This is a genomic window from Enterococcus sp. AZ035 (assembly GCF_050548325.1).
GTDB classification, from domain to species: domain Bacteria; phylum Bacillota; class Bacilli; order Lactobacillales; family Enterococcaceae; genus Enterococcus; species Enterococcus faecalis.
On the sequence record NZ_CP172958.1, the window covers coordinates 507,813 to 623,155 of the forward strand.

Genomic DNA, 115,343 nt, shown 5'->3' on the forward strand with positions numbered 1-115,343 from the left:
AATTAGTAGGAACGGCTATTTATGGGAGAAAGAACTGATAAATGATGAATTATGAAATTTTTTTAAATAAAGAAGATCAACGAAGTTATTCCTTGCTAAGGCATTTAGAAGAAAGTCCCACGCTATCAGGTACTTTTATTGCACTTCGCGAAGAATTATCAATGTCGAATTTTTTAGTCAAAAAAACATTAGAAAAATTAAAAGCAGATATTGACAATCTAAAGTTAAGCGACAGCTTAACTTTAGTCGTTTCTGATGTAGATGTTACACTTGAAATTGATGGAAACTATTCAAGTAAACTTTTGCTCACGAAATACTTAACAGAATCGCTCTCTTTTAAATTAGTGTTGTCTTACTTTAGAGGAAATTATAGTTTGACAAAGTTTGCTGAATGTAATCATGTCAGCACCTCTGTGGCGTATAGTACCTTACAGCGGCTAAAAAAAGCCTTAAAGGAGTATCAGATCTATTTTAGTAAACGGGAAATTGTCGGCAATCAAAAAGCAATTTCATTTTTTTTGTATAAATTGTTCACGCTTTCCAATCAACCAATTTCCGAATTATATTCGGTAAAAGTCTATAATGAAGCGAAACGTGTATTACAGTCTGTTGAGTTAAACTATACTTTCACCACCTATGAGCGACGCAATTTTTTCCATTATTTAGCTATTATGATTAACAACGAAGGACGTGCGGTGGAAGGGATCGATACGCGTGCACTGAATACATTTTCAGAGGAACTAATAAAAAAATCGCAAGTGGCATGGGCATTGGCTTCAAAATCATTAACGTATACGATTGTTTTTTTCTTGTATTTGCATGGCAAACTAGAGAAAAAATATGTCATTCATGAAGATCCTACGATTGAAAGCCTAACTCGTGTTTTCATTGGAAGTTTTGAAAAAGCATTTAATTGTTTAGAGGAGTCAACAAGGAATACTCTAGAAGAAGGGTTAGCAATTATTCATTTCAATGTTATTTACTTTCCGATTAATATGTTTGACGATTTTGAAATGGATTTACAGTTTTTTAAGCAAACATATCCGGAATTTTATTTTTATTTAATTGAATATATTCGTTGGTTAACAGCAAAACATAAAAAAATTGCGAAAGCCAATCACTGTTTGTTTTTTAACTATCTATTGTTGCTAATTAATCATGTTCCGGTTCATTTAATTGCAGAGCCAGCCAAGGTCCTAATTGATTTTTCTTATGGAAAAGAGTATAACCAATTCATCAAAAAAAATTTATCCGTCTATGTGAATTTAAATGTAGAAATTATTGACCCGTTATCAGATACCTTACCAGATGTGGTGATTACCAATTTAAATAACTTGTATCAAGAAGAACAGAGTAAAGTTATGGTTTGGCTGGATCCACCTCGTTCGATTGATTGGGTCAATTTAACGCAATCATTATTGACTATTCAAGAAGAAAAATATCAACAACAAAAAGAATCGACAAAGACAAGCGGTGATCCTATCGAATAGAATCATCGCTTGTCTTTGTGTTTAAGTCTTTACAAAACCACCCAAGTGTTTTATAATATGAATATATATTCATATGAATAGAAAAACATTAATGAGGAGGCGCATAACAATGTCAAAACAAACAGGTGCACACACACATGAAGAAAAAGGTAAAAACGTTCCAGTTATTCTCTTTTTTACAGGATTGGCTCTTTTCTTTATCGGTTTATTTTTAGGGAACATGCTCTTAGTGAAAAATATTCTTTTCTCATTAGCTGCTATTTTAGCTGGTTATCATATTATTGGGGAAGGCTTTGGAGATACGTATCGGGATACGAAAAACAATCGAAAGTTTTCGCCTAATATTCATTTGTTAATGACCTTAGCTGCAGTTGGTTCAGCATTAATGGGAAGTTTTGAAGAATCAGCATTGTTGATTTTGATTTTTGCGGCGGCGCATTTCCTTGAAGATTATGCCCAAGGCAAAAGTCAACGTGAAATTACAAAACTATTAAATTTAAATCCAACAGAAGCTCGCCTGATAACAGACGACGGCTCAATTCAAACTGTGTCAGTTGAACAATTGAAGATTGGTGATCGCGTGCAAGTCCTCAATGGTGCGCAAATTCCGACAGATGGCGTCGTGATTGAAGGAAGTACCGCTGTGGATGAATCATCTATTAATGGGGAAAGTATTCCCAAAGAAAAAAATAGTGGGGACCCAGTTTTTGGTAGTACCATGAACGGTTCAGGCACAATTGTTGTTGAAGTAACGAAAGATAGTTCAGAAACAGTTTTTGCAAAAATCGTACAGCTCGTGAACCAATCACAAGAAAATCAATCAGAAATTGCAAGCAAAATTAAACGATTTGAACCGAAATATGTCACACTAGTTTTAGCAGTTTTTCCACTAATTGTTTTAGGTGGCGCATTGCTTTTCCAATTGACTTGGGCTGAAAGTTTTTACAGAGGCTTGGTCTTCTTAATTGCTGCCTCCCCTTGTGCATTAGCAGCGAGTGCCGTTCCGGCAACTTTATCAGGAATTTCCAATTTAGCAAAACAAGGCGTTTTGTTTAAAGGTGGCTCATTCTTATCAAATTTAGCTGAAGTGAAAGCACTCGCTTTTGATAAAACAGGCACGCTAACAAAAGGCAAACCTGAGGTCACAGATTATCTTTTTGTTGATGGCTTAGAAGATCGCCAAGAAGAATTAGTAGCTGTTTTAACAAATATGGAGAAAAAATCCAATCATCCATTGGCGACGGCGATTGTTAATCGCTTTGAAGCAGAAACAACGGCTTTAAATTTAGAAGTAGAAAATATTGTCGGGGTGGGTTTAGTAACGACCATTGCAGAAACAACTTTTAGAATTGGTAAACCATCTAGTTTCGAACAAGTGCCAACAATCATTGAGAAACAAACAACGAAATTAGCAAGTGAAGGCAAAACGGTAGTGTACTTTGCCGAAAATGAACAAGTGATTGGTTTGGTGGCATTGATGGATGTTCCTAATGAAGAAGCAATGAACGCCATTCACTATTTCAAGTCACAAAATATTGAAACAACAATGATTACAGGAGATGCAAAACTTACGGGTGAAGCAGTTGGTCGCTTAGTAGGCGTGGACCAAGTTTTTGCTAATGTTTTACCTGAGGAAAAATCAGCGATTGTTGATCAATTAAAACGCGAAGTAGGAATGACAGGGATGGTTGGTGATGGCATTAATGATGCACCGGCTTTAGTGAATGCTGATATCGGAGTGGCGATGGGGGATGGTACAGACATTGCTATCGATGTTGCAGACGTGGTAGTGATGAAAAATGATCTTTCTAAATTAGGCTATGCTCACCGTGTCTCAAAACGCTTGAATAAAATTGTGCAGCAAAATATTATTTTTTCAATGTTAGTGGTAGCAACGTTAATTATCTTGAACTTTTTAGGTATTGCGAATATCGCATTTAGCGTACTTATTCATGAAGGAAGTACCTTAGTGGTCATTTTTAATGGCTTGCGTTTATTAGTTAATACAAAATAAGTCAAATAGTCACTTGCAAGAAAGGAGAGAAAGCGATGAATTCTTTAAAAATGATTGAACTTTCTCTCACCGACGTTGTCATTCGGATTGCTCTAGCCGTGGTTTTTGGAGCTTTGATTGGGTTAGAAAGAAGTATTAAAAGAAAAGGCTTCGGTATCAGTAGTAATGCCATTTTATGTTTGGCCTCCTGTACGATTTCCATTTTACAGATTCAATCGGTGGATATTTTAGTCGATGTGGTGAAACAAAATAGCGCCTTGGCGTCCATTATTTCTATGGATATTACACGATATGGCGCCCAAGTGATTAGTGGTGTAGGCTTTCTCGGTGCGGGGATTATCGTTTTTAGAGAAAGGAAAGTCTCTGGGTTAACGACAGCAGTAATGATGTGGAATGTTACTATTATTGGTTTAGTCATTGGGATGGGCTTTTTAACCATTGCGTTTATCAATCTCGTGGCAACTTTGCTAGTATTAGCTCTGGCCCATTTTAAACGAAAGACTCCTTTAAAACGATTGCAGCTTATCGTAAAAATGAAGGAACCTATGATTAAAGAAAGCCGACTGCATGAACAACTTCAAGCTTCTTTAGAAAAAGGGGAGCGCTTAGTAGAATTGACTTTGGAATCCGAACAAGAGGCAGTGACAGCAAAGATTTCTTATGTAGGCAAAGAAGATTTCTGGCATTCCAACTTGCACCATCTCTTAAAAGAAAAAGGGCACGTTCAATCTGTCTCTGTCACGGAAACAATTTAACCATAAAATAAAGCACTTGGGCGCTAGCGCGCGCCAAGTGCTTTTGTTTAAATATTTAATACTTTATCTAAGAAATCTTTTGTTCGAGGGTTTTGAGGATTTTCAAAGACTTGCTCTGGCGAACCATCTTCTAGGAAGTTACCGCCATCAATGAACATTACTCGATTAGCCACTTCTTTTGCAAAGCCCATTTCGTGAGTAACGATGACCATTGTCATTCCTTGTTTTGCTAAATCTTTCATTACACCAAGAACATCGCCAACCATTTCTGGATCAAGGGCTGATGTTGGCTCATCGAAAAGCATAATATCAGGATTCATCGCTAACGCACGTGCAATTGCGACACGTTGTTTTTGACCACCAGATAAAGAATCTGGATAGGCATCTTTTTTATCTGCCAACCCAACACGTTCTAAAAGTTCTAACGCTTTTTTCTCCGCTTCGTCTTTTGATAAGCGACCTAAATCGGTTGGTGCTAAAACAATATTTTCTAAAATAGATAAATGTGGAAACAAATTGAAATGTTGGAAAACCATGCCGATATGTTGACGGACTTGGTTGATGTCCGTATTTTTATCTGTCAAGTTCGCACCATCAATAATAATGTCTCCGCTAGAAGCTTCTTCTAATTGATTCAAGCAACGTAAAAAAGTACTTTTACCAGAACCAGAAGGACCGATGACGCAGACTACGTCGCCTTCGTTAATAGAAACATTAATGTCGTTTAAGACCGTGTTGTCACCATATTTTTTTACTAAATGTTCAACTAAGATTTTTTCAGTCATATTAGTTCACCTTCTTTTCAAGGTTTTTCGCTAATTTAGTTAAGCTAGTAATTAAAATTAAGTAGATTAACGCAATAACGAAGTAAACCATTGTACTTTGTAATGTCCGAGCAACAATAATTTTTCCTGTTTGTAGTAGTTCGATTAAGCCAATTGCTGAAAGGATAGTTGTATCTTTCAATGAAATAACAAATTGGTTAATGAATGAAGGAATCATAATGCGAATCGCTTGTGGTAAAATAATTTTTTGCATTGTCCGATTATAGGAAAGACCTAAACTTCTTGAAGCTTCCATTTGGCCAACTGGAACAGCTTTGATTCCGCCGCGCACAATTTCAGAAATATAGGCACTGGCATTTAAAGTTAATGTGATAATCCCAGCAATGAAGACCGGGATATTAAAGCCAAGCACACCAGGTAATCCGAAATAGATGAAGAACGCTAAGACCATTAAAGGAATTCCACGAATTAAATCAACATAAATGGTTGAAAGTACACGTAATGCTTTGATTGGTGAAACGCTGAATAGCCCAAAAATAACGCCGACAATTAAAGCAAGTACGAAGGAAATCAACGTTAATAGAATCGTCATCCATAAACCGTGTAACAATTGTTTCCAGTTGTTTTGCATGAAGCCAACAAACGTAGATTCGTCAGCTGTTTCTTCTTTGGCTTCGTTGCCATCTTTCACGTAAGTGCCGATAATTTTATCGTATTCACCTGTACGTTTCATTTCTTTTAAGCCTTCGTTAAACATTTCAAGTAGTTCAGGATTTTGCCCTTTTTTGACAGCAAAACCGTAAGAACCACCTTTTTCACGAGGAATTGGTGTCGCTAGTGGTTGATTTTGCGCAACCCCGTAGCCAATGACAGGATAATCATCCATCATGGCATCAACTTCGCCAATTTCTAATGCACTGTATAATGCATCAGTTGTGTCTAAATACTTAATTGAGTAATCATATTTCTTTTTATTTTTTTCTAAGAAATCAGCACTTTCAGTACCAATTTTTACGCCGACTTTTTTGCCTTTTAAATCATCATACGATTTAATTTTGTCATTGCCTTTTTTGACCGCAATTTGAATACCGCTATCAAAGTAAGGAACAGAGAAGTCGAAGGCTTTTTTACGATCATCCGTAATCGTCATGCCTGCAACCATCCCATCTGCTTGACCAGATTCAACAGCTTGGACAGCAGAACTAAAACCAATAAATTTAAATTCAACAGTAAAACCTTGCAATTCAGCTGCACGTTTGACTAAATCTACATCAATTCCGACATAATCGCCTTGGGCATTTTGAAACTCAAACGGAGCAAATGTAGAATCACTAGCAATCACATATTTCTCTTTTTTAGGAGTGATTTTTTTCATCTGTTCGCCAGCGTCTTGTGTGTTTGTTTCATCGCCTGTCGCTAAGTAGTTGTTTAAAATTTTATCATAAGTACCATTGTCTTTAAGATTTTTCAAACCAGCGTTGAACTTTTTGATTAATTCAGGGTTTTGACCTTTTTTCACTGCGAAACCATAAGAACTGCCTGTTTCTTTATCGCCAACTAATTGTAATTTTTGGCCATTTTTCACTGCGTAGCCCAATACAGGATAATCATCAACGATTGCATCCGCTTCGCCGTTTTCTAAGGCTTTATAAAGACCCGTTGCATCGTCAAAATTTTTGATGGTGTAGTCATATTTCTCTTTATTTTTTTCAAGGAAATTGGCACTTTCAGTTCCAACTTTAGCCGCAACCGTTTTGCCTTTTAAATCATCATATGATTTAATTTTGTCGTTTCCTTTTTTAACCGCTAATTGTAAACCGCTATCGAAGTATGGATCTGAAAAATCAAAGGATTTTTTTCGCTCATCCGTAATACTCATTCCAGCAATCATGCCATCAATTTGTTTAGATTGAATCGCTTGGACTGCACTATCGAAGCCTAATGGTTTTAAATCCACTTCAAAATCTTGATCTTTGGCAATCGCATCTAATAAATCAACGTCAATACCAATGTATTTTCCTTTTGAGTCTTGGAATTCAAAAGGGGCGAATGTTAAATCCGTTCCAATTGTATATTTCTTTCCTTCTGCATGTGCTGAAGTGCCACTAATGAATGTTAGCAGAGTTACCATCATCACAAAGAAAGAAAGTAAAAAGTGTTTCCTTTTCATAAAATACCTCCTAGTTTTGCATATTGAACAATTATATAGTAAGAAATAGGAAGCTGACAAGTATTTGAACGCTAAAAAGAGAAAAAAACTCTAATTTCCTTACATTTCATGTTATAAAATGTAACATAGAAATTAAGAACAAAAGATTAAGATCAGTTGAAGTCCGAAACAGCAAAAGTGGCGAAAATATGTTCGGTATGTTAAACTAATAAGTGGACATTCTGCCAGAATGGGCCGATAATTTAAGAGAAATTAGACACTTTGAGGGGGAGTTATAAATGATCGAAAGAGAAACTTCCAATACCTTTCATTTGGCTTCTAAATATGAGCCTGCCGGAGATCAGCCAGCCGCTATTGCTGAACTAGTTGACGGTGTCAAAGGTGGAGAAAAAGCTCAAATTTTACTTGGAGCGACCGGAACAGGTAAAACATTTACAATCTCTAATGTGATTCAAGAAGTGAACAAACCAACATTAGTGATTGCACATAATAAAACACTAGCTGGACAATTATACGGGGAATTTAAAGAATTTTTCCCAGATAATGCGGTCGAGTATTTTGTCAGTTACTATGATTATTATCAACCAGAAGCATATGTACCCTCAAGTGATACATATATTGAAAAAGATTCCAGTATTAATGATGAAATTGATAAACTACGCCATTCAGCGACAAGTTCTTTATTGGAACGAAACGATGTCATCGTGGTAGCATCAGTTTCTTGTATTTTTGGTTTAGGGGATCCGCGGGAATACAGTCAACAAGTTGTTTCATTACGTGTGGGAATGGAAATGGATCGTAATGAGTTACTAAAAAGCTTAGTCGATATTCAATTCGAACGAAATGATATTGATTTTCAACGGGGGCGTTTTCGTGTCCGCGGTGATGTGGTTGAGATATTCCCAGCTTCACGGGATGAGCATGCGCTACGTGTTGAATTTTTCGGAGACGAAATTGATCGAATTCGTGAAGTAGATGCGTTAACTGGTGAAATTGTCGGCGAAACAGAGCATGTCGCTATTTTTCCGGCAACACACTTCGTGACGAACGAAGAACATATGGAACACGCCATATCGCAGATCCAAGAAGAATTAGAGGCACGTTTGAAAGTGCTTCGCAGTGAAAATAAATTATTGGAAGCTCAACGTTTGGAACAGCGAACCAACTATGATATTGAGATGATGAGAGAGATGGGCTATACGTCAGGGATTGAGAATTACTCTCGACATATGGATGGTCGCCAAGAAGGAGAGCCGCCATATACGCTGTTGGACTTTTTCCCAGATGACTTCTTACTTGTAATCGATGAGTCTCATGTAACAATGCCGCAAATTAGAGGAATGTATAATGGCGACCGAGCACGGAAACAAATGTTAGTGGACTATGGTTTCCGGTTACCAAGTGCACTTGATAACCGACCGCTTCGTTTAGAAGAATTTGAACAACATGTAAACCAAATTGTTTATGTATCGGCAACACCAGGCCCTTATGAAATGGAACAAACAGAGACTGTTGTTCAACAAATCATTCGACCAACAGGTTTACTAGATCCAGAAGTAGAAATCCGCCCAATTATGGGTCAAATTGATGACTTGGTGGGCGAAATTCATGAACGGATCGAAAAAGATCAGCGGGTGTTTGTCACAACCTTAACGAAGAAAATGGCCGAAGATTTAACCGACTATTTCAAAGAATTAGGCTTAAAAGTTAAATATTTGCATAGTGATATAAAAACACTGGAAAGAACGGAGATTATTCGCGATTTACGATTAGGCGAATTTGATATTCTAATAGGTATTAACTTATTACGTGAAGGAATCGATGTGCCAGAAGTTTCCTTAATTGCGATTCTAGATGCGGATAAAGAAGGCTTCTTACGTAGTGAACGCTCGTTAGTGCAAACGATGGGACGGGCTGCCCGGAACGCTGAAGGAAAAGTCATTATGTATGCAGATAAAATCACCGATTCGATGCAACGAGCTATGGATGAAACGGCACGACGTCGGGCAATCCAAGAAGCATATAATGAAGAACATGGTATTGAACCAAAAACAATTATTAAAGAAATTCGTGATTTGATTTCTATTTCCAAAACAGCTGATAAAGATGAAACAGTGGTTCAATTGGATAAATCATATAAAGATTTATCAAGACAAGAAAAAGCTGATTTATTAATGAAACTTGAAAGAGAAATGAAGGATGCGGCCAAAGCATTAGACTTCGAAACTGCAGCCACATTACGAGATACCATTCTTGAATTGAAAGCTGCCAAATAAGTCAACCAACGGATTAAGTAAAAGATACGATGAACCATCGTATCTTTTACTAATCTTTTCTCTATAGAATGACTTGAAATGATTTGACGTAAGAGATTTAGTAAAAGGAGAACATATATGGCAAATGATAAAATTGTGATTCATGGTGCACGCGCCCATAACTTAAAAAATATTGATGTCACGATTCCTCGTGACAAAATGGTTGTCGTAACTGGACTATCTGGTTCTGGCAAAAGTTCATTAGCGTTTGATACGCTTTACGCAGAAGGGCAACGACGTTATGTAGAGAGTCTCTCTGCTTATGCGCGACAATTTTTGGGACAGATGGATAAACCAGATGTTGACAGCATCGATGGTTTAAGTCCAGCTATTTCAATTGATCAAAAGACGACAAGTAAAAACCCACGCTCAACGGTGGGGACGGTCACAGAAATCAATGATTATTTACGATTGTTATTTGCTCGGGTAGGTCATCCAATTTGTCCTAACGATCATATTGAAATTACCAGTCAGTCTGTTGAACAGATGGTTGATAAAGTCTTAGAGCTACCAGAGCGAACAAAAATTCAAATTTTGGCCCCTGTTGTGGTCAAGAAAAAAGGCCAACATAAAAAAGTGTTTGAAATGATCCAACGTGAAGGGTATGTCAGAATGCGGGTGGATGGTGAAACCTATGATGTTAGTGAGGCACCAGAACTTGAAAAAAATAAAAAACATGATATTGCGATTGTGATTGACCGTATCGTTGTGAAAGAAGGCATTCGCTCTCGCTTGTTTGATTCGTTTGAAGCGGCTTTGCGTTTAGCTGAAGGTTACGCAATTGTTGATGTGATTGGTCAAGAAGAAATGTTGTTTAGTGAACATTATGCTTGTCCTTATTGTGGGTTCACAGTCGGTGAATTGGAACCGCGCTTGTTTTCATTTAATGCACCATTTGGCGCTTGTCCCGATTGTGATGGTTTAGGTGTTAAATTAGAAGTGGACAAAGACTTAGTGATTCCAGATCCCACTAAAACCTTGAGAGAAGGGGCCATTGTTCCGTGGAACCCTATTAGTTCCCAATATTATCCACAAATGTTGGAGCAAGCAGCCACCAGTTTTGGGATTGATATGGATACGCCGTTTGAAGAATTACCTGCAGACCAACAAGAAATTATTTTAAATGGTTCTGGCGAGAAAAACTTTCATTTTCATTATGAAAATGACTTTGGTGGTGTTCGTGATGTGGAAGTGCCATTTGAAGGGATTTTAAAAAATATTAAACGACGTTATCATGAAACGAATAGCGATTTTACACGAGATCAAATGCGGTTATACATGACAGAATTGACTTGTCGAAGCTGTCAAGGGTATCGTTTGAATCCGCAAGCTTTAGCTGTAAAAATCAATGGCACGCACATTGGTGAAGTCAGTGAATTAGCAATAAAAAATGCGGTCCAATTTTTTGAAGGTGTGTCTTTATCTGAACAAGAAACAACGATTGCTCGGCCAATTTTAAAAGAAGTCGAAGATCGGTTAACCTTCTTAAAAAATGTTGGGTTAGATTACTTAACCTTAAGTCGAGCTGCTGGTACACTTTCTGGCGGAGAAGCACAAAGAATTCGCTTAGCAACACAAATTGGATCAAACTTATCAGGCGTTCTTTACATTTTAGATGAACCATCAATTGGTTTGCATCAACGAGATAACGACCGCTTGATTGACTCATTGAAAAAAATGCGGGACTTAGGCAATACATTAATTGTGGTGGAACATGATGAAGATACAATGATGGCTTCGGATTACTTGATTGATGTGGGACCTGGCGCTGGACATCTGGGCGGTGAAATTGTAGCCGCTGGTACGCCGGAAGAGGTTGCTAAAAATCCGCATTCATTGACCGGGCAATATCTTTCTGGGAAAAAAGTGATTCCTGTACCAAAAGAACGTCGCAAAGGTAATGGCAAAGCGATCAAAGTCACTGGTGCCAGTGAAAATAATTTAAAAAATGTCAGTGTTGAATTTCCGCTGGGTGAATTTGTTGCTGTCACAGGCGTTTCAGGTTCAGGGAAAAGTACTTTAGTCAATCAAATTTTAAAAAAAGCGCTGGCCCAAAAATTAAATCGTAATTCCAATAAACCCGGGAAACACAAAAGCATCACTGGTTATGAAGCCATTGAAAAGATTGTTGACATTGACCAAAGTCCAATTGGTCGAACACCAAGAAGTAATCCAGCGACTTATACTAGTGTTTTTGATGACATTCGCGATTTGTTTGCCCAAACAAATGAAGCCAAGGTTCGTGGCTATAAAAAAGGTCGCTTTAGTTTTAACGTCAAAGGTGGCCGTTGTGAAGCTTGTCGCGGGGATGGTATCATCAAAATTGAAATGCACTTTTTACCTGATGTCTATGTGCCTTGCGAAGTTTGTCATGGCAAACGTTATAATTCTGAGACGTTAGAAGTTCATTATAAAGGCAAAAACATTTCTGATATTTTAGATATGACGGTGGAAGATGCCGTAGAATTTTTCAAACATATTCCTAAAATTCATCGTAAATTGCAAACAATTGTGGATGTAGGCTTAGGCTATGTGACATTGGGGCAGCCGGCAACTACTTTATCTGGTGGGGAAGCACAGCGGATGAAGCTAGCGAGTGAACTTCATAAAAATTCTAATGGGAAAAACTTTTATATTCTGGATGAACCAACAACAGGCTTGCATACCGATGATATTGCGCGATTGCTTCTAGTATTAGAGCGTTTAGTGGAAGCGGGCAATACCGTTTTAGTGATTGAACATAACTTGGATGTCATCAAGTCTGCGGATCATGTGATTGATCTAGGGCCAGAAGGTGGCGACGGTGGTGGGACGATCGTGGCGACCGGAACACCAGAAGAAGTTGCTAAAGTCAAAGACAGTTACACAGGATATTATTTAAAACGTGTTCTGAAATAAACATTAATGATTAGATAAAGAACCTTGTTTTTATGGGAAACAAGGTTTTTTATTATAAAATAACAAATATTTTTTAATAAAAATTAAAAATAAATGTTGACTTAATGTGTAATTAAAAGATATACTATGTTTGTTAACAAAATAACAATGAATACGAAGGGAAGTCTTAAATGAAAAACAAAAAAATAACAACAAGTTTATTAACAGCAGGAATGGTCTTAGCTATCGGAATCACACCTTTTGTACATAGTAACACAATGGAAGCAGCGACCTTAATTTCACAATCAGACCATGAAAAAGTAATGAGTTTTACCAAGAAAGACTTAAAAGAAGCAACGGGCATTCAATTGGAGCCGGCGACAGTACAAGCCGTTCATCAGGAATTAAAGCAACAAATCACCTGGGAAACATTAGGCTATTCCACAATTGATGCGCAAAATATTGCGACACGTTTTACACAAAATACATATCAGGCTCTGGGGATTTTAACAGATATCGCCAACCATTCAGACCTTCAATTGAAAGTCATAACCATTAATAATCCCTATCTAGCAACAGCTAAAATTGGTACCTTTAAGTGGGAAACTGTAACTCCTGAAGTTGGTGGGGACCATGAAACAGCAGACAATGAACTAACCACACCGACACCGACTGTTGCCAGTCTTCAAGAGATTGACGTAGAAATTGAATACGACGAAAATGAAATTGAGTTCACCTATGAAATAAAATCGAACGGAACAATTGAAGCAACGTATGAAGATGAATCTGCTGATTTAGAATTAGAAGGTAAGGCAGCACAAGACAAAATCATGACTCTTTTAGATGGATTGTCAATCAAAACAGCTACAAATGAACAAATTAAAGAACACATTACGAAAAAGTTAGCCGTGAATGAACAAGTAAAACAATTTGAGTTTGAAGCTAATTTTACTGATAAAACAGAAATTGAGTTTGTATTAAAATAACACAGAGTTATATAGTATAATTCAGCAATTAAAACAGCATTGACAAAAATGTCAATGCTGTTTTTCTATGAAAGAATAGAAATCTTTATAAGAATGATTGAAAAGCTTTCTTTGATACGCCCGGGGTGTTATAATATAGTGATGCAAGTGAAGGGAGTGTTGAATATGCCAGAAAATTTACAACTGGTTATTATTACAGGAATGAGTGGCGCTGGAAAAACAGTCGCTGTTCAAAGCTTTGAAGACATGGGCTATTTCTGTATCGACAATTTACCACCAAGCTTAATCCCAAAATTTTGGGAATTAATTAAAGAATCTGGAAAAGTTACCAAGATTGCGTTAGTGATTGATTTACGTTCACGGACCTTCTTTAGAGAAATTCAGGATATGTTAGTCGAACTTGAAAATACTAATTTTATTGATACAACGATTTTATTTTTAGATGCCACCGATGAAGAGTTGGTTTCTCGTTATAAAGAGACACGGCGTGCGCATCCAATGGCGATGGATGGTTTAGTGACAGAAGGTATTCGTAAAGAACGTGCAATGCTGGAAGAAATCAAGGCGGATGCTCAGTTGGTTATTGACACTACGGACTTGTCCCCTCGTCAATTGCGGGAACGTTTGAATAAAGAACTAGCAACGAGAGAGACACACGAATTTCGAGTGGAAATGGTGTCCTTCGGCTTTAAATATGGCTTGCCGATTGATGCAGATATCGTTATGGATGTTCGCTTTTTACCTAACCCCCATTATATTGATGAACTACGACCGTTAACTGGAATGGATCAACCTGTTTATGATTATGTGATGGGCTTCCCAGAAACAGATGAATTTTATACAAAATTTATCGATTTACTGCGAACAGTCTTACCTGGATATAAAAAAGAAGGTAAAAGTAGCGTCACCATTGCAATTGGCTGTACTGGCGGACAACATCGCTCTGTTGCATTGACAGAACGTGTTGGCGCTGAATTAAAAGAGGAAGATTACCATGTAAATATTACCCACCGCGACCGCTTAAAAAGAAAAGAAACGGTTAATCGCTCTTAATGAAAACCTATCGAATTCGTAAACCGAAGATCGTGGTTGTTGGTGGTGGAACAGGCTTGCCAGTAATTTTGAAAAGTTTAAGAAATCAAAGTGTTGATATTACTGCCGTCGTAACGGTCGCTGATGATGGCGGTAGTAGTGGCGAGCTTCGTTCCTCTATTAATAACATGACACCTCCGGGAGATTTAAGAAATGTTTTAGTGGCATTGTCAGATATGCCACAATTATATGAAGATATTTTTCAATATCGTTTTGATAAATCAGATAGTCATTTTGCCAATCATGCAATCGGTAATTTAATCATTGCTGCTGTCTCAGAAATGAGAGGAAGTACGTATGAAGCGATTCAATTGCTTTCAAAAATGATGCATGTTGATGGACGGATTTATCCATCATCAGAACGGCCATTAACGTTACATGCTGTATTTAAAGATGGCTCAGTGGCGGTGGGAGAATCAAAAATTGCACTGGATCGCAAGACGATTGACCATGTGTTTGTAACAAATACACACGGAGAAGAGCAGCCAAGAGCTGCGCGTAAAGTCGTCAAAGCAATTGAAGAAGCAGACATGGTCGTGTTAGGGCCAGGGAGTCTTTTTACAAGTATTTTGCCTAATTTAGTTATTACAGAAATTGGTGAAGCCATCAAACAAACGGCAGCCGAAGTAGTCTATATTTGTAACATCATGACCCAAAAAGGGGAAACGGAACATTTTACGGATGCAGATCATGTTCGTGTCTTAAACGAGCATCTACAAGCGCAGTTTGTTGATACGGTGCTGGTTAACACAGAAAAAGTACCAGAAAATTATATGGATCCTGAAATTTATGATGAATATTTAGTTCAAGTAAAGCATGATTTTCAAGGATTACGTGAAGAAGGTTGCCGAGTCATTTCGACAGACTTTTTAGAATTAAGAGATGGCGGAGTTTTTCATGATGGGGAAAAAGTTGTTGAAGAACTTTTCCGTATCGTATTTGGAACGAAATATTAATTAATCAAAAGAATCAAGAGAGGAGGAGCTTAGATGTCTTTTGCCTCGGATGTCAAAAAAGAGTTAACTGGTTTAGAAGTCCATCGAGAACACGCGAAAGCAGAATTAGCAGCATTAATTCGGATGAACGGCTCGCTTAGCTTAGTTAATCAACAGTTTGTCTTGAATGTACAAACGGAAAATGCTGCAATTGCTCGTCGAATGTATTCATTGCTGAAAGATCATTACCATGCACAAGCAGAATTATTAGTTCGTAAAAAAATGAAACTAAAGAAAAATAATGTTTACATTGTGCGTCTAAAACAAGATACACAAAAAATTCTAGCTGATTTGGATATTATGGATGGGGTCGTTTTTAATGGCAATGTGTCAAATGAAATCATGGGTAACGCGCAAAAAATGCGTTCCTATTTACGCGGGGCCTTTATGGCTTCTGGCTCAGTTAATAATCCGGAAACAAGTCGCTATCATTTAGAAATTTTTTCAATTTATGAAGAACACAATAATGATATTTGTAAGATGTTGAATTACTATGACTTAAACGCTCGAACATTGGGACGCCGAAATGGGTATATTTGTTATTTAAAAGGTGCTGAAAAAATTGCCGACTTTTTAACATTAATTGGTGCCACGAACTCTATGTTGAAATTTGAAGATGTCCGGATTGTCCGTGATATGCGGAATTCAGTAAATCGTTTAGTGAATTGCGAAACAGCGAATTTAAATAAAACCATTGATGCGGCTTCAAAACAAATTGAAAATATTCAATTTATTGAAAGTACAGTAGGGCTGACGTCATTACCGGAGAAACTTCAGGAAATCGCAGAATTACGGTTAGAGTATCCGGAAGTTAGTCTCAAAGAACTAGGGGAAATGATTCCTTCAGGAGCTATTTCTAAGTCAGGTATTAATCATCGTATTCGAAAAATTAATGAATTTGCAGAAAAATTACGAGAAAAAAGTGCGTAACTTTTCTGCTCCAGAAGTGAAGAATAACATTTCCGTTTGAAGTGCTATCCTTCACTTTTTCTTTAAGCGTGTAAAAAAAATTAAAGTGTGCAAAAAGTGTGTAGCACTGAAATGTAGTGTTGACCTGTGGTTTAAAGAAACGACGTTGGCACGAATGTTGCATGTAATAAAATGCAAACGATTACTTATTGCTGTTTTTAACTAAAACATTAAAAACTATTGGAGGGGTCAAAATGGTTCAACGATTAATTAGTGCAAATGCATCAGAAATCAAACGGATGTCAAAAGAAGAGCTGTTTCAGAGTATTAAAGCGAGCGAAGGGCGCGTAATATTATCGGAAAATGTGGTAGTTCATCCATCCGTAGCAGGTGATATCACTTGTGCGGAAATGTCAAAAGCATATGGCGCAGACATGATTTTATTGAATGTTTTCGATGTTAATCAACCCATTGTAGTAGCCGCTTATGAAGGGCAATATACTGCGGAAACATGTGTCCCTAATGATGAGGTTGTTCATCGTTTGAAAGAACTAGTCGGTTTACCGATTGGCATGAATGTCGAACCTGTTGATGAAAATTTAGACTTAGCTTCAACGAGAGTTTCGATTGAACCAGGTAGAAAAGCATCAGCAGCTACTTTCAAAAAAGCCAATGAACTGGGTTTGGATTTTATCTTATTGACAGGTAATCCAGGAACTGGCGTGACCAACGACTTGATTGCTAAGAACGTGGCCTTAGCCAAAAAACATTTTGACGGCATCATTATTGCCGGAAAAATGCACAGTTCAGGCGTAGATGAACCAGTGGTCAGTTTAAAATCAGCTGAACAATTTATTGAAGCGGGCGCTGATATTGTCTTAGTCCCAGCAGTCGGCACGGTTTGGGGCATTGATGATCAACAAGTCAAAGAAGTTGTGGATTTTGCACATTCAAAAGGAAAATTAGTTATGAGTGCCATTGGAACTTCACAAGAAAGTGCTCAACCTGAAGTTATCCAAGCAATCGGCATTAGAAATAAAATTTTAGGCGTAGATATTCAACATATTGGCGATGCCAATATGGGCTTAGTTGGTATTGAAAATATTAAAGAGCTTTCTGATGCGATACGTGGGAAAAGACATACTGTTGCTAGAATGGCTCGTTCGATTAATCGTTAAAAAAGTGAACAGAGGCACGAATTCAGAAAATTTGAATTCGTGTCTTATGATTTTTTTATTGAAAAACGGTATACTAAAAGAGAAATAAAGGTTTGAAAGGATGAGGTTTTTTATGGATATTTCAGTAATTGATGCAACAAAAGTTAACACAGAAACAGGGCTTCACATTGGTGAGAGTAATGCCCCTGTCAAAATGATAGAATTTATCAATGTTCGCTGTCCTTATTGCAGAAAATGGTTTGAAGAGTCTGAGGAACTGTTAGCACAATCTGTCAAAAGTGGTAAAGTTGAACGTATCATTAAGTTGTTTGATAAAGAAAAAGAAAGTTTACAACGCGGCAATGTGATGCATCACTACATTGACTATTCAGCGCCTGAACAAGCGCTGTCAGCATTGCATAAAATGTTTGCTACGCAAGATGAATGGGGAAACTTAACCTTAGAAGAAGTAGCGACGTATGCTGAAAAAAATCTGGGCTTAAAAGAACAAAAAGATGCAACGCTTGTTTCCGCAGTGATTGCTGAAGCCAATGCGGCGCACATTCAATTTGTACCAACGATCATCATTGGTGAGCATATCTTTGACGAAAGTGTCACTGAAGAAGAATTACGCGGATACATTGAAAAATAAAAAAAATGGAAACAGCGACTGTCGCTGTTTCCATTTTTTTATTTTTAATTTAAGGCGCTACTATTTTCCATTACTTCATCGATTAAACCATATTCTTTTGCTTGTTCGGCAGTCATATAGTTATCACGATCGGTATCACGTTCAATCACTTCAATTGGTTGGCCAGTTCGTTCAGCTAAAATTGAATTTAAACGTTGACGAGTGTCTAAAATGTGACGAGCAGCAATTTCAATTTCTGTTGCTTGCCCTTGAGCGCCACCAAGTGGTTGGTGAATCATGATTTCCGCATTTGGTAAAGCGAAACGTTTGCCTTTTTGACCAGCTGTTAATAAGAAGCTACCCATTGAAGCTGCCATTCCTAATACGATCGTTTGGACATCCGCTTTAACGAAATTCATGGTATCGAAAATCGCTAAGCCTGCAGAAACGCTGCCACCAGGAGAGTTAATGTACAAGTAAATGTCTTTTTCTGAATCTTGGGCATCTAAGAATAATAACTGTGCAATCACTGAGTTTGCCACGTTATCATCGATAGGGCCGCTTAGCATAATGATGCGGTCTTTTAATAAACGAGAGTAAATGTCATAAGCACGTTCACCGCGAGATGATTGTTCAATAACTGTTGGAATTAAATTCATAAGTAAATCCTCCTATATAAAGAAACTTTTAAAGTCATTCTATCACAAAGCACTTTGAATGCCTATGAAAAGTATACCTCTTTGGTCAATAAAGGTCAACGAAGTCGCTTGAAAAATTTTGTGTCATTTTTTATCCGAAACTTTTGGATTATGTTATACTAAAATGGAAAATTAGAAAAGAGCGAGGGGAAAAATATGTTTGTTTTTATCGCCGGAATGGTCGGTGTAATCGTCGGTGCGCTAATAGTCACAGCAAGTGCCGCCTTACATTCATCTTACAAAGAGCGAAAAGAAGTACGTTATCGTGAACTAGAACATTTGGTTAAAGAAATTGAATCATTGAATTTATTAAATAAAAAAGTCAAAGAAATTTTACAAAAGCGTGAATTATATATAGACAGATCAATTGAATACTTATCGATGGATGATTGTTTCATCAGCATCGATGATTTTATTTATTTGGAATCATTTTCTGCTCAAAATAATTTTTACTTACCGACGTACTTAATTGAAGAATTTTTCAAAAAAATTGCGCATCGTAAAGTCATTTTGACGGCCAGCGAAGTTGCTGAAATGGGAGGACACACCTATAAAGGCGGCCGTGTTATTTTAGAAAATTTTTCAGACGAGATTTTAGCAATTATTGAAGATAAAAAACGTAAAATGCAGCGTTTGTCTAACGAACCACTTCATTATTTTAAAGCGATTAAATAAAAAAAGAACCAGCGTACCCGCTAATTTTTTGGGGTCTCTGGTTCTTTTTCTTGTTGTTCCATATCGGTCATAGTGTCTTCAATTTCTTTATGTAAGAAATAAGAAATAACTGTACGGATGATCACCAAGGTTGCCAATTTCAAAATATCTTGAAAAGTTGGTTTGACAATGGATTCAATAATATCAGCAGCAATTAAAATTTCTAAACTTAACAGAATGTAGCTACCAAGGAAGTTTTTGATGAACGTATTCATTTTGGTTAAGGTAAAGCGGCTTTGATTTTGTCGTTCACTTTTAATGAAATCTTTTCCTGCTAAACAAACACCCCAAACTAAAACAATAATCGAAAAAACATTCAGTCCTAAAATACATAGCTCAAAAAGTGGGGTTAAAAGCGTCATTAACTGATGGGGCCACTCATTCATCGTATTCACTCCTACCAAAAAGCCTTTTCTTTAACTATAACGAAACGGCTGACTAACGTCAAATATTGTTGAAATAAACAGGCTAAACTATTCAGCTTATAGAACAAAACTAAGAAAATTATGAATAGCATCTAACAATTAAGTAAAAGGACTGTAAAGGTTCTTTTACTTTTTTTGTGTAAAAAAAGAGTCTTAAAAGGAATCAAGTAGCAAAAAGTAAGTGAAAACCAACTTTGTCAGTGGATAGTCTTTTCATTAATTTTTAAAAGACAAATTTTACGTTTTCAAGAGCCGAATACTGCCAAGTTTTAGCCTTTAAAGGTGATAGAATCAGAAATTGAGTAAGAGATGTGTCACAAAAACAAGGAGACACATCGACTTGATGAAAGATTTAAGGAGCTGTAGTTGAAGTAAAGAGAAGCAAGTGTCCCAAACACTAGCGAAAGAAAATAGGGAGGATTAAAATGTTTAAGAAAGCAACGAAATTATTATCGACAATGGTGATTGTCGCTGGAACAGTTGTGGGAAATTTCAGTCCCACATTGGCTTTAGCTGAAGAAGCGGTTAAAGCAGGAGATACAGAAGGAATGACCAATACGGTGAAAGTGAAAGACGACAGTCTGGCTGATTGTAAACGGATATTGGAAGGACAAGCTACTTTCCCAGTTCAAGCGGGTGAAACGGAACCAGTCGATTTAGTAGTTGTTGAAGATGCTAGTGGTAGTTTTTCAGATAATTTTCCACATGTAAGACAAGCGATTGATGAAGTGGTTCAAGGCTTATCTGATCAAGACCGCGTGATGCTGGCTTCATATCGCGGCGGAAAACAATTTATGTTTCCTGATGGAAAGACAAAAATTAATTCAGCTGATTATGATATGAATGTGCGCGTCAATACGCAATTGACTTATGATAAAAGCCAATTTGTCTCTGGTTTTGGAGACGTTCGGACGTATGGTGGTACGCCAACCGCCCCAGGATTGAAACTCGCTTTAGATACGTACAATCAAACACACGGAGATTTAACGAATCGAAAAACGTATTTCCTATTAGTGACAGATGGGGTCGCTAATACACGTTTAGATGGTTACTTGCATAAGACCAATACCAATGATTCAATCAATGAATATCCAGATCCAAGACATCCTCTTCAAGTCTCAGTGGAATATAGTAATGACTACCAAGGTGCAGCAGCAGAAGTTTTAGCGTTAAACCAAGAAATTACTAACCAAGGCTATGAAATGATTAATGCGTATTGGGAAAGTGTTGAATCTTTAAGTTCAGTGAATTCATACTTTGATAAATATAAAACAGAAGTGGGTCCTTTTGTAAAACAAGAGTTGCAACAAGGGTCTAGCACACCAGAAGATTTTATTACAAGCCAATCTATTGATGATTTTACAACCCAATTAAAACAAATTGTCAAAGATCGTCTGGCGCAATCGACACCAGCAACAGCTTCATTAACGATTGCCAATCAATTTGATATTCAATCTGCGACCGCTACGGACGATGCTGGAAATGATGTGCCTGTTCAAATTAACGGACAAACCATTTCAGCAACTAGTACAGAAGGTTACGTAGGAAACATCACGATTCACTACGAAGTCAAAGAAAATACAGCGATTGATGCAGCAACCCTTGTAAGTAGTGGGACAATGAATCAAGGAACAATTGCTAAGGAATTTCCAGAAGCGACGATTCCTAAAAATGACAATGCGCATGCGTGTGACGTGACGCCAGAAGATCCAACGATTACAAAAGATATCGAAAATCAAGAACACTTAGATTTAACCAATCGTGAAGATAGTTTCGATTGGCATGTCAAAACAGCCTTTGGCAACGAAACCAGTACTTGGACCCAAGCCAGCATGGTGGATGACATTAATAAAGTGCTAGATATCATTGATGTGAAAGTCACCGACGAAAATGGTAAAGATGTTACAGCTAACGGCACAGTAACACAAGAAAATAACAAAGTAACTTTTGAAATGAACAAACAAGCAGACAGCTATGACTATTTAAGTGGTCATACGTATACAATGACTATCACCACTAAAATTAAAACTGACGCAACGGACGAAGAATTAGCGCCTTACATTGAACAAGGCGGGATTCCCAACCAAGCCGACTTAAACTTTGGCAATGAAGGTGACGTGTTACATTCCAACAAACCAACCGTAACACCACCGCCAGTTGATCCAAATATTGCTAAAGACGTAGAAGGACAAGAACATTTAGATTTAACCAACCGCGATCAAGAATTTAAATGGAACGTCAAAACAGCTTTCGGTAACGAAACAAGCACTTGGACCCAAGCCAGCATGGTAGATGACATTAATAAAGTGTTAGACATCACTGATGTAAAAGTCACAGATGAAAATGGTAAAGATGTTACAGCTAACGGCAAAGTAACACAAGAAAATAACAAAGTAACTTTTGAAATGAACAAACAAGCAGACAGCTATGACTATTTAAGTGGTCATACGTACACAATGACCATTACTACTAAAATCAAAGCTAGCGCAACGGACGAAGAATTAGCACCTTATATTGAACAAGGTGGCATTCCCAACCAAGCCGACTTGAACTTTGGCAACGAAGGTGACGTGTTGCATTCCAACAAACCAACCGTAACACCACCTGCACCAACGCCAGAAGATCCAACGATTACAAAAGATATCGAAGGCCAAGAACATTTAGATTTAACCAACCGTGACCAAGAATTTAAATGGAACGTCAAAACAGCTTTCGGTAACGAAACAAGCACATGGACCCAAGCCAGCATGGTGGATGACATTAATAAAGTGTTAGACATCACAGACGTGAAAGTTACTGATGAAAATGGCAAAGATGTTACAGATAATGGCATAGTAACACAAGAAAATAACAAAGTAACTTTTACTATGAACAAAAAAGATGACAGCTACTCTTACTTAGCTGGTCATACATACACAATGACTATTACCACTAAAATTAAAACTGACGCAACGGATGAAGAATTAGCGCCTTATATTGAACAAGGCGGGATTCCCAACCAAGCCGACTTAAACTTTGGCAACGAAGGTGACGTGTTGCATTCCAACAAGCCAACCGTAACACCGCCTGCACCAACGCCAGAAGACCCAAAAAAACCTGAACCTAAACAACCGCTAAAACCGAAAAAACCGTTGACGCCTACAAATCATCAAGCACCAACGAACCCAGTCAATTTTGGAAAATCAGCAAGTAAAGGAATTCATTTACCAATGACTAATACAACAGTAAATCCACTTTACATGATCGCAGGTTTAATTGTCCTTATAGTGGCTATTAGCTTTGGCATAACAAAAAATAAAAAAAGAAAAAATTAGACAAACTAAAAAGGAAGAAAAAACATGAATAAAAAAATTTCGTTCAGTCTGTTAATTTTGTTACTTAGTTTGTTGGTAGGTTTTACATTTATTCCGCATAAAAAGGAATTAAGTTTCAATGAGTATCAAGAAAAAAAACACTCTGGCGAAACATTTTATGTTGTTTTAAAAAAGAAAAACTGTTCAGATTGTCAGGATTTCGAGAAACTATTACAAGCACCTAAACAGGTTTACTATGTAGAATTAACCAACAAAGAGACCATGAAGGAATGGTCAACATTTATCCGAGAAAATAAAGTTTTACATGTGCCATCTATGTTTAAAATAGATAACGGCCATCTCAAGAAAATTGATGGAGAAGGAGATGCGAATCAATTATTCGCAAACTATCAAAAAATAACGAAGTAAAAAGAATAAAAAGACAAGCCAAGTTTCCTAAATAAAGGAAACTTGGCTTGTCTTTTTTCTAGTAATAGTCGTTTATTAAATAACATGTGAAATGTTTTACAAATCCATTTTGGTTTGATAAAATAAACGCAAACATATGAATTTGTTTTCATTTGTTTTGGGAGGAGGAACGAATGATTGAATTGATTTTACTTTTGTCGGTGATTCTTTTAGGTTTATTGATTGGAAATAAAAGAGTTGATAAGTGGCTTTTTCTTAAGGCATTACTTTTGTTTTCTGTTATGCTAAGTGTGAGCATCTTAATTTCGGTAGCTATGTATTTATTATTAACAATGGGCGTTGCAAACGTAATAGGGCAGCGGTTAGAGTCGTTATTTCTTTTAGGGATAGTCGTTATCATCAGTACGAGTCTTTTGTTATATTTTTTATTGAATTTAACGACGAAAAAAATTGTTTTACCCATCGCTTTAATGAAAATAATTGAATATTATATTCAATGGGTATTGATTTATGTTACTATTTATCAAGTGATTTTTGATCAGTTTATTGTTTCTTCAGAAGTAAAAAATACGTTACAAGGAACTATTGATGAGCCAGTCGAAATCATTATTGTTATTTTGCCATCATTTATTTCAATTTGGATTGCCGTTGTTTTATTTAGGCTTCGTATGGAAGAACTTTAATCAGATACTTTTAGAATGGAGGAGTTTGTATGTCTGCTTGGCAAACATTTAAAAATGGAACAAGGCAATTTTTTAAAGACATCTTGCAGTATTTATGGTTATTTTTTACTTTAAATGTCTTATTATTATTGGTGGGTGGGGCTTTTAGTTGGGCTACTTCCAACGCACTAAAAACTCAAGGTATTCCTTATCTTTCGTTTAATAACCTGAATTTATTGTTAGAAAAGCCGCTTGCTCTGGTGTTATTAATTCTCTTGTTGTTACTTTTTTTAGGTGCAGTTTTTTATCAGTTTACCTTTTTATTATTAGGGATTTTTCAAATACGGCAAGACCATCGTTTTCATTTTAAAGGAGTTACCAAGGCATCTTTTAAGGTTCTTAAAAAGCAAGGTGCCCGTTCGTGGTTATTCTTTTTCGGTTATTTTGTTGTCATTGTCCCTTTTGGTAACCTGATTTTCCAAAGTAATCTATTGACGAAATTTGTGATTCCAGATTTTATTGTTGAATTTTTGTCCCAACGAATTCCTTACTTGGTTGGGTTACTGGCCTTTGGGTTATTAGTCTGGTATTTAGCTATTCGTTTCATTTACACGCTTCCATTAATGATTCTGGAGAGAAAAAAAGCGGGCGAGGCAGTTAAGGCTAGTTGGTCAATGACAAACAAACGATTATGGTTCATTATTTGTAATATTGCATTTGTGACGATCGCGGTATTTGTTTCAACGTATGTTATTTATGTGTTACTTTATCTTCTACAGTTGAAGTTAGATACCTTGAGCGATACCATTAGTTTGCTAGGTGGTATTTTAAATTTAACCGTTGTCCAATTTTTACAGTTTGTCTCTAATGCTTGGCTTTCAGTATTACTGATTAATTTCTTATATACACAATTAAATGTTCAAGCAGAAACGACGACAAAAGTTGCCTTTGACAAAGAAACGAAACGTAATAAATTAGTGACTATCGGAATGGGCCTAGGACTATTCACCATTTTTGGCGGCTATATAATTTTCAACGCTGTTTACTTAACAGGGCTATTAGAATCAAAACCTTTGATTATTTCGCATCGAGGGGTCACCAATAGTAATGGCGTACAAAATACCATTCCTGCTATGGAAAGAACCATTAAATTTAAACCAGATTATATTGAAATTGATGTTCAAGAAACCAAAGACCATCAATTTGTTGTGATGCATGATGCAAACCTTCAAGAACTCGCCGGCGTCGATGGCACGCCACAAGAATTTACGTTGGCTGAATTAACAAAAATGACCGTTAAAGAAAATGGCCAAGAAGCACCAATTGCCAGTTTTGATGATTATTTAGCGAAAGCAAACCAAGCCAAACAAAAATTACTAGTAGAAATTAAAACGTCTAAACAAGATAGTCAAGGTGCGCTATCTAACTTTATTGAAAAATATGAACGTCCTCTGATAAAGAATAACCATCAGGTTCAATCTCTCGACTACAATGTGATCAAAGCGTTTAAAAAAGCCAAATCAAAAGTAAAAGTTAGTTTTATTTTGCCCTATAATTTCACTTTTCCAGAAACACAAGCTGATTTGTATACAATGGAAGCTACTACGTTGAATGATACCTTCATTTTAAAAGCTGACCAACAGAAAAAAGCAGTTTATGCTTGGACAGTTAATGACTCAGAGGTATTGAGTAAAATGCTCTTTATGGACGTTGCTGGAGTGATTACCGATGATTTGGAGTTAGTCAATGAAGAAGTCAATGACTTTGAAAAAAATCCGTCGTATGCGGATCGTATTTTGCATTATATTTTTATGCTACCAAGTGTGGCTTCTCAATAAAAAATGAAGAAGAGGGTTAAACGAAATGAAAAAAGAATTTTCGCGAGTACTTCTTAAAAATCAATCTGATGAAATTCTTATTTTAAAAGATCGGCCAGACACATGGAATTTCCCTGGCGGAAAACAAGAACTTGGTGAATCAGCGCTGGAATGTGCGATTCGTGAAATGAAAGAAGAATTAGCAGTGGAAATTACTGAACTTGAAGAAATTTTTACTGGACCACTTGTTTTTGATTCAATCGTTTGGCAAGGACATTTTTATTTTGCCAAACAAGCCCAAGGAAAAGTGACCCTGAACGAACCAAATAAAATTAAAGGCGTACAATTTATTAAGCGGTTTGAGGAAGTAAATTTTTCACCAGGATTAGCTCCGCTATTTGATTATTTGGCGCGTAGTGATTATTTAAAGTTAAACAAAACTAACTGGAAATAGAGAGAATAGGAGTGTTTTTTGCTAGGGCTTTGTCAAGCGCATCTTTGATTATTTTAGAAAGTCCAAGGAAGAGTCGTGGGCATTGTTTATTCCTAATAAATATGTTATAGTAATTAAGTAATCAATTTTGATAAGTAATTTGAGTTATATATTTAAAAACTATACTTCTCCTTTTGCCACTCAACATTTTTTGCAATAACTTGCATATTTTTATGCACTAGGAGGAAATATATATGAACAACGGTACAGTAAAATGGTTTAACGCAGACAAAGGTTTTGGATTTATTACAGGTGAAGATGGCAATGATGTATTTGCACATTTTTCAGCTATTCAATCAGATGGATTTAAAACTTTAGACGAAGGCCAAGCAGTAACTTTTGATACTGAAGAAGGTCCACGCGGCTTACAAGCAACGAACATCGTAAAAGCTTAATAATGAATGAAAACGGACCACGTGTTGGTCCGTTTTTTTGATAGCTGTTGTCTGATCTCGCCATTAATTACATAGCAAAACAAAGCAGAGGCCATTTAAAGGAGGAGAATCTGAAGACGACCTTAACTGAGCTGTTACTTGTAAGTGGATTATTTTGGCTAGTAATCATAATTGGTGTGATTGCTGGTAGTATATTTCTAATTAAGTATTTTAGAGGTCGGAGCTGAACGGTTCTGTTCCCGCCAATTATCAGGTTTTAAGCCTGGGACAAAAATCCAAAGTGATTTTTGCCCCAGGTTCTTTATTTAATTAGGGTATTAAGTTTTAGGTAAAATAATTAACAAATTAAAAGCAATTTACTATATAATCAGAAAGGGAACTTTAAGAGAGAAGCAGGTGTTTGCTTGTCGTAATACTTTGTTTAGCAGATAGAAAAAGGAAACGTTATGCGTTACAATAGGAACGGAGGAATTTTAACCTTATTGGATTTGTAGCTGAAGCAGAACAAATGTTGTCGCGTTAAGTGCGATTGAGCTTGCCACAAGCAACATTTGAAAAAAATACGGATAGAAAAATCATTCCTAAACAAGAAAAAAACACTCTTTAGATGAATAAAGAGTGTCCAGAAACGTTGATAAATCAACATATTTAAATAACGCGCCCTGAGGGAATCGAACCCCCGTCTCAAGAACCGGAATCTTACGTGATATCCACTACACTAAGGGCGCGGCACGAATACTAGTTTAGCTGATATTGACAAAAATTACAAGAGGGAGGACGAAAATAATGAAATTTGAGCAACGAATGTCCCAACAACAAAAACAAGTCCAGAAGTTGGCCATGACTCAACAGCTTCAACAATCCATTCAAATTTTACAATTTAATACGGAAGAACTCGCTGCCTTTGTTGAAGCGAAAGCACTAGAGAATCCATTGATTGATTTACAAGTAGACACGCAGTACACCACAGATTTTCCGATAACTAGTCGTTCTTACACCAATCAAGACGAAGAAAATAATTATATGAATCAAATTCCAGACTATCATTTATCATTATTTGAGTCTTTAATTGATCAAATTCATTTGAATTACCGCGATACATACTTGCGAACATTGGTATTGTTTTTAGTAGAATATATAGACGTGAATGGTTATTTAACGATTTCGTTAGAAGAAGCGGCAGTGAAAACCGAAGCAAGCGCCATTCAAATGCTAGATGCATTAACTTTGTTACAACAGCTAGATCCAGCAGGTGTGGGGGCACGCAATTTACAAGAATGTTTGATGCTACAAACAGAACGAGACGATACCGCGCCTAATTTAGCGTATATTTTATTGGAGGAAGAATTTGATGCCTTAGTGAGTCGTAAATGGGGCCCGTTAGCTAAAAAATTCGGGATTGAATTAGCAGAAATTCAATTGATTTTTGATTATATACAAACGTTATCGCCAGCGCCAGGGAATATTTTTGATGCGACCGAGGAATTGTATATTCGACCAGATTTAACTGTCCGAATCAAGGAAGATCGAATAGTGGTGATTTCCAACAAAGCTGGTCGACCGACATTAAATTTTCAAGAAAATTATTTCAAACGAATGCAAGAGACTGACGACAAAGAAGTCCAAGAATATATTAAGGATAAGAAAAACGAATTTGAATGGTTAGAGCGCGCAGTGAATCAGCGGGGGGATACAATTTTACGTGTAGGGCAAGAAATTGTGCGTCGTCAAGAAGCCTTCTTTTTAGAAGCAGATCGGCCATTAAAACCAATGACTTTAAAAGAAATTGCGGATGCTTTGTCTATTCATGAATCGACAGTTAGTCGTGCGGTCAATGGAAAATATCTAGAAACCACGTTTGGCGTCTTTGAATTGCGCTCATTCTTCTCAACAAGTATTCTTTCATCAGAAGAAGATGGCGAGGATGTCTCAACAACGATGGTTAAAAAGCAACTACAAAAATTAATTGATCAAGAAGTAAAAAGTAAACCGTTATCTGATCAAAAATTAGTCGAGCGATTAAAAGATTCAGGCATGGAAATATCCCGGCGAACGGTAGCAAAATATCGTGAAGCCCTAGGGATTCCATCTTCATCTAAACGAAAACGATATGAGTAAACAACCAAAGCTTATGAGTGATTTTCATAAGCTTTGGTTGTTTTTTTGTGATTTAAAAAATGCTGGTTTTTTGAATTGTAAAAAAAGCCTAAAGGAGGCAAAGTTTGCTTGCCATTTCCTAGGAAAAAACGTATATTAAAGTTACTTGCTTCTTTAAATAAAGGAAAAGAATAATTTTATAGAAAAGTTGGAAAGCACAAATGAATCAGACAGCAAATAGCAAGAAAAAACGCTATATTACAGGTTTTGATGGCATTCGGACGATCGCTGTAATTGGCGTGATTTTGTATCACCTTTTTCCCCAAGTCATGCGAGGTGGCTACTTAGGTGTTCCGATTTTCTTTGTTGTTTCAGGTTATCTTATTAACGACTTGTTGCGGCAAGAATGGGCAGAAAATCAGACCATTGATTTAAAAGGATTTTATGTGCGAAGGATGAAACGGCTGTATCCAGCATTAATTGTGATGCTTTTAAGTGCAGTTAGTTATATTACACTCTTTCAGCAGGATTTATTAAACAATATTCGCAGCGTTGTCGCTAGTAGTATTTTTTATTACAACAACTGGTGGCAAATTTTTAAAGGGTTTTCTTATTTTGATGGATTTGCGACACAATCGCCATTTGTACATATTTGGTCATTGGCAGTTGAAGCGCAAAATTATTTAATTTGGCCATTACTTTTTATTCTTCTGGAACGCTTTGTTCGTAAGCGCGGTCGAATTTTCAGCTTAGTTTTAATCGGCGCTTTAATTTCGGTGACGCTGATGGCCGTTTTATATGTTCCTGGCGCAGATCCTACACGTGTCTATTATGGAACAGACACACGTGTTTTTTCTATTTTACTAGGTAGTGCATTGGCGTATGTTTGGCCAAGCACACGTTTGAAAGAAGAAATTCCAGAAGCCTCTAAAAAAATCTTAAATGGCGCTGGTTTAAGTGCCTTAGTTCTTTTAGTGTTAGCCTTTTTAACATTATCAGATCATACAAATTTTGTTTATTACGGCGGCATGTTTTTAATTAGTTTGGCAGCCACTGTCTTAGTGGCCGTCACTGCACATCCAGGGGCAGATATGAATCGTTGGTTAACGAATCCGGTCTTTACGTGGATAGGTAAACGGAGTTATGGCATTTACTTGTATCAATTCCCAATCATGATTTTTTATGAGGCCAAAATTAAGACCTTATCGGACCATGTTTTTCTACATTCATTGGTTGAAATAGCATTAATTTTAGTCGTGAGCGAATTGTCTTATCGTTTTATCGAACATCCACTGACACGATTGTCTTATAAGGATGTCTGGACTCAATTCACTGAGTTCTTACGGAAACCGTGGGACCTTCGTGAAAAAGGGACAATGGCCTTTATGACAGTGATTAGCGTGATTGCAGTATTCGGTTTAATTGTGGCTCCAGCAAACGCTAAAAGTGCGCAACAAGAGCAACTAGAAAAAAATATTGCGAAAAATCAGCAAAAAATTGAAGAACGTAAAAAAGAAGTCCAAGAAAGTGGCACGAAAAATAGTAGCACGTCCACAGAAAGTAGTACAAAACCGAGTGAAAGCCAAGACGTTCTACCCACACAACTCACACCAGAGCAAGTAAAAAAAGCGCAGAATTTAGAAATCACAACTATTGGTGATTCTGTTATTCTAGATGGTGCTAGCGGGTTACAAGATATTTTCCCTAAAATGATTATCGATGGGGAAGTGGGCCGTCAATTGTATAGTAGCATTTCACTAATTGGTGAACTAGACAAAAAGAAAATGCTTAAAAATACTGTTTTAGTGAGTTTAGGTACGAATGGTCCTTTTACAGAGGCACAATTTGATGAATTTATGAAAGCGTTAGGTAATCGAAAAGTTTATTGGATTAATGTTCGCGTTCCAACTAGAAGATGGCAAAATCAAGTGAATAGTTTACTTAGTCAAATGGATAAAAAATACGATAACTTAACGGTCATTGACTGGTTTAATTATAGTAACGCCCATGATGATTGGTTTTATGATGACCGAGTTCATCCAAATGTGGCAGGTGGCGAGCAATACACACACTTTATCGCGGAGAAAATTTTACAGTAGCAAGAAACTTCCAGCTCAGATGAAAGGGGCTGGAAGTTTTTTGTTATAGGAAAAGCAAATATAGGTAATTTAATGATTTTCTTGAAAACCTAAGCTTTTTTTTTAGATATCTGGTATACTGTTTTTGTTACAAGTTCCCGAAAGGATTTAGCAAGTAATTGTCGTTACTTACTAAAGATGCCTTGTAACCGAAACTATTTAGGGGGAATAACATTATGACAGAAAGACATTTATTTACATCAGAATCCGTTTCAGAAGGACATCCAGATAAGGTAGCTGACCAAGTCAGTGATGCAATTTTAGATGCGATTTTGGAGAAAGATCCGATGGCCCGCGTGGCATGTGAAACATCCGTAACAACTGGTTTAGTCCTAGTATTTGGAGAAATTTCTACAACAGCTTATGTAGATATCCAAAAAATTGTTCGTCAAACTGTGAAAGATATTGGTTATACACGAGCAAAATATGGATTTGATGGAGAGACTGTCGCAGTTCTTGTAGCAATCGATGAGCAATCACCTGATATCGCTCAAGGGGTTGACGCAGCCTTAGAAGTGCGTGATCAAGATGAAAAAGACGATATTGGCGCTGGTGACCAAGGCTTAATGTTTGGTTTTGCTGTTGACGAAACACCGGAATTAATGCCATTACCGATCGCGTTAAGTCATCGTTTGGTTCGCCGTTTAGCAGAATTGCGGAAGGAAAAAGTCTTACCTTACTTACGTCCTGATGCAAAATCTCAAGTAACAGTGGAATATGATGATCAAGGTCAACCACAACGTGTGGATACGATCGTCATCAGTACACAACATGATGATGAAACAACCTTAGAACAAATCGAAAAAGATATTAAAGAACAAGTAATCAATGAGGTGATTCCTCATGAACTTTTAGATGATGAAACAAAATACTTTATCAACCCAACTGGTCGCTTTGTAATCGGTGGCCCTCAAGGAGATGCCGGCTTAACTGGTCGTAAAATTATCGTTGATACTTATGGCGGTTATGCTCGTCATGGCGGCGGTGCTTTTTCTGGAAAAGATGCAACCAAAGTTGACCGCTCTGCTAGTTATGCTGCGCGTTATATCGCGAAAAACATTGTTGCTGCTGGTTTGGCGAAAAAAGTAGAAGTCCAATTAGCTTATGCAATTGGTGTGGCGCAACCAGTGTCTATTTCTATTAATACGTTTGGTACGAGTGATCTTCCAGAAAGTAAATTAATCGAAGCAGTTCGTAAAAACTTTGATTTACGTCCAGCAGGTATTATTGAAATGCTAGATTTACGTCGCCCAATTTATAAACAAACTGCGGCTTATGGTCATTTTGGTCGAACAGATATTGATTTACCTTGGGAACAAACAGATAAAGTTGAAGCGTTAAAAGCTAGTTTAGCTGAATAATTAAATAAAAAAAACAAGAAGTCAGCCAATACTTGGCTGACTTCTTGTTTTTTTTTTGTAATAATTTTTTTATGAAAAAGCATTTTTTTAAGACATTTTGTTCTTTTTTGTATAGAATAGCTATGGAGCAATTTAGAAAATTGACAATTGAATAGAAAAGGATGTGAACAAATGGCAAAAGAAACAAATGTTAAGTTAGTCACGGTGAGTGTTTTTGTGGCAACATTTATGACAGCCATTGAAGGGACCATTGTGTCTACTGCGATGCCAACGATTGTCGGCTCGTTACATGGCATGGAAATTATGAACTGGGTATTTTCAATTTATTTATTAACGAATGCGATGTTAACACCGATTTATGGGAAACTTGCGGATAAAATTGGTCGTAAACCTGTCTTCATGATTGGCATTATCATTTTTATTTTGGGCTCCTCGTTGTGTGGCTTTGCTCAAGATATGTTGACTTTAATTATTGCCCGCGCAATTCAAGGTGTGGGGGCAGGCGCAATTTTACCAGTTGCGTTAACGATTATTGCCGATATGTATACATTGGACAAGCGAGCGAAAATTTTAGGTTTAAACAGTGCCGCCTGGGGAATTGCTAGTATTTTTGGTCCGTTAGCAGGTGGTTTTATTGTAGATACAGTCGGTTGGCATTGGATTTTCTTCATTAATGTTCCTATTGGACTTGTTTTATTGGGCTTGATTAGTATTTTCTTAGTTGAACCAAAGCGGGAACGGACCAAGATGCCAATGGATATTTTGGGCAGCGTTACTTTGATGGCAGTGCTGCTAACGTTATTGCTAGGTTTTCAAATGATTAGCGATAATGGTTTTACATTAGTAACATTTGGTTGTTTGAGTTTGAGTGTGCTCTTTTTTGTAGCATTTGTGATGATAGAAAAACGCGCGCAAGACCCAGTGATTGATTTGCATTTATTTAATCAACCAACGTTTGTTTTAGTAAATCTTATTGCAGCGCTTATTAGCGGTTTCTTAATGGGGATTGATGTCTACATTCCGATGTGGATGCAAGGTGTCTTAGGAAAAAGTGCAGGAATTGGTGGCTTAGTTTTAGCGCCTATGTCGTTACTTTGGATGGCTGGATCATTTATAGCAAGTAGCTTCATGGAAAAATATGCTATGAAAAAAGTCTTAACGATTGGGTTATCGATTCTATTAGTCGGGGCCATCTTTTTAGTGGTAATGCCAATGGCCGTTCCGTTTTGGCTTTTCTTTGTAGTGTCTTCTGTCTTAGGAGTTGGTTTTGGGATTACTATCACAACGACTACGGTGACCGCACAAAGTACAGTGGAGCCTGAAAAAATGGGGGTTGCAACATCGTTTAATACGTTGGTGCGTACAATTGGGCAGACTGTGATGGTGTCAATTTTTGGTGTGATTTTAAACGCAGGAATGTTTGCAAAATTGGAAGCGAGCGCGTTAAACGTCGATGCAGATGTCATGAATCAATTAGTGAATCCACATACTGCAAATTTAATTCCAGCTGCGTTGTTAAAACCATTACGCGGTATCCTCTATGCAGGTCTGCATAATGTTTACTTAGTCGGTGCGGGCTTAGTTGTTGTCGCTCTTTTGTTAAATATTTTCGCAAAAGCGCAACGAGCGAAGGTTTAGTGGTACACTAATAGAAAGAGTATTGGAGGGAAAAGTAGATGGCCTTTTTACAAGCAAATATTTATTCAAATGTATTGGAAATGGAAGTGAATGTGAACGTAATTTTACCACAAGAAACGGTAAAAAAAGTGGGCACAAGTACCCAAGCAGCATTGACAGATATTCCCGTGTTGTATTTATTACATGGGATGGGAGGGAATCACAGTGTCTGGGCTCGCAGAACCTCTATTGAGCGGTATGTCGCTGATTTGGGGATTGCTGTCATTATGCCGTCCACGGATTTAGCTTGGTATACGGACACACAATACGATATGAACTATTGGACGTTTATCTCAGAAGAATTACCGAAAATTTGTCATCAACTCTTTCCACAGTTAAGTACAAAACGAGAAAAAACCTTTGCCGCTGGTTTGTCAATGGGTGGTTATGGCGCCTTGAAATTAGGATTAGCGAAACCAGAATCTTTTGCAGCCGTTGCTTCTTTGTCTGGGGCAGTTAGTTTATCATCCACTAGTTTTGGGGAATTATTAAAAGTCCGTAAGCGAAGCTATTGGGAAGGTATTTTTGGCCCGTTAGATCAAATTGAAGGTTCCATTCACGATCCGCTGTATTTATTACAACAATTAGTAGAAAGCCAAACAGAAATGCCCCAATTTTACCTTTGTTGTGGGGAGCAAGATATGTTACTTTCTGCTAATCAACAGATGGCTCAAGCGTTGGAACAGGCACAGGCAAGTTACACTTTTGAAACTGGACCAGGAGAACATGACTGGGTGTTCTGGGATGAATGGATTCAAAAAGCCTTGGCTTGGCTACCAATACCAAAATAGACAAAGTAGTTTTCAATATTTATTTTAAAAGTTAGCCCTTGGTCCGTCAGTCGAAATGACTGACGGACCAAGGGCTTTTTTTATTTAGATGAAGAGGTGTTGTCTGCTTGCAACCCATCTAAGTAGGTTTTAACGGCTTGAATAAAGGCGGATTTTTGGTGGATGGAGTGTCGAAATTGAATGCTTTCCTCCATGTACGTTAACTCATTGTCGGAGACATATTGTTTCATGTGCAACACTTGTTCTTTTAAATAGTCATCTCCGTTCAACACTTGCGAAACGAGCTGTTTTTCCTCCGTTGCGTCCATAATCATCCCAAATAAAAGATGTTGTAAAGACGTTACTGCTAAATGAGTCATTTCTGGTGAAAAACCTGCTTCTCTTAAAATGCCCATCATTTGATTCAAATGGCGTAATCGTTGGGGATAGGCAGGGACGGTTTGGATTTCGATAGCTACGGCACAGGGAAATTGTTGATAGAGATCATAATAGTTTTCCATGAAGGCCAGTAAGTCAGAATACCATTCACCACATAATGCAGGTTCTTGAAAGTGCTCTTCAATCGCTTCAGCCATACTTTGAAGTAAGGCTTGCTTATTTTTAAAATACCAATAAATTGCGGGCGCCTGTACACCAAGCTGTTTGGCGACTTTACGCATAGAAAGTTGTTCTAAAGTGGGACTTTTTTCTAACAAAGAAAATGCGGCTGCAATAATCGTGTCTTTTGATAATTTCGGTTCCATGATTTTAGCTCCTATTAAACGTTATCTTCGTAAGTTTATCAAAAAGAAGGTACACTTTATGATAGGAAAAACTTGTGAAAAATTAACTTGTTCGCTTGTATTTTACCACTAAAAATGGTAAATTATGAATCGGCCTTATTTTACAGTGTTAAATTGGTGAAGTCAATGAGCAAATTGATTTTTTTGTAATGGGGAAGAATTCGCAGACCAACACTGAAGAAGCAGGGAACTATTTTAAGAAAGTAGGGATAAGATGGACCTTATTATTCAACACGCCAAAAAATACAAAGGCTCGGTAGTTATTGCCTTGTTGGCGGTGATCGTAATGGTTGTCTCAGCACTTTGGCAACCAAAATTGTTACAACAAGTGTTGGAAGCAATTATGAATGACGATAGCGACAAAATGAAAAACTTAGGGATTCAATTAATTGCCATTGCAGGATTAGGACTCGTTGCAGGGGTTATTAATACAATTTTTTCTGCCAAAGTTGCCCAAGGTGTCAGTGCTGACATTCGTGAAGCAACTTTCCGCAAAATCCAAACCTTTTCATTTGGCAATATCGAAAAATTTTCAGCAGGTAACTTAGTTGTTCGTTTAACAAATGACGTTACTCAAATTCAAAATGTCATTATGATTGCGTTGCAGACACTTTTTAGAATTCCTTTTTTATTTATCGGGAGTTTTATTTTAGCGATGCTAACCTTGCCACAACTATGGTGGGTGATTGTTGCACTTGTCATCGCAGTTATTTTGATTTCTATGCTGTCCTTTTCGCAAATGGGCAAGCATTTCATGATTATTCAAAACTTGATTGATAAGATTAATGGCATCGCAAAAGAAAATTTGTTAGGCATTCGTGTCGTCAAATCATTTGTTCAAGAAAAAAATCAATTGTCACGTTTTACAAAAGTGAGTGAAGAATTAACCACCCATAACTTAATCGTAGGTAGCTTATTTGCTGTGATGATTCCAGCGTTTATGTTGGTGGCGAACTTAGCTGTTGTAGGCTCAATTTTCTTTGTGAGTAACTTAGTCAAGGACGATCCAACTTTAATCGGTGGTGTCGCTTCCTTTATGAACTATTTAATGCAAATCATGATGGCGATTATTATCGGCGGAATGATGATGATGATGACTTCTCGTGCCGCTGTTTCCATTAAGCGGATTAAAGAAGTGATGGAAACAGAACCAGATGTTACCTACAAAAAAGTCCCAGAACAAGAGTTAATTGGTAGTGTTGAGTTTGACCACGTATCTTTCCGTTATCCTGGGGATGAAGAAGATACCTTGAAAGACATCTCTTTCTCTATTCAGCCAGGTGAAATGATTGGGATTGTGGGCGCAACTGGTGCTGGTAAATCTACGTTGGCACAATTAATTCCACGTTTGTTTGATCCGACAGAAGGAAAGATTGAAGTTGGTGGTGTCGATTTACGAGAAGTGAACGAACACAGTTTACGAAAAACAGTTTCCTTTGTGTTGCAAAAAGCAATCCTGTTCTCTGGAACGATTGCGCAAAATCTACGCCATGGTAAACGTGACGCTTCTGAAGCGGACATGGAACGGGCTTCAGGCATCGCCCAAGCCAAGGAATTTATTGAAAAATTGGCAGAAGGTTATGATGCACCCGTCGAAGAACGAAGTAATAACTTTTCTGGTGGACAAAAACAACGGTTATCAATTACTAGAGGTGTGATTGGTGAGCCTAAAATTTTGATTTTAGATGATAGCACCAGCGCGTTGGATGCTCGTTCGGAGCGGTTAGTCCGAGAAGCGTTGGATAAAGAGTTAAAAGAGACTACCACGATCGTTATTGCCCAAAAAATTTCTTCTGTTGTCCATGCAGATCGTATTTTAGTATTGGATAATGGACGTTTAGTCGGGGAAGGCACGCATGAAGAATTAGCAGCTACGAACCCCGTGTATCAAGAAATTTACGAAACTCAAAAAGGAAAGGAGGAAGCTTAATGACTGATTTAATAAAAGCTAGTAAATTTTTCTATCATTATTTAAAACGTTACAAAGTTTCTTTCCTCTTTATTTTCTTAGCAATTTTCGCAGCGACTTATTTACAAGTCAAAGCGCCACAATTCGTTGGGGAAGCTATTCAGGAATTAGCGAAATATGCGGTTAATGTGATGCAAGGAAAAGACGATAAAAGTGCGTTCGTTTCTGTCATTTGGAAACTACTCATTTTTTATGTCTTAACTAGTGCCGCTAGTTTCATTTATAGTATTCTCTTTACACAAGTCGTGGGGAAATCGACGAACCGCATGCGGATTGGTTTGTTTAACAAATTAGAAAAATTGACGATTCGTTTCTTTGATTCTCATCAAGATGGTGAAATTTTAAGTCGTTTTACTAGTGACTTAGACAACATCCAAAACAGTTTAAACCAAGCGTTGCTACAAGTATTAACCAATATTGCCTTATTGGTTGGTGTCTTAATCATGATGTTCCGTCAAAATGTGGAACTGGCATGGGCCACAATTGCTTCTACGCCGATTGCGATTTTAATTGCGGTCTTTGTGATTAGCAAGGCGCGCAAATATGTCGATTTACAGCAAGATGAAGTGGGTAAATTAAATGGCTATATGGATGAAAAAATTAGTGGGCAACGTGTGATTATCACTAATGGCTTACAAGAAGAAACCATTGACGGCTTTTTAGAGCAAAATGAAAAAGTTCGTGCCGCTACGTATAAAGGTCAAGTGTATTCAGGATTACTTTTCCCAATGATGCAAGGAATGTCATTAGTCAATACGGCGATTGTTATTTTCTTTGGTGGTTGGTTAGCAATCAATGGCTCTGTTGATCGTGCCGCTGCGCTAGGTTTAGTCGTTATGTTTGTCCAATATTCCCAACAATATTATCAACCATTGATGCAAATTTCTTCAGGTTATAGCATGATTCAATTAGCTGTTACAGGCGCTCGTCGTTTAAATGAGATGTTTGATGAACCAAATGAAATTCGTCCCGAAAATGGCGAAAAATTAGAAGAGATTAACAAAGCTGTGGCTTTAAATCATGTTGTTTTTGGCTATAATCCAGAAACGCCTGTGTTGAAAGATGTTTCTATTCATGTGGATAAAGGTGAAATGGTCGCTTTAGTCGGACCGACAGGCTCAGGAAAAACAACGATTATGAATTTAATGAATCGCTTTTATGATGTGAATGAAGGCGCCGTGACGTTTGATGGTGTGGACATTCGTGAAATGGATTTAGATAGCTTGCGTTCACATGTAGGCATTGTTTTGCAAGAGTCCGTTCTATTTTCAGGAACAATTCGTGAGAATATTGCTTTTGGTAAGCCAGAGGCCACGGATGAAGAAATTGTTCAAGCAGCGAAACAAGCGAATATCCATGAATTTATTGTAAATCTTGAGCAAGGCTACGATACTGAGATTACGGAAGAGAATAACCTTTTCAGTACGGGGCAAAAGCAATTAGTAAGTATTGCACGAACGATTATTACCAATCCAGAATTATTAATTTTGGATGAAGCAACAAGTAATGTTGATACAGTAACAGAAGCTAAAATCCAAAAAGCGATGGACGAAGCAATTAAAGGGCGCACCAGTTTTGTGATTGCCCATCGTTTGAAAACGATTCTAAATGCGGATCGGATTATTGTTTTACGAGACGGTGAAGTCATTGAAGAAGGCAACCACCATGAACTAGTTGAACAAGATGGATTCTATGCGGAACTTTATAAAAATCAATTTGTTTTTGAATAAGTTGAAAAAGAAGCAAAATGAGTCATTCTCATTTGCTTCTTTTTTTGCTATGCTAAATAGAAAAAGGAGATATATCAATGGGGAAAATGAGGAATGTACGACAATTACGGCGCACGTTTTTGGTGCTAAATACTTTATTTGTACTGAGTGTATTCAGAGAGAATCGATGGACAAAATCGGCACTACTTTTTTGGTTGTTGGCTAATAGTTTTTTATATGGACTGCAGTGGTTGATTTATTTTGGGGGCGAAAAAGGCTGGCTGATACATCTGCAGCGGTGGTATTATTGCGCGATTCTTCTCCAAATAGCAGGCACATTGATTGTATATTTTTCGTTTTTTGTATAAAGGTCTCTCGTTTCTTGCCGGAGAATATGCTAAAATAAAAAGCAGCAGGGGGCGAGAAAACCATGGAAAAGCCAAATAAACGCAAAGCTGATTTAGAACGTACACGGCAAATTATTTTGTCTGTCGCTTCTGAATTATTCATGACAAAGGGGTTCAAAAATACCTCCACTCGTGAAATTGCTTTAAAAGCGAACATTACCCAACCGAATCTCTATCACCATTTTAAAAATAAAAAAGAACTGTATTTAGCTGTGATTGAAGAATTAACGTCCCGTGTTCAGGAAGAATTAGTCCCAATTGTTTCTGGAAATGCATCAGTAGAAGAAAAACTTTATCAATTAATCAAAGTTTTGTTAGATGAACATCCGACCAATCTTTTCTTAATGTTGAACGACATGTTTCAAGAAATGGGCCCTGATTACAATCGTACGCTGTATCAAATTTTCAAAAAAACCTATATCAATAATATTGCGGCTATTTTTGAAAGTGAACCTGAAACCAATTGCTTACAAGAGGGCATCAGTGTAGATGATGCAACTCGGTTTATTTTATATAACGTTAGTGCATTATTAAGTATTGAAAAAACGTACCAGCGAAAAACAGTGGATGACGATGTCAAAAAATTTATTCAATTTATGCTACATGGCGTTCTGAAAAGTCACAAATAAAAAATAGAGAAGCCCTGTTGGAAAACAGACTTCTCTATTTTTTTGTAAAATTCACTTATCAATTGATAAATAATTATTGATTTATCGATTGATAAGTGATATAGTTTATTTCGAAAAGAAGAAAGAGGTGAACCATTCATGTTTTTAGGATTTAATGAAATGAAGTATTCAAAAGGACGGTACGTCCTTGTAGTTTTAGTAATGGTCTTGATTGCTTGGTTAATTTTTATTTTGTCAGGTTTAGCGAACGGTTTAGCTCAAGGAAATCGTTTAGCCGTAGATCAATGGCAAGCGAATCAAGTGGTTTTATCAAAAGAGGCCAATAGTAATTTAAATGTATCAGTGTTAGATGAAAACGTGAAAGAGACGATTTCAGGAGGCAAAATTGCACCGATTGGTCAACAGTCGTTAGCCATCCGCCCAGCAGATGATAAAAAGGCTGAATTAACGAATGTTAGCTTATTTGGGATTGAAAAAGAAAGTTTTTTAATGCCAAAAGTGATTGAAGGAAACGCATTTACTGATAAAAATCAAGTGATTGCTTCAGAAACATTGAAAAATCAAGGATTTAAAATTGGCGACAAATTAACTGCAGGGAAATATGATGAGCAATTAGAAATTGTCGGCTTTATTTCTAAAAGTAGCTATAACATTGTGCCAGTTATTTACACTTCTCTGGATACTTGGCGGTCAATTAAATATGGTGACAATCCAGCAATGGCCAAAATGGTTAATGGTTTCATTGTTCGCAGCAAGGACAACGCGGAAGTTAAAACGACTAATAAAGACAGCCAAGTTCTTTCAATTTCAGATTTTATTGAAAAACTGCCGGGATACAGCGCTCAAAACTTGACCTTGGATGGCATGATTTATTTCTTAATTGTGATTGCAGCGTTCATTATCGGTATTTTTATCTTTGTGATGACTTTACAGAAAACAGCAATGTTCGGTGTCTTAAAAGTTCAAGGGGTGCCGACTAGTTTCTTAGCAAAGGCAGTCATGCTACAAACCGCTTTATTGGCTGTTCTAGGAGTGGCGATTGGTCTTGCTTTAACGGGAATTACCGTGCTCTTTTTACCAGAAGCGATGCCTTATGCAACTAATGGACCACGCATGATTTTGTTTAGTGTACTATTGATTTTATCTGCATTAATTGGCGGGGCATTTTCAATTCGAACGATTGCTAAAATTGATCCGTTAATCGCGATTGGAGGTTAGAGACATGGCAAATGTTTTAGAAATGAAAAATATTTATAAAAAATATGGTGAAAAACATACAGAAGTGATCGCGTTAAAAGAATTATCTTTTGCGGTTCAGCCAGGTGAATTTGTCGCAGTAATTGGTCCTTCTGGTTCTGGTAAAAGTACCTTTTTAACGATTGCAGCTGGTTTACAGGCACCGACAAGTGGTGAAGTCATTGTTGGCGGGCAATCACTAAATAAGTTAACGAAGAAGCAACGTTTGGCGCAACGTTTTCAAAAAATCGGCTTTATTTTACAAAGCTCTAATTTGGTGCCATTTTTAACAGTGGAAGATCAATTTCACTTAATTGAAAAAGTTGATAAGTCACGTAAAAATAGTGAATTAAAAGAGCAATTGTTAGAGACGTTGGGTTTAAAAGAATTACGAAATAGTTATCCTCGTGATCTCTCTGGTGGGGAAAGACAACGGGTAGCCATTGCGTGTGCATTGTATCATGAGCCAGACGTAATTTTGGCAGATGAACCAACGGCTAGTTTAGATACAGAAAAGGCGTTTGATGTTGTCCAATTACTAGCGAAAGAGGCTAAAGAGAAAGATAAAGGAATTATCATGGTGACACATGATGAGCGTTTGTTGAAATACTGTGATCGAGTGGTTCGTATTCGTGATGGTGAATTGACAGAGTAACAAAACAAATAAAAGAGAACATGATCGGATTGCTGGAGACAATCCGACCATGTTCTCTTATTTCTTTTCAATACAGAAAAGAACAGGTGGCTGATTTTTTTGATTGATAAACTCATAACGTAAGACACTGTAAACATCTTGTGGTAAGGCTTGCGTGTAATTCGTGACCAAATCAAGTTCCTCTGAACCGCCTTCGTGGCCATAATAAACGACTAAAATAATGCGACTTCCTTTTACCAAATGAGGCAGTAACCCATCTAACGCCTGTTTAGTCGTAGCGGGTTTTGTAATAATTTCCTTATTACTTTTAGGTAAATAGCCTAAGTTAAAAATAGCGGCAGTGATTTCTGTTTCTTCATCTAGGACAGCATGAAGATGTTCATGTCCTAATGGAAATAACGTAGTTTGTGGGAGTAAATTAAGTTCTGTTAACTTTTGTTCTGTATTGATCAACGCTTCTTTTTGGATATCAAAGGCGAAAACTTCACCAGAAGGGCCAACCAGCTCTGCTAAGAATGCTGTATCATGACCATTTCCCATTGTTGCATCAATGACGAAGTCGCCAGGTTCCACTACTTCTTTTAAAAGTTGGTGACTAAAATGTAGGGCTGTTTGTAGCATTAATTGAAAACTTCCTTTCCTGAAATGACAGTATATTTTCCTTGATAACTGTTGCGGCGTTTCATTTCCGCATCAATCGCATTGAGAACTTCCCATTTTTTCAAGCTCCACATCGGTCCGATAATTGTTTCAAAGGGAGCATCGCCTGTCAAGCGATGAATAACAATTTCGGGTGGAATCATTTCTAACTGATCACAAATCACTGAAACATAGGCTTCTTTGCTCATCAATTGTAAGCGTCCTTCATTATAATCCCGCATCATTTTGGTATTTGTCATTAAATGAAGTAAGTGCAGTTTAATCCCTTGGATATCTGAATCCTGAATAGTTCGCCGCACATTTTCGCGCATCATAGCGGGGGTTTCACCAGGTAGCCCGTTAATTAAATGTGTACAGACCCGAATCCCGTGTTTCCGTAATTTAGCCACGCCATCTAGATATGTTTGATAATCATGAGCGCGATTAATGGCAGCGCTAGTTTCCTCAAATGTGGTTTGCAAACCCAACTCTACCCATAAATAAAAGCGTTCATTTAATTCGGCTAAATAGTTCACTACCTCATCAGGCAAACAATCAGGACGGGTACCAATGGATAAACCAACGACGCCTTTTTCATTGACTACTTGTTCAAACCGATGACGAATAACGTCAACGGGCGCATGTGTATTGGTGAAATTTTGGAAGTAAACAATGTATTGATCGACAGTTGGCCATTTTTGATGCATCAATTGGATTTCTTTTTGAAATTGAAGCGGCAGGGGATCGCTAGGTGCAACAATCATGTCGCCTGAGCCAGAAACACTACAGAACGTACAACCACCTTTGGCAACCGTCCCATCACGATTGGGGCAATCAAAGCCACCATCAATTGGCACTTTAAAAATCTTTTCACCAAACTGTTGACGAAGTGCATAGTTCCAAGTGTGATAGCGTTTATTTGGATCATCTGAATAAGGAAAAATTTGCATAATCAAGACTTCTTTCTAGCGTTGTTTGCTTTGAAATCGCCAAACAAAGCGTTTTTCTAAATAAATAGGGTAACTTAATAACAACCAAGCTAAACCAAGACAAAAACCACCTAAGATATCGCTAGGGAAATGGACACCTAAATAGATTCGACTAACCCCAATCATGAAAATCCCAATACCTAGTAAAATTTGCACACAAAGGCGGACCGTTTTATTTTTAATGAAAATTGGCAGAATCAATAAAATAGTGCCGTAGAACAAGGTACTTCCTACAGCATGTCCGCTAGGAAAACTATACGTATGTTCAGTTACTAAATGCTCCAAAGTAGGACGTTGGCGCATAAAGAATAATTTTAATAAAGAATTACCTACGCCAGCAATTAAGGCAGTATTAATAAAGAGCCATAATGCTTCAGCATAATATTTCCAAACAATAAACAGAGCAATGACAACGATTGCTAAGATGATAATCGTCAATGAATTGGCAAATTTGGTGTACCAAATAAAAAAGTTATTTAGCTGTGGAAAAGGACGACGAACAAAAGAAGTAATCGTTTGATCAAAGCCTTTGAGCCAGGTTGGATAAAAACGAACAACGTAGCCTAAAAACATAAATACTAAAAGAAAACAACTACCTGCAAATTGATAATAAAGTTTGTTTTTCATAAAAAATCCTTTCAAAATTTAATCGCAACAATCCGTATTATACCATCAAAAGGGTAAAAAATTAAAAGATAATTTCATTGCCTGATTAGAGGGGATACAGATATTAAAAAAGTTCTGGCAGCACAATCTCTCATTGTGGTGCCAGAACTTTTTTAAATGGTGCATGGTTATTGATTATCATCATCAGGAGTATCAACGGTAATATCGCCGAATTCGCTAGAAAGGTTAAACTCTGTATCCGCACGACCATTCTTATAAGATGTTCGCTCTTTGTTTAAAAGTTGAACATCGCCTAATTTTGATTCACCTTTGATTGAAATGTTACGCAAAATTTCTCCAGAATTTACATAAATATCTCCATGGACAAGAGCAACAGTTAATTTTTTAGGCACAGCAGGCATGTCTAAAGAAAAATCACCATTTTCACTTGAAAAGTTAGCTTCTCCTTTGAAATCATAGACGCTAATATCGCCATCTGTCGTTGTTGCTTGGATGTTTCCGCGAGCATTTTGCACTCGAATATCACCAGAAATAGTAGTATTTTTGATTTCATCGAAATAGGCTGAATCCAACGTTATATCGCCGTCAGTGGTTTCAACTGTTGCTTTTTTAGCGGAAGTATCCGCTGAAAGGTAGATACCATCTGAAGAGTTAAGCGTCATTTTTTTGGCTTTAACACCCGATAGACTAACATAAGAATTTGGTAGATTAGTTGTTAATTCGTCTACGTTAAAAGCATTCAATGAAACTTGTGAATTGGTTGAGCCATCAATTACTAACTTTTTCACATTATTAGGAATCTGGACACTCACGTTCGGTGTGAAGTCACTAAAAATGCCAATATTAAAAAATGACAACTCGGGTTGGTTTTGTGTGCGAGTGGTATTGATGGTTGCTGTTATTTTATTTTTTTCTTCTTTGACATTTAAGGTGCCTTCAGCTTTTGAATAAAAGGCATTATTCGGTGATCGTAATCCCATGTTGTTACTATCAGTTTTATAAATGGTATAAGGGCCTTTGCCTTTTAAGGATAAGTGAAGTTCTTCGCCTGCTTGTTTATTTTTTAGTGTATAACTTTCTTTTAGCGGCGTGACTGATTTTTCCGCTTGCTTGTAATAATAGACGGCGCCAGATCCACCAATTAGCATCGCTAAGACAGCAATGGATAAGAGAATCCCTGTTGTTTTTTTCATTAGATATCACCTCGTAAAACAGCAATGTTCCATTGGAAATAACGCTTAAAGACATGTGCTGAAAATTTTAAAATTGGTAGAAATAGTAACCAACCAATGATTGATGCACCAAATAAAAAGAGACTCATAGATAATTGGAAAAAGGAAGCGGCATTTGCTTGGGTAATAACACTATAAATACCATAAATTGGTGAAAATAAAGTTGCAGCTCCGGCAATGCCACAACCGACGTACATTAAGGCAATCCCTAAAATAACCCAAAACATGAAGAAAAAATTTAAACAGAAAATACCAAGCACTTGGAAAAATCGGGTTAGCGGCCGATGCTGTGGTCGTTGATAGTATGGAGAATCATTATCATAGTAAAATTCAGATTCTTCTTCATAGGGATGATCATAAGCAGGTGTAGCCGCTGGAATTTCTTGCCAGCCATTATTTTCAATTTTTCGTTCCGTTAATTCAATGCCTTGTTCTTTTAAAATTTCTTCTGCGATAACCCGTGGTTTCCCCAATGATTTTGCCACTTGTTCTTCTGTTTCGCCTTCCGCAACACGAGCATCAAATAACGCCTTGTATTTCGCAAGAATAATAGCTTGATCTTTTGGATTTAACGCTTTTAAATAAATTTTCAGCTCAATAATAAAATGTTCTTTATTCATTCCGCTCCCTCTTTCTACACGATTCATTTCTCATCTTAAACTATAATTTCTTTTTGGGCGAATAACAAGAGGAATTAAAAAAATCAGACTAAGGTAAAGAAGCATCTACAACTAAAGTCGCAGTTTTTTTCCGAGTAGTAACAAGAGAGTAAATCCATGTTAAAAAACATTACTTCTTTACAATCTAGTTACAGTAATATGAAATTTTGTTGAAGTGTTTTTAATTCGCCAGAAAAAAAGGTATACTTGTTATAATAACAAAACTAAAAAATTACATTTACATATAAGTTAAAAAAGGAAAGTTGGGGACGTATCAATGAAGAAAGAATCAATGTCACGTATCGAAAGAAGGAAAGCACAACAAAGAAAGAAAACGCCAGTACAATGGAAGAAGAGCACTACTTTATTCAGCTCGGCGTTAATTGTTTCATCTGTAGGAACGCCCGTTGCGTTACTACCAGTGACTGCTGAGGCAACAGAAGAGCAGCCAACAAATGCGGAAGTTGCCCAAGCACCTACTACGGAAACTGGCTTAGTAGAGACACCAACAACAGAAACTACGCCAGGAACTACGGAACAACCGACAACGGATTCGTCAACAACGACTGAATCATCAACAGAAACACCAACAACACCAAGTACCGAGCAACCAACAGTTGATTCAACTACACCTGTGGAATCAGGAACGACTGATTCTTCAGTAGCAGAAATCACGCCAGTAGCTCCTTCAGCAACCGAGTCTGAAGCAGCGCCTGCGGTTACACCCGATGATGAAGTAAAAGTACCAGAAGCTAGAGTAGCTTCTGCGCAAACTTTTTCAGCGTTATCACCGACGCAAAGTCCTTCAGAATTTATTGCCGAGTTAGCTCGTTGTGCACAACCTATTGCGCAAGCCAATGATTTATATGCATCAGTGATGATGGCTCAAGCAATCGTTGAAAGTGGTTGGGGAGCAAGTACGCTATCTAAGGCACCAAACTATAACTTATTTGGGATTAAAGGCAGCTACAATGGACAATCTGTCTATATGGATACATGGGAATATTTAAACGGCAAATGGTTAGTGAAAAAAGAACCTTTCCGTAAATATCCTTCTTACATGGAATCATTCCAAGATAATGCGCACGTGCTAAAAACAACTTCTTTCCAAGCGGGCGTTTACTATTATGCTGGGGCTTGGAAAAGCAATACAAGCTCGTATCGCGATGCAACTGCTTGGTTAACAGGTCGTTATGCGACAGATCCTAGCTACAATGCTAAATTAAATAATGTCATTACCGCATATAACTTAACTCAATATGATACACCATCTTCTGGCGGAAATACTGGGGGCGGAACAGTTAATCCAGGAACAGGAGGTTCTAACAATCAATCAGGAACGAACACCTACTATACTGTAAAATCAGGGGATACCTTGAATAAAATTGCCGCGCAATATGGTGTGAGCGTTGCTAATTTACGCTCATGGAACGGCATCTCTGGCGATTTAATTTTCGTTGGTCAAAAACTTATCGTGAAAAAAGGTGCTTCAGGTAACACTGGTGGCTCAAACAACGGTGGCTCAAACAATAATCAATCAGGAACGAACACGTACTATACTGTAAAATCAGGGGATACTTTGAATAAGATTGCCGCGCAATATGGCGTGAGCGTTGCTAATTTACGCTCATGGAATGGCATCTCTGGCGATTTAATTTTCGTTGGTCAAAAGCTCATCGTGAAAAAAGGTGCTTCAGGTAACACTGGTGGCTCAAACAACGGTGGCTCAAACAATAATCAATCAGGAACGAATACGTACTACACAATTAAATCAGGCGATACCTTGAACAAAATTGCCGCCCAATATGGCGTGAGTGTTGCTAATTTACGCTCATGGAATGGCATTTCTGGCGATTTAATCTTCGCTGGTCAAAAAATTATTGTGAAAAAAGGTACTTCAGGTAACACCGGCGGCTCAGGCAACGGTGGCTCTAACAATAATCAATCAGGAACGAATACGTACTACACGATTAAATCAGGCGATACCTTGAACAAAATTTCTGCACAATTCGGTGTTAGTGTGGCTAACTTACAAGCCTGGAATAACATCAGCGGTAGTTTGATTTTTGCTGGTCAAAAGATTATCGTGAAAAAAGGCGCCAACTCAGGTTCAACGAATACGAACAAGCCTACGAATAATGGTGGCGGTGCGACAACATCCTACACGATTAAATCAGGCGATACGTTGAATAAAATTTCTGCACAGTTTGGCGTGAGTGTTGCTAATCTACGTTCATGGAACGGGATCAAAGGCGATTTAATTTTTGCTGGTCAAACAATTATCGTGAAAAAAGGCGCTTCTGCAGGTGGCAATGCTTCTTCAACAAATAGTGCATCAGGCAAACGCCATACAGTTAAAAGCGGTGATTCACTTTGGGGCTTATCAATGCAATACGGAATCAGCATCCAAAAAATCAAACAATTAAATGGCTTAAGCGGGGATACAATTTATATTGGTCAAACTTTAAAAGTTGGTTAATTTAAGATTGAAAAAAATAGCTATCTTTGGTAACATGAGTCTTATAATAGAAAAAAACAATGAGAAGGAATAGTAGAAAGAACCATGTGATAGAGAGCGTATGGCTGGTGGAAATACGTACAGAAGCTTTTGAACTCGCCTTTAAGTTACTTTTTTGAACAAACCAAGTAGAAAAAGTCGGTGACGATCGTTAAGACGTTTGAGGTTAAGGTGACGGTGACTGACCGTTTCTTTGACGAATTTAGGTGGTACCACGTTGCATTTGTATGTTCACGTCCTATAGGAATTTTTCCTATAGGACTTTTTTTTTATCACTAAGTGGCTAGTTTAAGTCAGAATAGTGACAATGGCTGCAGGTGGCAAATTTTAAGAATGAAAAATTTTATATTACTAGGAGGAATAACATGAGCTACAATCACAAAGAGATTGAGAAGAAATGGCAAAAATATTGGGCTAAGAACAATTGTTTCAATACATTGGACGACCCAAATAAAGAAAAATTTTATGCATTAGATATGTTTCCCTATCCATCTGGACAAGGTTTACACGTAGGTCACCCGGAAGGCTATACAGCAACCGATATTCTTTCACGTATGAAACGTGCGCAAGGCTATAATGTGTTGCATCCAATGGGCTGGGATGCGTTTGGTTTGCCAGCAGAACAATATGCGTTAGATACAGGAAATGACCCAGCTGAATTTACTAAGAAAAATATCGAAACATTCCGTCGCCAAATTAATTCACTAGGATTCAGCTATGATTGGAATCGCGAAATTAATACCACTGATCCTGAATATTACAAATGGACACAATGGATATTTACAAAATTATATGAAAAAGGGTTAGCTTATGAAGCAGAAGTTGCGGTTAACTGGGTACCTGAACTAGGAACTGTTATTTCAAATGAAGAAGTCATTGATGGAAAAAGTGAACGTGGCGGTTATGATGTGGTTCGCCGACCAATGCGTCAATGGATGCTGAAAATTACTGCTTATGCAGATCGCTTATTAGAAGATCTAGAGCTTGTTGATTGGCCAGAAAGTATTAAAGATATGCAACGAAATTGGATTGGACGTTCTGAAGGAGCCAATGTGACGTTTAAAGTCGCTGGCACAGAAGAAAGTTTCACGGTGTTTACAACCCGTCCTGATACCTTGTTCGGTGCAACCTATACTGTTCTAGCTCCTGAACTAGAACTAGTGAAAAAAATTACGACACCTGAACAAACAGCAGCTGTAGAAGCATATATTGAAGAAACCTCAAAAAAATCTGATTTAAATAGAACGGATTTAGCAAAAGAAAAAACAGGTGTTTTCACAGGTGCGTATGCTATAAATCCAGTCAATGGCCAAGAAATTCCAATTTGGATTGGCGATTATGTTTTAGCAAGCTATGGCACAGGCGCAATCATGGCGGTCCCAGCGCATGATGAACGGGATTACGAATTTGCGAAAACATTTGGCATTGATATCCTACCAGTAATCGCAGGTGGCGACATTACAACAGAAGCCTATACAGGGGATGGACCGCATATCAATTCTGATTTCTTAAATGGATTAAACAAAGCAGAAGCCATCGCTAAAATGAATGAGTGGCTAGAAGAAAATCACGTAGGGAAAAAAGAAGTATCTTATCGTTTACGTGACTGGTTATTCTCTCGTCAACGCTACTGGGGTGAACCAATTCCTGTGATCCATTGGGAAGATGGAACAACCACAACGGTTCCTGAATCTGAGTTACCTCTACGTTTACCAGTAACATCGGATATTCGCCCAAGTGGAACTGGGGAATCGCCATTAGCAAACATTGATGAATGGGTCAATGTCGTCGACCCTGAAACTGGCATGAAGGGAAAACGTGAAACGAATACTATGCCACAATGGGCTGGAAGCTCTTGGTATTACTTACGATTCATTGATCCTCATAATAAAAATGAAATTGCTGATTTTGAAAAATTAAAACGTTGGTTACCAGTTGATATCTATATTGGTGGTGCCGAACATGCGGTGCTGCATTTACTTTATGCTCGTTTTTGGCATAAATTCTTATATGATATTGGTGTGGTTCCTACCAAAGAACCTTTCCAAAAATTATACAACCAAGGTATGATTTTAGGAGAAAACAACGAAAAAATGTCTAAATCACGTGGCAATGTTGTAAATCCCGATGATGTGGTGGCTAAATATGGTGCGGATACATTACGTCTTTATGAAATGTTCATGGGCCCATTAGATGCCTCCATTGCTTGGAATGAAAATGGATTAGAAGGAAGTCGTAAATTCTTAGATCGCGTTTGGCGTCTGATTGTTGATGAAGAAGGCAAAATGCGTGACCGAATTACCACAATTAATGATGGCCGTTTAACGAAAGTTTATCATCAAACGGTTAAAAAAGTGACAGAAGATATGGCAAACTTGCACTTTAATACAGCGATTTCTCAATTAATGGTTTTTGTGAATGAAGCCAATAAAGTGGATGCCTTACCTTATGAATATGTGGAAGGATTTGTCCAATTACTTGCGCCAATCGCGCCACATATTGGTGAAGAACTATGGCAAATTTTAGGTAACGAGGAAAGTTTAACTTATGTCCCTTGGCCAACCTATGATGAAGCAGCCTTAGTAGAAGATGAAGTGGAAGTAGTTTTCCAAGTGAACGGAAAATTACGTGGCAAACAAAATGTCGCTCGTGGGTTAAGCAAAGAAGAATTAGAACAAATTGCAATGAACCATGAAGCTGTTAAAGAATTTATTGAAGGAAAAACAGTGCGCAAAGTGATTGCTGTTCCAGATAAATTAGTAAATATTGTTGCAAATTAAGTTTACATGTTTTTATTAAAAAAAGAGCCGGACGTGTCAAAACGTCAGGCTCTTTTTAAGGTTGTTTTGTTTTACCTTTTTGATTCATATGTTCTTTACATGTGATTGTTATAACCGAAAGCAAGGCGATGAAGAGAAAAAAGTAACCGAGCGGCATACAGAAAAAGGCGGGTTCTTTTAAAAGTCCATCGCTAGATAATGTTGATCCAACTAAAATAGAGATCATAAATAATAAAAGACTAATCAAGCCAAGAAATAAGCTAATACGATATTTTTTCAACTTCAGTTCCTCCTTTAATGAACTATCACTAAGATAAATCAAAAAGGTTAACTTTTTTTTAGGCAACTGTTAAAACTTAGATAAGAAATCTATTTTCTAAGTTTGTCGTTGTTGGTAATTGGTTAAGATCATACGTGAGAAGGGACCGACAATCAGCAATTGATAAGGAAGGGCAACAATAAAGTTCAGGCCCCAAGCTTGGAAATACGCACTTAGTGACAACGTCTGGCCTTCCATTAATAAGCCAAATAAAGACATACAAGTCACCATGCCGATAATCATGAGACTCGAAATGGTCAGAATAAGTAATAGCCGTTTTTCTTTATTAAAGGGTAAAGAAAAAGCGATTTTCTTAGCTAAGACACCAACGATGAAAACGTCTAAAATAAAAGCAACGATAAATCCAGGAAGCAAACCTTTTGATAAGGCGTACAATGAAAACTCTTCATGCAATAATAAATTATAGGTGCTCATTCCGAAAACCATCAGAAAGCACATTAACGTAGTAAAAAGCATTCCTTCTTTTTTATTAGTAGGCATTTTTTTCTCCTTTCATTTATTGAGAGTAATGATTGTTCTAGGCAGAAAAGGACAAATTCTCTCGACTTTTACTAGTGTAGCAAAAATAAAAGTTCTTCATAAGTTAGAATTTGCTAAGAATTTGATTCAAATAAAAAGGTGTACTAAGTCAGCAGTACACCTTTTTATTCGTTATTTAGTTTATTTTTGTGTTATTTGTAACGTCCTCTCCAAACCATTTTTGAGAAATTTTACTAAGGGTGCCATCTTTTCGTAACGTTTCAAAGGCAGTATTGATTTTTTGGACTAATTGATTGTCTGATTTGCGGACGCCCACAGCAAAATCTTCATTGTCATAGCCTACATGAGAAATAGTATAGTTTTTTAAATTATCTTCGTGGGAAAGATAGTAGTTGGCGTAGACGCGATCAATTAGGAGCCCATCAATTCGGCCAGATTTTAAATCTAAGAAAGCTTCATTAAAGCCGTCATATAAAATAGGCGTTTGGTCTTTAACAAATTTTTTCAAAACGTCGGGCTGACTTTCGAAGCCATCATAGCCAGAAGAGCCGTTTTGAACCCCTAAAATTTTGCCTTGCATGTCGCTCGCTGTTGCAATGTTTTTTTCTTTTAAAGAAACAAGTACTTGATCGTTCGTCATGTAAGGTTGTGTGAATTGAACTTTTTCGGCCCGCTCGCTCGTTTTAGTGTAGCCGTTCCAAATAAGATCAATGGTTTGATTTTGTAATTCTGTTTCTTTCATAGACCAATCAATCGGTTGGAAGTCAACGGAAATGCCATAAAGTTTAAAAACCGCTTTGGCTAAGTCGACATCAAAGCCGACAATTTTGCCTGATTTATCTTGAAAACCCATGGGCACAAAGGAGTCATCTAAGCCAATAATAATCCGTTTTTCTTCGTTAATCCGTGTCCATTGATCTTCGTTGCTTTTTCTTTTACCACAACCTGCAAATAGGAGTAAACTACAACAGATAACCAGCAAGGCTAAAGAATATTTCTTTTTCATCATAAACTCCTTTCTATTGGACGGGGGCAACCGTCAAAAGATTGTCTGCAATTTTTTCAGCGAAAGCCATATCGTGGGTCACGACAATCTGTGTCATGCCTTGTTTCCGTAAATCTAAAATAACTTCTTCCACTTGTTGGCGTAAAGCTGGATCTAGCGCGCTCGTTGGTTCATCGTACCCAAGAACTTTTGGCTTCATTGCTAAGGCACGAGCAAGTGCAACTCGTTGTTTTTGTCCACCGGAAAGTTGGTACGGATAGAGTTTTTCTTTACCAGCCAAGCCCAATTTTTCCAGTAATTCTAAAGCTTCTTGCTGACTTTTTGCTTTTTCTTCTTTTAGTACTAATGTAGGTGCTAAGGTAATGTTTTCTAAAACTGATAAGTGAGGGAAAAGTTGGAAATCCTGGAAAACGACCCCAACCACTTGATCGGCATTGTCCATTTCAGCAGGATTGAAAGGAACACCATCCAACAAAAGCTCACCAGAATCAATGGTTTCTAAACCAGCCAAACAACGAAGTAAAGTGGTTTTTCCGCCGCCTGAAGGACCAACAATCGTTAAAATTTTACCCTCTGGAATTTCTAAATTTAAGTGATCAATAATGGTCCGGTTGTCAAAATGTTTGGTTAAATTTTTAATAGTTAACATGGTAGAGTCCTCCTATTTATAATATTGATAGAATTTTTCAATTTTCTTAGAAGCAACAGTCAAAATTGCCGTAAAGAGTAAATAAATCACTCCCACTAAAGCTAATGGCACTAATGTAACATCGCGGCTCATCGCAATTTTACCAGCACGTAAAAGATCGCCTAAGCCAAGAACATAAATAAGAGAAGTATCCTTGACCAAATTGATAATTTCATTTCCTACGGAAGGCAGCACGATTTTAACAACTTGTGGCAAAATAATCCGAGTGACTGTTTGAAAACGTGTTAAACGTAAAACCTTAGCAGCTTCATATTGACCTTGGGGAATTGCTTGAATCCCCCCGCGGAAAATTTCAGCAAAGTACGCAGCATAATTTAAAATAAATGCGAATAAGGCCGCATCGTAACGTTCAAAGACAATACCAATTAATGGTAAGCCGTAAAAAACAAAAATCAATTGTAACAATAGCGGAGTGCCGCGCATTAACCAAATGTAGAGGTTAATTAAGTAACGTAAAGGTTTAAACGAACTTTGTAAAATAAAGGCAATGATGATCCCCAGTGGAATCGAGCCAAGGAGCGTAAAGAAAAAGACTTTCAGTGTCATGCCAGCTCCGCTAACTAAAGCAGGTAAAATTTCTAAAATATAATCCATCATTTTTTCCTCCAACAATTTTTATTAAAAAACAAAAAAGCCTCTTGGCTGTGAGCCAAGAGGACGAATCGCATTCGTGGTGCCACCTCAATTTACTTATCTTTCACAAGATAAGCCTTATGTAGTTGCGTTGACAACTACTCTCTGTTAACGATAGAGTCACCGGTTTTTCTTACTAAAGGATTCAGAAAAACATCTTTTAGGTGTGAGTAAAGAAGAATCCATCTTTTTCTTTCAGCCAATGAAAAAGTCTCTGTAAAGGAAGAGCTAAATTACTATGTCCTAAGCCTTGATTGTAAGTATGAAATTGTTCGAACGGAACAGAAAACCTGTTGCTTTTCTAGCTTATCCCATTAAGCATATAGAAAAGAGGACAACAGACTTGAGCAGTTGAGGCACTCTCTCAGGTTGAAAAGCGCATCTAAAAAAACAAAAAAGTCCTTTGGCTGAATAGCCAAAGGACGAATAATCAATTATCGTGGTTCCACCTTAGTTTATTCGTGTTTCGCAACACGAACCTTATGAAGTTCATAACTTCGCCTGTTAACGAGCGGTCCCGGACTTTCCTACTAAGGGTTCAAAAAGTCAACTCCCAGATGTGGTTCGCTGTTTCTTTACGTCTTTTTCCACCAACCAAAGACTCTCTTCACTAAAGGAAACAGTTACTCTTCTGTTCTCTGTTTTTCAATACTGTACCACCAGAAAAAATATCTGTCAACTCTTATTCTTAAAAAAATATTTTTCTTTCAAAAAGTAAGTGCTGAAAAAGGACAAATGTATGGAAAATCATGTAAAATGTAGGTAAGTTGTTTGAACAGAAGGAGGAGTTTTGGTATGAAACAGAAAAAGTGGTTAATCGGACTTGTTGCACTGGGCTTGGTTTTAGCAGCATGTGGAAGTGGCGGTTCGAAAACGACCTCAAACGAACCAGCTACACAGAAAATTAACGTCGCATCTGGTGGTGAACTCTCGACATTAGACAGCGCTCATTATACAGATGTCTATAGTTCCGATATGATTGGTCAAGTAGTTGAAGGCTTGTATCGACAAGATAAAAACGGAGATCCTGAGCTAGCTATGGCGAAAGCAGAGCCACAAGTTAGTGAAGACGGGTTAGTCTATACATTCAAGTTACGAGAAGCAAAATGGACAAACGGGGATCCAGTTAAAGCAGGGGATTTTGTAGTTGCGTTTAGAAACGTGGTCGATCCAGCATACGGTTCAAGTAGCAGTAATCAAATGGATATTTTTAAAAATGGGCGTGCGGTGCGGGAAGGACAAGCCACGATGGAAGAATTTGGTGTCAAAGCAATCGATGACCAGACACTAGAACTAACATTGGAAAATCCAATTCCTTATTTAGCCCAAGTCTTGGTTGGGACACCTTTTATGCCTAAAAATGAAGCCTTTGCCAAAGAAAAAGGTACTGCCTATGGGACTTCTGCAGATAATTTTGTTGGCAATGGGCCGTTTGTAATTTCAGGTTGGGATGGCAATTCCGAAACTTGGAAATTGAAGAAGAATGATCATTATTGGGATAAAGAACACGTAAAATTGAATGAAATTGATGTTCAAGTAGTGAAAGAAATTGGCACAGGAGCCAATCTTTTTGATAATGGCGACTTAGATTACACTGTTTTAGCAGATACTTATGCACTTCAGTATAAAGAGTCAAAACAAGCGCATTTTGTACCTAAAGCCATGGTGGGTTATTTAAGCCCCAATCATCGCCGTGAAATTACCGGCAACGAACATGTTCGAAAAGCTTTTTTACAAGCGATTGACAAAGAAACTTTTGCAAAAGAAATTTTAGGAGATGGCTCGACAGCTTTAAATGGTTTTGTACCAGCTAATTTTGCAAAAAATCCAGACACAGGTGAAGATTTCCGCAAAGAAAATGGTGATTTGTTGCCATATAATATTAAAGAAGCCCAAGCTAACTGGACCAAAGCGAAAGAAGAGTTGGGCAAAGATAAAATTGAATTGGAACTAATCTCAGCGGACTCAGCGATTGCCAAGAAAACCATTGAATTTGTTCAAGGGCAATTGCAACAAAATTTACCAGGTTTAACAATCAAATTAAAATCATTGCCTTTGCAAAATCGTTTGGATTTACAAACAGCAGGTAATTACGATTTAGCCTTTGGAACATGGACACCTGACTATGCTGACCCCATTAATTTTTTAGAATTTTATGACTCAAAAAGTGGCTTAAATACTTCTGGTTATAACGATTCAGCGTATGATGCAGGTCTCCAAAAAGTTAGAAAAGATTACGCCAATGAACCTGAAAAACGCTGGAATGAATTACTAAGTTTAGAAAAAACATTAATTGAAAAAGATGCCGGTGTTTTACCCTTATTCCAAGGAGCCATTGGTTACTTGAAATCAGATCGCTTACAAGGTTTGCAAGTATTTTCTTTTGGTCGCACAGTATCCTATCGTTTAGCTTATGTAGAAGAATAAATTGACTTCTGAAAAGTCCTATCTTTTGAAAAAGTCTGCTTTCTGTTTTATCCTTAAAGTAGGAAAATTAACTAAAAAAATCAACTATGAAAGGTAGGTTTTTCAAATGTTTAGCTTTCTATGGGCATTAATTGTCGGAGGAATTATTGGCGCAATTGCTGGCGCAATTTTAGGAAAAGACGTGCCAGGTGGCATTATTGGAAATATTATCGTGGGCTTTTTAGGAAGTTGGGTAGCATCACTCTTGTTGCCTTCTTTAGGACCAGTCATCGGCGGTTTTCCAATTATCTCAGCGTTGCTAGGAGCGATTATCTGTATTGCTATTTACTCTTTTATTGTAAACCGCAAGGCGTAAAATTGTATCAAAATGATATCTTGAAAAGCATCATAAAACTTGTGAAGGTTGATCAAACCATTACTTTTGATGTCTTTTCTCTCATATTTTAAGTCTATGACAAAAATCTCTTTGGATTTTTGTCATAGACTCTTTTTTTTAAAAATATTTATTATGAGAATTTCCTGCGTTAGACTGCTTATTTTTCATTTATTATTCATTTTTGATAATGGAAGTTTTGTTGGATAAAGTGAATAGCTCAAGGTTCAACAAAAATAAAGAAAAAATTAATATGTTAAGTTTTGGGAAGGTGAAATGCTGCTCTCATAATACGCCGTTTTATTCATTAAACGATAGTTGAAAAAAATAAGTGCCCTTGTTATTCTTTGAATTAAACTAATGGGGGCGAAAAGCATGGAATCGTTAAAAAGTAATCTTTTTTTGACCAGAGAAGCATATTTGGAAGCTTTTGAAACAATCATGACACCTTTAAAAACGGCTATTTTAACATCAGAAAAACCTGGCGTAAATTTTGGGTCCAGTGGTGCTGTCTATGATCAGCAACATGCTGAAATGGAAGCGCTCATTCGACCATTATGGGGAATTGGACCGTATTGGGTTGCTTGTAAAGATGATGTTTTAAGAGATGCTTATGTGGAAAAATTAATCGCAGGAACTGATCCGTCATCCCCAGACTATTGGGGCGATATTGTTGATTATGATCAATATATTGTGGAAGCAGCAGCATTATCTTTAACTTTATTGCTTCATAAGACATATTTTTGGTCCTGTTTTTCTGAGAAACAGCAAGAAAATATCATGGTTTGGTTAAATAAGGCACTTGGTTGTAAAATTCCTAAAAATAATTGGACGTTTTTCAAAGTGCTCATTCGTTTAGCACTCGAGGGATGTGGACAAGTGATTAACCAAACGGAACTAGAGGAAGAATTGGCGTTGATTGAACGCATGTATTTAGGTGATGGTTGGTATATGGATGGTAAAACTACGCAAAGAGATTATTATATTTCGTTTGCTTTTCATTATTATAGTTTGATTTATGTCAAATTTATGCGAGAAAGAGATCCTATTCGTGCGAAACGTTTTACAGAACGAGCCGTTATGTTCGCGCAGGACTATCTGTACTATTTTGATGAGGAGGGCGAAGCGTTACCTTACGGACGTAGTCAAACGTATCGGTTTGCTCAAGGAGCGTTTTTCGCAGCTTTGATATTTGCAGAAGTAGAGGCGTTACCTTGGGGACAAATGAAAACGCTGTTAGCAAAACATTTACACTGTTGGATGCAACAGGCTATTTTCACTTATGATGGTCGGTTGTCCATTGGCTATCATTACGAAAATTTAGTAATGGCAGAAGGTTATAACGCACCAGGCTCTCCGTATTGGGCTTTTAAAACATTTTTGTTGCTCGCAGTGGATCAAGACCATCCGTTTTGGCGTGCTGAACCGCTGGCGATAAAACGAGAAGAAAAGCGTTTGATAGAAAAGGGAAACATGTTATTAATCCATCCTAAAATGAAAACGCATGTCCTCGGCTATCCTGCAGGACTATGGCTTGAAAATCAAGCACATGCTGCGGCTAAATATAGTAAATTTGTCTATTCTAGCCGCTTTGGTTTTAGCGTTCCCAAAGCTGGTGCGCGTTATGAGGAGGGGGCTTTTGATAACGTATTGGCTGTTTCTCGTGATGGTGAATATTTTCGTGTTAAAGGGAAAGTTCATGATTTTTATTTAACAGAGGAGCAAGTTTATTATAAATGGCTACCTTTTCAAGAAGTAGAAATTGAAACAACCATTTATCCTTTTGGAGAATGGCATGTTAGAGTACATGAAATAGTGACATCGGTTCCATTAAAAGTGCGCGAAGGAGGATTCAGTCTACCGTTACTTGGAAAATTTTCAGAAAAAGAACTTGGTAAAGAGTGGGCTAGAGTCGATTCAGGAGAATTGTGTTCGCAAATAGTTGCAATTGAAGGGTATGACCACGCAGGTATTCTTCAACCTGAACCCAATACATCGTTGTTTTTCCCAAGAACAAGTTTACCTTATTTGCAAAAAGAGCTACCAATAGGAACGCATCGCCTGATTTGTTTGGTAGGTGGTGTGACAAGGGAGGAATAAAAAATGATAAAAATCGAATTGAAAAATAAAGACAATCAGATTATTACTGGCCGAATCGATCACGAGAAGCCAGAAGCGCCATTCGTGGCGGAGGGAGACACGTTAGCGGTATTAGCAATTAAACAGTACCTTTATCAAGTTGGCGATAAAATTGTAGTGACTTATACAGGGGCTACCCCTTATTTGATGGTTCAATTAGATGAAACTTTGGCTCCTTCATTGATTTATCTAAAAGAAAAAGTTTGGGAATATCAAATTCCATTAGAAGAATCTGCTCGAAAAGCTTTTGTTGATACGGCCTTTCATTCGGCAAGGCACCAAATAATAGTTCGACAAGCGCACACGTTTGAAAAAGACAATTATCAAAATCTTTCTATGAATACACATGACCAAAAAGAATATTCAGGAGCCTATCCTCATGCGTATGCAAACGTTGAAACGAGAGACGATGCTGTTTTCTTTGCGAAAAATGCTATTGATTCTAAGTTTGGTAACCTTTCTCATGGCTCGTATCCATTTGCTTCTTGGGGAATTAACCAACAAAAGGAGGCACAGTTAACGATTGACTTTGGCAGACCTGTAGAAACGGACTGGATCCGCTTGCTATTTCGGGCGGATTACCCACATGATAGCTATTGGGAGGAAGTCACTTTAGCCTTTTCAGATGGAGAGGAACGAGTAGTTGCCACAACGAATACCGCCTGTTTTCAAGAAATAAAGTTCCCAATGAAAACAACACAAACTTTGACATTAAAATGCTTACGAAAAGCGCTGGACTATTCTCCATTTCCAGCGTTGACCCAAATTGAAGTATTCGGTCGGAATAAATAACAAGAGGTCGGGACAGAACCGTTTAGCTCCGAGAAATAAGAAGAAATTTCCGAAAATTGATCTTTGATTTTTGGAGACCAAGTAGGTATTGTTCATCATCGAATCACTACGTTCTTCGTGATTCTCAACAATTTCGGCTTATTTCCGAAGGACCTTCAACTCTTAGAGCTTTAGCTCTTAGAAGTTGTTGAGATCGGAGCAACGCGTAGTGTTGGTTCTGTTCCCGCCGTTTATCAGTTTTTGAGCGTGGAGCAAAAATCCAAAGTGATTTTTGTCCCCCGCTCTTGTTTTTAAGAGAAATAATCAAGAAAGGTCGCTTTTTATTTTCTTTTACGTTATAATACAATAAGTTAATATGTTAACAAGTTAAGGAGTGATGGAGATGTGTAGTCAAGAAAATAAACAAAGACTGATCTCTCTAGGAGAAAATGTCACAGATGAATGGATTCAAACGCAATTAAATGAATGCGTTTCAAAAATTGCTAAAAATATGCAGCGTTTCGGAACACAGTTTCCTTCAGCTTGTGCTACGAATGGTCGATATCGTCTCAAAGCTAACGATGATTGGACCAATGGCTTTTGGACAGGCATGCTTTGGCTGGCATATGAGTGGTCTCACCAAGAAAAATTTCGTTTACTGGCAATGGAAAATATTGACAGCTTTCAACAACGGTTAGAGGAGCATTTTGTTTTGGACCACCATGACATTGGTTTTTTATATAGTCTATCGGCGGGTGCTGGGTATAAAATTACCGGTGATGAGCGCTGTAAACAAGAAGTGCTAGCTGCCGCTGAAGTATTGTCAGCACGATTCCAAGAAAATGGCTCCTTCATTCAAGCGTGGGGCCATTATGGTGATCCCAAAGAATATCGATTAATTATCGACTCATTAATGAATTTACCGCTTTTATTTGAAGCAACTAAATTATCTGGAAATAGGGTTTATGAGGAAATTGCCTCACGTCACTATCATACGTTAATGAAAACGGTGATTAAATCCGATGCGACAACTTATCATACCTATTATTTTGATCCAGAAACAGGCAAACCAAAACATGGAGCTACGCATCAAGGACATAGTGATACTTCCATTTGGGCACGAGGCCAAAGTTGGGCAATTTTAGGGATTCCCCTAAACGAAACATTTCTCCATTCCCAACCATTTCCAGAAATTTATCCACAAATAGTGGAGGTTTTTCTAGCTCATTTGTCAGCAGATTTAATTCCCTATTGGGATTTTGATTTTAATGACCAAATGCCATCTGACAAAGATAGCTCGGCACTGGCAATTGCGGCATGTGGTTTATTGGAAGCAGACAAACTACAGGCTTTTCCTCAAGCGAAAGAGCTTGCCAAAGGAATGATTTATCAATTAGGAGAATATTATCGTACGCAAAATGATTCCGAAAATGAAGGACTGCTACTCCATGGTGTTTACGCACATGCAGAAGGAAAAGGGATTGATGAACCCAATTTATGGGGCGATTATTTTTACATGGAAGCCTTAATGCGTTTAGCAAAACCATCATGGCAAAGATACTGGTAAAGGGGAAAAATGATGCAAACGTTTGAGATTAAAGAAGACTTTTTATTAAATGGACAACCAATAAAAATTATTAGCGGGGCGATTCATTACTTTCGAATGACACCTAGCCAATGGGAAGATAGCCTCTATAATCTGAAAGCTTTAGGAGCTAATACAGTAGAAACCTACATTCCTTGGAATATTCATGAACCAGAAGAAGGCGTATACGATTTTGAAGGAATGAAAAACATTGAAGCATTTGTCCGCTTGGCAGAAAAACTGAATTTACTAGTTATTCTGCGTCCTTCGGCTTATATTTGTGCAGAATGGGAGTTTGGTGGCTTACCAGCATGGCTTTTGAAAGAAAAAGGTGTGCGATTACGTTCGACAGATCCTATTTTTATGACTAAAGTTCGTAACTATTTTCAAGTATTATTGCCTAAACTAGCACCGCTGCAGATAACACAAGGTGGACCAGTGATCATGATGCAGGTTGAAAATGAATATGGGTCCTATGGCATGGAGAAAGCGTACTTGCGACAAACCAAGCAGATAATGGAAGAACTGGGGATTGAGGTTCCTCTTTTTACATCTGATGGCGCTTGGGAAGAGGTTTTGGATGCGGGTACGTTAATTGAAGAGGATGTTTTTGTGACAGGAAATTTTGGTAGTCATTCGAAAGAAAATGCTGCCGTTTTGAAAAAATTTATGACTCGTCATGGTAAAAAATGGCCGTTGATGTGCATGGAATACTGGGATGGGTGGTTCAATCGTTGGGGCGAACCAGTGATTCAGCGGGAAGGTACCGACTTGGCGAAAGAAGTAAAAGATATGCTGGCAGTGGGTTCTTTAAATCTCTATATGTTTCATGGAGGAACAAATTTCGGCTTTTATAACGGGTGTTCGGCGCGAGGTGCAAAAGATTTACCTCAAGTCACTAGCTATGATTATGATGCTTTATTAACAGAAGCAGGAGAACCAACAGAAAAATATTATGCCGTTCAAAAAGCAATTAAAGAAGTATGTCCAGAAGTTTGGCAAGCACAACCACGCACGAAAAAACTGGGGAATTTAGGAAGCTTTCCAGTAACTGCTAGCGTATCCTTATTCGCAGTAAAAGATCAAATGATGACACCGAAGACCACCACGTATCCATTAAGTATGGAAGAAGCTGGCTCAGGCTATGGCTACTTGCTTTATTCGTTTGATTTAAAAAATTATCATCATGAAAATAAACTAAAAGTGGTCGAGGCCAGTGATCGTTTACACATTTATGTAGATGGAGATTTAGCTGCTACCCAATATCAAGAGACAGTGGGAGAAGAGCTACTCATTTCAGGGCAAACTGAAAAAGACACACTTGCGTTAGATATCCTAGTGGAAAACTTAGGTCGCGTTAATTATGGCTTTAAATTAAATAATCCCACACAAAGTAAAGGAATTCGAGGTGGAGTGATGCAAGACATTCATTTTCACCAAGGCTATCAACACTATCCCTTAACTTTTTCACAAGAGCAATTAGCCAAGATTGATTACACAGCTGGAAAAAATCCATTGCAGCCTTCGTTTTATCAAGTAACATTTGAATTAGAACAGCTAGCAGACACGTATATTGACTGTCGAGGCTACGGCAAAGGATTCGTTGTGGTCAATGGCCATCATCTAGGTCGTTATTGGGAAATAGGACCCATTCATTCGCTGTATTGTCCCAAAGAATTTTTACAGCAAGGACAAAATGAAGTAGTAATTTTTGAAACAGAGGGAATTGAAATTGAGTACTTGAAATTTACGAATCAAGTAATCATAGATTAAAAAAATAGAAGTAGAAGCTGAAATTTATTCGGCTTCTACTTCTATTTTGGTTTTGAAATATTTCCAATGTTTATAACTAATAATATATTCAGCAACACTACCATCTGCGAGATAGGAATGTTTAACTTGTTTAACAGCGGGTTCACGAAAACTTAATTGAAGTAAATTCAATAACTCAGCATCTTCGGGAAAGACAATTTCATTTGTTTCTACAGAAGCCAACGAGAAGAGGTCTACTGAAAAATCTTTACGGACTCGTTCATACACACTTGCATAAGCTGTGAGGTCCTTTGAGAGCGGCTCTTTAACAAGCTTTTTGGGAAGATGTGTGATATGTACGAGAAAGGGTGTATCTTCAGAATAGCGTACACGCTTGATTCTATAATAAGAAGCGTTAGCTGGTAAGCATAATTCCTTTAAAATTTCGGCTTGATTATCTTCTTCAATTGAAAGGACTTTAACTTTTTCAGAGTCTAAAGAATGCAACTCGATATCAGAAAATTTTACATTTTGAGAAACTTTTGATTTCGAAACAAAGGTCCCTTTTCCTTGGATACGATACAAGTAACCTGCACTGGTCAGCTCATTCAGTGCTTTGACAGCTGTGATAGAACTAACAGCATATTTTCGTTTAATATCGGCTTCAGAATAAAATTTATCACCAGGAATAAAGGTATGATTTTTTATTTCACGTAAAAGGTCTTGTTTAATTTGTTCATATTTAGGTAACATGCGATTGCCTCCATTCTAGTAATCGAATGAATTAAGCATAACATGTTAACTAGCCTTTAGCAAACACTTTGAAAAAGAGGAAAGACAATTTTTATTTAAAGAATTCAAAAAAATAAATTCAATATATTAAGATATTAGGTTTACGGATAACTTAGTATGTGTTATAGTAAGTTCGTAGAGAACATAACATGTTAAGTAGGGTCACCTACATCTAGGGAGGGAAATTCGTGGAAAACATTGTACTAATTAGTCATGGTAGCATGGCTGAAGGCGTCAAAGTTAGCTTAGAAATGATCGTTGGTCGGCAAGAACACGTGCATACAGTCTCATTACGACCAGATAGCGACAATCTTCAATTTGAGAAAGAGCTAAATGAAAAAATGAAAGCCCTTAACGGTACGACACTGATTATTGCTGATTTACTAGGAGGAACGCCATGTAACGTGGCAACTAAGAATTATTTGAACGTTGACGGAGTGGAAATTATTGCAGGGATGACGCTCTCTGTTGTGATTGAAGCAGTGGTTAATCAACAGGCTTCGATTAAAGAATTAGTTTGTTTAGCACAAGAAAATATTGTTGATGTAAAGGCTGGAATGAATCAAGCGGAACAAGAGATTTCAGAAGCCAGCAAAGAAAAAGAGTTAAGTAACTATAGTCAATATGCTGGAAAAGAAAATATTGTAAACACACGGATTGATGAACGGTTAATTCATGGACAAGTAGCGGGAATTTGGTCGACAAGTCTTAGTACACAGCGAATAATTGTAGCCAATGATGAGGCGGCTACAGATCCTTTACAAAAATCATCTTTGAGAATGGCAGCGCCTTCTTCGATGCGTTTATCTGTTCTTGGAGTAGAGGCTGCCGCTAAAAATATTCAATCAGGAAAATATGGTAAACAGCGTTTATTTTTATTATTTAAAAATCCGAAAGATGTGCTCCGCTTTATCGAAGCGCAAGGACCTATCAAAACTGTAAATGTTGGGAATATGAGTTACAAAGAAGGAGCACGCGAAGTAACAAAAAGTATTCAAGTTTTACCAGAAGAAGAACAAATTTTTGAAACAATCGCTTCAAAAGGCGTCACTGTGACAGCCCAATTAGTTCCAAACGATCCAGTCGTTGATTTTATGAAAAAATTACGCGGCTAAAACTGTCAGACTAAGAAAGAATATTTTTAAATTTAGGAGGAAATTTCAATGCATTTAGCAGCGTATCAAATTATTTTAATTACTATTTATGCGTTTATTGCTATTAATGACTCACTTATTTCAAATACGTTGACGCAACCAGCTATTGCTGGAATGATTTCTGGAATGATTATGGGAGATTTAAAAACTGGTTTAATGGTTGGCGGCACTCTTCAATTAATGCGTTTAGGAATTGCTGCTTTTGGTGGAGCATCGGTACCTGATTATTTCACAGGGGCTGTTTTAGGAACCGCTTTCGCTGTAATCTCTGGAAAAGGAGCGGAGTATGGCATTGGTTTAGCTGTTCCTGTTTCTCTGTTGATGTTGCAACTAGATGTAGTCGCCCGTTTTTGTAATGTCTTTTTACTTCATAGTGTCGATAAAGCGATTGATAAGATGCAAGTAAAACGGATTCCACGTTTAGTTTTATCTGGTTCTGTTCTATGGGGACTGTCTCGTGCCATTCCGATTTTATTAATGTTATTAGCGGGGGATGCTGTAGTAACAACGATTACCGATAACATGCCAGAATGGCTAATGACGGGCTTAAAAACAGCTGGAGGAGTATTACCTGTTGTCGGTGTAGGGATTTTATTACGTTACTTGCCAACGAAGCAATATATCCCCTATTTACTATTAGGCTTTTTCTTAGCGGCTTATTTAAAAGTTCCAATGTTAGGTGTTTCGATAGTTGGGATGGTAGCAGCGATGCTTGTATTTAAACGTGATGGGGCAAAAAGCACGACACAAGCAACAACAGGAAATGGTGATTTTGAAGGAGGATATGACGGCGATGAGTAAGCATAAACTGACAAAAAAAGAATTAAATGCAATTAGCTGGCGTTATATTTTAGGAAGCCAATTAAACTGGAACTATGAACGTATGATGAGTTCAGGATATTTATACGGCATCTTACCTGTTTTAAAAAAATTCTATGGTCATGATGAAGCACAATTTCAAGATATGATGCGCACACACAATCAATTTTTTAACACCAATGCTATTTTTGGGAATTTAATTATGGGGATTGATGTTGCGATTGAAGAGCAAGATGGCTATAAAGCGAAAGAAACAATTATTGCGCTAAAAACAGCTCTGATGGGTTCTTTGGCAGGCGTTGGGGACTCTTTATTCCACGTTATTTGGGGGACGATTTTCGGCTCTGTTGCAGGGACACTGGCTCAAAATGGTTCGGTGGTTGGCTGTGTTATTTGGATTATTGCAAATATTGCACTATTGTTTGGTCGGGCCGCGCTCTTACCACTTGGTTATAAGCAAGGGGTCAAACTAGTGACGACCTTAAAAGACAAGTTATCTGCCTTTACGAATGCAGCAACTGTTCTTGGTGTGACTGTGATTGGTGCCTTAATTCCTTCAGTTATCAAGGCGACAGTTCCTTTTGTTTATAAAAAGAACGGGGTCGAATTAGTTATTCAAGATACGTTAGATGCGATTTTGCCTTCCTTAGTTCCAATCTTACTTGTTCTTTTGACTTATTGGATGTTAGGTCAAAAGAAACTAAATTCCACACGAGTGATTTGGATTATTTTAATTTTATCGATTGTTTTGAGTGCCTTTGGTATTTTGGCGTAAAAAGTATATTAAGTGATTTTCAGAGAGTCGGAGAGTGTAGAAAGTATTTTTCTTCACTCTTTTTCTCTAATTCGGATGTAAGCGTTTTACGATAATTTTTTAGGAGGAGAAAGAATGAAAAACAGGAAAATATGGGTAATGCTGGTCGGACTGTTTACTGCTTTGACGAGTGGATTTATGGGAACCACCCTTACTTTTGCAGAAGAAAACGAAGCGAGCCAAACGATTGAGCAACCCTCTTACATTTCAGATTTCCCCAATCAAGTTGGGCATTGGCAAGATTTGGTAGGAACAGCAGAAAAAAAGAATGATTCTGCTGGTTTATGGATCGCAAACACGAAGCAAGGGACAAACCTCGAATCTGTCTCTATCAATCTTGATGCACGCGAACAATCTTCAGGAGATCTTGAACTAACCTTTTTATATGAAGGGCAAAGTAACTTCGGATTGGTTTTTCGCGGAGATAAACAAAAGACGAGTCAATGGCAATCTTTTGCTTATAATCGTGACGGTCGCTGGCAGTTAGGACAACCAGGCGGTAAATGGCTAACTAATATTCCGGGACCAACATTACTAAGTGGTCAACAATATAAACTGCTAGTTCGCTATGATGGGAAAAAAATTCAAACATTCCTGAATGATCAATTATTTTATGAAAATGAAGAGGTTCATTATCCTGATGGTACGTCCATTAATGATGACTGGATGGGTGCTGTAGGAATTAGACTATTTGGTAATCTATCAAAGCTGAATATCATTTCTATGAAAAGTGGCCCCGTTGGTAGCATTCCTGTTATCGATTCATCTGCAGAATACCGAGAATTAAAAGAAAAATGGCGAAATCAGCTTGTTTCAAAAGAATATGATTCAACTAACCAAGCGCTTGTAGACTACGTCCAAAAAATCTCCAATGAAGCAACAGAACTCGATCAAACGATGAATAAAGAGCCGAACCGCAGCTATTTATGGCCACTAGAGCCTGGCAATACGCCATCGGCTGATTTAACGACTCAATTTACCAAATTGCAAAAATTAGCGTTAGCCTATGGAACGAAGGGGAGTACGCTTTACCAAGATGACAAATTGGCAGCAACCATTATTGATGGCTTAGATTTTATGGTAACGCAAAAAGGATATGATGGGAAAAAGTACCATGGAAATTGGTGGGACTGGCAAATTGGTGTGCCACAGAAGTTTCTTAATATTCTAATGATTTTAGAGGATAAAGTTTCTCCAGAAAAGCAACAAATCTATACAAATGCGCTGAGCAGTTATGTCCCAGATCCGTTTAAACAGTTGTATACAAAACCACAAGGAACGTTTGTGGATTTAGCTTTTATCCCAAATTTTGTGACATCAGGAGCGAACCGAACGGACTTAGCTTTAACTGTTTTGGGGTTAGGAATTTTACAAAAGGATAGCGGGAAAATTAACCAAGCATCCAGTAGTATCGTCGATGTATTTAAATTAGTCACAAAAGGTGATGGTTTTTACCAAGATGGTTCTTTTATCCAGCACAATAACATTCCTTATACAGGTTCGTATGGCAATGTTTTGGTGAAAGGGGTTGGACAAATTTTGGCCATTACAGCAGATTCATCTTTTCAAATGGATGCAACTCTTGTGACAGAATTTGTTGAAAATGTTGATCGTGCCTTTCTTCCTTTGATTTATAAAGGTGAAATGCTACCAACCGTGAATGGCCGTTCCATCTCAAGAGCCCCAGCAGTTGGAAAAACAGGCTACGGCTCAACTACCATGTATAATTTATTAATTGTGGCTAAATTTGCCCCTAATAATTATCAAAAGAAATTTCAAGAAGCCGTTAAATATTGGATGAAGGAGAACCCAGATTATTATTTGACAAATGCTCGTGATTTTAATGATTTACAGATGACTATGCAACTTTTAACTAATCCAGAAATTACGGGAGGGCAACTTCCTTTTACAGGCACGAAACTTTATGCTTCGATGGATCGATTTGTCCAACGCACACCTAGTTATATGTTTGGGCTAGGCTTGTATTCAAAGCGCACTGCATCTTTTGAAGCAGGGAATAAAGAAAATAAACGTGGCTGGCACACTGGTGACGGAATGATGTACGTATATAATGATGACGAGGTTCAATTTAATTCCAGCTATTGGCCAACTGTAGATCCCTATCGACTACCAGGAACAACGGTAGATACCATTTCTTTGGCAGATGAAGTTTCAGCATTTACAACAATCACATCGAAAGAGCAATGGGTTGGTGGAGTAACGTCAGACAATCAGGCAGTAGTAGGGATGGCTCTTAATAAAGACGGGACCAAAAATAATGGGAAACTTTTACCTATGAACCTACAAGCTAAAAAATCTTGGTTTGTATTAAATGGGCAAATTATCGCATTAGGCGCAGGAATTAAAGGGGATACAGAAGCTTCGATTGAGACAGTTGTTGATAATCGTTTGTTAAATGATGCGTATCAGTATCAAGTGCTATCAAATATTGGGGAGATTCATGAGAAAAATGAAACGAGTAAAAAACAATGGTTATTACTAAAGTCGGATCATTCCAATGCTAATATGGGTTATTATTTTCCAGAAGAAACAACGGTAAATGTTAAAAGTGAAACTAGAAAAGGAACCTATAAAGCAATTAATGAAGCATTTCCAAGTGATAAAGAATATGTAGGTGATTATCGAACATTTACGATTCAACATGGTCAACACCCAACGAACGAGCATTATGCTTATGTAGTTTTACCAGGAATCGATGAAACTGATTTAAAAACATATGCTGCCAAAAAAACAGTAGAAGTTCTCTCAAATACAGAAGAAATTCAAGCAGTTAAGCAAGAAGAAGAAGGCTATCTTGGGGTTAACATTTGGTCAGAAACTGGCGGTACAATAGCAGGGATTACCTCAAATAAAGCTATTTCTTTAATGAGAAAGACACAACAACACCAAAAAACGTATACTTTCTCTGATCCCACACAAACAACTAAGACACTGACTTTAAAAATACCAAAAGATTACAGCACAGTAATTAGTCAAAGTGACGGAATCACTTATGATGATGCAACAGAAACCTTTACTATTAATTTTGAAAATGCTGCAGGAAGTAGTAAACAAATTATTGTAGAATAACTAAAAGAAATTAAAGTAGCCTCAAATTCCAGTTTAATCGGAATTTGAGGCTACTTTGTTGAAATTATTTAAGATTCTAACATTTCTGCAGGTAATAAAATCGTTTCACGATGGCCATCATCAAAAGCAAAAATTCGCGACGGATATGCCGTAGAATAACTAAATGGTAAGTCGATGGCCATTTCTACTGAACTATTTTCTTGAGAAAAATGGACAGTCACTTTGCCATTATTGTTCAACAAATCAAAGTGAAGTAAGTCGTTTAAAGGGATAACCCCTTTTAGATTTAAGTCAATAATCAACCAAATACTATCAATTAAGCCACTAGGTAAGCTAGAAACAACACCTAATGAAGCATAGCGGCTACGGTCATTATCAAAACGTTCAAACATATGGATGACCTCCTTTTTGTTTACTTACTTTTAGTATACTGCAAATTAAAAAAAAAGAAATTGTTTCGTTTGAAAATATTGCGTAGATTAGCAAAAATTTAATATTCCTCTGTAGCTTCCTAGCTTTGCAGGTGTCATCATTTATGTGAAGAAATCACGACATGCAGTAAAAAGAAAATGGGACGTACGTTGTTTCAACGTACATCCCATTTCTAAAACTTAAGAGAATCAGCTGAACAAAAGTGTACTCTTTATTCGGCTAATTCTGGTTCAGTCGTTTCAGCAGCTGTTCCTTCTTCTTCTTCAGGAGCAGTTTGTGCTTCAACAATAGCAACTAGTTGTTCTTCTGGATCAGTTAAAATTTCATAGTCTTTGTGTTCAGGTAAATCAGCGATTGTAAGAGCATCACCAATTTCTAAGTTTGTAATATCTACTTCAATTGATTCTGGCAATTTGTCTGGTGTGGCTGCCACTAAAACAGTGTACAAGTTTTGAGCTAAGGTACCCCCAGCTTTCACACCTGCAGATTCACCAATTAATTGAACTTCTGCTTCGACTTCTGTTGTTTCTTTCATATTTACAGATAAGAATTCAACATGAAGCATTTGACCAGTAAAGGTATCTAACTGTGCTTTCGACATTAATGTGTTGATGTTTTTGCCATCAACTGTCATTTTAATAACGGTGTTAGCACCATGTTCGCGTAAAATTTTTGATAAGTCTTTTTCTTCAAAATAGATTGGTGTACTTTCAATTTGGTAACCGTAAACAATGGCAGGTACTTTCCCTTCGTGACGTAGCTGATTTCTTAGTGAACGTGGACGGATAGCTCTTTCTTTAACTTCTAATTGTACTGACATAACCTAATTCCTCCTTGAAATAATGAGTGATTTGGTTAAACTCAGAAACAAAACATAATGGAAAAAAGAAACTCTTTTTTCAGTTGTTCTTGTCTAGAAAAATGCTAACAATAATCAAAAAATCCCCACAAATATTGCCAGGCAACACTCATGGGAATGGTTCATTGTTATCGTTGTTCTCTCCCAGGTCATTACGCTGTTTTTGAGAAACCTTTATTTACTTTACTTATTAACCGTAACACTTATATTTTTATACGTCAAGGAATTACCTTTTTCCACTTTTCATCTTTAACGGATTCCACTATACTTATACCAGAATGGAGCTGAACAATGCGATTAGATAAATTACTAGAAGAACTTCAGTTTGGATCACGCAAAACGGTGAAACGATTAATCAAAGGCAAGCAGGTCACTGTGGATGGCATCGTGACTTTAAATGAAAGCCAAAATGTCGATGCGCAATTACAAATGATTAAAGTAAAAGGACAATTAATTTCGCATAAGACCCATGTGTACTATATGTTGAATAAGCCAAAAGGTGTGGTTAGCGCTGTCTCAGATGCATCTAAAAAAACAGTTATTGATTTGATTGCGCCACAAGACAGACGCCCTGGTCTTTATCCAGTGGGCAGACTCGATGGCGATACGGAAGGGTTACTTCTATTAACAGATAATGGACAATTAGGGTATCAATTAATTCGGCCAAATAAAGAAGTAGCGAAATGTTATGAAGTGAAAGTCAATGGTTTGGTCTCTGCAGAAGATTGTGCTAAATTTAAAGATGGGATTGTTTTGCAAGGAGGCATTCAATGTAAGCCAGCAAAAATAACTGTTCTTGCAGCGACTGAAACGGAGAGTCATGTTTTCCTGACTATTCAAGAAGGAAAATTTCACCAAGTGAAAAAAATGTTTTTATCCGTGGGGAAAAAAGTGACTGCTTTAAAACGCCAAACTATGGGGCCGTTGCGGCTAGATCCGCAATTACCTTTAGGTGCTTATCGTTCATTAACAAGAGAAGAGTTACAATTGCTATTGCCTTATTTTTTTATTGAAAAACAACAAACAAGCAAAGCGTTACCGAGTAATTTGAAAAGAGAAGAGGAACGGAAATGAAAACATTGCTTTTTGATGTTGATGATACATTGTTAGATTTTAAATTGGCTGAAAAGAAGGCGCTACATGCCTTATTTGAAGAAGAAAATGTACCATTTACATCTGAAGTCGAGTCAACATACCACCGAATTAATCAAGGATTATGGCGTTCATTTGAAGAAGGAAAAATAACAAAAGATGTTCTCCTTGATACACGGTTTGGTTTATTGTTTGACGCGTTTAATCGAGAAGTTGATAGCGTTAAAATGGGAGAAAACTACCGAGAATATTTAAGTCAAGGACATGACTTGCTTGGCAATAGTCAACGTATCTTGGAAAAATTAGCACCCCATTATGATTTATATATTGTGACAAACGGAGTGGCAAAAACACAGTATCGTCGGTTGGAAGATTCGAAATTAATGCCTTATTTTAAAGATATTTTTGTTTCAGAAGAAGTGGGTTATCAAAAACCGATGAAAGAGTATTTTGATTTTGTTTTTGAACGGATTCCTAATTTTAGTCGAGAAAAAACAATGATTATTGGCGATTCTTTGCATTCAGATATTCAAGGAGGTCAACAAGCGAAAATTCAAACTGTTTGGCTCAATCCGACCTCCGCTCCAGCAACACCAACCATTCAACCCAATTATACGATTCAACAGCTAGATGAGTTGTTACCAATTCTTGGGCATTAAAAAGAGCGTGGGACAAAAATCACTTTGGATTTTTGCTCCACGCTCAAAAACTGATAAACGGCGGGAACAGAACCAACTCCTTCGGAAATAAGCCGAAATTCTCCAAAAATTAAAGAGCAATTTTCGGAAATTTCTTCTTATTTCTCGGAGCTAAACGGTTCTGTCCCGACCTCTTTTTAACTTAAATGTAACCGTAAGCGAACCATATCCTTTAAAGGCAAGCCGTTTTCTATAATAGGCTCATCATAATGATGGATAAAAAAATCTGGTTCAATATGTGTCATTCGAAAACCGACTTTTTGGTAGAGATATAGCTGTTGAAAGCCTGTGCTCCCAGTCCCAATCTCCAAGGAATCATACTTTTCTTTTTTGGCAAAATCAATGGCAAAATGTAATAATTCTTGCCCGATGCCCCGCCCTCGGCTTTCTTCTGAGACAGCGATGTTTACGATTTCCAATGTCCGTGGGTGAGTCGGCAACAGGACTAAAATTCCTTGAAGTTCTTCAGTCTGATAGTCAAAGCAAATGCCGCGGGTAATGTAATCTGCCACCATTTTTTTTGAGGGATCTGCCTCATAAAGAAGAGCGTAATGCGCCGTTGTAAGTGCTTCTTTTTTGACTTTTTTAATCATAGGTAGGATTCTCCTTTTATTGATAAGTATACTGTAATTGAAAGAAGTGTGGGCAGATTTTTCATAAGAAGATAAAAATCACATGAAAAGTCTTGGAAAAGGTCTGGCATTCTTCAGAGTTTTCATTATAATAGTAAAAGACAATGAAGTTTTTGAAAAGAAAGAGGTTTATACATGAAAGATAGTCAGCCAATTATCATTGGTGTTACTGGCGGATCAGGAAGCGGAAAAACCAGTGTTAGCCGTGCGATTTTTAATAATTTTCCCGATCATTCAATTATGATGTTAGAACAGGATTCTTATTATAAAGATCAGAGCCATTTGAGTTTTGAAGAACGTTTAAATACCAATTATGATCATCCTTTTGCGTTTGATACAGATTTATTGATTCAACATGTTGAACAACTGTTAAATTATCAAGCCATTGAAAAGCCAGTTTATGACTACGTTGCGCATACAAGAAGTACAGAAACGGTGATACAAGAACCGAAAGAAGTAATTATTCTTGAAGGGATTTTAATTTTAGAAGATCGCCGCTTAAGGGATTTAATGGATATTAAAGTGTATGTGGATACAGATGATGACATCCGTATTATTCGTCGAATCAAGCGTGATATGGAAGAACGTGGCCGTACGTTGGATTCTGTGATTGAACAATATTTGACAGTCGTCAAGCCCATGTATCACCAATTTATTGAACCTACGAAACGTTATGCAGATATCATTGTGCCAGAAGGTGGCGAAAACCACGTCGCTATTGATTTAATTAATACAAAAGTGGATAGTATTTTAACAAAAATGTAATAGTCAGCTTAAATAGCCGTCTCTATATCAGAGTCGACTGTTTAAGCTTTTTTTGACTTTTAAAGGGTGGTTTTATCAAATATTTTAAGGGATAGCTAAAAAGTTGAAAATATTGCAAGAAACAATATGCTATAATTTTTTAAAGGAAAAGGAGGGAAGGGAATCTGAATGATAAAAAGAGGTGAGGTTTTTTATGCGAATCTCTCACCAGTTGTTGGTTCTGAACAAGGTGGGATTCGACCTGTCCTGATTATTCAAAATAACAAAGGTAACTTATTTAGTCCAACGTTGATTGTTGCACCGATTACCCGTAACGTAAGCAAGCGGCTGCAACCAACGCAAGTCCTTATCGAAATTCCCCATAACGAGTGCAGGACGCCATCACTTATTTTGTTAGAACAAATTCGAACATTGGATAAAGAACGAATGCTACACAAGGTTTGTCAACTTTCTCGTGAAGAGATGGAACAGGTCAATCAAGCTTTAAAAGTTAGCGTTGGTATCCGTTAATTTACATATAAAGAAATCGTTTTGGGGAAACGGTTTCTTTTTTTGTTGAAATGGTTTCCAAATATTCGTTTTTCTCGTATAGTGAAAGAGGAGGCGATCACATGGATAAAATTCGTTATGGAATTATGAGTACTGCCCAAATTGTCCCAAGATTTGTAGCAGGGCTTCGAGAAAGCGCGCAAGCTGAAGTGCGCGGGATTGCATCAAGGCGTTTAGAGAATGCTCAAAAAATGGCTAAAGAATTAGCGATTCCGGTGGCTTATGGCAGTTATGAAGAGTTATGTAAGGATGAAACAATTGATATTATTTATATTCCCACCTACAATCAAGGACATTACTCAGCAGCTAAGCTTGCGTTATCACAAGGAAAACCCGTCCTACTGGAAAAACCATTTACATTAAATGCTGCTGAAGCAGAAGAACTCTTTGCAATCGCACAGGAGCAAGGGGTTTTTCTAATGGAAGCTCAGAAGTCTGTCTTTTTACCAATTACCCAAAAAGTAAAGGCAACGATTCAAGAAGGGGGATTGGGAGAGATTTTATGGGTTCAGTCAGTTACTGCCTATCCCAATGTGGATCATATTCCCTGGTTTTACTCGAGAGAAGCGGGTGGTGGAGCGCTTCATGGCTCAGGAAGTTATCCATTACAATACTTACAATACGTATTAGGGAAAGAGATTCAAGAGGTTACGGGAACCGCAACGTATCAGCAAGGGGCGACGGATAGTCAATGTAATTTAGCTTTGAAATTTGCTGAAGGGACGCTGGGCAATATTTTTATTAATGTTGGTTTAAAGATACCTAGTGAAATGACCATTTGTGGGACGAAAGGGCAAATCGTTATTCCTAATTTCTGGAAAACAGATTGTGCTTATTATACAGATGCTCAAGGCAACACTGTCAAATGGTCTGAACAATTCACTAGTGAATTTACGTATGAAATCAATCATGTGAATCAATGTTTACAAGACAAAAAGTTAACTAGCCCAGTAATGACGAAAGAATTAACGATAGCAACCGTTAAAATTGTTGAAAGTTTTTATCAAGAATGGTTCGATAACGAATAATTACCATCACTTGCTATCCAAACTATTCTGTGTTAAAGTGTGTTTTATGCGACGAGTTGACTCAATCAGATAGCTTCGGCTATTCCGTTTTGACGGCTAGTGATTGTCAAACACAACGACACCAGATAGTACGGCTATCAGTTACCGGATTTGTAACGTGTCGGACAGAATACTTTTGTGGAGAAGGTTTCTGTCTATTTATGCAAATAAATAGTGTGGTATCCCTTAACAGTTACTACTGTTAAGGGATTTTTTTTGTATGAAAAGAGAAGTGTTGCACTTTTATAAGTGCAACTTTTTTGTGTTGTGGAACAGATAAAATAACGCTATAGTTTTAAGTGTAAAGGGAAAAGAAAAGAGGTGACAAGGCATGACCGTGTTGTTGTCCAAAAGAGCGATAAATATTTTATTGATGCTTTTGGATTTGGAAGGGAGTATTACCACGCAAGAATTAGCTGAGAGCTTTACTGTCAGCGTTCGAACAATTAAGTATGATTTAGAAGATATTCGTGCTTGGTTTGAACAGCACGATGAGACACTTTATTCAAAACGAAATAAGGGAATCTGGCTAGATTTACCTGACTCTAAACGCTTACTGTTAAAAAATGAAATTATCGATGTCGATCGATTTGAAACCTATCCTGATCAAAAAAGACGAGTCAATGTATTGATTTTTCAGTTATTGTCAGTCAAAGGGTACTTAACGGCACAGCAGCTAGCAGATGAATTATTAGTGAGTCGAAACACAATTGTCAGTGATTTGGAACAGGTCGAACGGTTGCTGCAAGCATATGATTTAACCTTAATTCGCCAAGCGCGGCAAGGGTTTACAATCAGTGGTGAAGAAAGCAATGTACGCTTACTGATGGAATTTATCACTCAAAAAGAACTTACAGAATACGATATTTACCAAATTATGAACTATGTGACAAAGACAAAAGGGGCTGAAAAAATCCCTAAAATTAAATTTGGGTCAGGGACATTGTTTCAAGGTTGTTATCGTAGTGCATTGAAAAAAATGCGAAATTTAATTAATCCACTCGATCAAAATCAATTTGATTATGCCGAAATATTATCTATTACGTTGAGAGTGGCAATTGCCGCAGCACGTATGCAGATGGCACATACAATTGGGACTTACCGAGTGTTATCACAAAAAACACGCTTTGAACAACGGAACGAAGTACCACTTTTACTTTTACAAGAGGTGTTTGAACGGTATGACTTGCCTTTATTAGCGGATGAATATTTTTATATTTATAGTGATTTATTCGGAACCCATCAACGGCAAGATATGGTTCAATTAACAAAGCAAGTGATTGAAAGCGTTTCAAAAGAGCTGAATTATCCTTTTGTAAATGATCGCCAATTATTTACGAACTTGTTTGCACACCTGTCCTTACGTTTTACAAAGAAACATTTATTTATTAATGAATACAATCCGTTTTCTGAAGAAATCAAAGGAAAACACCCAGCGTTGTTTTTAGCTATTCAAAGTGCCTGTAAACAATTAATTCAACGTTCTGTTTTGTTAGTCAACGATTCTTTCTGCGCATATATTGCGTTGCATTTTTTGGCAGCTCAGGAACGACAACAGCAGGAAGCTAAAGTTGTTAGGATTGTGTATGTTTGCTCGACGGGCTTAGGTGTGACCAGTTTAATTGAACAAAAAATTTTAGAGGAAGTACCAAACGTTGAACTCGCAGGATTTGCTTCTGTTTTAAATGCAACTGAAGTGATTCAAGCAGAAAAGCCCGATTTGGTATTGAGTATTTTCCCAATTGAAGAAATGACATACCCATTTATTAAAGTTAGTCCATTGTTGACGGACACAGACTTAAGTTTGATTCGGGAAGAGGTCGATAAAATTTTATTAGGGAAACGTCAAGGGAAAGGTACCGCTCGCTCCACGAAATCTGATGTAATTGAAAAAAATGAACGGATACAAAGCCAAGATTTATTAGTAAAAGCGTATATTATTTATGAAGAGTTAAAACGAATGTTTCAAACAAAGTTACTGAGCGAATATCAAGAAGCCTTTTTACTTCACGTTTTATTAATGACACATCGGATTACGTTTAATAAACAATACGAAGAGATTCCTTGTAATAGAGAAGTATCTCATGAAAGGCAAGAAGAAATTCGGCAAATTGAATGTTTATTTGCTAAAAATGAGTTACCTGTCAATCATGCTGAAATTTCAGCATTACTTAATTATTTAGAACAACCAAAGGAGGAAGAGGATGGAACTAGCAATGGAAGCACAGGAGATCATTCGACAAAGTGCTGAACCAGAAAAGCTACAATCGATTATCAAACAAACCAGTGCGCGATTAGCAGAAGCACAAATTGAACCAACGGAATTACAGTGGACGATTTTGATTAACCATCTCAATGAGATGCTGAATCGTTCAAGAGAAGGAACGACATTAGCTGGTGTTGATCGGACGTTATTTACGGAACTAACACCAGAAACGTTGAAAATTGCAGAAGAAACAACAGAAGCAATTGGTCAGTTATCAGAAGATGAATGGTATGTTTTAGCTGTTCATTTTGAAGTTGCTAAACAAAACAATTAATAGGAGGAAAAGTTATGATTACAGTAGTTATCGCAGATCGTTTAGGAAAAGGACAAAATGTTGCAAAAGGAGTGGAGCAAGCCGGTGGTCGCGCGGTTGTTGTTCCAGGAATGGGCGCTGATATGCGTTTAGGAGATGTGATGCAACAAGAAAAGGCTGATTTAGGCATTTCTTTCTGTGGAAGTGGTGGTGCAGGAGCGTTAACGGCTGCTACTAAATACGGGTATCCCGAAAGACATGGCATGCGATCAATCGAAGAAGGGGTAACAGCAATTAACGATGGGAAAACTGTTCTTGGATTTGGTTTTATGGATCAGGAAGAACTTGGTAAACGAGTAACTGAAGCATTTATTAAGAAACACGGAGCATAGAAAGTAGTAACTTAGAAAGGAGCGGTAATTATGGATGCCACAAAACGGTCAACACAAACCGTGATTGTTTCTGGAAAAGGTAATAAGAAGAATGAAGCTTTTGCAAGTGCATTGAATGATGTTTCAAAAAAAGTATTAAAAGAAACAACAGAGGTCCTCATCCGGATTGAACCGAAAGAAGTAACTATTCGTCAGGCAAAAGAACAAGTTTATACAGAAAAATTTCTGTTCTTCTTCTTTCCTAGAAAGAGAGTGATTTATCATGTCGAACTAGCTGTAGAAGTGGAAATCCAAGCCATTGCAGTCGAAGAAGTTGATTTTTTAACGGAAACAATTAAAGAACCGAACGCAGTAGTAGTTCCGTTTCTTTCAAAAAGAGGCGTATAAAGGGAGGAAGAAGGAATGGAATTTGTAATCATTTTGCTGAAGTCATTGCTTATTGGTGGTTTACTAGGTTTTGCAGCTGGCGCAGGCGCTGCTCGGATGTTTCATGCACCACAAACGCAAGGGTTAGGGGCATTTAGAACATTAGGAGAAATGAACGCGGCACAAGGAGATCCAGCATCACACTTTTCTTTTGGTTTAGGTTTTTTCTTTAATGCTTGGGCTTCGGCCGTCGGAGCAGGGGCCTTTACACAAGATGTGACCCACCGGATTGTGCCTAACTGGGCTGCAGCAATTTTATTGGTAAAGGATAAAGATGTCACTAAAACGATGCATAATCCCAAAAAAATGGGGATTGTCGGGGCCTTTGTAGGAATGGCGACTGTGGCTTTCTTAAATAGTACAGCTGCAGCAATTCCAGAATCGCTACAAGTAACAGCGGTTGCGGTGTTGGTACCTGCAGCAACGATTTTAATCAATACTGTGATGCCTGTTTTATTCTGGCTAGCGGCTTTAGATGCAGGAAAACGGACGGGTTTCTGGGGAACATTATTTGGCGGATTATCTCAATTAGTCATGGGCAATGCTGTCCCAGGAGTTGTATTAGGGATCTTAATCGGTAAAGGTGTCGATGATTTAGGGTGGACCCGAATGACACGCGGCATGCTTGGTGCCATTATCTTATTATTTATTTTAAGTGGCTTCTTCCGAGGGTTCGACTTAGAAATGATCGAAAGTTTCCGCTTGTCTATTCCTCAATGGTTAAATAATTTACACAATGTCTTCACCGTTAAATAGAAAAAAGGAGGTCTCATAGATGGAACAGCAAGAAAAAAATGAATGGGCACAACAAGAACAAGAAATTCAAGAAGGTTTAAAAGGCAAAAGTTTTTGGTATGCTGATTGGGGCTTTCCCATTTTAGTCGGGATTATGTCAGCGGCAATTTTTGCAGGAACACATATGTATGTAGTTTATGGTGTGGGCGCCTTTAATGAAGTTTCAATTGTTGCGATGCTAAAAGCTGGTTTAGATGGTGGTTCTTATGGCGCTGCCGCAGCATTTGGTGCAAGTTTCCTGTTTGCACGAATTTTAGAAGGTTCTTTAGTCGGGATTTTAGATTTAGGTGGCTCAATTTTAACGGGGATCGGGATTGGCGTACCTGCAATTTTCCTCAGCATGGGTATTAAAGCACCTGTAGAAAACTTTGGCTTAGCACTTTTAACAGGTGCGCTACTAGGGTTAGCAGTTGGTGGCGTAATTGTGTTGATTCGGAAATTTACTATCAATCAAGGAAATTCCACTTTTGGTGCGGATGTGATGATGGGGGCTGGTAATGCCTCAGGACGCTTCTTAGGCCCGTTAATTATTTTGAGTGCGGCGGGTGCTTCGATTCCTATTGGGATTGGTGCTACATTAGGAGCTTTAGGTTTTTACATTTGGAAAAAACCAATCGCTGGGGGCGCAATTTTAGGCGCAATGATTTTTGGTGCAATATTCCCAGTTTCTTTATAATAAGAAAAAGCCTTTTGTTTTGCACTTTCTCTGTCACAAATAAGAATAAGCGTTTACATTATAATGTTACTATGTTATTATAAATGCGAAATAATTATTATTTTTATTAGTTGAACGGAGGAATTAACAAATGAATGGTTTTGTACAGTGGATGGAAGTTAAGTTAATGCCGATTGCGAATAAATTTGGTTCGCAACGCCATATGACAGCGATTAGAAAAGGATTAATTGCAACGATGCCTTTAACAATTGTGGGCTCATTCTTTACAATTTTTCAAAATATTCCAATTGAGGCATACACAAAATTGATTGAACCTTATCAAGCAATTTTAGATATTCCTTCCCGCTATACGATGGGGTTACTTGCACTTTATGCAACATTTGGGATTGCTTCATCATTGGCCAAAAGTTATAAGCTTGACTCTTTGACGTGCGGAATTTTAGCATTAATGGCCTTTTTAGTAACAGCGGCACCACCAACACGTGTCTTTGAAGATGTTGACAACGTCATTACAGCAGGGCGCTATATTAATTTAGCAAATTTAGGTTCAGCTTCTTTATTTGGTGCGATTGTAACAGCGCTGTTATCTGTTGAAATTTATCGCTTCTTTATTGAAAAAGATATTATGATTAAGATGCCAGATGGCGTACCGCCTGAAGTGTCAAATTCATTTATTGCGTTAATTCCAGGAGCAGTTATTCTTTTATTATTCTGGGTTATTCGCCACGTAATTGGTTTTGATTTGAATGGTTTCTTGAGTACGTTATTAATGCCACTTAAAGGTATCCTTGCTGGTAACAGTTTATTTGGCGGCTTACTAACAGTCTTCTTAATCTGTTTCTTCTGGGTTTTAGGGATTCATGGTCCAGCGATTATGGGCCCAGTTATTCGTCCTTTCTGGGATATGTCGATTGCAGAAAACCTTGAAGCTTTTACCAATGGCGCAAACGTTCATCAGTTACCTAATATTTTTACAGAACAGTTTTTACAATGGTTTATCTGGATTGGTGGCGCTGGAACTACGCTTTCTTTAGTTGTTTTAATGATGTTTTCTAAATCAACGTATCTGAAAAGTCTTGGCCGTTTATCGTTCTTACCAGGCTTGTTTAATATTAATGAACCAGTTATTTTTGGAACGCCTATCGTAATGAATCCTATTTTAGGTATTCCGTTTATCGTGGCACCGTTAATTACCACAACGTTATCTTATTTCTTAACAGTCGCTAATATAATTCCGATGATGGCTGCACGCTTAGCGTTTGCAATTCCAGCACCAATTGCTGCTTGGATGAGTACCAATTGGAGTTTCTCGGCCGCAGTATTAGTGATTGTTAACTTCTTAATTACAATGGCTATCTACTATCCATTTTTCAAAGTTTATGAAAAACAACAATTGGATAAAGAAGCAGAAGAATTAGCAGCTGAACAAGCAGCAAAAAATTAAAAAATGTTAGGGCGGGTGTTCTGATATGAATATCCTGCCCCTTCTAAGTCAGAGAAGAAAGTCAGGAGCGTATAAGATGATTATTTGGTTCATTTTCTTTTTTATCGTTAGTCAAATTATTATAGAAAAAGGGCAGTTGCCTACTGTTGTTTATCAATTTGGTTTGGTAAAGACGTTGGTTTTTACGGCAGTTTGTATTACTCTTTCCATGATAATTGGCGGATTTCTAAATCAACCAGTATTGCTCGTTGGCTCTACAACAATCTTGTGTAGCTCGGTGATTGCTTGGAAATTTCGAAATAAATTTGAAAATAGCGGAGTGTGAGAACGAAGATGAAAAGAGCATTAGGTGTATCAGTTTATCCAGATCATAGTGATATCAATCAAGATAAAGCGTATTTAAAAAAAGCCAGCGAATGTGGGTTTACTCGAATTTTTATGAGTATGTTAGAAGTGACCGATGGCAAAGAAGCGGTTCAGAAAAAATTTAAAGAATTAATTAGTTATGCGAAAAATTTAGGATTTGAAACAATTTTAGATGTCGTTCCAAGTATCTTTGATGAATTGGAAATTTCATATGATGATTTGACTTTTTTCAGCGAATTAGGAGCTGATGGGATTCGGTTGGATACAGGGTTTGATGGAAATAAAGAAGCCATGTTGACGTTTAATCCATTCGGCGTGGCTATTGAGTTGAATATGAGTAATGATGTCGCTTATCTTGATAACATTTTGACGTATGAAGCGAATCGACCTTTCTTATATGGTTGTCATAACTTTTATCCACAAGCGGGAACTGCATTGCCGTATGATTTCTTTGAAAAATGTAGCATCCGTTTTAAAAAGGAAGGTATTCGGACAGCTGCTTTTATTTCATCACAGGTAGGTGAAATTGGTCCTTGGGATGTGAATGATGGGCTACCTACTTTAGAAATGCATAGACAGTTGCCAGTCACTGTTCAAGCTAAACATTTATTTGCAACAAATTTAATTGATGATGTTGTTATTGGAAATGCTTATGCTTCCAACGAAGAATTAGAAGCATTGGGTCAGTTGAATCGTTATCAAACAGAATTGACCATTGTTTTTGAAGAAGCGACTTCTGAAATTGAAAAAGAAATCGTAACAAAAAATCAACATTTTCGCCGTGGAGATATCACTCAGCAGATGATTCGTTCCACAGAAGTGCGTAAAAAATATAAAAATGAAGTTAATCCCCCACATGATAATCAAGCAATGCTACAACCTGGAGATGTTGTTGTGGGAAATGATGCATTTGGAAAATACAAAAATGAATTACAAGTCGTTTTAGAACCACATCAAGACTCACGCAAAAACCGAGTAGGGCGTATTATAGAAGAAGAACTTGTATTATTAGAATTCATTAAGCCTTGGACAAAATTTAGATTTATAGAAAAGTAGGGAAGAATATGGACTACGATTTACTTATAAAAAATGGACAGACAGTAGATGGTATGCCTGTTGAAATTGCAATTAAAGAGAAAAAAATAGCTGCTGTTGCAGCAACTATTTCAGGTTCTGCAAAAGAAACTATCCACTTAGAACCAGGTACTTATGTATCCGCAGGCTGGATAGATGATCACGTTCATTGTTTTGAAAAAATGGCTCTTTATTATGATTATCCAGATGAAATTGGGGTCAAAAAGGGTGTTACGACAGTGATTGATGCTGGGACAACAGGTGCTGAAAACATTCATGAATTTTATGACTTAGCGCAGCAAGCAAAAACAAATGTTTTTGGATTAGTCAATATTTCTAAATGGGGCATCGTTGCTCAGGACGAACTCGCAGATTTAAGTAAAGTACAAGCGAGTTTAGTCAAAAAAGCGATTCAAGAATTACCAGATTTTGTTGTAGGGATTAAAGCCCGTATGAGTAGGACCGTTATTGGCGATAACGGCATTACGCCTTTAGAATTGGCCAAACAGATTCAGCAAGAGAACCAAGAAATTCCCTTAATGGTTCACATTGGATCAGCACCGCCTCATTTAGATGAAATTTTAGCCTTGATGGAAAAAGGGGATGTCCTAACCCATTGTTTTAATGGGAAAGAAAATGGTATCTTAGACCAAGCAACGGATAAAATAAAAGATTTCGCTTGGCAAGCGTACAACAAAGGAGTCGTATTTGATATCGGGCATGGTACGGATAGTTTCAATTTTCACGTAGCTGAAACAGCGTTGCGCGAGGGAATGAAAGCTGCATCAATTAGCACAGATATCTACATCCGTAACCGAGAAAATGGTCCTGTTTATGATTTAGCCACAACGATGGAAAAACTCCGTGTGGTCGGCTATGATTGGCCAGAAATTATTGAAAAGGTAACCAAGGCTCCTGCTGAGAATTTCCATTTAACGCAAAAAGGCACGTTGGAAATAGGTAAAGATGCTGATTTAACGATTTTCACGATTCAAGCAGAAGAAAAAACATTGACTGATTCTAATGGATTGACACGAGTAGCCAAAGAGCAAATTCGCCCAATCAAAACAATTATTGGAGGACAAATCTATGACAATTAGTTACGAAAAATTCCACTTAAAAGAAGTCATTAATGCTTCTGGCAAAATGACTATTCTAGGTGTCTCCAAAGTTTCGGAGGCAGTCCTAGCAGCTCAACGATTCGGCGGCGAACATTTCTTTGAAATGAGTGAACTTAGTGTGCAAACAGGGGCCTTTTTAGCCAACTTGTTGAAGGTAGAAGATGCCCAAATCGTTTCCTCGGCTTCGGCGGGGATTGCCCAATCGGTGGCTGCCTTGATTGGAAAAGGCAGCTTGTACCACGCGTATCATCCCTATACAGAAAAAATCGAACAGCGGGAGATTGTTTTACCTAAAGGGCACAACGTGGACTACGGCACGCCTGTAGAAGTCATGGTAGCGCAAGGTGGCGGCCAAGTGGTGGAAGCTGGCTACGCCAACATGTGCAGTCCAGAACACGTGGAAATGATGATTTCTGAAAAAACAGCGGCCATTCTATACATCAAAAGCCACCATACCGTGCAAAAAAGTATGCTGACGGTGGCCGAAGCGGCCAAAGTGGCGCAACGCCACAAGGTGCCGCTAATTGTTGACGCGGCAGCAGAAGAAGATCTTTTCAAATACACTGAAGCAGGCGCTGATTTGGTGATTTACAGCGGCGCCAAAGCAATTGAAGGGCCAAGTGCCGGTTTAGTGGTCGGGAAAAAAGAATACATTGACTGGGTGCGCCTACAAGGCAAAGGCATTGGTCGAGCAATGAAAATTGGCAAAGACAATATCTTGGGCTTTACGCAAGCAGTGGAAGAATACTTGGCACATGGCAGTGAATCAGGGGCTTCGATGCAAGAGCGCTTAAAACCGTTTGTTGAAGCCATCAACAACTTATCAGATTTAACCGCCAAAATCGTCCAAGATGGCGCTGGCCGAGACATTTATCGCGCCAGTGTCAAAGTGGACGGCAGAAAAACTGCCAAGGAAGTCATCCAAGCATTAAAAGCAGAAAGTCCAGCTATTTATACGCGAGAATATCAAGCCAACAATGGCATCATTGAATTTGACATTCGTTCTGTCAATCAAGAAGAAATGAACAAAATCGTGCAACGATTACAAGAAATTATGGACACAAAGGAGAAATAAGTCATGTCATTAAAACCTAATTATTTAGAAGAACGCATTTGTTTAAACGTCTTAGCCAATTCAGTAGAAAATGCCCAAGCCTGTTATGAAGCAGCAGAAGGGCATGTTGTGTTAGGCGTCCTTTCAAAAAACTATGAAACCGATGAAGCAGCCATTGACGATATGAAAAAATACCAAGCAGCAACCAACAACGCTTTATCTGTCGGCTTAGGGGCTGGCGATCCTAATCAAAGTCAAATGGTGGCTCGCTTATCAGAAGTTCTACAACCGCAACACGTGAACCAAGTTTTCACAGGTGTCGGCGCTTCGCGGGCCTTACTTCGTCAAGACGAAACAGTGATTAATGGCTTGGTTTCACCCACAGGCAAAGTTGGCTATGTTAACATTGCGACAGGTCCGTTAAGCTCGGGTGCGCCAGCGGCGGAAGTACCTATCGAAACCGCCATCAAATTGTTGAAAGACATGGGGGGCAGTTCCATTAAATATTTCCCGATGAAAGGCTTGGCTCACAAAGAAGAATACCAAGCAGTAGCAGCAGCTTGTGCCAAGTATGACTTTTATTTAGAACCAACAGGGGGCATTGATTTAGAAAACTTTGAAGAAATTGTTCAAATTGCGGTGGATGCCGGCGTTAAAAAAATCATTCCTCATGTCTACAGCTCAATTATCGATCAAGAAACAGGGGACACTAGAACAGAAGACGTGAAAACGTTACTAACCATGATGAAAAACACATTGAATAAGTAGGTGGCAAAGATGAAAATTGCTGCGTTTGGTGAAGTCATGCTTCGTTTCACTCCGCCAGAGTATCTAATGTTAGAACAAACAGAGCAGTTAAGAATGAACTTTGTAGGGACTGGCGTAAATCTCTTAGCAAATTTGGCTCATTTTCAACTAGAAACAGCATTGATTACGAAATTACCTGCCAATCGTCTTGGTGAAGCTGGCAAAGCAGCGCTAAGGAAGTTAGGAATTTCAGATCAATGGGTAGGAGAAAAGGGCGATCATATTGGTAGTTTTTTTGCAGAAATGGGTTATGGAATCCGCCCCACACAAGTAACTTATCAAAATCGCCATCAGAGTGCTTTTGGCATCAGCGAGGCGAAGGACTACGATTTTGAGGCCTTTTTAGCGGAAGTAGATATGGTGCATATTTGTGGTATTTCGTTAAGTTTAACTGAAAAAACTCGTGATGCTGCTTTGATACTTGCTCAAAAGGCGCATGCCTATCAAAAGAAAGTTTGTTTTGACTTTAATTATCGACCTAGTTTGAATACAGCAAATAGCGCACTCTTTATGCGTCAACAGTACGAACGCATTTTACCTTATTGTGATATTGTTTTTGGCAGTCGACGTGATTTGGTCGAGCTATTGGGTTTCATTCCGCGAGAAGATTTAGAAGGTGAGGCACAAGAAACTGAACTGATTCAGCGTTTCATGTCTCAATACAATTTGGAATGGTTTGCTGGGACAACGAGAAGTCATTCCCAAAATCAAAACTACTTAAGTGGGTATTTATATACCCAAAATGAGTACCAACAGAGTGAAAAAAGACCGCTTCTTAATCTTGATCGAATTGGTGCTGGTGATGCTTATGCGGCGGGGATTTTATATGGCTATAGCCAAAATTGGTCGTTAGAAAAGGCAGTTACCTTTGCCACAGTCAATGGGGTCCTTGCACATACGATTCAAGGAGATATTCCTTTGACAACGGTCAAACAAGTGAATCACGTTCTTGAGCATCCGAATATTGATTTAATTCGTTAAAGAAGAAAACCAGAAGAAAAGTCGTGTGTGGCTTTTCTTCTGGTCTTTTTTTCATTATAATTAAAAGAAACAGATTGCAAAGGAGGCAGCAGGATGAGTGTTGCACATCTTTTAACAGTTTTAGAAAATGATGAATTTATTGAACGGATTCAAAAACGACCAGAAGCGTTCATTGGAACGACTGGCTTAGTCGGCTTAGAGAATTTACTTGTTCAGACAATTAACGGTTTATTAGAGTTTTTCATTGAAAAGAATCAAGGGAAAATTGCTATACAGTTATCGCGTCAACAAATCTCTTTTCAGGTATCTTCCACACGACCGCTTGTTTTTGAACAAAAGCAAGTCGATTTAGAACCACCTTTTCTGTATTTATCTGTTTTACAAGCCTTCTCAAAACAAGTAGGGATCAGTATCGATCAAGAAAAACAGCGAACTATTTTTATTTACCATCAAGGGCAATTGAAAAAACGATTATTATTACCTATTGAAGAAACCCAGGAACGAATTGAAGTCTTGTTTTGGCCAGATACGCAAATTTTTGGTACAGAATCACTTTCTTATATGCGTGTTTTACAACAATGTCAACAGATTGCCATGTTGAATCCAGGCTTAAAGATTCTCTTAACACAAGAAGAGGAACAAAAAAATCTTTGTTATTACCCTAAAGGTTTAAGTAATTATTTATTTGAAAAAGATAACCCATTAACTAGAAAAGCTGCACCGATTATTCAAGCCAAGCAAACAGAATTGGCCCTTGTTCAATTTATTTTGAGTAAAAATCATGCGCCGCAAGTGCAAAAAACATTTGTTAATGGGCATTATCCCAGTCTTGGTGGAACCCACTATGAGGGCTTTCTTGATGGTGTAGTGGCCGCCTTTAATCAATTTTTAGAGGAGCAACATTATTCATTATCTGTGACAGCAGATAGTTTTTTAGCAGAATTTGATTTTGTTTTAGCCATTACGATACCAAAGCCCCGCTACACTGATGCAACGAAAACCATTTTAAGAAATACAGAGTTATATGAAGTGGTTAAAGAAGTCGTTTTTGACGAATTACAACACTATTTTCAACGTCATCCCAAATGGTTAGAGCAAGGAAGAATCGAGGGAAATGAATGAAAATTTTTGTCGATGGCGATGGTTCACCTGTGAAAGAGACGGTTATTGAAGTCGCTGTAGAGAAAGCTTTGGATGTGGTGATTGTTACTAGTGTAGATCATTATTCCTTAAAAGATTATCCAGAAAATGTCTCTTTTGTGTATGTTGATAAAGGAGCGGATGCTGCTGATTTTAAAATTGTGCAGTTAATAAAAAAAGGGGATCTTTTAATTACACAAGATTATGGCTTAGCTTCCTTGGTTTTGCCAAAAGGAGTGTTGGTTTTACATCAACTGGGTTATCAATATACGAAAGAAAATATTGATGGCTTGTTAGAACAACGCTATTTTAGTGGCCAAATTCGGCGAAAAGGTGGCCGAACGAAAGGACCTAAACCTTTTACAGACCAAGATAGAACAACGTTTAAACAAGCCCTTATTGAGCTGGTGAAACGGAGTCTTTAGCAAGGAAAAGGCAAGCAAAGAATTTTTCCTTCACTAAATTTGCTTCTATTATGAAACTGGGTTTTATGCTAAAATAAGTAAGGATAATTTGAAAAATAATTTTTTCTAAAAGACAGGAAAGAAACTAGGAGGACAAGCATTTGAAGATTATTTTGTTGTATGGCGGCAGAAGTGAAGAGCACGATGTGTCTGTTTTGTCTGCATATTCCGTTTTAAATGCAATCTATTATAAATATTATCAAGTACAGTTAGTCTTTATTAGTAAAGACGGTCAATGGGTAAAAGGCCCTCTTTTATCTGAACGACCACAAAATAAAGAAGTTTTACATTTAACTTGGGCACAAACACCTGAAGAAACAGGCGAATTTTCAGGAAAACGAATCAGTCCTTCGGAAATTTATGAAGAAGAAGCGATTGTTTTCCCTGTTTTACATGGGCCAAATGGTGAAGATGGAACAATTCAAGGATTCATGGAAACCATTAATATGCCTTATGTAGGCGCGGGTGTCTTAGCTAGTGCTAACGCAATGGACAAAATCATGACGAAATATCTTTTACAAACTGTTGGCATTCCACAAGTACCATTCGTGCCAGTTTTAAGAAGTGACTGGAAAGGAAATCCAAAAGAAGTCTTTGAAAAATGTGAAGGTTCTTTAATTTATCCGGTCTTTGTTAAACCTGCCAATATGGGTTCTAGTGTCGGAATTAGCAAAGTGGAAAATCGTGAAGAATTGCAAGAAGCATTGGAAGAAGCTTTCCGTTATGATGCCCGAGCAATTGTTGAACAAGGGATCGAAGCACGTGAAATTGAAGTAGCCATTTTAGGAAATGAAGATGTCCGTACGACTTTACCTGGTGAAGTGGTGAAAGATGTCGCTTTCTATGATTATGATGCAAAATACATCAATAACACGATTGAAATGCAAATCCCAGCGCATGTTCCAGAAGAAGTAGCTCATCAAGCGCAAGAATACGCTAAAAAAGCGTATATTATGTTAGATGGAAGTGGCTTAAGTCGCTGTGATTTCTTCTTAACAAGCAAAAACGAATTATTCCTGAATGAATTGAACACCATGCCTGGTTTTACTGACTTTAGTATGTATCCTTTACTGTGGGAAAATATGGGCTTGAAATACAGTGATTTAATTGAGGAACTGATTCAGTTAGCTTTGAATCGTTTTAAACAACGCCAAGAATTTTATAATAACTAAGAAGAAAAAATCACACAAGACTGGGACATGACAAGACTTTGGCATGTCCCAGTCCCTGTGTCAGAGGAGCAAAACATAATGAAATTAACCTTCTGGGAAGTAGCGCAAGCGGTTGAAGCCAGTAATGATTGGCAACAATGGCCTGATTTTCCTTTAACAGGCATTGAATTTGATAGTCGTAAAATTGTGAAAGGAAATCTCTTTGTTCCTTTACAAGGTGAAAATGATGGTCATCGTTTTATTGAGAGTGCCATGGCTAATGGCTGTCAGGCCGCTTTTTGGGGACAGGATTTAGTCGATGCGCCGCAACAATTGCCTGTTTTGCATGTTACTGATCCACTGGTTGCTATGCAAAAATTAGCTACCTATTATTTAAATAAAATGCAACCGAATGTCATCGCTGTGACTGGCAGTAATGGAAAAACTACCACTAAAGATTTAATTGCTGCTGTGTTATCTGAAAAGTTTGTGACTTACAAAACGCAAGGCAATTACAATAATCAAATTGGCTTACCCTATACTATTTTACACATGCCTGATGAAACAGAAAAACTGATTTTAGAAATGGGCATGGATCATGCTCAGGAAATTTCTTTCCTTTCCAATCTGGCTCAGCCAGAAGTTGCTGCCATCACAATGATTGGCGAAGCCCATGTGGAAAATTTAGGCTCACGAGCAGGCATTGCACAAGCAAAAATGGAAATCGTAGATGGTTTAGCCAAAGACGGTAGTTTATTTGTGCCAAGCGATGAACCTTTGCTAGAACCATTGGTGGAAAAAGTCACGCAACAAGTGATTACTTTTGGTTTTAGCCAGGAAAGTCAACTTCAAGGAATCGTCACAAATGAAGCCAAAGAGCAAACCTCATTCAAAATCAGTGATACACAAATGACGTTTACGATTCCAGTGCCAGGAACCTATAATGTCACCAATGCATTAATCGCAATTGGCATTGGTCGTTATTTCCAATTAACGGATAGTGAGATTCAAAAAGGATTGGCTACAGCGGAACTAACAAAGAATCGGACAGAATGGCTGAAAGCAGCGAATGGTGCCGAAATTTTAAGTGATGTGTACAATGCCAATCCGACAGCTATGGGTCTTGTTCTGGACAGTTTTAGCAAAATGTCCAAAGTAGGAAAACGAATTGCTGTTTTAGGAGACATGCTGGAATTAGGTCCTGATTCTGCTGCCATGCATCAAGCAATGGCGCAGCATTTAGCCCCAGATGCGATTGAAGAAGTCTTTTTATATGGTTCTGAAATGGCTTATTTAGCTGATAAATTGCAAGAAACCTATGCACCAGCTAACATTCATTCTTTTAAAAAAGAAGAAAAAAATGAGTTGATTGAAGCTGTCAAAAAAGTCTTACAGCCAGAAGACATGGTGGTTTTAAAGGGAAGTAACGGGATGGGACTTCGTGAAGTCATCGATGCACTTTTGGAAAAGTAAATAAGTTTCATAAAACTTGCTGAAAATGGGATTCTATGATAGAATGACCTATTGCCGGAAGATGACGAGAAAAATTGAATCGTAGTAAATAAAATAGATCTATTTCTATGTTTAATAATAAATGTGAAGCTGAACGACCACGTTTGGCTTTTCTAATGCCATAAGGTGAATTTTTCGGTGAAATCAGGAAAGAAGAAATAGTTGGCACACTATAATGGATTTCTTTTTAACAACTGAAAGTGAAGACACCTGAAACTAGGAAGAAATCGTTCTTTCCGAAACAAAATCTAGGAGGATATCATTTGAAATTTAAAGAACTTGGTTTAGCGCCAGAATTATTATCAGCGGTAGAACGCGCAGGCTTCGAGGAAGCAACCCCTATTCAATCAGAAACAATTCCGTTAGCGTTAGCAGGAAAAGACGTAATCGGACAAGCACAAACAGGAACAGGGAAAACCGCTGCTTTTGGCTTACCAATGCTTAACAAAATTGACGCAGACAATCGCGTTATTCAAGGATTAGTCATTGCACCAACCCGTGAGTTGGCTATCCAAACACAAGAAGAGTTATTCCGTTTAGGCCGCGATAAAAAGATTCGCGTCCAAGCCGTTTACGGTGGGGCTGATATCGGTCGCCAAATCCGTGGACTAAAAGATCGTCCACATATCGTTGTAGGTACACCAGGACGTTTACTAGATCATATTAATCGTCGTACCTTGAAATTAGAAACTGTTGAAACATTAGTTTTAGACGAAGCAGATGAAATGTTAAACATGGGCTTCTTGGAAGACATTGAAAAAATCATCTCACAAGTGCCAGAACAACGTCAAACACTTCTATTTTCAGCAACTATGCCGCCAGCAATCAAGAATATTGGCGTGAAATTCATGAAACAACCAGAACATGTGAAGATTAAAGCCAAAGAAATGACGGCTGATTTAATTGATCAATATTATGTACGTTCAAAAGACTTTGAAAAATTTGACATTATGACACGTTTACTAGACGTGCAAACCCCAGAATTGACCATTGTCTTTGGTCGGACAAAACGCCGTGTTGATGAACTTGCCCGCGGGTTAGAAGCGCGTGGTTACAAAGCAGAAGGCATCCATGGCGACCTATCACAACAAAAACGGATGAGCGTTTTACGTTCATTCAAAAATGGTAACTTAGATATCTTAGTGGCAACAGATGTAGCAGCACGTGGGTTAGATATTTCAGGTGTCACTCATGTCTATAACTACGATATTCCACAAGATCCAGAAAGTTATGTTCACCGTATTGGTCGGACAGGTCGTGCTGGTAAAGGCGGTATGTCTGTGACGTTTGTAACACCAAACGAAATGGGTTACTTACATGTCATCGAAAACCTAACGAAAAAACGGATGACACCATTACGTCCACCAACCGAAAAAGAAGCATTTAAAGGACAATTAAGTGCAGCTGTTGAAACCATCGAAAGTGATCTAGAAGAAAATGGTTTAGACAAATATCTAGAATCTGCTGAAGCGTTATTAGAAAAATATTCAGCGACAGACTTAGCTGCGTTATTATTAAAAACAGTAGCGAAAGATCCAGCAGATGCGGTTCCTGTAAAAATTACCCCAGAACGACCATTGCCTTCAAATAAAAAAGGCTTTAACAAAAATGGCCGTGGTGGTGGCGGTGGGAACAACCGTAATCGCAACCGTGGTGGCAATGGTAAAGGTGGCAGCTATCGTGGCAACAAAAACCATAAAGATGGCGACCGTAATTACAAAAATAGCGACCGCAAAAATAAAGATCAACGTGGCGGCAAACGTCATAACGATAAAAAACGTGGTTTCGTCATTCGCGAAAACGCCAAATAATCAAAAGAGCGAGTGTTCCGTCTATGAACGGAACACTCGCTCTTTTTTGGTAGATAATCGTTAAATAGAAAAACTTAAAAAAAGTAAAAAAGGCATCAAAATGATATAGAAAAAGAAAAACGCCAAAATTATCCAAGTTTTCAACGGGGAAGTTAGATTGAAAAGCTTCAGTTTTTGTTGTAGCAAATGAATGGTTAGAATCCAAACCAGTTGCAAGAGAAAAAATAGGCTGGGATTTTTAAAGAAGATTGGAAATATGTAGAGCAACAAAGTAAAAATAAATAGGGCGCAACGAAGTAACTTTTTTTGCCGAGAAGTTAAAGTCATACATTTTTCTCCTTTTTCTTTTTATTCTCCCATAAGTAGCCAAAATTTGCTATAAAATATCAGAACATCCGCTTAGTTTCCTGATTTTTTTCCGATACTTCTTAGTTGTTGTCTTACTTTTATAAAAATTCAGAAAAATTTTATAAAAATGTAAATAGGAAGAAAACGTATGGTACTTCAATTTGTGTGAGGATCTTGTAAAACATTCTTTATTTTTTTAGCGAATCAGTGGAAAAATTTTGAAATTTTGTTAAAATGAAAGGTAATTCGGAGTAACTATATTAAATAGGAAGTAAGGCGGAAAATGATAAAGGGAATTGGTATTGACGCAGTAGAATTAAGTCGGATAAAACCGATTGTTGAAAAACAAGGATCGTTTATTCAACGGGTTTTAACACCTAACGAATTGACCCTTTTTGAAAAGTTATCTACAAAACGTCAAATAGAATTTTTAGCTGGTCGTTTTGCTTGTAAAGAAGCGTTTTCTAAAGCATGGGGCACAGGGATTGGCAAGGTTGGTTTACAAGATATTGAGGTGCTGACTGAAAAAACAGGTGCACCATACGTAGCAAACTCGCCCCATAATGGTAAAGTGTTTGTCTCGATTACGCACACAGAAACTATGGCGATTGCACAAATTGTTTTAGAAAGCGAATAATAGAAGCAACGAAGAAAGAAGGATGTACAATGGTCGTTGGATGGCATCGTCCTACACGGTTACATATCGATACGCAAGCAATTACTGAAAATGTCCAAAAGGAATGTCAACGTTTGCCAGAAGGAACCGCTTTATTTGCGGTTGTAAAAGCGAACGGCTATGGGCATGGCGCCGTAGAATCCGCCAAAGCGGCGAAAAAAGGTGGCGCGACAGGTTTTTGTGTCGCCTTATTGGATGAAGCAATTGAATTGAGAGAAGCAGGTGTTCAGGACCCCATTTTAATTTTGAGTGTGGTAGACTTAGCTTATGTGCCTTTGTTGATTCAATATGATTTGTCTGTAACGGTAGCTACACAAGAATGGTTAGAAGCTGCTCTTCAACAACTAACGCCTGAGAGTAACACGCCATTACGTGTTCACTTAAAAGTCGATACTGGCATGGGACGGATTGGTTTTTTAACCCCGGAAGAGACTAAGCAAGCAGTGCGGTTTGTTCAATCCCACAAAGAATTTTTATGGGAAGGGATTTTTACTCATTTTTCAACAGCTGATGAAATCGATACAAGCTATTTTGAAAAACAAGCAGGGCGTTTTAAGGCTGTTCTAGCAGTTTTAGAAGAGTTACCTCGGTATGTCCATGTTAGCAATAGTGCGACAGCGTTATGGCATCCTGATGTGCCAGGAAACATGATTCGCTATGGGGTAGCCATGTATGGATTGAACCCTTCAGGTAATAAGCTGGCCCCAAGCTATGCGTTAAAGCCGGCCTTACGGTTGACCAGTGAACTCATCCATGTAAAACGCTTAGCGGCTGGTGAAGGGATTGGCTATGGCGAAACCTACGTAACTGAAGCTGAAGAATGGATTGGGACAGTGCCAATCGGCTATGCAGATGGCTGGTTGCGTCATCTCCAAGGATTTACAGTGCTCGTGAATGGTAAGCGTTGCGAAATCGTCGGACGAGTGTGTATGGATCAATGTATGATTCGTTTAGCAGAAGAAGTTCCTGTCGGCTCAGTCGTTACATTAGTTGGAAAAGATGGCAATGAAGAAAATACGTTACAAATGGTAGCCGAAAAATTAGAAACCATTCATTATGAAGTTGCATGTACTTTCTCACAAAGAATCCCCAGAGAATATAACTAGATAGGAGGTTCCACTATGGTCAAACGCGGAGATATTTATTTTGCAGACCTTTCCCCAGTAGTGGGCTCGGAACAAGGTGGCGTCAGACCTGTCCTTGTTGTCCAAAATAACTTAGGTAATCATTTTAGCCCAACGATTATCGTTGCGGCGATCACAGCCAAAATGGCAAAGCCAAAATTGCCAACACATATCGGGATTAATTCTGATGAAACAGGCATTGAAAAAGATTCAGTGATTCTTTTAGAGCAGATTCGAACAATCGATAAGGGCCGCTTGAAAGAAAAAGTTTGTCATTTGAGACTTGATATTATGGAAGAAGTTGATCGTGCCTTAGGCATCAGTGTTGGACTTAGTAGCGATTCAGCCCCAGCAAAAGCAAATTCAGCTACATAAAGAACGATAGCTACTATGAAATCAACAAAGACTAATTGGATTTTTTAAAAAGCGACTGATCTAGTTCGGTTCGCTAAACATAGTTTGAGTAAAAGCGAGAGAGATGGCCAAGTGGCATCTCTCTTTTTTTTGTTTTATATTTTAAAAATTAAAATATAAATATAAAATATAAAATTTTATCACTGTATTTTAAATAAAGTTGTTGGCAAGGCTCAAACGGAATGTTACAATCAATACTATATAGAGTTTTTAAAGAGCGTAACAGGTGATTTTACAAGTTTTGATTGTCGAGCGATGACATAAAGGAGATTATATTTGTATGATGATTGTTGTACTTTTAATGAGTAGTTGCTTATTTTTATTTGTAAGCTATCAATTGTATTTGCGATTACTTGTCGAAAAACTGGATTCAGAGGACCGGACATTAAAGAGGAAAATAAATTTCTATAAGTATCAGAAAAATAGTCGTTTAATGATTTATTTATTGTTTAGTGTTTGTCTACTTAGCGTATTATTGTTAGGAATTGTTTATACATATTATCAATTAAATCAACGAAATATCCGCATGGAACAACGGATCGAGCGTTTGGCACAGGGCCAAGCTACTCAAGGTGACAAAATAAAAAAACAAGCGATTAAAAAAACAGCCTTAAATCAGTTTCCCTGGAAGCAAGCTGTTTCGGCAGAATCGGCCGCTGTCTTGACTAATTATGAATTACAATTAGCGCGTGAATGGCGTCCTTACCTCGGAGAGACGAGTATCACAATGATTAGAAGTGAAAAAACACAAACCTTGACACTGTCTGTTTTTTCAGTTGGCTTAAGTTACCATGAATTTCAAACAGGCCAAGACAATATTGTAGCACTTATTGCAGCGTTGAATTCAGTTAAAGAAATTACCATGATTGATTTTAATTTTACTTATCGAGATCAAGAGCAAACCCTTGTCAAATCCATTGATACGTATGCTCGTGAGACGTTGGAAACAAATTTGGAGCCTGTCGTGATTAGTTAAAAGGACGAGAGAAAGGACATATAAATGACAAAAAGACGTTTAATCAAAAAAATTAAAGATATTTCGGATGATACGCTTGAAAAAGAAGTCTTTTTTCAGCCAGGATTCGAACCAGAAAAAATAATTAGCGGAATCAAACCAGAACAACAGGAAAAAGAAATGGCGACGTTAAGAGAAAGGCTCACCTACTATCAGAAAAAAGAAACAGCCTTTAAAAAACTTCAAGAAGAAAATGAGCAATTAAAGAACCAACAAGAAACGGAAAAACAAGCGTTAGAAGAAAAAAATCAGGCATTACTTGAAACACTAAATCAAAAGGAACATGAAATTTTTGAATTGGAAGAGCAACTGGAAACGAACAGTGAAACCACGACAGAGGCTACCACTCTTCAAACAAATCTGCAAAATGCAGAAAAACAATTAACCACTGTACATAATCAAATGGAACGTTTAGAAAGTGAATTAACGCAGCAAGTGGCAGAATTAGAAAAAGAATCGGCTGAACAGCAACAACATATCCAGACATTACACAACCAGTTAGCAGAAGAAAAAGGAAAGTTGGAGAAAAAAGGAGATATTACAGGAATGGAAAAGCAAGTAGAAACGTTAACGACAGAATTAGAAGAAAGCACAACGACTCAACAAGCATTGCAGGAACAAATTGAAAAACTAACTGTACAATTACAAAAAGTAGAAGCCGAAAAACAAACCTTACAAGAGGCTGTCCAACAAGAAGTGATTGTGAAACAGCGCATGGAGGAGTTAAAGAATGAGCTTCAAAATAGTTTACAGCAAAAAAATGAAGCAGAAGTAAAACTAGGTCGACTACAAGGTGTCAATGACAAACATCTTGCTGAAAAGCAAGTTTACGAAGGAGAATTAGCTGCTCTAAGAAAAGAAGTAGAGGCCAAAGAAGACAATTTAGAACAAGTTCAAAAAGAATTGAAGACACTACAAGCCGTTTCAAAAAATATTGAACCGAGTAGTGAGCAGTTAACAGAACTGCTACGCGCAAAACAGCAAATTAACGATTTATTAATGAAAAATCAGCAATTACAAGAAGAGGCTTTAAAATCGCAACAAGAAATTGGCGAAGTGATGGTTTCTGCCAAAAAAGAAGCCAATCGGATTGTTAATGAAGCGAAAGTAGAAGCAAAACATCTAATCAATTCTGCAGAATTAGAAATGTTAAATATTGGTAACCGAGCGAAAAGTATTTCGAATGAAGTCGAAGCATCAAAAGTAGAAGTACTTGAGATTTATCGCGAATTAGAGGAACGCTTAACTAAACTGACACGTCTTGAACAAGATAACTATTAATAAAATGGTCAGTAAAAAGTTAACGGGAGCAAGGAAACTACATTGTCTTGGGGTCCTTTTTTTAGCTGTTACATTAAGTAGCTCCGCAGAAAGATTACAGGCTGCTGCTGTCTCAAAGGAAGAGCAGTCGCTAAGGCAACCGCTTATCAGGAAAAACATAGTAACAGAGAAGAGCGAATATCTTGTAGAAGCAAATCAAAGTATTTGGGAGCTGGCACAAGATGCGCAGAAACCATTGAATCAGTTTATGAAGGAAAACCAGTTACGTAGTAGTTATATAAAAAAAGGAACGCAATTAGTTAAATAGAAAAAAGGAGCAAGAAAGGAAAAGTTTATTTAAGAAGCTTTTCCTTTTAAGAAAACGATGGAAGAATGGATAAAGCCCGTTATGCGAACAATTCGCCACATTAAGCGCGCCTTCTTGAAGCAAAAGTTGCCTGCGACATATCAGCTAAAAAAGCAAAAGGCTAACACAGCAATGGAATATTTGCTTGAGCAAACAGATAACCATCAATCAATAAGAGGACCGAAAAGAAAAATGACCGCTGAAGAGATTAAAAAAAAGCGGCAAGCCTACCAAAAGAAACAACGCGTCCAAGTCGTTAAATTTTTTATGCCAGCTATTCTTTTCGCCATTTTTGTGTTCTTTTTTGTGTTAAAGACATCTAGCTACCCAATTGCTGGGCAATCCATGAAGCCGACACTTAACGCAGGGGAACGAGTCTTAGTACAACGGACGAAGCAAGTAGCAAGGTACGATGTGATTGCATTTAAAGCACCGCTAGCTAGCAAAGGTACGTACGTCAAGCGAATCATCGGGGTTCCTGGTGATCGAATTTGGGTAAACGAGGGAAAACTTTATCTTTCAGAAGAACCTATAGCAAGCGATAATGAGGCACTGCCTGAGAATGCCAGTCGTTTTGACTTATCAGAAGAAGCGGCAGCCCAACTTCGCCTGTTTCAGAAGATTCCAGCTGGTCATTACTTTGTCTTAGGGGACAATCGTACGCATTCAAGTGATAGTCGTACGTTCGGCTTTGTCGAGATACAAGCGATTGAAGGAATCGTGGTATTTAAAATGGCGCCGTTTAAGGAAATAGGGAAAGTAAAATAAAAAGCTTAAGTCAGCCATCTGAGAGTAGGGCACTTAAGCTTTTTTTATTAGAGATTATTTGCCCAATAACAATTGAATGATTTTTTCAATTGATTGTAGGTCGTAACGATTACTAATATCCGAAAAAATATAGTAATGGTCATACTGGGCAACGAGCTGTTCATTATTGGTATTCATTAAAAGCAAATCATAATGGTTTTCTGCGTTGTAAGGCTCAATTTTCAGCGGATATTTTCCAGCGATACTCTGTTGTATTTTTTGTGCTACCAACTCGCTATAGGCACTGCTCAGTGAGTGATAAACACCAATCGTTATTTTTTTTTCATTTAATTCAGCAATGTGATTCAAAATAAGTGTATAATTAATTTCAGTAAATTGATTTTGGTACTTAGAAGCAGTGACTTTTGTGGCAAAGTTCGTTGTAGCGATCTCCACTAATTCGTAAACTTCACTTTCGCTAAAAGGATGACGTAAGACTTTCAAAAGTGACTGAATTGTCCAATAATCAAAGGGTAAAATAAATCCTGAAAAATAATAGAGTTGCGCATGTAATTGGAAAAGTAAATTTTCAATATAAAGTAGCCGAATAGGCAGCACGTAATGGGATAAATAACCACGTGCTTTAAGGTACGTTAAAATGACCCGGTTCATTTCGTTAAGATACGTTTTTTCAATTCGTTGTTGTTTTGCTAAACGAAAGGCGAAAGCAGCATTCGCAGAATAGTTATGCATGGAACAAAAAAAGTCATAAAACATATAGGCTTCATTGATTGTATATGGACGGTCGATTCTTTTCATATATGTATGTATAGATAAATTAATTTCTTCAAATAAAGGTCGATCGAGTTGGACATCATGTGGACTAATCGTTGGCAGGGGTTCTAAAACCATGCGACGAAAAGAAATTTTCATCCAAAGTTTAATTTGGAGAATTTCTGTATGGTCAAAGGTAATTCTGGGGATTTCTTGTAATATCTCGATTAATCCTAGGTATTGATTGGCCAGTTCTTTTTCTAAATCTGTTTTTTCTTCAAAGATAAACCAGAAAAAATTAAAAAAGAAAAAGCGAATTTGTTTTTCTTCGCCGACAAGTTTTCCTCGTTTGATACGTAAATTAAACTCATTGAGTAAGTCATTTAATTCAACAATTTTTCGATAATAGGTAGCAGAGCTAATGGCATAATTCTGTTGGAAATACCCGCCATTTATTTCATTTTTATGGAAGAGTTGCTGGACCATGTGAAACTTAATAGATTTATCTAAGAACAACATGATCATTGCTTTCATGGAAAAGGTAGACGCTTTATTTAGATATAGAGTGTCACCTAATACTGTTAAGGTGAGGTTTTCTTGAAGTTGCTCTTCTTTCAAAAATTGCTCTAAAAAAGAAAGATACTCATTCAATGTTGGTAAACTAATATTGAAAAAATCTACTAATTCATTTCGTGTCGCTTGACCTTTATTATTATATAGGAACAATAAAATATCACTCATATAATCATAAGGCTTTTCTAAAAAATCTCGTTTTAGCATCGTTACTCACCTCTCTTTTAAGAATACTGTATCTATGATAAAATGGCAATAAACAACTGATAAAAAGATTGTTTTTTGAGGTGTTTTTTATTATCGTTGAGAAAAAGAAATAATAAGAAAAAACAAAGTATTTAAATGACAACAAAATAATTAAAATGAAGGAGCGACAGAACATGAACAGCGTAGTGAACTTTAGAGATATTGGAGGATTTCCAACGCAACAAGGCACAGTTGTCAAGACAGGACATTTTTTTCGGAGTGGTGAACTCGTCAATGTTGCACAAGAGGATCAACAGAAACTGGTAGAGGACTATCAAATTAAACGAATCTATGATTTTAGAAGTGCAGCAGAAACGCAAGAACGACCAGATGATTCAATTCAAGGAACCAACTATTTACATATAGATATTTTGGCCGATATTCAGGCGCAGACTGCTTCATTAGAAGGAATGCTTAAAACGGTTGGTTCACCCGATGCAGCAATGGACATGGCTTATAAAGAGATGGTTCTTTCCAATTCGGGCCGCAAAGGTTACCAAACATTTTTTGAAAACTTTTTAAGTTATCCACAGGAAGCTATTTTATTTCATTGTTTCGCAGGAAAAGATCGAACAGGAATCGGTGCAGCCTTGATATTAAGTGCTTTAGGTGTGGAACATTCTTATATTTTAGAAGATTATTTAAAGACGAACGAGCAAAGAAAAACCGCTAACGAGCAAATTATTGCGCAATATCAAGCAAATGGAACGCCTCCAGCAGAAATTCAACAATTAGAAACGCTACTTTATGTGAAAAAAGAGTACTTAGCGACCGCTTTACAGGCGATTGAAAAAGAATTTGGTTCGGTAGAGGGCTATTTAAAAGAGGGACTCGGCTTACCTTTATCCGCCAAAAAAGACATGCTAAGTCTGTATACAAAATCATAGATCCTAAAAAAAGGACTATCCTTTCTAAAAAAGAAGTTTTATAATAGAAAAGAATCTGTTTGTAAGGAGGGATAGGGAATGAAAGAAGGACAAGAACAATTCTTAACGTTCATACTAGATCGAACAAAAGAAGATAAAAAAGAAAAAATGCAAGCGCTACTTGCAGAAATGTTTGAACGCCAACAAACAGGCAAATTAGATAAAATGTACTTGATGACAAAAGCACCAAAACTTTTGGCTTATTTAAAACCAGAAGCCATTGATGAAGTTAAACAAGTCGTTTCGGAATTTTCTAAAAATATGAAATAAACAAACTTAGCTTGAACTTACGACATTTTAAAAATGTGTCGTAACATTCAAGCTTTTGTTTGTTATTCTCTTGTATTTTATGCTAAAGTTATTCAGGCACAAAAAAAAGCAGGTGATTTTATGAAACATATAAAAAATACATGGGAACTATTTATTTTAGATTGGAAAAGAATTTTTAAAAACCCAGTAGCAACATTTTTGATTGTTGCCTTAATGATTATTCCATCATTATATGCATGGTTTAACATTAAAGCACTATGGGATCCGTATTCAAATACAGGAGAGTTACCAATAGCGGTCTATAGTGATGACCAAACAGCAACTTTTCAAGATAAATCGGTCAATATTGGTGATGAAGTCTTGAAAAACTTGAAGAAAAATAAGCAATTAGGTTGGCGTTTTGTTGATTCGAAAAAGGAATTAGACAAAGGAGTCCAATCAGGAAAATATTTTGCCGGGATTTATTTACCTAAAGATTTTTCCAAGGATTTGCTAAGTTTTACTTCTGGTGATATCAATAAACCTAAAATTGAATACTCAATTAACGAAAAAATTAATGCAATTGCGCCGAAAATTACGTCAAAAGGCGCTTCTTCCATTCAGTCACAAATTTCGGAAGAATTCATCAAAACGGCAAGTAGTACGTTAATCAAAACATTCAATGATATTGGCTATGATATTGATAAAAACATGGTTAGCATTCAAAAAGTTAAGAGCATGATTTTAGATACAGATGCCAACATTGGAACCATTGATACGTACGCAAAACAAGTCACAGACTTACATGGTAAGATGCCTGAGCTAAAAGAAAAATTAGCGAAAGCCAACGATGCGATGAAATATTTACCTGAAGTTGATGCTTTAGGAGAGAAGATTGTTGAGCTAAATGGCAAAATGCCAAGCATCAAAGAACAAGCTAGTGTTATTTTGACGTTACAAGAAAAAATTCCAGAAATTCAAAACGCTGGCCGACAAATTGCTATGATTGATGAAGACTTTGCCTCTGTGGAACAAACAATGAGCGAAGGAATCCAAGAAGCAAAACAAGGATTAGAAATCATTCAACAAGTTCAAACGGCGTTACCAGATATTCGTAAACTAGGTGATCAAGCCAATGATTTAGGGAATGTCACATTAGATGGCGCCACTCAATTGGAAAAGGCGTTACCTGGAATTACTCAAAGTGTGGGGACGATTTTAAAAGCAATTGGAACAATTAGCGCTGGTGTAAATACAGCACTAGAAGATTTAAAAAATCATCGTTTACCAGTTGAAGAAAGAGAAGCAATTAAGCAACAACTGTCTGAAAGCCTAGGAAAACAACATGAAAATATCCAACAGCTGATTCAACTGTTTACGCAAATACAAGAAGCCACAGGTAACACTGATTTACAAGACACAATAAATAGATTGAATACGATTGATGGTATTGTAGTTAGATTAAAAACTGATGTTGATAACATTGATGTGAATGCGGTAACTGATGCAGATTTAAATGCTATTCAAGCAGAAGCTCAACAAGTAGAAGCAACCGTCAATAGTATTAACCCTGATGCAATTGAAAACACAGTAAAAACGATTTTAGACAAATTAATTGCTACCATCCAAAACGCTCAAGGTCAACTAAACAAAGCGCAACAAATTGACTTTGAAGGTTTATTGAGCTCAACAAGTCAAACGGTCACTAATGCGATTTCTTTATTAGAAAAATATCAAGCCGAAATGCCGGCAATTAAACAAGAAATTCATGATGCGAATACGATGTTGAATGGCAATATGGAAACCATTGTCAATGGCATTAATCGTGGTGCTGATTTGTATAAAAACGATTTACCAGTCATTCAAGATAAAGTCAGCAAAGCGGCAGCCTTTATGCAAAATGACTATCCAGGTATCCGAAAAGATTTAACGAATACCTTGAAAACAGTCAATGAGAAAATGCCAGATGTTGAAGCGGCCTTGGACAAAGCCAACGAGCTAATTATTAATGATTGGCCAAATATCAAAACAGGATTACACAAAGCAGCGAATGCAATCCGTAAAGGTGAAAAAGAAGTTGATTTAGGCGAAATTCTTAAATTACTAAAATTAGATGCCAATAAAGAAAGTGACTTCTTTACACAACCAGTTGAAGTCAAAGAACATGCTGTTTATCCGATTGCTAATAATGGTTCGGCAAGTACGCCATTCTATACAGCTTTGTGTTTATGGGTTGGTGCTGTATTATTCTCAAGTGTTGCGACAACGGATGTTTATCTTGAAGGAAAAGATAAAAAACGCTTCTCTAAACGGGAACAATTTTCAGCACGGATGTTTACCTTCATTGTCATGGGGATTGGTCAAGCACTGATTGTAACCTTAGGTAATTATTTTGCGTTAGGCGTAGATGTTCGTAATCCAGCGTATAGCGTCTGGTTTGCGGTATTGATTGCCATTACGTTTATGATAATGGTTTATGTGCTTGTTGCTCTCTTTGGCAATGTAGGGAAAGGAATTGCGATAATAATCTTGGTACTGTCCATCTCTGGTGGGGGTGGGAACTACCCAATTCAAGTCTCAGGTAAATTCTTCCAAATGATTAATCCGTTCTTGCCGTTTACGCATGCCGTGAACTTGCTAAGGGAATCAGCAGGAGGCATTTACTGGCCAAATGCTTGGTTTGCCATTTGGATTATGGTGGGGATTTCAGTCGTCTTTAGTATTGGCGGTGCAATTCTTTATCCACATCTGGAACACAGATCGAAAAAATTTGCGGCTTTAGCACAAAAGAGCCATTTATTCCATTAAAAAACAAAAAGCTGAAAACGTCTTTAGCGTTTTCGGCTTTTTGTTTTTCTTTATTTTCAAGGCAACCCTAACAAAGAAGTTTTGGGGGCTCTTGCTTTTGACTTTTTGGCAATGCTAAATAATAAAATCTCCCTCAGAAAGTGAGGTTTTTTGTGTACAAATGTATAAAAAGGTTTTATAGTATTTTTTTAAGAAATAAAAAGTGGGTAGGGGTTGTAAAATGATTCAAGCATTGCTTCAACGATATGAGAAAAAAATTGAACGTCGTAAATTGGAAAAACGAACAGCATTCGGTGCTTTTGCCGGGCGGATTGGGCTTGTTTCTAATTTATTTTTATTCGTTAGTAAATTTATGATTGGCTTGCTTTCAGGTAGTGTTTCAATCATGGCAGATGCCATTAATAGCTTGTCCGATACTATTTCTTCAGTTTTAACATTAGTCGGTTTTTATATTGCTGGTAAGCCAGCGGATAAAGAACATCCCTATGGCCATGAACGTTTTGAATATATTAGTGGAATGCTTGTATCATTAGTGATTACGTTTATTGGGTTTGAGTTTCTAACGACCTCCGTGGATCGCATCCTGCATCCAGAATCAATCAAGGTGACACCCATTTTATTTGCTGTTTTAGCTTTATCAATTGGGATTAAAATTTGGCAAGGGCTGTTTTACAAAAAAGTATCAGCAAAAATTGATTCTCAAGCATTAGTTGCTTCTGCTAAGGATAGCTTTAATGATGTTTATACTACATTAGCTGTTTTGATTTCTGCATTTATTGAAGGCGTCACTGGTTTGCGAATTGATGGATATATTGGTTTTTTAATTGCTGCATATATTATTTATAGTGGCTTGCAGTTAATTCGCGAATTTATTAATGAGTTGATGGGCATGCGTCCGAGCCAAACAGAAATTGATGAAATGAAGAATGTCTTATCAAAAATGGAAACAATTGTAGGGTATCACGATTTACTGATTCATAATTATGGTCCCAGCCAAACGTTTGCGTCTGTTCACATTGAAATTGATGATCGCTGGGATTTAAATAAAGCCCATCAGACAATCGATGCGATTGAAGCGAAGTTTAAAGAAGAGTTGGATGTTAATCTTGTTTGTCATATTGATCCAGTGAATTTGTATGACCCAACACAACAATTTGTTCATCAAACAATCAAAAAGATTATTCGTTCTTTTGACGCGTCTTTAAAAGTCCATGATATCCGCTTAGTTACCCATGGCGAAGAGCCGAAGATTTTGTTCGACTTGGTTTTGCCTACAGAATCAAAATTATCTGAATTTGAACTGGGTGTGGAAATTCAACGGCAAGTTTATGAAAAAATTGGTCGTTATAAAGTGGAAATTACCTTCGATCATACGTACTTGTTACAATAAAAGGGAATAATTAACTAAGTTTTCAAGCGTGAGCCAAAAGGTCAAATAGACTTTTAGCTCTCGCTTTTTTGTTTAGAGAATGCAAATCCTTTTGTTATCTGGATTCTCTTGATAAGATAAAGGAAGCGGGGGACTGTAAATGAGTGTCTGATTAAAAAAAGATGGTGATTTTTTTATCTTTTTCAGTAACAAAAATCAATTGACTTTTCATTGTGAGAAGCGTAGCATATGGATTTGTTTGATAAAAAATAATGAAAAAAGTGAGCGGGTCACTCTAGAGAAAAGGAGTAGAAAAAAATGGCGGATTTAAAACGACTGTTCATTGGGAAACCATTGAAATCAGCCGAAAATGATGAACATAAATTAAGCAGATTTGCAGCGCTTGCGTTGTTATCTTCTGATGCACTTTCATCCATTGCGTATGGTACAGAACAAATAGTGGTGGTTCTGGTTACTTTGTCGGCGGCTGCGATTTGGTATTCATTGCCAATTGCTGCATTTGTTATTATTTTACTTATTTCTTTAACATTGTCGTACCGACAAATTATTCATGCGTATCCGCATGGCGGCGGCGCATACGTTGTTAGTAGTGAAAACCTCGGCAGAAATGCAGGTTTATTGGCTGGTGGTTCGTTGTTAGTCGATTATATGCTAACAGTAGCCGTTTCAGTTTCAGCGGGTGCAGAGGCGATTATATCGGCGATTCCAGCGTTATATGGTCATCAAGTAGCAATTTCTATTGGGATTGTGATATTGATTACCTTAATGAACTTGAGGGGCCTGAGAGAATCAGCTTCGTTCTTAATGTTGCCAGTGTATAGTTTTATCGCAATTATTACCTTACTGATTGTTGTTGGGCTATTTAAAATTGTGACTGGCGCACAGCCATTGAATGCGACAGCTTTACCAGGAGCCGTGGTTCCAGGAATTTCTATTGCCTTGGTTTTACGGGCTTTTTCATCTGGTTCTTCTTCCTTAACAGGGGTCGAAGCAATCAGTAATGCAGTGCCATTCTTTAAGAAACCACGAGCAAAAAATGCTGCTGGGACGTTAGCGTTAATGGCAACGATTTTAGGGTTCTTCTTCGTGGGGATTACGTTTATTAACTATTGGTATGGGATTGTGCCAAAAGAAGAAGTGACAGTTCTTTCACAAATTGGGAAAGCGGTCTTTGGTCAAAATATTTTATATTATTTATTACAGTTTGCGACAGCCTTAATTTTAGCGGTTGCCGCTAACACAGGATTCTCAGCCTTTCCAGTTTTGGCTTATAACTTAGCCAAAGATAAGTTTATGCCGCATATGTATATGGATCGTGGCGACCGTTTGGGCTATTCAAATGGTATTTTAACTTTAGCTGCTGGTTCCATTGTTTTATTATTGATTTTCCAAGGTTCCACAGAACGTTTAATCCCATTGTATTCCATTGGTGTGTTTATTCCGTTTGCTTTGTCTCAATCGGGGATGGTTGTAAAATGGCGAAAAGAAACTAAAAATTGGTTGCCAAAATCAATTGCTAATATTGTCGGCGCCTTTATCTCTTTCGCGATTATCGCCATTTTGTTTATTTATCGATTAGGGGACATCTGGCCGTTCTTTATTATTATGCCAGTGTTGATTTATGCATTTTATCGGGTCAATACTCACTATAAAAATGTGGCGGAACAGCTACGTTTAGAAGATGGGGCACAGTTACATGAGTTTGACGGGAATACAGTTATTGTTTTAGTAGGGAACGTAACCAAGGCAAATGTCGGCGCCTTGAATTATGCGCGTTCCATTGGCGATTATGTCGTTGCCATGCATGTCTCAATGGATGAAAATGTTGAGAAGGAAAAAGAAATTCAGGAAGAGTTTAAAAAACACTTCCCGGACGTTCGTCTATCAATTGTCCATTCTTCGTATCGTTCACTGCAAAATCCTATCTTACGTTATGTTGATTTGGTTAGTAAAAATGCCACGAAGCATAACTACAGTACAACGGTTTTAGTGCCACAATTTGTACCAAATAAACGTTGGCAAAATATTTTGCATAACCAAACAAGTTTACGCTTGCGGATTCGTCTAGCGTGGCGGGAAAATATCATCGTGGCTACCTATAGTTATCACTTGAAAAAATAAATAAAAAAATCTGCCATCTTTTGATGGCAGATTTTTTTATTGACGTAATTGTTTTTGATAAATTCTAGCGCAAGACTGCTCTTCGGTGGTTACCATTGTCAAAAATTCCCAGTCATATCTTTCATAAAAAGTAGTATGGTCTGTGAGCAAATAAAGCTTTTTAAATCCAGAATTAGCTAGAAAATCACCAACTGTTGTTAAAAGAATTCCTGCTAAGCCTTGGTGACGAAATGTTGGTTCGACATACAATGCACAAAGGTTTGGCGTAAGGTCTGCACGATTGTGGAAGTCATTATCAATTACGCCCACGCCTGCAACGATGTCCTGCTGTTTATTCAAGCAGACCCACCAATGTGGTACGTGGTTTTCGCTAGTTAGCATTTCCTGCATACTTGCTTGATACGCTTCAGCGGGGATTTGCCACTTTTGGCTAAACCATTGAGCAGCTGACGGAATTAAGTGTGGTTGTTGGTTTAAATCGATAATAGTATAGTTAGACATTATTGATCTCCTAGATAAAAAAACAGATCCCATTGAAAAGAAACAATGTTGGATCTGCTCTGTATTTTTTATTAATTGGAATGTTTGCTAGCTGGGTCTAAACGCCGTTCAATAATCCCTAGAACCCAATCTGTGATAATCGCCATAAAGGCCGTTGGTAAGGCACCGACTAAAATGATAGAAGCACCATCTGTGGCATTGGTTCCACGAATAATAATATCCCCTAAACCACCAGCACCAACGAAAGCACCAATCGCAGTAATCCCGATTGCGACGACTAACGCATTTCGAATACCTGCCATGATTACTGAAACAGATAAAGGTAACTCGACCATATAAAGAAGTTGTACTTTTGTCATACCCATTCCTTTACCAACATCTAAAATATTGCGATCCACTTGAATCATGCCAGTGTACGTATTCTTGATGATTGGTAGGAGAGAATAAAGGAAGACCGTTACAACCACCGTGTTGACGCCTAAGCCCATTCCCAACATTAAAATCGAAAGCATTGCCAAAGCTGGTACTGTTTGGATAATGTTCGCTAAACGGATAATCCAGTTGGCTAAGCTACGTTTACGTGAAATCATAATCCCAATAGGAATCCCGACAATTGCAGCAAAGATTACGCCATAAATCGAAATTAAAAAGTGACGTAAAAATTGTTGAAAGACGTAGCCGCCATTTTGTTGGAAATAGTAGATAAATTGTTGGAATAAATTCATATTATTCATCTGTTACTCCCCCTCAAAATAGTTATTTTCTTTTAAGAAACGTTCGGCTACGACAGCAGGTTCAATTAAATCATTATCTGCTTGATAGTTCAATTCTTGCATTTTTTTGGTAGAAATTTTACCATCTAAGCGATTTAAGACATCTTTAATTTCCGGCGTTTCTTTTAATAATTTGTCACTAACCACAGGAGCGGCATCATAAGGCGGGAAGAAGCGCTTGTCATCTTTTAACATGACTAAATCGTAACTACCAATCCGGCCATCTGTTGAGTAACCTAAGATGACGTCCATTTTTCCAGCGTTGACTGCATCGTACACCAAGCCAATTTGCATTGGTAAAATAGATTTAAATTGGAAGTTGTATTCCTTTTTAAAGCCTTCATAACCGTCGCCTTCACGTGTGATCCACGCAGTATCGACACCAGCAACTAATTTGTCTGCGACTTTCCCTAAATCACTGACTGTTTTTAAATTGTATTTCTCAGCCGTTTCTTTTGTAACTAAGAATACATAAGTATTTTCAAAACCATATGAAGGGAACCAAGTTTGTTGATAACGTTTTTCAAATTCTGATTGAACTAGATTGAACGCTTTTTTAGGGTCTTTTTCCGCTGGTAAGCCAAGCGTAGTAGTCACGTCAGTACCAGTATAACGAGCTGCAGAAATTGAGGCATCTCCGTTTAACATTGCTTGGTGATTGATGGTAGTAGTGGCTAAGTTGTTAATCACATTTGTTTTTTTATCTGTGTAATGCTCCACCATATCCGCTACAATGCTCCCTAAAATCTGCGCTTCTGAAGTAATCCCACCTGTAATGGCAACAGTGTTATCATCAGAAGTTGAAGCGAGACCAGGTAAAGAACAACCTGCCAATAAAAGTAAACTGCTTAAGAAGAGTAAGCTTAACTTGAGTTTCTTTTTCATCATTATTCGCCCTCCCTTAAAGCTTTTGGCGTTAAACGATTTTCTAATAATCCAAGAAGAACATCTGCTAAAAGCGCTAAAATAGTTACCGGAATAGTCCCGCCAAAGATTAATTCTGGCTGATAGTTATTTAATCCACTGAAAATCATATCACCAAGACCACCTGCACCAATATAAGAAGCCAGTGTAGCCCAAGCAATGACATAGACAGCAGCTAAACGAATGCCGGCCATAATTGTTGGCATGGCAATGGGTAATTCAACACTAAAAATAGACTGTAAATTGGTCATGCCCATACCTTTAGCAACATCTCGGTAATTTTCATCGACATTTTTCATTCCGATATACGTGTTTCTTAAAATAGGTAGAAGGGAATAGATGAATAGCGCGATAATAGCGGGTGTTTTGCCGACACCAAAAATTGGAATCATCAAAGCTAATAAAGCCAACGAAGGAACCGTTTGTAAGGCACTTGTTAAACCAATGACAATATTGGCTACTTTGGGCAAACGTGTTAACCAAACGCCAACGGGCACAGCGATAGCGACCCCTAATAAAAGTGCAAAGAATGAAATATAAATATGTTCAATACTTTTTGAAATCATTTCTGATCCATATTCTTGAAAGAAGCTACTCATTGCTTACGCCTCCTCTTTATCAGTTTCGGACTCGCTTTGTTTTGCTTCTACAGCTTCACTAATCGTTGTTTCATCGCCCCAGATAACATCATAAACAATGTCAACAAGGGAAGCACGTGTTAAGATGCCCACCACTCGTTTTTGTTCATCAACGACTGGCACATATTTTAAGCCGCGTTTTAAGATTCTTTGTAAAGCATCACGTAAAAGAGCGGTTTTTTGAACAAAGAAGACATCTTTATTCAAGATATCACCGACACTAGAAGCTTTGCCACGTTGCTGATCTAATGTTTCAACATCGATAAAGCCTTTAAGCACATGGGAATTATCAACAACTAATAAGGTATCAACCCGTTTTTCACGCATCAATTTAATCGCTTCTTGTAAAGATTTTTCCGGCGTGATAGTAATAGCTGAATTTAACATGACTTCATCAACAGTGGTGAAATCAGGTTTGGCTTGTAATAGGCGATCTTCTCCGATGAGTTCTTCTACAAATTCATTGGCTGGATGACGTAAGATATTATCTGGTGTGTCAAATTGAATTACTTTGCCTTCGCTCATAATGGCAATTTTATTTGCTAATTTCAACGCTTCATCCATATCATGGGTAACAAAGACAATAGTTTTTCCTAAACGTTCTTGCAAATCTTTCACTAAATCTTGTAATGAATCACGGGTGATAGGATCTAAAGCACCAAAAGGTTCATCCATTAGAATAATATCTTGATTGGCAGCTAAAGCCCGCACAACGCCGATTCTTTGTTGTTGTCCGCCAGAAAGTTCATTGGGATAGCGGTCCAACATTTCTCGTGGTAACTCAACCAAATCAATCATTTTTTCGGCTATCTTATTGCGTTCTTCCACAGGTACTTTTAATAATTTAGGCACTAAAACGATATTTTCACGAATGGTCATGTGAGGCATCAAGCCGATATTTTGAATGACATAGCCAATTTGGCGACGTAGCTCTACAGGATTGATTTTTTGAATATCTTGGCCATCAATTAAAATTTTTCCTTTTGAAGGGTCGGTCATGCGGTTAAGCATCCGCATTGATGTTGTTTTTCCACTACCACTTGTTCCGATGAAGCAGATAAATTCACCTTTATCGAAAGACAAATTAATGTCATCAACGGCGACTTTTCCGCCTTTATAAAATTTTGATACATGCTGAAATTCTATCAACTTACTCACCTCAACTAAATATTTTGAAAATGTATCTTATTACTAGTATGCTATAAAAATGCGATTTCGACAAATGTAATCTATTTTTAATGGGAAAAAGAAGGCGGTAAAATTTTTTTAATTCGTTCTAAAAAAAAGAAAAGATAACTATTGTTTAGTAAAAGTTATCTGAACGAAACAAGATGTTAAAAAGAGTATTCTGAGAAGGAAGAAAAGCCGCTATAACAAAGAAAAGTGTCCTTTGTAGCAAGTTGACGGGAGCTGGGTTTTTCATTAGAATGGAAAGAGAACAAGGGAATAAAATAAAAAAAGGCGCTTCATGATTTAGCGGCAACTAAATCACGAAGCCTTGAATAGTCACCTGTGCAAGTGGACCATCAAGTTGCCCGTTCAATCAATGGAAACCATTGATCACTTTTATTTTACTGAATTTTTGAAAAAATTACCAGTTTTTTTAAGAAGTAAGAAGTGGAAGAACGAAGGATGCTTTTTATGGAATGTGCAATGACGTTCAGAAAAATCTGAAGGTCATTTTTTATTCTCTTGTTCAAACATTCAAACATAGGGGAAGAGAGACGGACGTAATTTTGTCACCGATTATTACGTCCGTCTTCCGTTGTTTTCTAAAGCGTTGGTTACATGTCTTTGTAGAGGTTGGCTTCGATTGCAGTCCGTTTTGGTTCTAAAAAAGGCGGTAAAGCCAATGTTTCCCCTAAATGTTCCAGAGGCTCATCCAATGTAAAACCAGGAGTCAAAGTAGCAAATTCAACCCGATTCCCGCCTGGTTCACGAATGTATAAACTTTTAAAATATCCACGACTTACATACATTTCAATTTCCCAGCCTTGTGCTAAAGCGCGCGTGTGTAGTTCTTGTAATGCTTCATCATCAGCCACAGAAAAAGCAATATGATCCATACTGCCACGCCCCATTCGGCTTGTTTTATCCGACGTTGTTTGATGAACAGAAAAGCTTTCCGTCTCACTTAAAATAATCGTATTGCCAACTGCTTGCCAACCAAGAAATGTTTCAAAAAAGGCCAAGGTTTTTTCAGAATCTGGCACATGAAATTCAGTAGAGGCCAAACCGATAATTTGAACCGCTGCTGGAATGTCGTTAGAAACAACGAGTGTTTCTTTTAATGGATTTTCAGGAACTTCTGTCAGGATAATATGCGTATCATCTGGATCACTGAAATGTAGGCTCTTTTCTTTTTTGTTAAATGGAATTTTGTTTTCTGTTAAACGTTGTTCCCAAAAGGAAAGGCTGTTTTGGGGAATTTTTAAGCCAATCGTGGCTAAATAATTTTTTTCTTCATAGCGGTTGCCTAATAAGGGCACGATAAAAAAAGTTACTAAGCTTCCCGGTGTGCCTTGATAATCGCCATAAAAATAATGAGGCATGCGATTGTTGTCTTGATTTACGGTATTTTTGACAAAGCGTAAGCCTAACAATTTTGTATAGAATGATTGGTTTTCTTGACCATGACGCGCTAATAGTGAAACATGATGAAATTGAGCATGCATTTTGAGTTCCTCCTCTAAATAACTATATATACTTACTTAAAGTAAGTATAGTGCTTCTGACATTTTTTGACAACTATTTAGTTTGA

Annotated in this window: 103 protein-coding genes, 1 tRNA gene, 1 riboswitch and 3 other annotated features (1 of these 108 only partly in view); of the genes, 76 read left to right on the forward strand and 28 right to left on the reverse strand. The window is 37.5% G+C overall.

Annotation, left to right across the window (positions count from 1 at the left end; translation table 11 throughout):
* The 4 genes from IGL32_RS02510 to IGL32_RS02525 form a co-directional block, all read left to right on the forward strand.
* Positions 1–38: the end of a hypothetical protein gene (locus IGL32_RS02510; RefSeq protein WP_002363200.1), read on the forward strand. It extends 412 nt beyond the left edge of the window; the window shows 38 of its 450 coding nt (coding positions 413–450); the start codon falls outside the window, past its left edge; its stop codon occupies positions 36–38.
* A gap of 3 nt (positions 39–41) precedes the next feature.
* Positions 42–1,490 (forward strand): helix-turn-helix domain-containing protein, encoded by a 1,449-nt coding sequence (locus IGL32_RS02515; protein ID WP_002358731.1) that lies wholly within the window; start codon positions 42–44, stop codon positions 1,488–1,490.
* 109 nt (positions 1,491–1,599) lie between these two features.
* On the forward strand, positions 1,600–3,504 hold the full coding sequence (locus IGL32_RS02520; RefSeq protein WP_002386960.1) for a heavy metal translocating P-type ATPase: 1,905 nt from the start codon (positions 1,600–1,602) through the stop codon (positions 3,502–3,504).
* A gap of 35 nt (positions 3,505–3,539) precedes the next feature.
* Positions 3,540–4,259: an MgtC/SapB family protein gene (locus IGL32_RS02525; RefSeq protein ID WP_156210135.1), complete on the forward strand. Its 720-nt coding sequence runs from the start codon at positions 3,540–3,542 to the stop codon at positions 4,257–4,259.
* Positions 4,260–4,306: 47 nt separating this feature from the next.
* Here the strand turns inward: IGL32_RS02525 and IGL32_RS02530 are convergent, their stop codons facing one another.
* Both IGL32_RS02530 and IGL32_RS02535 read right to left on the reverse strand, forming a co-directional pair.
* The gene (locus tag IGL32_RS02530) at positions 4,307–5,044 is read right to left on the reverse strand and encodes an amino acid ABC transporter ATP-binding protein (protein WP_002355616.1); all 738 of its coding nucleotides are present in this window, start codon (positions 5,042–5,044) and stop codon (positions 4,307–4,309) included.
* Position 5,045: 1 nt separating this feature from the next.
* Positions 5,046–7,214, reverse strand: coding sequence for an amino acid ABC transporter substrate-binding protein/permease (locus IGL32_RS02535; RefSeq protein ID WP_002361277.1), 2,169 nt, complete (start codon positions 7,212–7,214; stop codon positions 5,046–5,048).
* A 278-nt stretch (positions 7,215–7,492) separates the two neighbouring features.
* Here IGL32_RS02535 and uvrB point away from each other — a divergent pair, with 278 nt between their 5' ends.
* The 8 genes from uvrB (at position 7,493) to IGL32_RS02575 (ending at position 18,197) form a co-directional block, all read left to right on the forward strand.
* The gene (gene uvrB / locus IGL32_RS02540) at positions 7,493–9,490 is read left to right on the forward strand and encodes an excinuclease ABC subunit UvrB (RefSeq protein WP_002379127.1); all 1,998 of its coding nucleotides are present in this window, start codon (positions 7,493–7,495) and stop codon (positions 9,488–9,490) included.
* A 117-nt stretch (positions 9,491–9,607) separates the two neighbouring features.
* Entirely contained in the window at positions 9,608–12,427 is a 2,820-nt protein-coding gene (gene uvrA / locus IGL32_RS02545; protein ID WP_002361280.1) for an excinuclease ABC subunit UvrA, read from the forward strand.
* A gap of 170 nt (positions 12,428–12,597) precedes the next feature.
* Complete coding sequence (locus IGL32_RS02550; protein WP_002366200.1) at positions 12,598–13,392, forward strand: YusW family protein; 795 nt, start codon at positions 12,598–12,600, stop codon at positions 13,390–13,392.
* Between the two features lie 165 nt (positions 13,393–13,557).
* Positions 13,558–14,445: an RNase adapter RapZ gene (gene rapZ, locus IGL32_RS02555; protein WP_002355625.1), complete on the forward strand. Its 888-nt coding sequence runs from the start codon at positions 13,558–13,560 to the stop codon at positions 14,443–14,445.
* Positions 14,445–15,440, forward strand: a complete 996-nt coding sequence (locus IGL32_RS02560) for a gluconeogenesis factor YvcK family protein (RefSeq protein WP_002355627.1) — start codon at positions 14,445–14,447, stop codon at positions 15,438–15,440. The genes rapZ and IGL32_RS02560 overlap by 1 nt, the downstream gene beginning before the upstream one ends.
* Positions 15,441–15,473: 33 nt before the next feature.
* Complete coding sequence (gene whiA / locus IGL32_RS02565; protein ID WP_002358736.1) at positions 15,474–16,409, forward strand: DNA-binding protein WhiA; 936 nt, start codon at positions 15,474–15,476, stop codon at positions 16,407–16,409.
* Positions 16,410–16,642: 233 nt separating this feature from the next.
* On the forward strand, positions 16,643–17,566 hold the full coding sequence (locus tag IGL32_RS02570; protein ID WP_002358737.1) for a PEP phosphonomutase: 924 nt from the start codon (positions 16,643–16,645) through the stop codon (positions 17,564–17,566).
* A gap of 112 nt (positions 17,567–17,678) precedes the next feature.
* On the forward strand, positions 17,679–18,197 hold the full coding sequence (locus IGL32_RS02575) for a DsbA family protein (RefSeq protein ID WP_002361283.1): 519 nt from the start codon (positions 17,679–17,681) through the stop codon (positions 18,195–18,197).
* A 44-nt stretch (positions 18,198–18,241) separates the two neighbouring features.
* Here IGL32_RS02575 and clpP read toward each other — a convergent pair whose 3' ends face one another.
* Positions 18,242–18,835 carry an ATP-dependent Clp endopeptidase proteolytic subunit ClpP gene (gene clpP / locus IGL32_RS02580; protein ID WP_002355633.1) on the reverse strand — a complete coding sequence of 198 codons (594 nt, stop codon included), beginning with the start codon at positions 18,833–18,835 and terminating at the stop codon, positions 18,242–18,244.
* Between the two features lie 195 nt (positions 18,836–19,030).
* Here clpP and IGL32_RS02585 point away from each other — a divergent pair, with 195 nt between their 5' ends.
* Positions 19,031–19,549, forward strand: coding sequence for a hypothetical protein (locus IGL32_RS02585; protein ID WP_002355635.1), 519 nt, complete (start codon positions 19,031–19,033; stop codon positions 19,547–19,549).
* 20 nt (positions 19,550–19,569) lie between these two features.
* Here the strand turns inward: IGL32_RS02585 and IGL32_RS02590 are convergent, their stop codons facing one another.
* On the reverse strand, positions 19,570–19,974 hold the full coding sequence (locus IGL32_RS02590; RefSeq protein WP_002386965.1) for a DUF1622 domain-containing protein: 405 nt from the start codon (positions 19,972–19,974) through the stop codon (positions 19,570–19,572).
* A 464-nt stretch (positions 19,975–20,438) separates the two neighbouring features.
* On the opposite strand from IGL32_RS02590, the gene IGL32_RS02595 reads away from it, so the two are divergent.
* The 6 genes from IGL32_RS02595 to IGL32_RS02620 all read left to right on the forward strand — a co-directional run bounded on the left by IGL32_RS02595 (position 20,439) and on the right by IGL32_RS02620 (position 27,102).
* The gene (locus IGL32_RS02595) at positions 20,439–23,327 is read left to right on the forward strand and encodes an isopeptide-forming domain-containing fimbrial protein (RefSeq protein WP_002379133.1); all 2,889 of its coding nucleotides are present in this window, start codon (positions 20,439–20,441) and stop codon (positions 23,325–23,327) included.
* A 24-nt stretch (positions 23,328–23,351) separates the two neighbouring features.
* On the forward strand, positions 23,352–23,735 hold the full coding sequence (locus tag IGL32_RS02600; RefSeq protein WP_002358745.1) for a bacteriocin: 384 nt from the start codon (positions 23,352–23,354) through the stop codon (positions 23,733–23,735).
* A gap of 173 nt (positions 23,736–23,908) precedes the next feature.
* A complete protein-coding gene (locus IGL32_RS02605; protein WP_002379134.1) occupies positions 23,909–24,418 on the forward strand; it encodes an SA1002 family membrane protein in 510 nt (169 codons plus the stop codon).
* Positions 24,419–24,447: 29 nt separating this feature from the next.
* Entirely contained in the window at positions 24,448–26,235 is a 1,788-nt protein-coding gene (locus IGL32_RS02610) for a glycerophosphoryl diester phosphodiesterase membrane domain-containing protein (RefSeq protein ID WP_113803193.1), read from the forward strand.
* 25 nt (positions 26,236–26,260) lie between these two features.
* The gene (locus tag IGL32_RS02615; protein WP_002361287.1) at positions 26,261–26,668 is read left to right on the forward strand and encodes an NUDIX hydrolase; all 408 of its coding nucleotides are present in this window, start codon (positions 26,261–26,263) and stop codon (positions 26,666–26,668) included.
* 233 nt (positions 26,669–26,901) lie between these two features.
* Positions 26,902–27,102 carry a cold-shock protein gene (locus IGL32_RS02620; RefSeq protein ID WP_002355647.1) on the forward strand — a complete coding sequence of 67 codons (201 nt, stop codon included), beginning with the start codon at positions 26,902–26,904 and terminating at the stop codon, positions 27,100–27,102.
* A gap of 656 nt (positions 27,103–27,758) precedes the next feature.
* On the opposite strand, the gene IGL32_RS02625 is transcribed toward IGL32_RS02620, so the two are convergent.
* Positions 27,759–27,830 (reverse strand) — tRNA-Arg (locus IGL32_RS02625).
* A 58-nt stretch (positions 27,831–27,888) separates the two neighbouring features.
* Here IGL32_RS02625 and rpoN point away from each other — a divergent pair.
* The 5 genes from rpoN (at position 27,889) to IGL32_RS02650 (ending at position 35,166) form a co-directional block, all read left to right on the forward strand.
* Complete coding sequence (gene rpoN, locus IGL32_RS02630) at positions 27,889–29,220, forward strand: RNA polymerase factor sigma-54 (protein WP_002379135.1); 1,332 nt, start codon at positions 27,889–27,891, stop codon at positions 29,218–29,220.
* Positions 29,221–29,420: 200 nt separating this feature from the next.
* Complete coding sequence (locus tag IGL32_RS02635) at positions 29,421–31,298, forward strand: acyltransferase family protein (protein ID WP_002378047.1); 1,878 nt, start codon at positions 29,421–29,423, stop codon at positions 31,296–31,298.
* A 122-nt stretch (positions 31,299–31,420) separates the two neighbouring features.
* A riboswitch (SMK box riboswitch) is annotated at positions 31,421–31,516 on the forward strand.
* Positions 31,514–32,698, forward strand: a complete 1,185-nt coding sequence (metK, locus tag IGL32_RS02640; protein WP_002355656.1) for a methionine adenosyltransferase — start codon at positions 31,514–31,516, stop codon at positions 32,696–32,698. (Overlaps the previous riboswitch by 3 nt.)
* 171 nt (positions 32,699–32,869) lie before the next feature.
* Entirely contained in the window at positions 32,870–34,336 is a 1,467-nt protein-coding gene (locus IGL32_RS02645) for an MDR family MFS transporter (protein WP_002355658.1), read from the forward strand.
* 38 nt (positions 34,337–34,374) lie between these two features.
* Positions 34,375–35,166: an alpha/beta hydrolase gene (locus IGL32_RS02650; protein WP_002355660.1), complete on the forward strand. Its 792-nt coding sequence runs from the start codon at positions 34,375–34,377 to the stop codon at positions 35,164–35,166.
* Between the two features lie 80 nt (positions 35,167–35,246).
* Here the strand turns inward: IGL32_RS02650 and IGL32_RS02655 are convergent, their stop codons facing one another.
* Complete coding sequence (locus tag IGL32_RS02655; RefSeq protein ID WP_002358755.1) at positions 35,247–35,909, reverse strand: TetR/AcrR family transcriptional regulator; 663 nt, start codon at positions 35,907–35,909, stop codon at positions 35,247–35,249.
* 253 nt (positions 35,910–36,162) lie between these two features.
* On the opposite strand from IGL32_RS02655, the gene erfC reads away from it, so the two are divergent.
* The 5 genes from erfC to IGL32_RS02680 all read left to right on the forward strand — a co-directional run bounded on the left by erfC (position 36,163) and on the right by IGL32_RS02680 (position 42,553).
* Complete coding sequence (gene erfC, locus IGL32_RS02660; RefSeq protein ID WP_002355662.1) at positions 36,163–37,878, forward strand: multidrug ABC transporter ATP-binding protein/permease ErfC; 1,716 nt, start codon at positions 36,163–36,165, stop codon at positions 37,876–37,878.
* Positions 37,878–39,647 carry a multidrug ABC transporter ATP-binding protein/permease ErfD gene (gene erfD / locus IGL32_RS02665; protein WP_002378051.1) on the forward strand — a complete coding sequence of 590 codons (1,770 nt, stop codon included), beginning with the start codon at positions 37,878–37,880 and terminating at the stop codon, positions 39,645–39,647. Before erfC ends, erfD begins: the two co-directional genes overlap by 1 nt.
* Positions 39,648–40,056: 409 nt before the next feature.
* The gene (locus IGL32_RS02670; protein ID WP_002355664.1) at positions 40,057–40,662 is read left to right on the forward strand and encodes a TetR/AcrR family transcriptional regulator; all 606 of its coding nucleotides are present in this window, start codon (positions 40,057–40,059) and stop codon (positions 40,660–40,662) included.
* A 138-nt stretch (positions 40,663–40,800) separates the two neighbouring features.
* Positions 40,801–41,880, forward strand: coding sequence for an ABC transporter permease (locus IGL32_RS02675; RefSeq protein WP_002355665.1), 1,080 nt, complete (start codon positions 40,801–40,803; stop codon positions 41,878–41,880).
* A 4-nt stretch (positions 41,881–41,884) separates the two neighbouring features.
* Positions 41,885–42,553 carry an ABC transporter ATP-binding protein gene (locus IGL32_RS02680; protein WP_002363221.1) on the forward strand — a complete coding sequence of 223 codons (669 nt, stop codon included), beginning with the start codon at positions 41,885–41,887 and terminating at the stop codon, positions 42,551–42,553.
* 57 nt (positions 42,554–42,610) lie between these two features.
* Here IGL32_RS02680 and IGL32_RS02685 read toward each other — a convergent pair whose 3' ends face one another.
* The 5 genes from IGL32_RS02685 to IGL32_RS02705 all read right to left on the reverse strand — a co-directional run bounded on the left by IGL32_RS02685 (position 42,611) and on the right by IGL32_RS02705 (position 46,660).
* Complete coding sequence (locus IGL32_RS02685; protein ID WP_002355667.1) at positions 42,611–43,174, reverse strand: class I SAM-dependent methyltransferase; 564 nt, start codon at positions 43,172–43,174, stop codon at positions 42,611–42,613.
* Positions 43,174–44,142 carry a TIGR01212 family radical SAM protein gene (locus tag IGL32_RS02690; RefSeq protein ID WP_002355668.1) on the reverse strand — a complete coding sequence of 323 codons (969 nt, stop codon included), beginning with the start codon at positions 44,140–44,142 and terminating at the stop codon, positions 43,174–43,176. Before IGL32_RS02690 ends, IGL32_RS02685 begins: the two co-directional genes overlap by 1 nt.
* 15 nt (positions 44,143–44,157) lie before the next feature.
* Entirely contained in the window at positions 44,158–44,808 is a 651-nt protein-coding gene (locus IGL32_RS02695; protein ID WP_002355669.1) for a phosphatase PAP2 family protein, read from the reverse strand.
* 167 nt (positions 44,809–44,975) lie between these two features.
* Positions 44,976–46,001 carry a DUF4097 family beta strand repeat-containing protein gene (locus IGL32_RS02700; protein ID WP_002426020.1) on the reverse strand — a complete coding sequence of 342 codons (1,026 nt, stop codon included), beginning with the start codon at positions 45,999–46,001 and terminating at the stop codon, positions 44,976–44,978.
* Positions 46,001–46,660, reverse strand: coding sequence for a DUF1700 domain-containing protein (locus IGL32_RS02705; protein WP_002381265.1), 660 nt, complete (start codon positions 46,658–46,660; stop codon positions 46,001–46,003). Before IGL32_RS02705 ends, IGL32_RS02700 begins: the two co-directional genes overlap by 1 nt.
* 316 nt (positions 46,661–46,976) lie before the next feature.
* Here IGL32_RS02705 and IGL32_RS02710 point away from each other — a divergent pair, with 316 nt between their 5' ends.
* The gene (locus tag IGL32_RS02710; RefSeq protein ID WP_002426019.1) at positions 46,977–49,178 is read left to right on the forward strand and encodes an autolysin; all 2,202 of its coding nucleotides are present in this window, start codon (positions 46,977–46,979) and stop codon (positions 49,176–49,178) included.
* Positions 49,179–49,228: 50 nt separating this feature from the next.
* Positions 49,229–49,461: a binding site (T-box leader), on the forward strand.
* A 121-nt stretch (positions 49,462–49,582) separates the two neighbouring features.
* Positions 49,583–51,997 (forward strand): leucine--tRNA ligase, encoded by a 2,415-nt coding sequence (gene leuS, locus IGL32_RS02715; protein WP_002364766.1) that lies wholly within the window; start codon positions 49,583–49,585, stop codon positions 51,995–51,997.
* Positions 51,998–52,052: 55 nt separating this feature from the next.
* On the opposite strand, the gene IGL32_RS02720 is transcribed toward leuS, so the two are convergent.
* The 5 genes from IGL32_RS02720 to IGL32_RS02740 form a co-directional block, all read right to left on the reverse strand.
* Positions 52,053–52,277: a DUF3955 domain-containing protein gene (locus IGL32_RS02720; RefSeq protein WP_167591290.1), complete on the reverse strand. Its 225-nt coding sequence runs from the start codon at positions 52,275–52,277 to the stop codon at positions 52,053–52,055.
* A 96-nt stretch (positions 52,278–52,373) separates the two neighbouring features.
* Complete coding sequence (locus tag IGL32_RS02725; RefSeq protein WP_002379142.1) at positions 52,374–52,817, reverse strand: hypothetical protein; 444 nt, start codon at positions 52,815–52,817, stop codon at positions 52,374–52,376.
* 175 nt (positions 52,818–52,992) lie between these two features.
* The gene (locus IGL32_RS02730; RefSeq protein WP_002355679.1) at positions 52,993–53,826 is read right to left on the reverse strand and encodes an amino acid ABC transporter substrate-binding protein; all 834 of its coding nucleotides are present in this window, start codon (positions 53,824–53,826) and stop codon (positions 52,993–52,995) included.
* 10 nt (positions 53,827–53,836) lie between these two features.
* Complete coding sequence (locus IGL32_RS02735) at positions 53,837–54,472, reverse strand: amino acid ABC transporter ATP-binding protein (protein WP_002355681.1); 636 nt, start codon at positions 54,470–54,472, stop codon at positions 53,837–53,839.
* Positions 54,473–54,484: 12 nt separating this feature from the next.
* Positions 54,485–55,129, reverse strand: coding sequence for an amino acid ABC transporter permease (locus IGL32_RS02740; RefSeq protein ID WP_002383057.1), 645 nt, complete (start codon positions 55,127–55,129; stop codon positions 54,485–54,487).
* 53 nt (positions 55,130–55,182) lie between these two features.
* Positions 55,183–55,425 (reverse strand) — a binding site (T-box leader).
* Positions 55,426–55,580: 155 nt separating this feature from the next.
* Positions 55,581–55,813, reverse strand: a binding site (T-box leader).
* Positions 55,814–55,960: 147 nt separating this feature from the next.
* Here IGL32_RS02740 and IGL32_RS02745 point away from each other — a divergent pair.
* The 6 genes from IGL32_RS02745 to IGL32_RS02770 all read left to right on the forward strand — a co-directional run bounded on the left by IGL32_RS02745 (position 55,961) and on the right by IGL32_RS02770 (position 64,233).
* Complete coding sequence (locus IGL32_RS02745) at positions 55,961–57,592, forward strand: peptide ABC transporter substrate-binding protein (RefSeq protein ID WP_002383058.1); 1,632 nt, start codon at positions 55,961–55,963, stop codon at positions 57,590–57,592.
* Between the two features lie 106 nt (positions 57,593–57,698).
* Positions 57,699–57,947, forward strand: a complete 249-nt coding sequence (locus IGL32_RS02750) for a GlsB/YeaQ/YmgE family stress response membrane protein (protein WP_002355684.1) — start codon at positions 57,699–57,701, stop codon at positions 57,945–57,947.
* 378 nt (positions 57,948–58,325) lie between these two features.
* Positions 58,326–60,065, forward strand: a complete 1,740-nt coding sequence (locus IGL32_RS02755; protein WP_016634030.1) for a DUF2264 domain-containing protein — start codon at positions 58,326–58,328, stop codon at positions 60,063–60,065.
* A gap of 3 nt (positions 60,066–60,068) precedes the next feature.
* A complete protein-coding gene (locus IGL32_RS02760) occupies positions 60,069–60,896 on the forward strand; it encodes a hypothetical protein (protein ID WP_002426016.1) in 828 nt (275 codons plus the stop codon).
* 382 nt (positions 60,897–61,278) lie between these two features.
* Complete coding sequence (locus IGL32_RS02765) at positions 61,279–62,442, forward strand: glycoside hydrolase family 88 protein (RefSeq protein WP_002391237.1); 1,164 nt, start codon at positions 61,279–61,281, stop codon at positions 62,440–62,442.
* Between the two features lie 12 nt (positions 62,443–62,454).
* Entirely contained in the window at positions 62,455–64,233 is a 1,779-nt protein-coding gene (locus IGL32_RS02770; RefSeq protein WP_011109466.1) for a glycoside hydrolase family 35 protein, read from the forward strand.
* Positions 64,234–64,257: 24 nt separating this feature from the next.
* Here the strand turns inward: IGL32_RS02770 and IGL32_RS02775 are convergent, their stop codons facing one another.
* The gene (locus tag IGL32_RS02775; protein WP_156210129.1) at positions 64,258–64,965 is read right to left on the reverse strand and encodes a GntR family transcriptional regulator; all 708 of its coding nucleotides are present in this window, start codon (positions 64,963–64,965) and stop codon (positions 64,258–64,260) included.
* A 260-nt stretch (positions 64,966–65,225) separates the two neighbouring features.
* On the opposite strand from IGL32_RS02775, the gene IGL32_RS02780 reads away from it, so the two are divergent.
* From IGL32_RS02780 to IGL32_RS02795, 4 genes are all read left to right on the forward strand, one after another.
* Entirely contained in the window at positions 65,226–66,119 is an 894-nt protein-coding gene (locus IGL32_RS02780; protein ID WP_002383065.1) for a PTS mannose/fructose/sorbose transporter subunit IIAB, read from the forward strand.
* A gap of 48 nt (positions 66,120–66,167) precedes the next feature.
* The gene (locus tag IGL32_RS02785) at positions 66,168–66,959 is read left to right on the forward strand and encodes a PTS mannose/fructose/sorbose/N-acetylgalactosamine transporter subunit IIC (RefSeq protein ID WP_002358771.1); all 792 of its coding nucleotides are present in this window, start codon (positions 66,168–66,170) and stop codon (positions 66,957–66,959) included.
* Positions 66,952–67,752 (forward strand): PTS system mannose/fructose/sorbose family transporter subunit IID, encoded by an 801-nt coding sequence (locus IGL32_RS02790; protein ID WP_002383066.1) that lies wholly within the window; start codon positions 66,952–66,954, stop codon positions 67,750–67,752. The genes IGL32_RS02785 and IGL32_RS02790 overlap by 8 nt, the downstream gene beginning before the upstream one ends.
* A 114-nt stretch (positions 67,753–67,866) precedes the next feature.
* A complete protein-coding gene (locus tag IGL32_RS02795) occupies positions 67,867–70,881 on the forward strand; it encodes a polysaccharide lyase 8 family protein (RefSeq protein ID WP_010709263.1) in 3,015 nt (1,004 codons plus the stop codon).
* Between the two features lie 68 nt (positions 70,882–70,949).
* On the opposite strand, the gene IGL32_RS02800 is transcribed toward IGL32_RS02795, so the two are convergent.
* Together IGL32_RS02800 and IGL32_RS02805 are read right to left on the reverse strand one after the other, a co-directional pair.
* Positions 70,950–71,273, reverse strand: a complete 324-nt coding sequence (locus IGL32_RS02800) for a DUF960 domain-containing protein (protein ID WP_156210128.1) — start codon at positions 71,271–71,273, stop codon at positions 70,950–70,952.
* Between the two features lie 251 nt (positions 71,274–71,524).
* Positions 71,525–72,133, reverse strand: coding sequence for a 50S ribosomal protein L25/general stress protein Ctc (locus tag IGL32_RS02805; protein ID WP_002358773.1), 609 nt, complete (start codon positions 72,131–72,133; stop codon positions 71,525–71,527).
* A gap of 330 nt (positions 72,134–72,463) precedes the next feature.
* Between IGL32_RS02805 and IGL32_RS02810 the strand changes: the two genes are divergently transcribed.
* Entirely contained in the window at positions 72,464–73,246 is a 783-nt protein-coding gene (locus IGL32_RS02810; RefSeq protein WP_002361308.1) for a pseudouridine synthase, read from the forward strand.
* Positions 73,243–73,923, forward strand: coding sequence for a YjjG family noncanonical pyrimidine nucleotidase (locus IGL32_RS02815; protein WP_002355700.1), 681 nt, complete (start codon positions 73,243–73,245; stop codon positions 73,921–73,923). The genes IGL32_RS02810 and IGL32_RS02815 overlap by 4 nt, the downstream gene beginning before the upstream one ends.
* Positions 73,924–74,099: 176 nt before the next feature.
* Here the strand turns inward: IGL32_RS02815 and IGL32_RS02820 are convergent, their stop codons facing one another.
* On the reverse strand, positions 74,100–74,555 hold the full coding sequence (locus tag IGL32_RS02820; protein WP_002386989.1) for a GNAT family N-acetyltransferase: 456 nt from the start codon (positions 74,553–74,555) through the stop codon (positions 74,100–74,102).
* A gap of 174 nt (positions 74,556–74,729) precedes the next feature.
* Here IGL32_RS02820 and udk point away from each other — a divergent pair, with 174 nt between their 5' ends.
* From udk to cshA, 21 genes are all read left to right on the forward strand, one after another.
* A complete protein-coding gene (gene udk / locus IGL32_RS02825; protein ID WP_002355702.1) occupies positions 74,730–75,359 on the forward strand; it encodes a uridine kinase in 630 nt (209 codons plus the stop codon).
* 168 nt (positions 75,360–75,527) lie between these two features.
* A complete protein-coding gene (locus IGL32_RS02830; RefSeq protein WP_002355703.1) occupies positions 75,528–75,869 on the forward strand; it encodes a type II toxin-antitoxin system PemK/MazF family toxin in 342 nt (113 codons plus the stop codon).
* A 101-nt stretch (positions 75,870–75,970) separates the two neighbouring features.
* Positions 75,971–76,936, forward strand: a complete 966-nt coding sequence (locus IGL32_RS02835) for a Gfo/Idh/MocA family protein (RefSeq protein WP_010706697.1) — start codon at positions 75,971–75,973, stop codon at positions 76,934–76,936.
* A 370-nt stretch (positions 76,937–77,306) separates the two neighbouring features.
* Entirely contained in the window at positions 77,307–79,226 is a 1,920-nt protein-coding gene (locus tag IGL32_RS02840; protein ID WP_010706696.1) for a BglG family transcription antiterminator, read from the forward strand.
* Positions 79,192–79,515 carry a PRD domain-containing protein gene (locus IGL32_RS02845; protein WP_002386991.1) on the forward strand — a complete coding sequence of 108 codons (324 nt, stop codon included), beginning with the start codon at positions 79,192–79,194 and terminating at the stop codon, positions 79,513–79,515. Before IGL32_RS02840 ends, IGL32_RS02845 begins: the two co-directional genes overlap by 35 nt.
* Positions 79,516–79,529: 14 nt before the next feature.
* A complete protein-coding gene (locus tag IGL32_RS02850; protein WP_002355707.1) occupies positions 79,530–79,886 on the forward strand; it encodes a glycine-rich SFCGS family protein in 357 nt (118 codons plus the stop codon).
* A gap of 30 nt (positions 79,887–79,916) precedes the next feature.
* A complete protein-coding gene (locus IGL32_RS02855) occupies positions 79,917–80,273 on the forward strand; it encodes a DUF4312 family protein (RefSeq protein WP_002355708.1) in 357 nt (118 codons plus the stop codon).
* A 15-nt stretch (positions 80,274–80,288) separates the two neighbouring features.
* The gene (locus IGL32_RS02860) at positions 80,289–81,068 is read left to right on the forward strand and encodes a DUF4311 domain-containing protein (RefSeq protein ID WP_002355709.1); all 780 of its coding nucleotides are present in this window, start codon (positions 80,289–80,291) and stop codon (positions 81,066–81,068) included.
* A gap of 19 nt (positions 81,069–81,087) precedes the next feature.
* Positions 81,088–81,783: a DUF4310 family protein gene (locus IGL32_RS02865; RefSeq protein ID WP_002361314.1), complete on the forward strand. Its 696-nt coding sequence runs from the start codon at positions 81,088–81,090 to the stop codon at positions 81,781–81,783.
* 130 nt (positions 81,784–81,913) lie between these two features.
* Positions 81,914–83,227 (forward strand): PTS sugar transporter subunit IIC, encoded by a 1,314-nt coding sequence (locus IGL32_RS02870; protein ID WP_002358780.1) that lies wholly within the window; start codon positions 81,914–81,916, stop codon positions 83,225–83,227.
* Between the two features lie 25 nt (positions 83,228–83,252).
* On the forward strand, positions 83,253–83,552 hold the full coding sequence (locus IGL32_RS02875) for a hypothetical protein (protein ID WP_002363233.1): 300 nt from the start codon (positions 83,253–83,255) through the stop codon (positions 83,550–83,552).
* An 8-nt stretch (positions 83,553–83,560) separates the two neighbouring features.
* Positions 83,561–84,649 carry a DUF871 domain-containing protein gene (locus tag IGL32_RS02880; RefSeq protein WP_002379152.1) on the forward strand — a complete coding sequence of 363 codons (1,089 nt, stop codon included), beginning with the start codon at positions 83,561–83,563 and terminating at the stop codon, positions 84,647–84,649.
* An 8-nt stretch (positions 84,650–84,657) separates the two neighbouring features.
* On the forward strand, positions 84,658–85,767 hold the full coding sequence (locus IGL32_RS02885) for an amidohydrolase/deacetylase family metallohydrolase (protein WP_002381282.1): 1,110 nt from the start codon (positions 84,658–84,660) through the stop codon (positions 85,765–85,767).
* A complete protein-coding gene (locus IGL32_RS02890) occupies positions 85,757–86,863 on the forward strand; it encodes a DgaE family pyridoxal phosphate-dependent ammonia lyase (RefSeq protein WP_010707792.1) in 1,107 nt (368 codons plus the stop codon). The genes IGL32_RS02885 and IGL32_RS02890 overlap by 11 nt, the downstream gene beginning before the upstream one ends.
* Positions 86,864–86,866: 3 nt before the next feature.
* Positions 86,867–87,610 (forward strand): 2-dehydro-3-deoxy-phosphogluconate aldolase, encoded by a 744-nt coding sequence (gene dagF / locus IGL32_RS02895; protein ID WP_002361094.1) that lies wholly within the window; start codon positions 86,867–86,869, stop codon positions 87,608–87,610.
* 9 nt (positions 87,611–87,619) lie between these two features.
* Positions 87,620–88,630: a sugar kinase gene (locus IGL32_RS02900; RefSeq protein WP_002379155.1), complete on the forward strand. Its 1,011-nt coding sequence runs from the start codon at positions 87,620–87,622 to the stop codon at positions 88,628–88,630.
* A 93-nt stretch (positions 88,631–88,723) separates the two neighbouring features.
* Complete coding sequence (locus IGL32_RS02905) at positions 88,724–89,752, forward strand: hypothetical protein (protein WP_002363239.1); 1,029 nt, start codon at positions 88,724–88,726, stop codon at positions 89,750–89,752.
* Positions 89,749–90,195, forward strand: coding sequence for a YaiI/YqxD family protein (locus tag IGL32_RS02910; protein WP_002379156.1), 447 nt, complete (start codon positions 89,749–89,751; stop codon positions 90,193–90,195). Before IGL32_RS02905 ends, IGL32_RS02910 begins: the two co-directional genes overlap by 4 nt.
* 140 nt (positions 90,196–90,335) lie before the next feature.
* Positions 90,336–91,406 carry a D-alanine--D-alanine ligase gene (locus IGL32_RS02915; RefSeq protein ID WP_002379157.1) on the forward strand — a complete coding sequence of 357 codons (1,071 nt, stop codon included), beginning with the start codon at positions 90,336–90,338 and terminating at the stop codon, positions 91,404–91,406.
* Positions 91,407–91,484: 78 nt separating this feature from the next.
* A complete protein-coding gene (locus IGL32_RS02920) occupies positions 91,485–92,858 on the forward strand; it encodes a UDP-N-acetylmuramoyl-tripeptide--D-alanyl-D-alanine ligase (protein ID WP_002355722.1) in 1,374 nt (457 codons plus the stop codon).
* Positions 92,859–93,160: 302 nt separating this feature from the next.
* Complete coding sequence (gene cshA, locus IGL32_RS02925) at positions 93,161–94,708, forward strand: degradosome RNA helicase CshA (protein ID WP_002355724.1); 1,548 nt, start codon at positions 93,161–93,163, stop codon at positions 94,706–94,708.
* Positions 94,709–94,768: 60 nt separating this feature from the next.
* Here cshA and IGL32_RS02930 read toward each other — a convergent pair whose 3' ends face one another.
* Complete coding sequence (locus IGL32_RS02930) at positions 94,769–95,035, reverse strand: hypothetical protein (protein ID WP_002379158.1); 267 nt, start codon at positions 95,033–95,035, stop codon at positions 94,769–94,771.
* Positions 95,036–95,339: 304 nt separating this feature from the next.
* Between IGL32_RS02930 and acpS the strand changes: the two genes are divergently transcribed.
* The 7 genes from acpS (at position 95,340) to lepB (ending at position 100,680) form a co-directional block, all read left to right on the forward strand.
* A complete protein-coding gene (acpS, locus tag IGL32_RS02935) occupies positions 95,340–95,693 on the forward strand; it encodes a holo-ACP synthase (protein WP_002379159.1) in 354 nt (117 codons plus the stop codon).
* Positions 95,694–95,722: 29 nt separating this feature from the next.
* Positions 95,723–96,838, forward strand: a complete 1,116-nt coding sequence (gene alr / locus IGL32_RS02940) for an alanine racemase (RefSeq protein WP_002355728.1) — start codon at positions 95,723–95,725, stop codon at positions 96,836–96,838.
* 15 nt (positions 96,839–96,853) lie between these two features.
* A complete protein-coding gene (locus IGL32_RS02945; RefSeq protein WP_002355729.1) occupies positions 96,854–97,231 on the forward strand; it encodes a type II toxin-antitoxin system PemK/MazF family toxin in 378 nt (125 codons plus the stop codon).
* A 319-nt stretch (positions 97,232–97,550) separates the two neighbouring features.
* Positions 97,551–98,246, forward strand: a complete 696-nt coding sequence (locus IGL32_RS02950; RefSeq protein WP_002378072.1) for a hypothetical protein — start codon at positions 97,551–97,553, stop codon at positions 98,244–98,246.
* Positions 98,247–98,270: 24 nt separating this feature from the next.
* Entirely contained in the window at positions 98,271–99,566 is a 1,296-nt protein-coding gene (locus tag IGL32_RS02955; protein ID WP_002386995.1) for a hypothetical protein, read from the forward strand.
* Entirely contained in the window at positions 99,547–99,873 is a 327-nt protein-coding gene (locus IGL32_RS02960; RefSeq protein ID WP_002364740.1) for a hypothetical protein, read from the forward strand. Before IGL32_RS02955 ends, IGL32_RS02960 begins: the two co-directional genes overlap by 20 nt.
* 57 nt (positions 99,874–99,930) lie before the next feature.
* Positions 99,931–100,680, forward strand: coding sequence for a signal peptidase I (gene lepB / locus IGL32_RS02965; RefSeq protein WP_002385011.1), 750 nt, complete (start codon positions 99,931–99,933; stop codon positions 100,678–100,680).
* Positions 100,681–100,734: 54 nt separating this feature from the next.
* On the opposite strand, the gene IGL32_RS02970 is transcribed toward lepB, so the two are convergent.
* Complete coding sequence (locus IGL32_RS02970) at positions 100,735–102,213, reverse strand: helix-turn-helix domain-containing protein (RefSeq protein WP_085443756.1); 1,479 nt, start codon at positions 102,211–102,213, stop codon at positions 100,735–100,737.
* 173 nt (positions 102,214–102,386) lie between these two features.
* Here IGL32_RS02970 and IGL32_RS02975 point away from each other — a divergent pair, with 173 nt between their 5' ends.
* The 5 genes from IGL32_RS02975 to IGL32_RS02995 all read left to right on the forward strand — a co-directional run bounded on the left by IGL32_RS02975 (position 102,387) and on the right by IGL32_RS02995 (position 109,746).
* Positions 102,387–103,139 (forward strand): tyrosine-protein phosphatase, encoded by a 753-nt coding sequence (locus tag IGL32_RS02975; protein WP_025187391.1) that lies wholly within the window; start codon positions 102,387–102,389, stop codon positions 103,137–103,139.
* Between the two features lie 78 nt (positions 103,140–103,217).
* The gene (locus tag IGL32_RS02980; protein ID WP_002355737.1) at positions 103,218–103,448 is read left to right on the forward strand and encodes a hypothetical protein; all 231 of its coding nucleotides are present in this window, start codon (positions 103,218–103,220) and stop codon (positions 103,446–103,448) included.
* 120 nt (positions 103,449–103,568) lie between these two features.
* Positions 103,569–106,235, forward strand: a complete 2,667-nt coding sequence (locus IGL32_RS02985; protein ID WP_002379165.1) for a YhgE/Pip domain-containing protein — start codon at positions 103,569–103,571, stop codon at positions 106,233–106,235.
* Positions 106,236–106,455: 220 nt separating this feature from the next.
* On the forward strand, positions 106,456–107,625 hold the full coding sequence (locus IGL32_RS02990; protein ID WP_002386999.1) for a cation diffusion facilitator family transporter: 1,170 nt from the start codon (positions 106,456–106,458) through the stop codon (positions 107,623–107,625).
* 297 nt (positions 107,626–107,922) lie between these two features.
* A complete protein-coding gene (locus IGL32_RS02995) occupies positions 107,923–109,746 on the forward strand; it encodes an APC family permease (RefSeq protein ID WP_002379167.1) in 1,824 nt (607 codons plus the stop codon).
* A 36-nt stretch (positions 109,747–109,782) separates the two neighbouring features.
* Here the strand turns inward: IGL32_RS02995 and IGL32_RS03000 are convergent, their stop codons facing one another.
* The 6 genes from IGL32_RS03000 to IGL32_RS03025 all read right to left on the reverse strand — a co-directional run bounded on the left by IGL32_RS03000 (position 109,783) and on the right by IGL32_RS03025 (position 115,257).
* Positions 109,783–110,247: a GNAT family N-acetyltransferase gene (locus tag IGL32_RS03000; protein ID WP_002361333.1), complete on the reverse strand. Its 465-nt coding sequence runs from the start codon at positions 110,245–110,247 to the stop codon at positions 109,783–109,785.
* Between the two features lie 71 nt (positions 110,248–110,318).
* Positions 110,319–110,981: an ABC transporter permease gene (locus IGL32_RS03005; protein ID WP_002363261.1), complete on the reverse strand. Its 663-nt coding sequence runs from the start codon at positions 110,979–110,981 to the stop codon at positions 110,319–110,321.
* A gap of 3 nt (positions 110,982–110,984) precedes the next feature.
* A complete protein-coding gene (locus tag IGL32_RS03010) occupies positions 110,985–111,905 on the reverse strand; it encodes an osmoprotectant ABC transporter substrate-binding protein (RefSeq protein ID WP_002355743.1) in 921 nt (306 codons plus the stop codon).
* A 2-nt stretch (positions 111,906–111,907) separates the two neighbouring features.
* A complete protein-coding gene (locus IGL32_RS03015) occupies positions 111,908–112,543 on the reverse strand; it encodes an ABC transporter permease (protein WP_002355744.1) in 636 nt (211 codons plus the stop codon).
* A gap of 3 nt (positions 112,544–112,546) precedes the next feature.
* Positions 112,547–113,740, reverse strand: coding sequence for a betaine/proline/choline family ABC transporter ATP-binding protein (locus IGL32_RS03020; RefSeq protein ID WP_002355745.1), 1,194 nt, complete (start codon positions 113,738–113,740; stop codon positions 112,547–112,549).
* 626 nt (positions 113,741–114,366) lie between these two features.
* Positions 114,367–115,257: a ring-cleaving dioxygenase gene (locus tag IGL32_RS03025; RefSeq protein ID WP_002355746.1), complete on the reverse strand. Its 891-nt coding sequence runs from the start codon at positions 115,255–115,257 to the stop codon at positions 114,367–114,369.
* Positions 115,258–115,343: the final 86 nt, after the last annotated feature.

What these genes read in the sequence shown, in the direction of transcription:
- IGL32_RS02515 (WP_002358731.1), top strand. Translation starts at nt 42, where the DNA reads ATGATGAATTATGAAATTTTTTTAAATAAAGAAGATCAACGAAGTTAT.
- IGL32_RS02520 (WP_002386960.1), top strand. Translation starts at nt 1,600, where the DNA reads ATGTCAAAACAAACAGGTGCACACACACATGAAGAAAAAGGTAAAAAC.
- IGL32_RS02525 (WP_156210135.1), top strand. Translation starts at nt 3,540, where the DNA reads ATGAATTCTTTAAAAATGATTGAACTTTCTCTCACCGACGTTGTCATT.
- IGL32_RS02530 (WP_002355616.1), bottom strand. Translation starts at nt 5,044, where the DNA reads ATGACTGAAAAAATCTTAGTTGAACATTTAGTAAAAAAATATGGTGAC.
- IGL32_RS02535 (WP_002361277.1), bottom strand. Translation starts at nt 7,214, where the DNA reads ATGAAAAGGAAACACTTTTTACTTTCTTTCTTTGTGATGATGGTAACT.
- uvrB (WP_002379127.1), top strand. Translation starts at nt 7,493, where the DNA reads ATGATCGAAAGAGAAACTTCCAATACCTTTCATTTGGCTTCTAAATAT.
- uvrA (WP_002361280.1), top strand. Translation starts at nt 9,608, where the DNA reads ATGGCAAATGATAAAATTGTGATTCATGGTGCACGCGCCCATAACTTA.
- IGL32_RS02550 (WP_002366200.1), top strand. Translation starts at nt 12,598, where the DNA reads ATGAAAAACAAAAAAATAACAACAAGTTTATTAACAGCAGGAATGGTC.
- rapZ (WP_002355625.1), top strand. Translation starts at nt 13,558, where the DNA reads ATGCCAGAAAATTTACAACTGGTTATTATTACAGGAATGAGTGGCGCT.
- IGL32_RS02560 (WP_002355627.1), top strand. Translation starts at nt 14,445, where the DNA reads ATGAAAACCTATCGAATTCGTAAACCGAAGATCGTGGTTGTTGGTGGT.
- whiA (WP_002358736.1), top strand. Translation starts at nt 15,474, where the DNA reads ATGTCTTTTGCCTCGGATGTCAAAAAAGAGTTAACTGGTTTAGAAGTC.
- IGL32_RS02570 (WP_002358737.1), top strand. Translation starts at nt 16,643, where the DNA reads ATGGTTCAACGATTAATTAGTGCAAATGCATCAGAAATCAAACGGATG.
- IGL32_RS02575 (WP_002361283.1), top strand. Translation starts at nt 17,679, where the DNA reads ATGGATATTTCAGTAATTGATGCAACAAAAGTTAACACAGAAACAGGG.
- clpP (WP_002355633.1), bottom strand. Translation starts at nt 18,835, where the DNA reads ATGAATTTAATTCCAACAGTTATTGAACAATCATCTCGCGGTGAACGT.
- IGL32_RS02585 (WP_002355635.1), top strand. Translation starts at nt 19,031, where the DNA reads ATGTTTGTTTTTATCGCCGGAATGGTCGGTGTAATCGTCGGTGCGCTA.
- IGL32_RS02590 (WP_002386965.1), bottom strand. Translation starts at nt 19,974, where the DNA reads ATGAATGAGTGGCCCCATCAGTTAATGACGCTTTTAACCCCACTTTTT.
- IGL32_RS02595 (WP_002379133.1), top strand. Translation starts at nt 20,439, where the DNA reads ATGTTTAAGAAAGCAACGAAATTATTATCGACAATGGTGATTGTCGCT.
- IGL32_RS02600 (WP_002358745.1), top strand. Translation starts at nt 23,352, where the DNA reads ATGAATAAAAAAATTTCGTTCAGTCTGTTAATTTTGTTACTTAGTTTG.
- IGL32_RS02605 (WP_002379134.1), top strand. Translation starts at nt 23,909, where the DNA reads ATGATTGAATTGATTTTACTTTTGTCGGTGATTCTTTTAGGTTTATTG.
- IGL32_RS02610 (WP_113803193.1), top strand. Translation starts at nt 24,448, where the DNA reads ATGTCTGCTTGGCAAACATTTAAAAATGGAACAAGGCAATTTTTTAAA.
- IGL32_RS02615 (WP_002361287.1), top strand. Translation starts at nt 26,261, where the DNA reads ATGAAAAAAGAATTTTCGCGAGTACTTCTTAAAAATCAATCTGATGAA.
- IGL32_RS02620 (WP_002355647.1), top strand. Translation starts at nt 26,902, where the DNA reads ATGAACAACGGTACAGTAAAATGGTTTAACGCAGACAAAGGTTTTGGA.
- rpoN (WP_002379135.1), top strand. Translation starts at nt 27,889, where the DNA reads ATGAAATTTGAGCAACGAATGTCCCAACAACAAAAACAAGTCCAGAAG.
- IGL32_RS02635 (WP_002378047.1), top strand. Translation starts at nt 29,421, where the DNA reads ATGAATCAGACAGCAAATAGCAAGAAAAAACGCTATATTACAGGTTTT.
- metK (WP_002355656.1), top strand. Translation starts at nt 31,514, where the DNA reads ATGACAGAAAGACATTTATTTACATCAGAATCCGTTTCAGAAGGACAT.
- IGL32_RS02645 (WP_002355658.1), top strand. Translation starts at nt 32,870, where the DNA reads ATGGCAAAAGAAACAAATGTTAAGTTAGTCACGGTGAGTGTTTTTGTG.
- IGL32_RS02650 (WP_002355660.1), top strand. Translation starts at nt 34,375, where the DNA reads ATGGCCTTTTTACAAGCAAATATTTATTCAAATGTATTGGAAATGGAA.
- IGL32_RS02655 (WP_002358755.1), bottom strand. Translation starts at nt 35,909, where the DNA reads ATGGAACCGAAATTATCAAAAGACACGATTATTGCAGCCGCATTTTCT.
- erfC (WP_002355662.1), top strand. Translation starts at nt 36,163, where the DNA reads ATGGACCTTATTATTCAACACGCCAAAAAATACAAAGGCTCGGTAGTT.
- erfD (WP_002378051.1), top strand. Translation starts at nt 37,878, where the DNA reads ATGACTGATTTAATAAAAGCTAGTAAATTTTTCTATCATTATTTAAAA.
- IGL32_RS02670 (WP_002355664.1), top strand. Translation starts at nt 40,057, where the DNA reads ATGGAAAAGCCAAATAAACGCAAAGCTGATTTAGAACGTACACGGCAA.
- IGL32_RS02675 (WP_002355665.1), top strand. Translation starts at nt 40,801, where the DNA reads ATGTTTTTAGGATTTAATGAAATGAAGTATTCAAAAGGACGGTACGTC.
- IGL32_RS02680 (WP_002363221.1), top strand. Translation starts at nt 41,885, where the DNA reads ATGGCAAATGTTTTAGAAATGAAAAATATTTATAAAAAATATGGTGAA.
- IGL32_RS02685 (WP_002355667.1), bottom strand. Translation starts at nt 43,174, where the DNA reads ATGCTACAAACAGCCCTACATTTTAGTCACCAACTTTTAAAAGAAGTA.
- IGL32_RS02690 (WP_002355668.1), bottom strand. Translation starts at nt 44,142, where the DNA reads ATGCAAATTTTTCCTTATTCAGATGATCCAAATAAACGCTATCACACT.
- IGL32_RS02695 (WP_002355669.1), bottom strand. Translation starts at nt 44,808, where the DNA reads ATGAAAAACAAACTTTATTATCAATTTGCAGGTAGTTGTTTTCTTTTA.
- IGL32_RS02700 (WP_002426020.1), bottom strand. Translation starts at nt 46,001, where the DNA reads ATGAAAAAAACAACAGGGATTCTCTTATCCATTGCTGTCTTAGCGATG.
- IGL32_RS02705 (WP_002381265.1), bottom strand. Translation starts at nt 46,660, where the DNA reads ATGAATAAAGAACATTTTATTATTGAGCTGAAAATTTATTTAAAAGCG.
- IGL32_RS02710 (WP_002426019.1), top strand. Translation starts at nt 46,977, where the DNA reads ATGAAGAAAGAATCAATGTCACGTATCGAAAGAAGGAAAGCACAACAA.
- leuS (WP_002364766.1), top strand. Translation starts at nt 49,583, where the DNA reads ATGAGCTACAATCACAAAGAGATTGAGAAGAAATGGCAAAAATATTGG.
- IGL32_RS02725 (WP_002379142.1), bottom strand. Translation starts at nt 52,817, where the DNA reads ATGCCTACTAATAAAAAAGAAGGAATGCTTTTTACTACGTTAATGTGC.
- IGL32_RS02730 (WP_002355679.1), bottom strand. Translation starts at nt 53,826, where the DNA reads ATGATGAAAAAGAAATATTCTTTAGCCTTGCTGGTTATCTGTTGTAGT.
- IGL32_RS02735 (WP_002355681.1), bottom strand. Translation starts at nt 54,472, where the DNA reads ATGTTAACTATTAAAAATTTAACCAAACATTTTGACAACCGGACCATT.
- IGL32_RS02740 (WP_002383057.1), bottom strand. Translation starts at nt 55,129, where the DNA reads ATGATGGATTATATTTTAGAAATTTTACCTGCTTTAGTTAGCGGAGCT.
- IGL32_RS02745 (WP_002383058.1), top strand. Translation starts at nt 55,961, where the DNA reads ATGAAACAGAAAAAGTGGTTAATCGGACTTGTTGCACTGGGCTTGGTT.
- IGL32_RS02750 (WP_002355684.1), top strand. Translation starts at nt 57,699, where the DNA reads ATGTTTAGCTTTCTATGGGCATTAATTGTCGGAGGAATTATTGGCGCA.
- IGL32_RS02755 (WP_016634030.1), top strand. Translation starts at nt 58,326, where the DNA reads ATGGGGGCGAAAAGCATGGAATCGTTAAAAAGTAATCTTTTTTTGACC.
- IGL32_RS02760 (WP_002426016.1), top strand. Translation starts at nt 60,069, where the DNA reads ATGATAAAAATCGAATTGAAAAATAAAGACAATCAGATTATTACTGGC.
- IGL32_RS02765 (WP_002391237.1), top strand. Translation starts at nt 61,279, where the DNA reads ATGTGTAGTCAAGAAAATAAACAAAGACTGATCTCTCTAGGAGAAAAT.
- IGL32_RS02770 (WP_011109466.1), top strand. Translation starts at nt 62,455, where the DNA reads ATGCAAACGTTTGAGATTAAAGAAGACTTTTTATTAAATGGACAACCA.
- IGL32_RS02775 (WP_156210129.1), bottom strand. Translation starts at nt 64,965, where the DNA reads ATGTTACCTAAATATGAACAAATTAAACAAGACCTTTTACGTGAAATA.
- IGL32_RS02780 (WP_002383065.1), top strand. Translation starts at nt 65,226, where the DNA reads ATGGCTGAAGGCGTCAAAGTTAGCTTAGAAATGATCGTTGGTCGGCAA.
- IGL32_RS02785 (WP_002358771.1), top strand. Translation starts at nt 66,168, where the DNA reads ATGCATTTAGCAGCGTATCAAATTATTTTAATTACTATTTATGCGTTT.
- IGL32_RS02790 (WP_002383066.1), top strand. Translation starts at nt 66,952, where the DNA reads ATGAGTAAGCATAAACTGACAAAAAAAGAATTAAATGCAATTAGCTGG.
- IGL32_RS02795 (WP_010709263.1), top strand. Translation starts at nt 67,867, where the DNA reads ATGAAAAACAGGAAAATATGGGTAATGCTGGTCGGACTGTTTACTGCT.
- IGL32_RS02800 (WP_156210128.1), bottom strand. Translation starts at nt 71,273, where the DNA reads ATGTTTGAACGTTTTGATAATGACCGTAGCCGCTATGCTTCATTAGGT.
- IGL32_RS02805 (WP_002358773.1), bottom strand. Translation starts at nt 72,133, where the DNA reads ATGTCAGTACAATTAGAAGTTAAAGAAAGAGCTATCCGTCCACGTTCA.
- IGL32_RS02810 (WP_002361308.1), top strand. Translation starts at nt 72,464, where the DNA reads ATGCGATTAGATAAATTACTAGAAGAACTTCAGTTTGGATCACGCAAA.
- IGL32_RS02815 (WP_002355700.1), top strand. Translation starts at nt 73,243, where the DNA reads ATGAAAACATTGCTTTTTGATGTTGATGATACATTGTTAGATTTTAAA.
- IGL32_RS02820 (WP_002386989.1), bottom strand. Translation starts at nt 74,555, where the DNA reads ATGATTAAAAAAGTCAAAAAAGAAGCACTTACAACGGCGCATTACGCT.
- udk (WP_002355702.1), top strand. Translation starts at nt 74,730, where the DNA reads ATGAAAGATAGTCAGCCAATTATCATTGGTGTTACTGGCGGATCAGGA.
- IGL32_RS02830 (WP_002355703.1), top strand. Translation starts at nt 75,528, where the DNA reads ATGATAAAAAGAGGTGAGGTTTTTTATGCGAATCTCTCACCAGTTGTT.
- IGL32_RS02835 (WP_010706697.1), top strand. Translation starts at nt 75,971, where the DNA reads ATGGATAAAATTCGTTATGGAATTATGAGTACTGCCCAAATTGTCCCA.
- IGL32_RS02840 (WP_010706696.1), top strand. Translation starts at nt 77,307, where the DNA reads ATGACCGTGTTGTTGTCCAAAAGAGCGATAAATATTTTATTGATGCTT.
- IGL32_RS02845 (WP_002386991.1), top strand. Translation starts at nt 79,192, where the DNA reads ATGGAAGCACAGGAGATCATTCGACAAAGTGCTGAACCAGAAAAGCTA.
- IGL32_RS02850 (WP_002355707.1), top strand. Translation starts at nt 79,530, where the DNA reads ATGATTACAGTAGTTATCGCAGATCGTTTAGGAAAAGGACAAAATGTT.
- IGL32_RS02855 (WP_002355708.1), top strand. Translation starts at nt 79,917, where the DNA reads ATGGATGCCACAAAACGGTCAACACAAACCGTGATTGTTTCTGGAAAA.
- IGL32_RS02860 (WP_002355709.1), top strand. Translation starts at nt 80,289, where the DNA reads ATGGAATTTGTAATCATTTTGCTGAAGTCATTGCTTATTGGTGGTTTA.
- IGL32_RS02865 (WP_002361314.1), top strand. Translation starts at nt 81,088, where the DNA reads ATGGAACAGCAAGAAAAAAATGAATGGGCACAACAAGAACAAGAAATT.
- IGL32_RS02870 (WP_002358780.1), top strand. Translation starts at nt 81,914, where the DNA reads ATGAATGGTTTTGTACAGTGGATGGAAGTTAAGTTAATGCCGATTGCG.
- IGL32_RS02875 (WP_002363233.1), top strand. Translation starts at nt 83,253, where the DNA reads ATGAATATCCTGCCCCTTCTAAGTCAGAGAAGAAAGTCAGGAGCGTAT.
- IGL32_RS02880 (WP_002379152.1), top strand. Translation starts at nt 83,561, where the DNA reads ATGAAAAGAGCATTAGGTGTATCAGTTTATCCAGATCATAGTGATATC.
- IGL32_RS02885 (WP_002381282.1), top strand. Translation starts at nt 84,658, where the DNA reads ATGGACTACGATTTACTTATAAAAAATGGACAGACAGTAGATGGTATG.
- IGL32_RS02890 (WP_010707792.1), top strand. Translation starts at nt 85,757, where the DNA reads ATGACAATTAGTTACGAAAAATTCCACTTAAAAGAAGTCATTAATGCT.
- dagF (WP_002361094.1), top strand. Translation starts at nt 86,867, where the DNA reads ATGTCATTAAAACCTAATTATTTAGAAGAACGCATTTGTTTAAACGTC.
- IGL32_RS02900 (WP_002379155.1), top strand. Translation starts at nt 87,620, where the DNA reads ATGAAAATTGCTGCGTTTGGTGAAGTCATGCTTCGTTTCACTCCGCCA.
- IGL32_RS02905 (WP_002363239.1), top strand. Translation starts at nt 88,724, where the DNA reads ATGAGTGTTGCACATCTTTTAACAGTTTTAGAAAATGATGAATTTATT.
- IGL32_RS02910 (WP_002379156.1), top strand. Translation starts at nt 89,749, where the DNA reads ATGAAAATTTTTGTCGATGGCGATGGTTCACCTGTGAAAGAGACGGTT.
- IGL32_RS02920 (WP_002355722.1), top strand. Translation starts at nt 91,485, where the DNA reads ATGAAATTAACCTTCTGGGAAGTAGCGCAAGCGGTTGAAGCCAGTAAT.
- IGL32_RS02930 (WP_002379158.1), bottom strand. Translation starts at nt 95,035, where the DNA reads ATGACTTTAACTTCTCGGCAAAAAAAGTTACTTCGTTGCGCCCTATTT.
- acpS (WP_002379159.1), top strand. Translation starts at nt 95,340, where the DNA reads ATGATAAAGGGAATTGGTATTGACGCAGTAGAATTAAGTCGGATAAAA.
- alr (WP_002355728.1), top strand. Translation starts at nt 95,723, where the DNA reads ATGGTCGTTGGATGGCATCGTCCTACACGGTTACATATCGATACGCAA.
- IGL32_RS02945 (WP_002355729.1), top strand. Translation starts at nt 96,854, where the DNA reads ATGGTCAAACGCGGAGATATTTATTTTGCAGACCTTTCCCCAGTAGTG.
- IGL32_RS02950 (WP_002378072.1), top strand. Translation starts at nt 97,551, where the DNA reads ATGATGATTGTTGTACTTTTAATGAGTAGTTGCTTATTTTTATTTGTA.
- IGL32_RS02955 (WP_002386995.1), top strand. Translation starts at nt 98,271, where the DNA reads ATGACAAAAAGACGTTTAATCAAAAAAATTAAAGATATTTCGGATGAT.
- lepB (WP_002385011.1), top strand. Translation starts at nt 99,931, where the DNA reads ATGGAAGAATGGATAAAGCCCGTTATGCGAACAATTCGCCACATTAAG.
- IGL32_RS02970 (WP_085443756.1), bottom strand. Translation starts at nt 102,213, where the DNA reads ATGCTAAAACGAGATTTTTTAGAAAAGCCTTATGATTATATGAGTGAT.
- IGL32_RS02975 (WP_025187391.1), top strand. Translation starts at nt 102,387, where the DNA reads ATGAACAGCGTAGTGAACTTTAGAGATATTGGAGGATTTCCAACGCAA.
- IGL32_RS02980 (WP_002355737.1), top strand. Translation starts at nt 103,218, where the DNA reads ATGAAAGAAGGACAAGAACAATTCTTAACGTTCATACTAGATCGAACA.
- IGL32_RS02985 (WP_002379165.1), top strand. Translation starts at nt 103,569, where the DNA reads ATGAAACATATAAAAAATACATGGGAACTATTTATTTTAGATTGGAAA.
- IGL32_RS02990 (WP_002386999.1), top strand. Translation starts at nt 106,456, where the DNA reads ATGATTCAAGCATTGCTTCAACGATATGAGAAAAAAATTGAACGTCGT.
- IGL32_RS02995 (WP_002379167.1), top strand. Translation starts at nt 107,923, where the DNA reads ATGGCGGATTTAAAACGACTGTTCATTGGGAAACCATTGAAATCAGCC.
- IGL32_RS03000 (WP_002361333.1), bottom strand. Translation starts at nt 110,247, where the DNA reads ATGTCTAACTATACTATTATCGATTTAAACCAACAACCACACTTAATT.
- IGL32_RS03005 (WP_002363261.1), bottom strand. Translation starts at nt 110,981, where the DNA reads ATGAATAATATGAATTTATTCCAACAATTTATCTACTATTTCCAACAA.
- IGL32_RS03010 (WP_002355743.1), bottom strand. Translation starts at nt 111,905, where the DNA reads ATGAAAAAGAAACTCAAGTTAAGCTTACTCTTCTTAAGCAGTTTACTT.
- IGL32_RS03015 (WP_002355744.1), bottom strand. Translation starts at nt 112,543, where the DNA reads ATGAGTAGCTTCTTTCAAGAATATGGATCAGAAATGATTTCAAAAAGT.
- IGL32_RS03025 (WP_002355746.1), bottom strand. Translation starts at nt 115,257, where the DNA reads ATGCATGCTCAATTTCATCATGTTTCACTATTAGCGCGTCATGGTCAA.